Here is a 115,343-nt window from a genome sequence, read left to right as displayed (position 1 = left end):
CGCGCATAGACGTTGAAACCGCCGGTGATGACCATCTCTTTGGCGCGGTCTACGATACGCAAATAGCCGTCCGGATCACGCACCGCGATGTCCCCGGTGTGTAACCACCCGTTCCGGAATACCTCAGCAGTTTCCTCGGGTCGGTTGAGGTAGCCGCTCATCACCAGCGGCCCACGGACGCACAATTCGCCTGGTTCGCCGTCAGGGACCTCCTGGTCGTCGGCGTCGACCATCCGGATCTGTGCTTCCGGCACAGGCCTGCCGCACGAGCTGAGCCGACCATCCGACATCACGTCGTGTTCTTCCCGCCGCATGATCGTCAAGGTGGTCGGGGCTTCAGCCTGTCCGTAGAACTGAAAGAACACCGGTCCGAAGTGTGCTATCGCTGCCTTGAGGCGTGTCGGAGAGATCGGTGAGGCGCCGTAGAACACCGTTTCCAGACTGGATACGTCGAACTCCTGAAGCCGGGGGTGGTCCAACAGGGCATTGATCATTGTGGGTACCAGCAGGACGCAAGTGATGCGGTTGCGCTCGATCGAAGCCAGCACCGAGACCGGGTCGAATCCCGGCTCGACATACATTGTTCCGCCGTGGGCGATGGTCGGCATGAAAGAGATTGCGCCCGCGTGGCTCAGCGGCGCGCAAAGCAATGTCCGGGGTTCCTTTGGCCACTGCCAGTCGGAGATCGTGATTCCATACATGGTCGCCATAGAGCGAAAGCTCGCCAGCGCGGCCTTCGGGAACCCGGTAGTGCCGCCGGTGTAGGTAACCCTGTAGATGGATTCGGGGTCGAGTTCTCGGAGTGTGACCTTGTTGGACTCCTGGCCCGCGGCCAGTTTCACGAGGTCTTCTGCGCCACCGCCCCCCAAAGTGAGTACTCGCGCGCTGCTTGCCGAGATCTCGACGGCCTGCTGGATCTGGGATCGTCGCTGTTCGCTCACGACAACAGTTTCCACGTCGGCGTCCTGCAGAATGTTGGCGAAGTCGCTGGGCGATCCCATGGGGTGCAATGGCACGAAGGCCGCTCCAAGGAAACCTACAGCATTCTGGACGAACAAGACCTCGACGCTATTGGCCGCAAGTAGAGCGACCCGGTTCCCCGGGCCCACGCCCAATTCGGTCAGAGCCGCCACATAGCGAGCCACCTCGGCCTCGAGTTGGGAACCCGTATAGGTCTCCCCTGTCGCCGACTGCAGCAGGATCGAATCGCTGAAACGTCGGAAGGCTCCCAAGATGACAGAGTTCAAATCGTCGAAGGATCGCCCGGAGTCGTGTGCTTGGGCGACTTGGAATGGGTGAGTTGTCATATCTATTGGGCGTCCTGCCCGTTGGGGTGCACAGCAGAGATCAGCGAAGCGCCTCGTTCGTCAACCACGCTCAGGAACTTCCCCCGGGCCTTGGCAAAAGTGTCGCTTAATGGCTTTGTCATCGCTCCTCGATCCGCGTGTTCAGATTAGTTCAGGGTGCCGGGCGCACCGTCAATAGGCGGGCTTTCGGCCGGGCTCACACGCTTCGCCCCTAGTGATGAATATTACATGCAGTACCATTGAATGGCAACCATAGTATTAATGGCGTGTAACCGCCTGACCCAAAACCTGACCCAAAAAATAGGAGCTACCTTGCTACTCAACGACACCGCTGTCATTGTGACCGGAGCAGCCTCCGGCCTCGGGGCCGCCACGACCGCCAGACTGGCCCAACAAGGGGCACGCGTGTTCGCCCTTGATCGCAGCGTGTCTGATGCGCCAGCAATCTCAGGCGTCACATACCTGGCAGCTGACGTTACAGACCCTGACCAAGTACGAAGCGCAGTTGATCGCGCCGCCACCGAGGGTCCACTTCGCACAGTGGTTAACTGTGCCGGCATCGGGCCCTCCGCCCGCGTCCTGGGCAAAACCGGGGTTCACGACCTGGGGCTTTTCACTCAGGTAGTCCAGGTCAATCTCATTGGCACCTTCAATGTGATGGCACTCGCTGTCGAGGCAATTGCGCAGACACCAGAACTCGAAGACGGTCTTCGAGGCGTCGTGGTGAACACGGCATCAATCTCGGCCTTCGAAGGTCAGATCGGCCAAGCCGCTTACGCCTCATCCAAAGGTGGAGTCGTTGCAATGACCCTTCCGGCAGCACGCGATCTTGCCCAGCACGGCATCCGGGTCAACACGATCGCTCCAGGAGTAATAGAGACACCGATGATGGCGACCGTCAGCGACGAGTATCGGACGAATCTGGCAGCCGGCGTCCCCTTTCCGAAGCGGCTGGGTCGCCCCGACGAATTTGCGCAGCTTGTCGAGTTCCTTGTCGGCCACGACTACATCAACGGCGAGACCATCCGCATGGACGGAGCTTTGCGCATGTCTCCGCGCTAACTCCATAACAAGCCCTCCCGGACCAGATAGTTGACGGCAGGCCGAAGCGGTCGTTGCAACACCAAAAATTTGGAAGTTGCAACGACCGCAGCGTTGCCTGACTGCCTACCGACTAAAGCGCGACGCACTAGTTGCAGTATTTCGCGGCGCGCAGGCTCTACCCTCACCGTCAACGCGCACCCGGTCAACACATTCCATAACCTGCCCCCGGCGCAGGCAGGTTATGCTCACGGACTACTCGGTCATGACGAAGAATCCGACCCCTCCGGGCAGGCGGGTGCGGCGTTCTCTGCCCAGTCCGCTTTGTTCCATCGACAGACTTACCGCGATAAACGAACTGCATGCCTGCTCCTGTAGGCCCGCCAGCCTGCCTGCACGCTTCAAAGGAACACTCACAAGGCCCCAGGGGCCAAAAAGTGTCCGCCGACACGGCTCTTTCGTCGTCGGCACCGAGCCCGTCGCTCAGAAGCGCAATGGATCACCACGCAGAACGCTCGACTGGAAGAACCAGCCGAGCGTCTTGCGTTATTTAGCACCAACCAAATCATCAGAAGTCGTCATAACCGCCGACCAGTCGGGGCGTGCACCGTTGAACAGGCCGGATCAGTTGGCTGATTCGATGATCGTCGCAGTTGCCAAGCCGCCGCCACCACACATCGTTGAGAGGCCAAGTCCACCGCCGGCGGCTTGCAGCGCATGAGCGAGGTGGAGCAGCTGCCGCGCACCTGTCGCCCCAAAGGGGTGCCCAAGACTGATCGCGCCCCCATCAAGATTGACTCGATCAACATCCACACCATAGTGCTTCAACCAAATAAGGACGGGGATTGCGTACGCCTCATGAATGTCGATCAACGTCATGTCGTCGAGCGTGAGTCCCGTGCGCTTAAGGATCTTCTCGGTGGCATCATTGGGTCCGTCGAAGATGATGTCAGGGTCATTGCCTACCCAGGTCGTTGACCGGATCCAAGCCAGGGGCTTCAAGCCGAGACGCTCACAGGCTTCCTCCGAGGCGAGAATTATTGCGGCACTCCCGTCGGAGAGCTGGCTGGAGTTGGCCGCGTTGTTCACGCCGTCTTCGCGGTAAACCGAGGTCAGGGCCTGTGCCTTTTCCACGCTTGAGTCAGGACGGACGCCTTCGTCGCGATGCAAGAGCGTCACACCGTCAACCTTGACCGGCACGATCTCGTTGTCAAAGCTGCCGCGCTCCCAGGCGGCATGGGCTGCGAGATGTGAGCGCACACCATACTCGTCGCACATAGCTCGAGTGATGCCATACTTCTCTGCCGCCCGCTCAGCCGACTCGCCCTGATGAGGCATGTCCCAGTGGGCTCTCAGACTCGGCGAGATCGGACTATCCTCGCCGACTGTTTCATTGAGCCTCGTTGGAACACGGGTCAGCGACTCCACCCCGCCACAAATAACCACGGCAGCGTCTCCCGCGATGATCGACGCAGCTCCGAGGTGCGTAGCGAGCTGGCTCGAGGGGCATTGCGCGTCCAATGTGGTGATAGGTACGCTCATCGGGAACCCAGCTGCCAGCCAGGCGTTACGCCCCACGTTTTGCGCTTGGCCTCCTATTTGCCCGGTTGCGCCCATAAAGCCCATGTCAACTTCAGCAGGGTCGATTCCTGCGGCAGCTACAGCGCCTTTGAGCGAGGTACCAAGCAGATCTACGGGGTGTACGTCGCGATAAGCCTTGCCCATCTTCCCAATGGGAGTGCGGACGCCGGCGACGATGGCAACGCGATTCATGTTTATCCAATCTATGGCGGTCTATAAATCTCTTTAAGAATACATGCAGTACCAACTATTGGTTAGCCATGCATATGGTCATTCTTCAGGACAAGGTTCGGGTCCCTCGATGAGAAACCCACGGAGCCCGCGACCGGAATCGGCATATACACCGAGAACCTGGTCGCGGGCCCGAACAGACTACTTCCAGACCTGGCCGTATACCCGCAGCCAGTTCTCGCCAAGAATTCCGCTCACTTCATCACCGGTATATCCGCGTTCGAGCATTCGATCTGCAAGTCGCGGCATTCCGGTCGGTCCACCTTGGCCGAGACCATCGGGGAAGTAGAAGGGCGGAGGTGCATAGGTTTCGCGGCTCCATATCTGGGACTTCACCAGCCCCTCATAGTCCTCCATCGTCAAGAGCGCCTTATTGTCGACCTGAGTGCCGCGGCAGTAGTCGATCCCGAGCCCAACGTGACCGGCGCCCACTAGGTTGTCTACATAGACCATGTGGTCGATGAACTGGTCCAAAGTCGGTTTTGGATCTGCGGCGACGAAGAACGGCAGCCCGTTCATTCCTATGACGCCCCCGCTTGCCGCGACGGCCTTAATAACTTCGTCGGGAATGTTGCGGGTGCTCGCATGCACTGCATGCGGATTCGAGTGGGATGCGATGACGGGTGCGGTTGATGCTTCAACGACCTCCAGCGCCGAACGCCAGCCGGTGTGGCTGATGTCCACGAGGATGCCGAGTCGGTTCAACTCCGCCAGCATCGTGTGTCCCAGCTTGCTCAGTCCTGCGTCCTCTGGCTCCTCGCAACCGTCACACATGACTCCGCGACGGTTGTACGCGACCTGAACAATACGCAGCCCCATGCGGTAGTAGGCCTCGATCAGAGACGGCTCGAACTCCAACGGCCTGGTCCCTTGGAAGTGGAACACCACAGCCATTTCGCCGGCTGCCTTCGCTGCCCGAATCTCCTCTACAGAGGTTGCCAACCGCAAGCCTGGCGTATTCCGAATGAACTCAAGGCATCGACCGAAGGCAAATAAAGCCTCGCGCGCGGCCCCCAAAGCTGACACAGTGACTACGCTGACACTCGTGCCGCCCGCCTTCCATAGGTCCAAGTGATCGCGCCAATAGTCGAACTCGCAAACCGCGTCGACTACCACCGCATCCTTGAAAGCGAAATCAACGTTTCCAGTCATTTCTCAACTACCTCTTCTTTGTAAGGCTGGTTCTATTTGCGTGTGATATTCAACGGCCATGCCTCGTTCCACCATGGCTGGTGATAGGACGTCCACTCGAATCCCGATGCGATGCCGAGGTTGCCATTGAGCGCCATCAGGGGGACGTACGGTACGTCTGTACCCAACTGCTTCAAAAGTTCGGTGTATGAATCAAACTGAGCTTCCGGCGTGGTGGCCTGAGAAGCTTGGCTGATGATGCGGTCCACCGACTCCGGGCCGTACGCGGCCAGGTTGCCACCGCCCTCAGCCAAACCTGCCGAGCCCAGCCAGTACGACGGCATGTACCCGGGTGTGGGTGTGCAGCCTCCACCAGCCGTGTAGATGGCCGGGCGGTCCTTGGCAGCAGCGCCCACTCCGGCGACCCACTTCGCGATGGTTTCACTCTTCACCGTGAGCTTGATGCCGATCTTGCCGAGTTGGTCCGCGACGATCTGGGACCCGGTGACGTTGTTGGAGAAATCAGTGGTTGGCAACTCTGCCGTGAAGCCGTCAGGGTAGGCCGACTTGGCCAGTTCGGCCTTGGCCGCATCAAGGTCGTGCGGGTACTGAGGGAGTGATTTGATCATCGCGTCGATCTTGTCTGCCGATGCAATCGTGGACAGCGAGTTCGGGGGAATGAATGTCGTAATGGGATCGGCGCGACCGCCGACGTCGTTGACGAAAGCGTCCCGGTTCAACGCGTGGGCGACAGCTCGACGTACATGAACGTCGCTCCACGGGCCCGACTGGGTGTTCATCGCAAAGAAGCCCATGGAGCAACTTGGGCCGCTGACGATATTCGCCTGGGAGGTCGACTCGAAGGCTGTCACGTTTGAGACGCTGGGCACCAGGTCAATTGATTTGGCCCGCAGAGCGAGGGCTGCGTTGGTTTCAGTGTCAAAGAACTTGATCTCGAGCTTGTCGAATTTTACGTCTCCGCCCCAGTAGTTCTTGTTGGCCTTGAACTCAGCGCCTGTTGTCGGGTCCAATTTGGTGATCTCATAGGGGCCGGTTCCCATTAGGAGCGTTCCGGGGTTTCCGAAGTTGTCTTTGTGGTCCTCGTAGAACTTCTTTTGGAAGATCTGGGAGGAGAACATTGACGCTTGAGTTGGCCAGTTCGAATCGGGTGCCTTCAACGTCACGGTGACAGTGTTCTTGTCAGTTGCCTCGATGGTGGACACTGACTTGTATTTCGCCGACGTGTATGAGGCTGGATCCCGGTAGCGTTCGAGGGAGTAGACGACGTCATCAGCCGTCAGCTCCTGCCCGTCCCAGAACTTCACGCCTGGGCGGAGGTGATAGACGTAGACGGTGGGACTGGGATTGTCCACCTTCTCGGCGAGCCGTGGCTCAAGGCTGCCGTCAGCCTTGAGCTGCACAAGGTTCTCTAGGCTCGCGCTCGAAATGAGCGGGGCAATCTGCGAGTCGACAATATCGACTGTGCTCGTGCTGCCGACCATTCCGATGCGGACAACTCCGCCTTGTGTTGGTGTTGCTGCCTGTGGTGAGCCTGAACAGGCGCTCAGGCCTGACACGGCAATTATCGCAGCCGTTGCGGTCGCAAGCACTCTACGCATGACATTCTCGTTTCACGTATTGGAGGGACTATTTTGGGTGATGGTGTTGTTGCCTCATCGCGGGACGTTACTAGTGGTTCTAGAGCCAGTCGCTGGATTGTGGCGTCGAAGTGATCAGCTTCCGGGTGTAGGGATCTGCCGGTTGTTCGAGGACTTCCTTCGTGGGTCCGCTCTCGACAACACGGCCGCGGTGCATCACGTAGACGTAGTCAGATATTTGTCGAACGATTGCTAGGTCGTGGGTGATGAACAGGTAACCTAGCCCCCTCTCGGCTCGGATTTTTCCGAACAGGTTGAGGATCTGTGCCTGGACCGACATGTCCAGGGCAGAGACTGACTCGTCACAAATCAGCAGTTGGGGCTGCGCCGCCAGAGCACGTGCGATTGCGACTCGCTGGCGCTCACCTCCCGAAAGTCCTACCGGCTTGCGCTGTCCGTACTCAGGTGGCAGGCCTACAGTTTTTAGCAGTTCTGCCTCTTGGGCAGCGATGTTCCGTGCCTTCGGGTCGTGGGTCCTGATTGCCTCCTGCAGCGTCCATCCGATGCTGCGTTTGGGGTTCAGGCTTGAATAGGGGTCCTGGAACACCATCTGCACGGTGCTCCGCAACCGGCTGGTATCCCGGCGGCTCAGCTTCGACCAGTCCGTGGTCGGGATGCCGCAGATCTCGATCTCCCCGCCCGATGCGGTCTCTAGGCCAATGAGCATGCGGGCTAGTGTCGTCTTCCCGCTGCCGGATTCGCCGACGATACCAACGCTCTGACCATCACTGATATCGATGGACACTCCGTCCAGCGCTCGGACGGACAGTTTGCCACTGCTGAATTGCTTGTAGACGTCCCGGACTCGGACGAGCGGTTCTACAGGCGAGTCCGGCTCCGAGACGGCCTCGGTCGCCTCTGCTTGAATGCGCTTGCGGAGCTGGACCATCTCATCGCGAATCTCATCAATTCGTACGCACCTGGACAACCGATCGGTGCCGATCTGTACCAAGGCAGGTGTTCCCTCACGACATACCGCCGACGCCCACTGGCACCTGGGCGCGAATGAGCACATACCCGTGACATCATCGGGGTCCGGGACGGACCCGGGAATCGAGAGCATCTCGTGAAGCTTTCGGTCCACTGGCGGCTCGGAAAGCAACAGTCCGTGGCTATAGGGATGCAGCGGTTCATGCTCGAACTCAACCGACGGCGCAACCTCCAGAAGCGATCCCGCGTACAGAACATGGACCCGATCACAAGTGCCAAAGGCCAAGCGAAGATCATGGGTGATCAGCATGACACCCATGCCACGCGTGCGCTGTATCTCCTTAATGAGCGCCAGAATCTCCCGCTGGGTGGTGACATCCAGCGCTGTGGATGGCTCATCGGCGATCAGTAACTTTGGGTCACGGGCAAGAGCGGCGGCAATAGCCACGCGCTGGCGCATACCGCCAGATAACTGGAAGGGGTATCGGTCGACGACCGATGGATCGTGAATACCTACCTCGGCCAGCCGGCGAATGGCCTCTTGCCGTTTTTCCGAACGCGAACGCTTGGCGAACTCGGGCGACAATGACTCGGCCAGAATTTTGCCACAGCGCATCACCGGATTGAGCATCGTGAAAGGATCCTGAAGGATCATGCCGATCTCGCTGCCCCGCATCAGCCGTCGATCCCGTTCATCGAGGCTGAGGAGGTTCGTTCCCCCATACGAAACAGTCCCGGATGGAATAAGTCCCGTCGGCAGCAGCCCCATGATCGCTTTCGCGGTTATCGACTTGCCGCTACCGCTTTCACCGACGATTGCGATCATTTCCCCTGGGGAGATCGATAGATCGATTCCGGACACGACAGTCTTTGTGGCATTGGCTGTCTTGTGGACGATGGACAGCCCCGTGACGTCCAGTAGTGGCATCGTTACCTGTTTCGTTGGCTGTTCAAAGATCTCTGCGCTGGTCATCGGGACACACCCTTCTCGGACAGTCGCTCGTAGACCCAGTCGCCCAAGATGTTCGTGGACGCAGCGGTCAGCACGATCATCAAACCGGGGGCGAGGGCCGCCAGTGGACTCACAAACAGAAGGCTGAGATTCTCGGCAAGCATCAAACCCCAGTCCGGGGTCCCTGGGCTGACACCCAACCCGAGGTAGGACAACCCGGAAAGTGACACCAGGCAGGTTGCAAAGATCAAAAAGGTGTTGGCGACCGCCACCGGTGCAACATTGGGCCAGATGTGCGACAACAGGATCCGGCGACCCGGCACACCGAGGGTCCTCGCCGCCTCAACATACGGTCGTGGCATCTGCTCGATTGTTGCTCCTCTGACAACCCTCACGTCCAGGGGCACGATAAGCACGATCAACAGGCCGATCGCGAGCCAATACCCGCCGCCGAACGCGCCGGCGACAACGATGATGAGCAACAGCGCCGGGATCGACCACATCAAATCCACCCATCGCATAATGAGCGAATCGACCCAGCCGCCGCGATAACCCGCAAACAAACCGAGCAGATCACCGATTATCATCGAGCTCAAGGCCACAATGGCCGGCCCTACTATAGCTGTTCGAGAACCCACAATCAGCCTGGAGAAAATGTCGCGACCCAACTGGTCTGTGCCGAGCAAGTGCGCACCGCTTGGACCGGACATCCCCAGGGCTGTGTCCTGGGCGTCAGGGTTCAGCGGGACCAACATGCTTCCCAGGAATGCAGACAGCACAACCACGAAGATTACTGATGAGCATGCAACGACAATCCATGGGATCCGCCCACGGCGCCGGGAACGGCTAAGAATGCCAGGCTCCAGAACGGCAGTCATACAGATTTCCTTTCGACTCTGATCCGTGGATCAATTGCCATATAGAGCAGATCTGCGAGCAGATTAGCCAGGATGATGACCACCGCGATGATCATTGCGACCCCTTGAATGAGGGGCAGGTCCTTATTGACCGCGGCATCTACCAGCAGCTGCCCGATACCAGGAACTGAAAACGTCACTTCTACGAGGAACGCGCCGGTAATCAGCGAACCCAACACCAAACCACTGATCGTGACGATTGGAATGAGTGCGTTCCTCAAAACGTAGGTGCTCATGATGCGAATTGGGCTCAGGCCGCGTGCGCGGGCGAATGTCACATAGTCCTGATCGATCACAGCAAGGACTGCTGCCCGGGTGTGCTTCAGCACAAATGCCGAGACTGTAAGCGCCAGCGCCACAGCCGGAAGCGTCAGATGCCACAACCGTCCGACGAAGTCTTCGCCAATACCGGTGGCAGGGAACAGCTGGACAGTGATGGCGAACAGGAACAGGAGGAACACGCCACTGACGAAGGCCGGAGTGCTTAGCGCGATGACCGATGCACCGACGATCCCACGGTCGACCACTGTCTTCCGGCGGAGCGCTGATAGCACGCCCAACCCGACACCGCCGATCATGGTGAGTATATAGGCGTAGATTCCAAGGAATATCGACACCGGAAGCCTCGAGCCAATTTCCTCCGAGACGGGCAATGTGGTCAGGATTGACGTCCCAAAATCGAGTTGGAGCGCACCCTGCGCCCAGATCCAATATTGGGTGAGGAACGGCTGGTCGAGGTGGTACTTCTCGTTCAGAAGCCGAACTGTCTCCGGCGTCCGTGGTTGGTTCCCGAGCAGAATGTCGACGGGGCTACCAGGTGCAAGGTAGAGAAGCGAATATATGAGGAACGACAGGATGGCCAGCATGATGACCAATGCACCGGCCCGTCGTGCCAGAAACAGCGCCAGGTGTCTAGCCGACATTGCGCTCCCTTTGTGAAGGCCGCCACAGGACTCCCCCGTAGAGGGCCTGCCCCGGCAAGTTTTCCCGCAGTCATTGAGGGGTTTACGTGATTCAGATTACATGCTGCACCAACTATCTGCAAGACATTGGTTGTTGCTGCTTTTCTATTTTTCGAGGCTGGCCTCAGCGCTCGCCCGCGCTGACCAGAAGGTGTGGAACGAGGCGGTGCCGAGTAACGTGTGAGCCGTTTTTGGCCGCAACTCTCAAAATGAACTGGCACGCCAGGCCGGCGCTGCGAGGCTTCGCGTAGCAGGCGCCCGCCGCCTCCGGTCTTTCCCGATGCTATTGAAGCGTGACCCCTGGTTTACTCCTTAGGGGAACGAACCTTTCCCGCCGAAACCGGATGTGCTTGAACTGCCGAGCATCACTAAGACCTGGTCTCGATTGCCAACTTCGACAGATCCCAAGACGTGGACGGGCGACGGGTACCCAGCAGGAAAGCAGGGATGGCTAATGAACACCTGCTCCTCGCCAGTCGCGATCCCCATTGGCGAATCCAACCCGCTCGCATAGAGGGCCATCGGTAAAGGGTCTTTCAACGACGCATGAGGCAGGGCGAGCATTCCAGAGAACCCGGAGCGACGGAATCGCGTAAGTTACGATATCCAACGGCAAGAAACGTCGAATCTCCTTGACATCACACTGCGTTCCGGATCCTACTGAACATGGATGACGGGTGACGCATCAGTCGCGGTCGTGTTCGGATGCCCCGCAGGCGGGTCAGGAATGGGCTTGGGAGGTCAGTTGCTGAGGTGATCAATAAACTTTGCAGTGTGCGGCGCGGGGTTGGCACGCGAGCGAATCAGAGCTGCTCGAAGACACCAAGTGAAGAACTGGCCGAGTCACGGTAGCGACGGATGAGCTTCCGGTCGCGAGGTACGTGGAATGAGGAGACTCAGCACGACTCCCACCACCGCTCCAGCCGCACCGATGACGAACGCGGCGCGGAAGCCCTCGGAACTGGGTACGCTGACCGCACCGACCGAGATAGTGAGTTGTGCGAGTACTGCCGCAGTGACAGCGGACGAGAGCGTGTTGCCAAGTGTGCGCATGAGCGTATTCAGGCCGTTGGCTGCCGCAGTTTCAGAGGCGGGCACAGCGTGCATGATCAATGTCGGCATGGCCGCGTATGCAAGTCCGATACCAACGCCGATCAGTGCATTGATTGCAAGGATCTGCCATACCTCTCCTGCCAGAAATAGGAGCAAAAGGTATGAGGCAGCAATCAGCGCTGTCCCTGCAACGAGGACCGAGCGTGGACCCAATCGCGAAGTAAGCCTGGCCGCAAGGGGCGAGGTGCCCATCATCGCGAGTCCAGCAGGGGCGAGCACGAGACTTGCGACTATCAGGCTGAGCCCGAAGCCGACCCCGGAGGCCGCCGGCAGCTCAAGCAGCTGCGGCAGAGTGATTTGCGCGCCGAAGAACGCAAACCCGACGGCTACAGAGGCGAGGTTGGTATAGAGAACGGCCGGTCTGGCGGCAACGCGCAGGTCGACAAGCGGACTGTCTTGCCGCAGCTCGTACCAGCCCCAGAGCCCTAGCACAGCGACGCCGCCAAGACCAGCGCCGAGGATACCAGGGCTCGTCCAGCCGACCTCGTTGCCGCGGGAGACCGCGATGAGAACCCCACTGAGTCCTAGTGCGAGCCCGATCGCCCCGACCACGTCAAAGCTGCCGGGCGACCGCAAGGTCGAGACCGGAACAACGATCAGCAAGAGAACGATATTAAGCACTCCGAGGCCGGCTGACAGCCAGAACAGGACGTGCCAGTCAAGGGTTTGCGCAACAAGGGCGCTAAGTGGCAGGCCGAGCGCGCCTCCAATCCCGAGGGTCGCGCTAACCATGGCGATGCCAGCGGGCAGACGGTCACGGCGCAGGGTGTCCCGGAGGATCGAGATGCCGAGCGGGATGATTCCCAGCACCGCACCCTGAAGCGCGCGACCGGCAACGAGGGTCCAGACGTCCCCAGCCAAGGCGCAGATTACTGAACCGATCACGAGCACTATGAGGGACGCAACCGCCATACGCCTCTTGCCGTAGAGGTCACCGAGTCGCCCCGACACCGGGGTGAATATGCACGCGCCGAGCAACGTCGCCGTGATCACCCACGCCGTTTCGCTACGTTCAGCGTCGAGCAATGAGGGTAGCTTCGCCTGGATTGGCACGACAAGCGTCTGCATAAAAGACGCGCTCATTCCCGCGAAGGCGAGGACAGCGGTGATCAGACGAGGGTCGGGCGAACTGGTAAGGGATCGTCTGTCACGCACGGAGTTCCTTCGCATCGGGCCTGCCACCTTATAGAGGTGGATGGCATAAGTAGTAGGGAAACACACTGGATCCCTGGTGATGACACCAATGCCAGAACACTTGAGCGAGGGTTCGCTTTGTGTTTCCGGCCTGTTAAATTTGGTGATTGCTCTTGCATTAGATGGTGCACCAAGTATATAGATATACAGAACATTTCCCCCAACTGGCAGGAGAGCCATGTCCCACCGCACGTCCCCTCAAGGCGTCCTCGCACTAAGCGCGGCCACTCTCGCTCTGTTCTCGTACAGCGCGTTGGAAACCGCGATCTCGCCGGCGCTCCCCAGCATGATGGACTTCTACGGGGTCCCCGCCGCCGTAATCGTCTGGGCCTTCACCGCATTACTGCTCGTAGGCGCGGTCGCCACTCCAGTCATCGGCCGACTCAGTGACGTCGCCGACACGCGATGGGTGCTGGTCGGAGTGCTTCTAGCCGTGTCGCTCGGCGTCCTGCTGTCCGCCGTCGCGCCAACGATCGAGCTGTTCATCACCGGTCAGGCCCTGCAGGGCATCGGCCTAGCGCTGATCCCCCTCTCGGTGAAACTCGTTAGTTCCCTGCTGCCGCCCAATGCCGCGAAGATTGGCAACGGGATGATCATCACCATCGCAACCGCAGCCACCGCACTCGGATTCCTTGTCTCAGGTCCGCTGCTGGACTTGCTCGGATTCCGCGGTCTGTACTGGATTACGCTGGCGATTTTGCTCCCCTCCGCGGTCCTGGCACTATTCACTCCGAAGATCGCCGCGACTGCCGGCAGCCGCATCGATTTCGCCGGAGCGTTCTTCCTCGCACTCGCGGCGGGCGGCACGATGCTCGCCATCGCGGGAGCGCGCTCCTGGGAACTCACCAGCCCGCAGGAATTGCTCACCATCACTGCAGCCGCGATTGGCGTGATCGGCCTCATCGTCGTCGAACGTCGCCACGAGAATCCCGTGGTTGACTTCGCACTCATGCGCACCCGTCCGATCGCAGGAGCCTGCACCGTCGCATTCGGCGTCGGGTTCAGCACTTTCTCCGCCTACGTACTCCTGCCGATACTGATCACCATGCCGACCGAGGCAGGCGGGCTCGGTGGAACCGCGACAACAACTGGACTTCTGCTCCTGCCGCTGGGCGCGCTCGGCGCTATCGCGGCACCGTTCGCAGGACACCTCGAACGGCTCGTCGGCGCGCGGATAGCCATGCTCATCGGGACTGGCACTATTGCCGCGAGCTCGTTGCTGCTGGCCGTAGGGTTCCAAAGCATCGGCCTGATCGTCGTTGCGATGGTGCTGATCGGGATCGGGATCGGCCTGGCCCTTACACAACTGCTCAACGTCGCCATCTCTGCCGCTCCGAGCGATCGACAGGCGAGCGTCTCCGGACTGTCCTTCGTGATTAAGAGCATCAGCGGATCCCTCGGCGCCCTCATCGGCGGGCTTGTGATCTCAGCCGTGAACTACGCACCGAGCGGCTTCACCACGGCATTCGTGATCGCAGCAGTGGTAAGCGTACTCACCATGGGCGCCGCCTTCATGCTGCCTCGTTCCAACCTCGCCGTTACGCCCTCGCGCGAGCCGGTCTTGGTTGCTTGAGTATCAGAGCCGACTTTCAGCACCTCCACACGGTCATGGAAGGACGCAATCCCCCAGGGTCCAGTGTGGACGTTTCAAATCGATCGTCCTGTACCAAGCCGCTCGCTTCGACACCAAGCGGCCTGTTGGACACCTGAGGCGCCCTCCTTCCCGGAGACACGCCCCGCAGCGCATCGAAGTCGAGATCGCTGGCCGCGGCTTGGACGAAGGAGGAATAGCTCAGTGGTCAGACTCAGAAAATATCGTCGATTGCCATGGGATCGCTGAACAATTGACACTTCGGCTAACCGTTACACGATCGAAACCTCACGGGTATCGAAACTTTAATGGACACCGTCCATTATTTAAGGAATGAATCAGCCGCTGACGTGGCGTTACATCCTGAAGGAGAATTCATGCCTGAGCTTCCAATGCTCGATCCCGGCTCGTCCGACATCCTGGGAGCGGCCAACAGCCCCGTACTATGGATCGCCGCGGTCGGCGTCTTTGCCGTTATCGCGGCTCAGTCCGCTATCTACTTCGTGGCCGTGCGCAAGGCGGCACCCGCGGTCGGGATGTCGGCCGATGACGTTGCGCGATCTGTCCGTGCTGGCGCGATCGCTGCGATCGGCCCGTCGCTGGCCGTCTCCCTCATCGCCATTACGCTCCTAGGCGTCTTCGGCACTCCGGGCGTCCTAACCCGCATCGGCCTCATCGGCTCGGCCGCGTTCGACGTCGCAGCCGCTGAGGTCGCCGCCGGCGCTCAGGGCGTCACACTCGGTGGCGAGGGCTATACACAGTCGGTGTTCGCGACCGTGTTGCTATGCCTCTCCATCGCCGGCTCGGGCTGGATGATCGTCACCCTCATCGTGACGCCCCTGCTCAAGCGCGGTACGGCACGCATCGAAGTCTCACGCAGCGCACGCGCCGCGGCGGCGATGACGATCATCCCGACAGCCGCGCTGCTAGGGGCATTCATGACCTTCGGCATCCAGCAGTTCCAGAAGGGTCTCGCCGCCACAGTGGTCGTCCTCGCAAGCGGCGGCACCATGGCGCTGTGCCTGTACCTCGCCAAACGGACCGGCAAGCAGTGGCTTCGCGAATGGGGACTCGGGTTCGCCCTGGTCGTCGGCATCACCACCGGCGTGGCCCTCGCCTCGGCGGGCATTGCATGAACGCCCCCGACGGTTCCAGTACTCCCCCGAGCCAAGCAGGACAGTCGATGACTGACACGACACTTGCGAACACTGCCTGGAGTGCATTCGATCGGACGACATCGAGATGGGGGCGCATCACGATGATCACAGCGATGGTCATCATGATCGGTGGGCCCGCAATCCTCGCCGCACAGCTTGGCGTCGACCTACCCACAGTCGTCGCCGGCATCGTGGCGATCCTGGTGGTTTTCGGGGTGATCTTCGTGGTGGAGCCTTTCTCGTACTACCCGATCCTCGGCCCAGCGAGCATGTACCAGGCGTTCATGATCGGCAACATTTCAAACAAGCTGCTGCCCGCGGCGATCGTCGCGCAGTCGACGATCGGCGCGAAGCCCGAGACCCGTCGTGGCCAGCTCGCGGCCGTACTCGCGATCTGTGGCGCCGCCGCGGTGCACATCGTCTCACTCGCCATCTTCGTCGGCCTGTTCGGAACCATCCTGCTGCGGCTCATCCCCGCCGAGGTCGTCGCGTCAATCCAGACCTTTATCCTCCCTGCCGTGATGGGGGCCGTCATCGTGCAGATGCTTGCCAGCAACCCGCAGCCGCACATCCTCGTCATCGCTCTCGCAGTCGGACTCGTCGTGCAGCTCGTGCTCACGCCCCTCATCCCCGCTTTCGCTCTCTTCGGCTCCGCCGTCTCCGTTGTACTCACGATCATGCTCGCCATCACGCTGCACGGCGACAATGTGCAGAAAGCGAATAATGAGAATGCTCTCGAACCGGGCGCGACAGCGCTCGAAGATCAAACCAGTCAGAAAGGAACCCGATGACCAACCTTGAGTCCACGGTGTCAACCATCGCCCCGATCGTTGATACCCTAGCTCCTCGATTCACCCGCCTCAGCGACGAGATCTGGGCCGATCCCGAGCTCCGGTGGGAGGAGCACCGCTCGATGGAGCGATCCATCGAGGCCGCCGAGGAATACGGCGCACGCATCACCCGCGAATCAGGCGGGGTCCCCACCGCGTTCAGTGCCGAGTGGGGATCCGGCAAGCCCGTCATCGGGTTCCTCGGCGAGTACGACGCACTCGCGTCCCTCAGTCAGGCGGCGCACTCGACGGTGCGCGAGCCCGACCCTGACAGCGACACCGACGCCGGTCATGGATGTGGACACAACCTGCTGGGCGCCGGCTCACTGCTCGCCGCCGCGGCCACTGCGAAGTACCTCGCAGACGCAGGGCTACCGGGCACCGTGCGGTATTACGGCTGTCCCGCCGAGGAGATCGCCTCCGGCAAGACGTACATGGTGCTTGGAGGCGCGTTCGACGACGTTGACGCGGCGATTTCAAACCACCCTGGCGACGCGATGAGCGCCGACCAATGGAAATCGCTGGCGTACACACAGGTTTACTTCCGGTTCCGCGGCGTCGCGGCCCATGCGGGCGGCGCACCGCAGCACGGCCGCAGCGCGCTCGATGCCGCCGAGCTCATGAACGTTGGCGTGAATTTCCTCCGCGAGCACATGGACGATGCGGATCGCATCCACTACGCCTTTACTGACGCCGGCGGCCCGTCGGCCAACGTTGTGCAGCCCACCGCAGAGCTCTACTACATCGTGCGCTCGCCAACAGTGTCCCGCATGCGCCTGCTATACGAGCGCGTCAAGAAGGTCGCGCGCGGAGCCGCGATGATGACCGAGACTGAGGTCGAGATCGATTTCGAGGGCGCGGTCGCGGAGCTGCTGCCGAACCGCACTCTCGAGGAGCGGATGCACTCCAATGTCGTCGAACTCGGCGGCGTGCCTTTCGACGAAGCCGACCAGGAGTACGGCCGCAAGATCGCTGAGGGGCTTCCAACCGGCGCCGAGGCCGACACCCGCAGACGCCTCGGCCTCGCTCTCGACTCGCCGCCATACTACGACGGCGTCCCCCCGCTCGTCGACCCCGCGCATAGGTTCCAGACGACGGGATCAACCGACGTTGGCGACGTCAGCTGGGTCACCCCTACGGTGCAGATCGTTGCGGGCACCGCGACCCTGGGCACACCTCCGCACTCATGGCAGATGGTGACGCAAGGAAAGAGCCCCGCCGCGCACAAGGGGATGATCCATGCCGCGAAGGCCATGGCCGCGACCGCCCTCGACCTGGTTGTCGACCCTTCGCTGTTGCAGGCCGCGCGGGATGAGTTCAAGGGGATTGTGAGCGTCACGCCGTACGATAGGCCTATCCCCGAGGGCACTGTCCCGCCGCCCCTGCGCGCCACCTACCGCCCGGCCTGATTACGGCGGACTGTTCGGCGTCGTTGACGCGGCCTGCACCTCGGATGTCGCCAGAGAGGAACGCAGTGCTACACGACAACACGCAGGACACCCTGCGGTCGCGGCTCGCCGACAGCAGCGACCGCAGGGTACAGCGCACGCGCGCACTTCTTTTCGAGGCCTACCGGGCCCTCCGGGACGATGACGGGGCGCCGATCACCGTCTCGGCCGTCGTTGAACGTGCCGGAGTCACACGCTCGTCGTTCTACACGCACTTCCGCGGTGTCGACGAGCTAGCGGCCGCGACCCTCACGGACTACATGGATGCCCTCGTCGAGACGGCGAGGGCATCAGTGATCTCCGGAGAGTCCAAACGCGAAGTGAGCCATAGCGTGTTCCTCGAGCTCTCCCGATTTCTCGGTGCGCACCGCGACACCTACGGTGCGATGCTTGTCGAGGGGGGCGCCTTCGCGAAGTCACTCGCCCAGGCCATGGTCGAGCTCAACCTCGGAACGCTGCGAACCCGCGACGAATTGTACGGCCACCCTGACGTCACGGCGCACTTCTTCGCAGGTGGCGTCATCACCGTACTGAGCTGGTGGCTACGGACAGAGCCGGCGATGTCCCCCGAGGCCCTCGCGCAGGCGCTAATCGACGTCACACCACGCGATTTCAAAGACTGACATTACTCAACCTTCGCTCCCATAAACACGCAAGCCTGCAGAAGCCTGTTGCACCCTTGGCCGCGTTCTTGAAACCTCAGCCATTCGGCTCGGTCGAATTGAACGCCTTTGTTGGCAACTTTCTAGGGCGACCACTCCCGCCCATAGACCGCTTTGCTGACAGACGGGCGTCTGCGTCGCCACAACATAGCTACGCTAGCCAGCACTATCGATGTCCCCCAAACTTCCGCACAGCCACTCCGTTCACACCTCTGGCCCAAAGAATGCGCCCGCAGCGGCCCAGAGAAGTCGGCGCACTACGTCGACGGAGCGCTCATGTCCGAATTGCGCATGGTCTCGCCTAACACCACGGTAACGCGCATGGAAAGCCGTGCCTTTCAAACCGGCGACATGTTGCTACGGCCACTCTCCTGCGATGAGCAGATGAAGGCCCAAGAAGGGAAGAGCCAATGGCCGAAAGCGGTCACAATAAAGAAGATTTAAGTGTGGACAATGTCCACACCCCCTTTGGCCTGACAAAGCAGCCGCCAGCCACGTCTCCTCACTCCGGGAACGAACCGAAGTGAGGATATTTATTGCAAGTTCCCAAGGACATGTTGCGCTCAGCCCCCCTACCCATGAAGAGGTGTAGGCCAACCCCGACCTACCGGACGAACCGAGAGAGGGACCTATAGCCCCAGGTCAGTGCAAGCGGAGAGTCCACCAGCCACGACCCTTAACCCGCTCCCCCACAACCAAACAGGCGACCCGCGGCGCCAGGCACACCCCGCGGCCAGTGTCAGAGGGACCTGACCAAGCAGAATGTACACACGTTAAAGCAAAAACCCCCTCTGACGAGGGGGTATGCCGTGCCCGAGGTGGGACTCGAACGGGATTCCTGGCCCTGCGACCGCTGGGAACTCCCGGAAACATGCGGAATCCGGGCCAATTCGACGGCTGTACGGGCCAGTCCGAGACGGAAAGTGTGGACACTGTCCACACTTCCTTTTTGCCTCGATCGAATACCGAGAAACGGGAACTTGACGCGCCCTGCGCATTCATAGCCTGCACCGGGAATCGGCGTTGCCGCCTGTGCCGATTGCCTGCCGGTTGACAGCGCTCAGTCCGAGCGAAGCCTCCGGTCAGGACGAGGCCCCGACCTCCACGGCACGCCCTCAGCTGGCCCTTATAACAACCTAAAACGCGACGGCACTCTACTCGGCTAAACCCTGAAGAACTCGACACAGCGGGAGCACCTCCTTCATCAAGTACATGGCCGAGACGGCACCGAAGAACATGACCAAGCTCTTCCGGCCAGCCCGATGGCAGAAGCCGGCTTACCGGCATGTTCCTTTCTTTGAGCCCTGCCGACACAGCTCCGCCAATAATGGCCCCCGCTTTTCCGGCGGCCCCGGACGAGAGTAATAGCAAGAGTCCGGTCATCGATCGGCACGAAGCCCGTTCACTTAGGGGGCCCTGGAGGCGAGAATTACTTCGGCAGGCAAGAAAACTGTTCGATTCCGCGGCGATTGCCAGCCCGGACGCGGACGAGGGCAATTGCTCGCGGCGCGGCGGCATAGCCGGGCTAGGGCTAGTGAGTGCGGGTGGAAGCTCGCACGATGAGTTGGGTGGGAAACTCGTAGCGCTGGATGGCTGGCGGAGTTTCGGACAGTGATTGCAGGAGTAGTTCGGTCGCGGTGCGACCCATTTCGGCGTACGGCTGTCGCGCCGTGGTCAGCTGGGGGGTTACGAGGATCGCTGCCCGCTCATCGTCAAAGCCGGCCACGCTAATCTCGTCCGGTACGCGGCGGTCGCGCGTGGCCAATTCGCGCAGGACGGTGGGGGCAAGCTGGTCGAATGCGCAAAAGACAGCGTCGACACTGCCGTCGCGGACCAGGAGGTCCCCGAGTTCCGGGCACCCGGGCGCTGCCTCATCGAAATCTGTTTCGATGACGAGCTTTTCATCGATCGTGATTCCCGCGGCGACGAGCACGTCGCGGTAGGCCCTTTCGCGTTCCTGCAGATAGAAAGAGTTTCCCCAAACGGAGTCGCCGCCGCTGAAACGCGGGCGGACGAACACAATCCGGGAACGCCCTATCTCGACCAGGTGTTCAACCACCTCGCGCGCCCCGGCATAGTTCCCCGCCGAGATGGACGGGAAGTAGATGTCGACGCTTGAGTCATCTATGGCAACGCCAGGGATACCGATGCGGTCGCAAGCGTCCCGGACGGATTTCTGATCAGGAACGCTAACGACGATCACGCCTTCGGTCGGAACGTTCGACAGCCCATTAATGGCCTCAGCCAGCGCCCCTTCGGCTCCTCTGACAGGGTGGACAAGCACCTGGTAGCCGGCGGCGGCGGCCGTTTCGATGCAGGCATGGGCGGCAAGCTCCCACCATCCCCATTGGTTATCCGGGACGATCACGCTGATGGCGTGGAACCCGCCACGACGCAAAGCACGCGCAGCGACCGACGGGCGATATCCGAGCTCCTGGGCAACCAAGCGGATCCGGTCGCGCGTGGCCTGACTGACGTCCGGATGATCGCCCATGGCCCGCGACACTGTTGCGATGCCAACGCCCGCTGCTCGGGATACGTCGGTGAGCGTCACCCGCTGCGCCATTACTGCCTCCTGAAAGTTACCTCTTGACCGTGACCTTACCTGTTCGCTATCTTAGCGGTATCGTTTCCGGAAACGTTACCGGAAACGATGATCACCTTTTCACTTATCAAGCTCAACGACGAGGAACTCATGTCCACCACGACCCCGGCCACGGTTGGCCACAGCCCCTTAAGGCAAGTCAGTCCAGGCTTTATCGCCATTTACGCACTGGCGATGTTCGGCATCTGGATGGCTATCAATCTGCCGGCCTCCGTAACGCTGGCGTTGAGGATTTCAGAGATCGATCCCGATGGAAAGACCACCAGCTATTCAATTGCCGCCGGCGTCGGAACGCTGACTGCGGTGCTCGCGAATCCCTTCTTCGGCCGTCTCTCGGACCGCACGCGCAGCCGTTTCGGCCGCCGACGCCCCTGGATCGCGATTGGCCTGCTGGGCACCACCGTGGGCGCCGCAGTCATCGGCCTCTCGGACACGTTCCCGATGCTGCTGCTGGGATGGATCCTGATGCAGGCGTTCGTCAACGCAGCCATCGCCGCCATTCTCGCCATCGTGGCCGACCGGGTCCCCGAATCACAGCAAGGATTCATCGGCTCCCTCTCCGGGGCAGCGTCCGCGGCGTCCCTAGTGATTGGAATCTTCTTCATCCAGGCGTTCCCCACGAGCATCCTGGCGCAGATCGGACTACCGGTAGCAGTGGCGCTTGTCTTCGGTGTAGCGCTGCTCGCCGTTTTCAAAGATGATGCCCCCGCGGCCGAGCCGCTGCCACAGTTCGGCCTGAAGCAATTCTTCGGATCGTTCTTCATCAACCCCCGACGCGAGCCCGACTTCGCCTGGTTGCTGCTCGCCCTGTTCCTGATGTTCGCCGCGTGGGGCGTGATATCCACCTACACGGTCTATTTGCTGCAAGACCTGATCAAAGTACCTGATGACCAGATCAGTGGGGTGATCACACTCTCCTACGCGATCCCCGGGGTCGTTGCGTTCGTTGCCGGGCCGGTCGGCGGTTGGGTAGGAGACCGACTCGGTCGACGGAAGCCGGTCATGATCTTTGCAGCCCTCATTGGTGCCGCGGGCATGGTCACCATCGCCACCTCGTCCACGATCGTTCAATTCCTCGTAGGCGTCACGCTCGTCTCTGGCGTCTCGGCGGGCCTGATGCTGGGAACCTACATCGCATTCGGCATCGCGGCGATGCGAGACAAACTGGCGGCAGCGCGGAACCTCGGCGTCGTCAATATCGCCATCACCCTGCCGTTCTCGATCATCCCGTTCATCGCCCCCGTACTCCTGGGCATCGGCGGCGGCACGTCGAACTACGTCGCCCTCGTCCTTGTCGGCGGCGTACTGACACTCCTGGGCACTATCCCGCTCTTCGCTATACGCGCCGCCCGCTGACCCTACATTCCGAACGCGCGGTTCGCGCTACGCACTCCAGCTCTGAAGGATCTTCTATGAATGACTATCTCGACCCCACCCTGCCCATTGAGCGCCGAATCGAGGACCTCCTGGCACGAATGACGGTCGCCGAAAAGGCCGGCCTGATGTTTCATCCCACCACCGAACCGGGCGGCGACTCACTCTCCGACGCGGACGCCCTCCGAGAAGCCCAACTCAACGTCGTGGAACGTGGAATCAGCCACTTCAACGTGCTCGGCGGTGGCGACAGTGCAGGAGTCGCCAACTGGCACAACACCCTCCAGGAACTTGCTGCGAGCACCAGACTCGGCATCCCCATCACCCTGTCCTCCGATCCCCGCCACGGATTCCGGAGCAATCCCTTCACCGGACAGTCACTCGAAAGCCTCTCCCGCTGGCCCGAGACAACAGGCATAGCTGCGATCGCGGGCACTGATACTGCTCGCGAGTACGCCGAGATCATCCGTCAGGAGTTCCTGGCGATGGGTATCCGCGTATACCTCGGACCCATGGCGGACATCTTCACCGAACCGCGCTGGTCGCGCGGATTCGGTACATTCGGCGAGGACCCCGCCCGCGTCGCCGAACTGACAGTCGCATTCATCGAAGGGCTCCGCGGCAGCCGAACTCTGGGCCCCCAGTCGGTCGCTGCCGTCGTGAAGCACTTCCCCGGCGGCGGTCCGCAGCTTCGCGGAGACGACGCACACGATTCGCGGTACCCCGAGCAGGTGTATCCGGGCGGCATGCAGGAACTGCACATCGAGCCGTTCGAGAAGGCCTTCGCTGCAGGAGCCACCCAGGTGATGACGTACTACGGCAAGCCCGTCGGAACAGCGTGGGATGAAGTCGGGTTTGCGTTCAATGCACCGGTCGTTCGCGACATTCTCCGGAAGCGCCTTCATTTCGACGGCATTGTCGTGACCGACTGGAATCTGCTCGAGAGTGAGCAGATGGGGGACCTCACCTTTGGTCCGAATGGTTGGGGTCTGGAACACCTGACCCCAGTCGAACGTGCCCGGATCGCTATCGACGTCGGCGTCGACCAGTTCGGCGGCGACCGGAACCCCGCCCTCATCGAGGAACTCGTAGACAGCGGCGCGGTGACCGAGGAGCGCATCAACCAGTCGATACGCAGGCTCCTGCGCGAAAAGTTCCAGCTTGGCCTGTTCGAGAACCGTCACGTCGAGATCGACGGCGCGCGAACCACGTGCGGCTCGCTAAGCTTTTCCGAGAAAGGCACCGCCGCTCAGAGCGCTTCCCTCGTTCTGCTTTCCGACGAGGCAGGCGTGTTGCCTACTGGCTCCACCGTCTACGTCGAGGGTATTCAGGACTCCTCCGGCCTCACTACAACTCCCAACGTCGGAGAAGCAGAGGCAATCATCGTTCGCCTCGAAGCTCCGTTCGAACCCGGCCGCGGTTCGGTTGTCGCCGAATATTTCCATGGCGGCACGCTCGCGTTCCCGCAGGCCACCTTGGACCGGCTCCGCAATTACGCAACCCAAGCGCCTCTCTATGTGTCCGTATTCCTTGAGAGGCCAGCCATTCTTGGTCCGCTCGTGGAGCTCGGCGCGACAGTCCTCGGCGAGTTCGGAGCCAGCGACAGGGTTGTGGTCAACGCCTTCGAAGGACGGACCCCGCTGTCCGGGACCCTGCCCTTCGACATCCCATCCTCCATGGAGGCAGTACAGAAGTCCCGTGAGGACGTCCCCTTCGACACCGAGGAACCCCTCTTCCGTACGGGATTCGGCATGGCAAGAGAGGCCAGCGCCCCCCACATGGCAGCCCAGGTCTAGCGACCGGCGATTGGCCCCGACCCGGGTCGGGGCCAATCCGCGAAAACACACCCACTCGTTCCATTTTCTTGGAAGTAAACGCGCAATGGCGGGTCAACCTTTCCGAGCTGGCACTTAGGTGTCGTAGGGCTGGGCCGCGAGAGCGCAGGCTTCGTGACGCAGGGGTTTTCACAGTGCAATTTGCTGGGGACCTGCGATGATCTACTGATGAGATCCGTTCCGGTAATTGCGACAGGCGCAACGCTGCTCCTTGCACTTTCTAGTTGCTCGTCCCCAGCCGAACCCGACGATGCGCCCGTACCGTCCCCGACAAACCCCTCGTCGACTCTGGCTGCCTCGCCTACCACCAAGACCGTCGCATGTCCTCCTCTACCGATCGATGTAACCATCACATACGAACTTGTCATCGACGCGCGCGGTGGGGTCACGATTAATGCGGCCTCGAACCTCCCGGACGGTGCCGAACTGAACTCCAGCTTCTTCACCGAGACGGGCTTTTTCGCGCAGGATGAGGGAGTGCTTGAAAAAGGCAAGGTCACCTTCGGGCCGTTCTCCGACAAAGCCACACCGTTGCACGGAAACTACGACATGTCCATCACGCTGCCAATCGCCCGAAATCAACCAGCCGAGATTCGCGCTTGCATAGGCAAAGCCGGAGAAAACTTGACTGGACCACTCGTTTCGATTGAGGAAATCACCGGCGATAAGGTAGCCAGCGTCAGCGTTCGAGTCAACATTAGCTGAGCAGTGTCGTTACACCTGGCACTGCAGTTTGCTCGGCAACGTGGGTGTTCTGCACATGCTCCTGGAACAGTGAGGACGCACCGCAGCGGAGGGTATCCCCTGTGCATGCAGCTGTCCGTGTGCGCTGTCAGTCGAGCGTTCCCGACCATCGTGGCAGCCGCCCTGGATCTATGCGTTGGCCGACCATTTAGCAAGCCCATCAGCCTCCAGCGTCGTGCTCGACGTTTTGCGACTATAGGACCACCCTTTGGGGCTCAGAGCGTTAAGCCATCTCATTGAGGGGTCTAATCAAGTCGGGGCACTTGGACCGATAGTGGCCCGGCGTGCGGCAGTGACCGCATTTGCGAGCGTTAGGACTATTAGATGATGATGAGCTGCTCACGGAGGGAGCCTCTCCGTGAGCAGCTGACGCTGCCGTGGGGACCAGGTCATCGAAGTATCCTGGCACGGCAAGAACTGCTGCCGTTCGCTTTAGGACTGTGAGCTCTTCAACCGTCAGGATTTGATCCGAGAATGCAGCTTCACGCATCATTTCCAGGAACCGTTCGTTTAGACCCCGGACTTGTTCCGCTCCCATTCCTCCCCTGCCCGCAGCCTTGGAAAGCGCTTTAGCCTCATCGCCAACAATCTTGCCGTCCGCCAGCGCGAGGGCGAGCACGTCTAGATACTCTGTCGCGGCCGCGTCGGCTACGTCCGACGTGCTGATGGGCAGCCGGGATAACAGTGAAGACATCCACCCGTCAGCTCCCTTTCTCAAAGAAGACGCGCGTGTCATTGGCGGCACAGCTCCGACTCGGAAGGGATCAAACAAACCTCGTGCAGGATCATGCCCGAACTCAATGCCGGGACGGTATCTTTCGAACATTCGGGGAAGCAACGCCGCCGTCGCCCTGACATCGCCCAGTGCGGCGTGGGCATCAACCAACGGGATGCCTGCGTGCTCTGCGAGAGTACCGAGCTTGTGGTTCGGAGTGTCAAAAGTCTGTTGCCCCAACCAAAGCGAACACAGAGCGGGAAGTGGTGGCGTTTTCAACCCGATATGTGCGAGTTCGGCTGCCAAGAAGCGCTCCTCGAAGACCGCGTTGTGGGCAACGATGACAGCACCATCTAGACGGGCCAGGATGTCTGCCGCAACATCGCCGAACAGCGGAGCGTTTCGCACCGCGTCGTTGCTGATCCCGTGGACGAAGACGGCGCCGGTATCCCGACCTTCGGGGTTGAGCAATGTGGCGTACTCATCTTCGATTCGACCGTTTCGATCCACGCGCGCAATAGCTAGTTCGATTACGCGGTCTCCCTTGCCGGGTGAGAAGCCGGTCGTCTCAACATCTATGACCGCAAAGGGACCGTCGTGTACATAACCACGCCCGGAACCCGGTCCACCATAACTAAAGAGCTCACCAACCCCGCCCGGCTCAGCAAATCGCATACCACGACGGACCGGAGCTGCCTCCGCTTCCACTGGACGAGGTCTGGTAAAGGTAGCCGGAGATTGTTGCGGGGTAGTGAGTGGCGCGGCCCTGGGTATCGGAGAAGGAGCACTCGGCCTCTTGGCCTTCCGCCTACGAGCCACCCACCAAAAAACGAGTGCGAGCACGAGCAGTACAAAAGTAACTTCCACGGTTGCTTCTTTCAGCGCTAGCGGGGAAGGCAGCACCGCCCCCGAATACGGCGAGACATCGTTAGCTTCTGATCGCATAAGGGTCGCTAGGCACTGCGGCTTCCCAATCCGCCCGCTGCAAGCTGCAAAAATTCTCGACAATCACCTGAACAGTATCGGTAAAGGTACTAGCTACCCGACGCGACACTCCGCGTCGGAAACCGCATGCACAGCGAAACGGCCAGTCGTCCCACCCGTATCACTGTCCATGGTTACGTTCGACTATCTCCGATCAGACACAACTTGGGACACGTCCAGGTGTTTCTACCGGCAAAACCCGTTTTGGTCATGGCGGAGAAGTGGGACAGATCGATGAACATCCAGAAGTAAAAATGCTGCTTGTCGATCTGATCTCCGATCACCGCTGGCGGCACCTTCACCCAACTAGGGCGTTGTCGCGCCGGGCTGTGCCGGGCCCCCAAGGTGCGCTCCGGCCCCTTACCAGCCGCGGGTCCCCCACTCGAACGGCCCCGACGACCAAGACACAATGCTCGCGAAAGGAAAAGGACAATGAATGCGCTCACCATCAAAGACCCCGCCGACTTGCTCAGCTTCATCGGGCACACCCTAGGGTTCTGGCCCCAGGAGAGTCTGGTCTGCATCACCCTGGACAAAGGCAAGGTCGGAGCCACCCTCCGCATCGACCTCCCCCGATACCCCGGAGCAGAACTTCCCTACGCCAGAACTGTCAGTAGCTACCTCACCAGCGACACCAGCGCGACGAGCATCGTCTTCGCCCTCTACACCTCAGCCCACAGTGAACCCGACCAACCCAAACCACATGCAGCGACCATTGCCGCGCTTACCGGAGTCCTGGCCGGAAACGGCATCACCATCCGCGACGGGATCTTCGTCAACGGCGACGCCTACTCCCCTTACGACAGCGAACCCGGACAAGACATCAGCCTGCCCCTCAGCACCACTGAATACAGCCGCGTCAACGCCGAATTCATCTACCGCGGCAGCACCATCGAACCCACCAACCAAATCACCCTCCCAGCAGCAACCTATGAAGCAGACAATGCCACCGCCGTCGAAAACTGCATGCACGCAATCCGCGCCGAGGCACCCCATCAAACGGCGCTACAAGCCACCAGACTCTGGACGAACATGCTCGACAGCAATGACTTCCCCACCGACGAGGACTGCGCCACCCTCATCGCGAACTTCCAGTTCCCCCACATCCGGGACCGGCTCATGGCCGATATCCCCGGTATCAACGAACCACCCCAACACATCCTCTTCGCCCAAACCGACACCGCACCCAAATGGTCCCGCGTCGAGTGGGCACAACAACTCCTCATTCACGCGTACACCAGAACGAGCCCGCAACATGCGGCACCCATCCTCACCACCATCGGCTATATCAACTGGTGGGAAGGCCGAGGATCCAAAGCACACCAATACCTCCAACTCGCCCTCGACACCGACCCCGGATACCGCTTCGCACGACTCACCGACCAAATGCTCGGAGCCGGCATCATCGCAGGCTGGAACACCAACAAAAACACCGCCTACAAAACCAGGCTAGACATGCCCTAACCTGCACGAGCCCACCCCGGAACCTGACTACTCGTTCTTGACCGTCAACGGGGTAACGGTTATCAGCGAGCCATCTCTCCGGCGCTGCATTTCCCTGAGTTCCTTCGCGACGTCTCGGAGGGCACGCTCCCGGTTTCCCAGACCTCGGATCCGAGCTGGGGATTTCTCACTGTGCCGAAGTCCAAGACCGCTCGCAGAGGATGCCACATCAGCGAATGGATCGTGGAATAGGTCGCCGTTCAAATCCTGCATCAAACTGCGGCCACCCGCCGATCTCCAATGTCAAACCCCGGTCCGCCCGGAACAGAGTCAATGAGGCGCCGAGTATACGGGTGCTGTGGGTTCCCGTAGACAGCATCCACGTCACCTTGCTCCACTACTTCACCGTGGAACAGGACCAGGATTTCGTCGCTGACATGGTGCACGACGTCCAGGTCGTGGGAGATGAAGGCCATGGTCAGGTCCAGTTCCTTCCGGAGCCTGCCAATGAGGTTCAGAATTTCTGCCTGCACGGAAAGATCCAGTGCTGAGGTGATCTCGTCCGCGATGATCAGTTTCGGCTGCACGGCCAAAGCGCGGGCAATGGCAATGCGTTGCCGCTGTCCACCGGAAAACTCATGCGGATAGCGTTCGGCCACCTCCGGATCCAGCCTGATGGTGGAGAGCCAGTAGGAGATCTTTTCACCGTGTTCCCGCGGGTTTGCCCGTAAGGGGTCGATTGCCTCGGCCAGGGTTTGTCCGATGGTCCGTCGGGGGTTCAGGGACGAATAGGGGTCCTGCGGAACCATCTGAACCTCCCGGCGCATGGTTCGTCGCTCGGCCCCGGACATTTTGGTCACGTCGCGCCCTGAGAAGGAGATTAACCCGTCGCTGGGCTTCACCAACCCCACAATGGCTTTGGCCATGGTGGATTTTCCGGACCCCGACTCGCCCACAATTCCCAGCGTCTTGCCTGCCTGGATACTGGCGTTAACTCCCTTGAGCACAGTTGCAGCTGAGCGACCGGACCCAAACGTGACTTTGACATCCTTCAGCTGCAAAACCGGCTGACCTTGCGATGCGTTCATTTGGTGGTCTCCTTGGTGCCCGGGCTGTTGGTGACATCGCCGCCAGCGGTGGAGTCGTCGTCGAAAACTTCATCCAATGCGAAGTCCTTGGCAGATACCGTGACGAGCTCTGCCTTGCGTTCGGCGATCGACGGCGTCGCGGCGAGAAGAGCCTTCGTGTACGGGTGCTTCACCTTGCCGGCGGCGAGTTCTTCGCCAGTGAGCCGCTCCAGGATCTTGCCGCCGTTCATCACGATGACCTTGTCGCACAAGGCCTGTACCACTCCGATGTCGTGCGAGATAAACAGCATGGCGGTGCCCATCTCGCGGTTGATGGTTCGGAACTGCCGCAGAACATCCGCCTGGACCGTCACGTCCAGAGCGGTGGTGGGCTCGTCGGCAATAATCAGGCGGGGGTCCGTGACCAGGGTCGAGGCGATCATTGCCCGCTGCAACATGCCCCCGGATAGTTCGTGCGGGTGTTGCTTCATGCGTTTTTCGGGCTGGGTAATCCGAATGTCCGCCAACGCTTTGACCATCCGGCCAAACGCTGTGTTGCGGGACTGGCCCAGATGTACGCGGCTTACCTCGGTTAGCTGCGACCCAATGCGGAGAGCCGGGTTGAAGCTGGTTCCTGGATCCTGATAAACGAGTCCAATGGACGTCGCCAATTCACGCGGGTTGTTCTTCTGCAGGAGATTTAGGTCGCCGAGGCGCATGGTCTTGGCAGTGACACCGAGTTCCTCCGGCAGCAGCCCGGCAATGGACATGGCGGTGAGGGACTTTCCAGAACCGGACTCCCCCACCAGGCCCACCACTTCTCCGGCATGAATACTCAGGGACACACCCTTGACCAACGGAACTCCCGACGGCGTGGAGACGGTGAGGTTGTCCACCTCCACCAGCGCTCCGGTATCGGCGCGCAGGGAAGCGGGGACCTCGGACGCCTTGCGGAGACTGCCGAACTTACGGCCGCCACGGGGGTCTGTGGCGGCGGCTAGGCCATCACCGATCAGCATGGCGCTCAGGCCGGTGATGGTGATCATGATCGAAGGCATCACCGCCTGGAGCGGCTGCGAGTAGATGTTGACGAGCCCCTCGTTCAGGAGGCGCCCGAAATCGTACTCAGGGTTTTGGACGCCAAGCCCGATGAAGGACAGGCTGGACAGGTCGATCAACGTGGTAGCGAAGACCGTGGCGGTCAGCACCAGGAGCGGTTCCGCCATGTTGGGCAACAGATGCCGCGTGATGATGTAAGGCCCCGAGACACCAAGCAGCCGCGCTGTGGAGACGTAATTGCGCTGAGAAATTGACGCAGCCATGTTGGCGGTAAGTCGGGCGAATGCAGGAATGCTGGCAATGGAGATGGCCAACACGGCCGACCACGTGCCCTGGCCGAGGATGGCGGCGATCAGCAGCGAGAAGATGAGGCTCGGGTAGGCGACGGCAGCTTCGATGACACGCAGGACGGCGGAACGGACGCGCCGCGGGGCCAGCCACACGGCGGTCCCAATGGCGATGCCGGCGACGACGGCAATCGCCGTCGTCGCTGCGGTCATCAGCAGCGTCAGACGCGTGGCGACCAAGGAGCGGGCAAGTACGTCACGGCCAAAATCATCGGTACCCAGCCAGTGCTCAGCACTTGGCCCCTGCGAGGCTTGGGGCGTGAGCTTTTCCGCGGCGTCCGAGAGGAACATCGGCGCGAGGATGGCAGTGAGCACCATGATGGACATCATCACGATGCCGACTATGAGGCCGGTGGTCCAGCGGAACCTGCGGCGGGGACGGGCTGTCTCAGCCATTGGACTTTCCTCCGAGCGTACGGGGGTCGATGAGGCCGAGAATGACGTCGACCAAGAGATTCAGCACGATGGCCAGGAAGCCAAGAACCAGGATGATGCCCTGGATCACGGGGTAGTCCTTGTTGACGATGGCAGTGACGATCTCACGTCCCAGTCCGGGCCAGTTGAAGACGTTCTCAACAATGATGGCTCCGCCGAGCATGCCGGCCAGGATGAGCCCGGCCAAGGTGAGCGCGGTGGTCAGCAGGTTGGGCAGGGCGTGCCGGGCGTAGAGGCGCAGCGACGGTAGCCGCCAGCCACGGGCTGTCCTCAGGTAGTCCTGTTCCAACACCGTTGACGTTTCCCGGCGCACCACACGGGCAATGGAGCAGATGGGAGCTATCGAGAGACCAATCACAGGCAGGATGAGGGCACTCAATGAGGCAGCGCCGGCTGCCGGGAGAACCTTGAGGATGATGGCGAAGACCACCACCAGCATGGTGGATACCACGTACTGCGGAACAGCCTGGAAGAAGCCAGTCAGCATCCCGAAGGATACGTCGAGCCACTTCTTGCGCCCTCCGCGGGTCAGAATTCCTACGAGCATGCCGACGGGAACAGAAACCAAGAGGACCAGGATGATGCCAAGTACCGCGAGTTCGGCAGTGAACGGCAGCTTCGTAGCAATAATCTGCGACACGGAAGTGCTGTATGCGAAGGATTCTCCAAGGTCGCCGGTGAAGAGCCCGCCTACGTAGTTGATGAACTGGATATAGAGCGGATCATTCAGACCAAGGCTGTTGCGGATGGCCTCAATTTGCTCGGTAGTGGCGTCGGCGCCTGCCACAGCCACCGCAGGGTCACCCGGTATGAGCGGAACCATGAAGAAGGTCACGACGACGAGCAGGGCGACGGAGAGAAGGACGCCGCCGGCGCGGCGAAGGGCATAGTCGGCCCACGGGGAAAGGCTCAGGGCACCGCCCCGGGGGCCTTTGGTGGCCCCCGGGGTAGTGCTCTCAAGGATCTGTACTTCCTTGGAGAGCATTGTTGGTTCTGTCATCGTGAAACCTTTGCTACTTGGTGATGCGCATGGTGGCGTAGTCGACGATTCCCGACGGCGCCTGGATGGAGAATCCGGAGCGCTGGGCAACAATCTGCGGCTCGCCCACGAAGGGGACGATGTCGTTGTCGCTGAGGATGCTCTTCTGCGCCTTGGTGTAGGCGTCGCAACGGGCCGCTTCATCGGTAGCGGATTGGGCGGTGGCGATGTCGGCGAGGATGTCGGCATTTTCTCCGCCACCGATGTTGCGACCGCCCTTCTCGGTAGGGACGCCGGCGATGCGGGTCAGTGACGCAGCCACCGTTCCCACGAAGTTCGCGTCGCCCTGAACGGTCAGGTCCCATGTTTCGGGTTTGGTCTGGGTCATGGTGGCCCAGGTTCCGTTGTCCACGAGCTGGAGGTCCACGGTGGCACCCGCCGCACGGAGGGCTTCCTGGACGTAGGTGCTGCCTGCGCCGTTGGGTCCGATGCTGGTGGTGCCCACCATCTTGAACGTTTTGCCTGCCAGTACGGCCTTGGCGGCTGCGGCATCCTCCGGGGTCAGACTCGAGTTATCCGGAAGAACGCAAGGGACTGTAGGGGCGACGATCGAGTTGTAGGTGATGCCCTTGCCGGCATACGCAGCAGAGTTGAAGGCCTGCTGGTTCATCAGCTGCGCAACGGCCTTGCGCAATGCGGGATCAGTGAACGGGCTGCCTTCGCGCTGATTGAAGAGCAGGAAGATACCGGCAAACGGGACCGTCGTGACCGCATAGTCTTTGTTGCTCTCGAAGCGCTGGACATCCGCGGGGGCGATGTCCGAAACGTCCATTTCTCCCGTCAGAAGTTGGTTGGCCACCGTGGTCTTGTTGACGCCCGGGAAGAACCGCACGGTCTTGGCCGGGGTTCCCTCCAGCGGTTTGGACCACTGAGGCCAGGCCTTGTAGTCCTCACGCAGTGTCATGTCGTAGCTGACGCCGTGGCTGGATTTCGTCAGTGTGTATGGCCCGGAGAAGGCGCCCTTGACGGTGCCTTTGGCCAAGCCGTCCAAGTCCGCCAGTCCGGCGGGGCAGATGATGCCAGTCTGCGCCAGCGTCAAGCCACCGATGAGTTCGGACCACGGTTGGGCGAGCTTGATGTCCACGGTGCCCGCGGCGTCGTCACCGGTGATGGTGGGCTGGCCGGGGCCGAAGACGAGTTTGCCGAAGTTGTTCTTGGTAGCAGGATCGGCGAAGTAGCTGAGGGACTTGGCCACGATGGTGGGCGTAATGGCTGTGCCGTCCGCACAGGTAGCGTCCTTGCGGATGGTCAACGTGGCATCAGTTGCGGTGTTCTTCCATTCGGTGGCGAGGCCACCAATGAACTTCCCATCGGCATCCCGTCGGACCACGGTGTCGTACAGGAAGCGCGCTACCTCGTAATCATCCTTGGCATTGGCCTTGGCAGCGTTGAAGGTGGTGGGGTCGGCGTTGAGGGCCGTCCGGATGGTGTCGGTGGACATTGCTCCACCGGTGCCGCCGGAGGAAGCCTGACCGCCCGTGGTGCAACCGGTCAAAAGGAACGCGGCAGCGGTGACGGTCGCCGCCGTTGCCATAAAAGTGGAACGTCCTTGCATAGGGATGAGCCTCCTGGTCGCCTTCGAGTCCCTGGCCATTGCGGATGCGAGCGCATCTGGGCGAGAAATGAAGGATCTGATCTGCGATAACTTTCGCGAATGAGAAGAGTTTCTCTAATTGACCCCAGGAAGTCAACGCTTTTTTGTGAGTTCTCCCACAGGTGACCCCCGCCACGCCGATGTTTTACATACCCGAAACAGAAGGGCCTTGACGTGGGGGAAATAAAACGCGAAACTTTTCTCATATGTGATTGGCGTCTCAAGGCGTTCAACTCATCCGAATACGGACCAACCAAAGGTGGAAGACATGGCAACGACCCTCGAGCTCACAGTCCGCAAGGCACAGTGGACCCGACCCCCACGGGAACTGGTTCGCGCATTTGAGGAATTCCCGGTAGCCAACATCGGAGATGCCATGGAACGTCTCGGACTGGTAGACGGCAACATCAACCCGGTCTGGGCAGGCGCCAAGTGCGTCGGCTCCGCAGTGACCGTCCTTGGTGCTGCCGGCGACAACGCAGCCGTCATTGAGTCCCTGAACTACATCGAACCCGGCGACATCATGGTGATCAACGGCTTCGGCCACGAACACCGTGCTCTGGTTGGCGAACAGCTCTCCCAGCGTTTCGAGGCCGCCGGCGCAACCGGCGCAGTCATTGACGGCTACATTCGTGACCGCGCAACCATCACCGAGATCAAGTTCCCCGTCTTCGCCCGTGGCACAACCCCTGCGGGGCCGTTCAAGAACGGCCCTGGCGTGATCGGCGAACCGGTCGCCATCGGCGGCATTGTTTGCTCCGCCGGTGACATCGTCGCCGCAGATGATGACGGCGTCGTCATCATCCCCCAGGCCCGTGCAGCCGAAATCCTCGAACTGGTCAAGGCAGTCGCGGTCCACGAGGCAGAAATGACCGCTGAGATCACCCGCGAATACAGCTAGCCCTCCCCTACTCCCCCAACGGGACCCCGCTTAGACTGAGAGAACCCGCAATGACTAACACATCGACGGAATCAGTGAATCTGAACACCGCTCAAATCAAGGTCGTCACAGCCGACGGCAAGGTGGTGCGCAAGGCAACCCTGGCCGGCACCATGGGCTCCTTCGTGGAGTGGTATGACTACGGAATCTACGGTCTGCTGACCACCTATCTGGCCATCAACATCATGGGCTCCAAGGATCTTGGTTCGCTGCTGTTGACCAACGTCGGGTTCCTGGTGAGCTTCCTGGCCCGCCCCTTTGGCAGCGTCATCGCCGGTTACCTCGGCGACAAGCTGGGCCGCAAGAACCTTCTCGCCGTTCTCTTGCTCCTGATCTCCGGCGCGACAGCCTGCATCGGCCTCATCCCGTCGTCCTCAGTGATCGGCTGGGCCGCCCCGGCACTCCTGATCCTCTTCCGCATCCTGCAGGGCTTCTCCGCAGGTGGTGAAGTGGCGGGCGCCATGGCGTTCGTTGGCGAGTACGCCCACGACAAGCACCGCAACTTCTCCATGAGCTTCATCGCGGTGGGCTCCTTCTGCGCCCTCCTTTTCGGCAGCGGCTTCTCAGCGATGCTCATCACCACGCTGGGCGACGCCACCATGGAAGCCTGGGCTTGGCGGATACCGTTCCTGTTCGCACTCCCTCTGGGCTACGTAGGCTTCTACATCCGCTCCAAGATGGAAGATACCCCGCATTTCGCAGCATTGCGTGAACGCAACGTTGTTGAAAAAAACCCTCTGCGCGCCGTCTTCACCTCAAAGCGCCACCTGAAGGCCATCGCACTCACCATCTTCCTGCCCGCCGTGAACGGCCCCGGCTACTACCTGCTCTTCGCCTACATGCCCACCTACCTGAAGACCCAACTTGGCAGCGGCAACAACTTCAGCATGCTCCAGGCCCTCATGGTCACGGCAGTCAGCCTTGTAGCGATCATCGTGTCCATCCCGCTCATGGCACGCTTGTCCGACCGCATCGGCCGCAAGCCAGTATTGACCTTGTCCGCAGTGCTCATGGCAGTAGTTTCCTACCCGATGTTCGCCATGATCACCACCGGCAACATGACACTGGCCTGCGTAGCAACGGTCGTCATGGCCATTGCTTTCTCCGGCCACGCCGCCGTGGTCCACACCGTCCTGACGGAAATGTTCCCCACCACCGTGCGCTACAGCGCCTACAGCATCGGCTTCAGTATCAGCACCATCATCTTTGGCGGCAGCGCACCATTGGTGATGACCGAGCTCATCAAGAGCACCGGGAACAGCATGGTCCCGGCCTACGCTGCGATCGGAACGGCCATCATCACGCTGGTCTCGATTTTCCTCCTGAAGGAGACCAAGGGACAGCCGCTCGCTATGAATTAACAAGACACGCACGACGGCGGCCTGCCGCCATTGCCGACCGGCCGCCGTCGTTGGACCATAAGCACCACAACGCAAATCCTTGGGAGTCACTTTGGGCATCAACTCAGTCGCCGTCGTCGCAGACCTCGGCGAAAGCTACGGCAACTACACCATCGGCGATGACGACGCCCTGCTGGGCATGGTCACCGCCTCCAACATCGCTTGCGGCTTCCACGCCGGAGACCCTCGCGTCATGGACGCCACCGTCAAGGCCTGCGTGGACCGCGGGATCGAACTGGGCGCTCACCCCGGATACCCGGACCTGGTGGGCTTCGGACGCCGACTCATCGAAGCCAGCGAAGAAGAAATCCGCACGGATGTCCTCTACCAGATCGGCGCCCTGGACGCCTTCGCCCGAATCCACGGCGGCAAGATCAGCCACGTCGCACCGCACGGCCGCATGGGCAGCATCGCCCAGACCGATGCAAAGCATGCTCGCGCCATCACCGATGCCATCAAGGCTTACGATCCCTCGTACATCGTCATCTGCCAGAACGGCCTGCTGGCCGATGAATCCCGCAAGCGCGGACTTGAAGTGGGCTACGTCTTCCTTGCCGACCGCGGCTACGGCGAAGACGGTATGCCAGTTTCCCGCAACACCGAGGGGGCACTCCTCCACGACCCCGAGGAAATCGGGCGTCGCGTGGTGCAGGTCGTCACCGAAGGCACCGTGCGCGCAGTCACCGGCAAGGTGGTTCCGCTGGGCCACGATGCCGACGTCGTCCTCCTCCACGGTGACCACCCGCAGGTCCTGGAGAACGGCACCGCCCTGCGCGCCGCCTTGGACAAGGCCGGCGTCAAAGCAACCGGACTGCAGGAAGTCCTGGCCGAAAAAGCCCGCCTGGCAACTGTCTGATCCAGCCCCACACCCACCCACGAGCACCCAAGGACGCATGAGCACGCACCCAGCTCCCGGACAGCTGATTCCCTTATCGGACATCCAAGACATCAAGGCAGTTCCGTTCGGAGACTCCGCACTGATGGTCAGCATCGCCTCCGGGACAGTTGAGGAGCGACAGTCGGGAAGCCGGAAGTTGCGAGAAGTCCTGCAGGACATGCGTCCTCACGGCCTGCTCGACGTCGTAGCCGGCGTCGATTCCATCCTGGTGGAATTCGATTGCCTCGCCGTCAGCCACGGCCAGTTGGCGCAAACTATCCGATTGGCCGCGGCAAGCAGGAGCTTCGAGGGAGATGGACCATCACCTACGGGGCAGCATTTCGTCATCCCCATGGTGGTCAACGAATCCTTTGCCCCGGACCTCGCCGACGTGGCAGCTGAACTTGGCATCAGCAAGGAAGCCGTCCTGGCACATCTGGAGGCTTCGACATTGACCATCAACCTCCTGGCCTCGGCCATGGCACCAATGATGGGCCGGGTGGAATTTCCGGGACAAGTCAGCCGCTGCAGGGAACCACGGACCAACGTGGACCCGGGGTCAGTGATGGTGGCCGGTACCAACGCCATTATCCAGCCATTCCCCGGGCCCACGGGGTGGAAGGTCATCGGGCGCACCCCCCTGACGATCTGCGACATCCGCGAGGAGCCACCCACGTCCTTCAAACCCGGCGACACCGTCAGGTTCAAGGTGGTCCCGGAAAGTGATTGGGAACGGCTTGACGGACAGTTCCTGCGGACCGACTCGTACACGATTGAGGAGGAACACTGATGCCTGCAGCTGAGCGCACCCTCACCATCAAAATCCGTGAAGCGGCCTGGCTGGCCACCTTCCAGGACCTTGGTCGGGAACAATCCGAGGCCCTTGGCGTTCCGTGCGGTGGGGCTGCGGACCAGCACTCCGCGTCCGTTGCCAACATCCTGGTGGGCAATCCACGAACGGCCGCCGGCATCGAGATCATGGGCGGCAGGTTCACCTTCACCACCTCCAAGGCGGTCCTGATAGCCGTCACCGGCGCCCCTGCGGATGTCACTGTCAACGGCAACAAGGTAAAAATGTGGGAACCGGTGTGTGTTCCCGCCAAGGGCAGGGTAGTCATTGCCAACGCCCGCGGCGGAATGCGCAACTACCTCGCCTTCAGCGGCTCCCTGGTAACTGAACACTTCATGGGCAGCGCCGCACCGGAGGCCCGGATGGGCTTCCCGCAGCAAATCTCCGCAGGGCAACATGTGGAACTCAAGACCTCCTATGCCGGCTTTGAGCATCCCTATCTCACGCAACCACTTTTCCGCCTTCCCGTGCCTGTTCCCTCGTTTGAGCACCCCGTTTGGACCATCGACATCGTTGTTGGTCCCGAAACTGACGCGGCACAGGGAATCAGGGAGCTTCTGTCGTCTCGCGAATACACAGTGACGGCCAAATCGAATCACGTGGGCCTGCGGCTGGATGGTCCCGTGGTGCACCCCGAGGGGCTGGGCGAGATCGTGTCCCACGGTGTGCCCATCGGAGCCTTCGAGATCCCCCACGGGGACGAGCTCATTATCCTGGGCCGCTACCGGACCCTCACGGCCGGCTACCCCATTGTCGCTTTCGCCACCAAGGCATCCCTGCCCATGCTGGGGCAGGCTCGGCCCGGCCAGCGGATGACCTTCCGCTGGGTCAGCCAGGAAGAAGCGGTGGAAGCCCAGCACGAAGCCCAGCGGCTGCTTAACGCGCTGGAATCGCGTGTGCAGAGCCTTTTCGGCGCCATCGACCTCCCGCATCACTCACGGCTGGTCCCATCGCAGGCAGCAGCCTGAACATGTCATGCCCCGGGGGTACTTGACCCCCACATATAATAAATGAGAAACTTTTCGCATATGTGATTCGAATCTCACCAAATACCACACTCTAGGAACGGAACCATGGGACTTCTTGAAGGCAAAGTCGCCGTAATTACCGGCGCAGGCACGGGCATGGGCCGCTCCACGGCGGAACTGCTCGCAGCCGAAGGAGCACACGTGGTGCTGGTGGGCCGCCGGCTTTCCGTTCTGGAAGACCTCGCCGCAGAGATCAAAGCCGACGGCGGCACGGCCCATGCGCGGGCCGCTGACATCGCGTCCAAGGACGAGGTGGACGCCCTTGTGGCATGGGTCGGTCAGTCCGTCGGCCCCGTGGACATCCTGGTCAACAACGCAGGCAGCGCAAGCAAGGTCCTGAACGTCCGATGGATCAGCCAGGAGGAATGGAACCAGGTCCTGGACGTCAACCTCAACGCCGTCTACCTCCTCACCCAGGCGGTCCTGCCGGGCATGCTCGCCCGGAACACCGGGACCATCATCACGGTCTCGTCGCTGGCTGCGGTTAATCCGAACCTGCTGGGCGGTGCCGCCTACGGGGCTGCGAAAGCTGCGGTCCGGAACTTCATGACCTATCTCCACAACACGTTCCGCAACGAAGGCCTGCGCGCCATCACCATACTTCCGGGCGAGACAGCCACTCCGATTCTCGACAACCGGGCCCGTCCACCAAGGGCTGAAGAGCGCGACGCCATGGTCCAGCCCGAGGACGTGGCCCGCGCCATCCACCTCGTTGCGACGCTGCCGCAACGCACCGTGGTCCAGGAACTCGTCGTTGCCCCTACCGTGCAGCGCGATACCTCCGGAGACATCGAAATCAGCCGATGGGCAGGGGCTCCCGCGGAAGATCTCCCCCGTCCGTGAAACCCCGGCATCTCTACGCACCCGGCAAAGCCGACACCCTTCCAACGACGACTCGAAGCAGGACTGTCATGACTCTCGAACCAACCACCGCCATTGCAGCTTTCCAGCCTTCCGAGGCCGTGCTGCGGGTCCAGCGCACATCGTTGCGCGTCCAGCAACCCCAGTCCAAAGGTGACCTTGTCTCCTTGGCCATGGGCGAGCCGGACTTCGACACCCCCGAACAGGTCCGCGCTGCGGCGGCCCGCGCCCTGGAGGAAGGGCACACCCATTACTCGCCGTTGCTCGGCGAGCTGGTGCTTCGCGAGGAGCTGGCTGCCCGTATCGGCCAGCTCCTCGGCGAAGTGGCCAGCCCCAGCGATGTGCTGATCACGCAAGGAGGAACCGCGGGCCTCTCTGCCGCGATCCTTGGCATCGTCAATCCAGGCGACAAGGTAGTCATTCCCGATCCCACTTACTCGCTGTACGCGGACCTGGTGAGCATGGCCGGCGGCGTTACAGTTCCGGTGCCACTGGCTGACGATCTCCACTGGGATCTCGAGGCTCTGGCGACCGCCCTTGAAGGCGCCAAGATGTTCGTCTTCTGCAACCCCTCCAACCCCACGGGAATCGTCCACTCCCGCCAGGAGCTGGAAGCGCTGGCAGACATGGTCGCGGGAACTGACACCCTGGTTCTTTCCGATGAGGCGTACAGCGACCTCGTCTACACACCCGAGCCTTTCACCTCCGCCTTGGAGATAGCAGGCCTGGCAGGCAGGACCATTTACTGCCAAACCTTCTCCAAGAGTTACGCCATGACGGGCTGGCGGGTCGGCTATCTCTGGGGCCCATCGGACGTCATCGCATCCGCCGCACGCGTCCACAACACCTTCAACGGCTCCATGAACACCGCGGTCCAACTGGCAGCCCTGACGGCCCTCAAGACCTGCGGGCCGGACATCGAGCGCATGCACGCTTCCTATGCCGTGCGACGCGAACTGATGTTCGAGGGCCTCAGCAGGATTCCGGGACTCACGGTCAGCTCCCCGGAAGGCGCGTTCTACCTCTTCCCGAAGTACGACGTCGACATGCCGGCAGCCGATATGGTGGCGCACCTTCGCGAGTTCGGCGTGGCCGTCCGGCCCGGCAGTGAGTTCGGGCGGAACGGTGAACACCACCTGCGGATCTCCTACGCGGCAAGCGCCGACGCCATTTCGCTGGGCGTCGAACGCATCGCCGCCGGCCTCGCGGCGCTCAAGTAAAAGCCCATGACAGTTATTGATCCACCGGCCGGGCTGCGCATCGACATGCAGCGGAACCGGATGCTTTTGGTGGACGCGGCCGGCCGGCTCTTCGGAGCCGGCCTTTCGGCGACCATGTCCGAAATCGCTGCCGAATCCGGCATCTCTACTGCTACCGCCTACCGCCACTTCGCCTCTGTTGACGACGTCCTCGCCGCCTACCGCTTCGAAGTGGGCCGGGAGCTCCTGGAGTTCAGCCGGGCGGCGGAAGCGGAAGGCTTGGAGCTGCTGAATGCTGTCTGCCACAAGTGGGTCCAGCTGGTAGTCCAGCATGGGGCGTCCATGGTGCACACACGCTCCGCGGAAGGTTACCTTGCACGGGTCAGGGCTGGCGCCTACTACCTGACCGTGCAGGCTGCAGCCCTTCAACGACCGCTGGAGGAGGCGTCCCGAGCCCTGGGAATCGAACACCCCGGCGATGAAGCTCTCTTCTTGTGGAACGGCTTCTTTGACCCCCGCGAAATCTACGATCTCATCGGGAGCCTGGACCTCACACCGGAACAAGTATCCGCACGACTGGTCAGGACTTTCACGGCCGCCCTGACAGGCTGGTCCGCTTCCAGGACCTAAGCTATGAGTTGACGAAAGGGCATCCACCAATGCGTAGTGACACACAGCGCAACCGCAGGCAGCTGGTCAAGGCAGCGGGACAGCTTTTCGCGTCCCGGCGCGGAGCCATCAGCATGACCGATGTCGCCAAACACGCGGAGATCTCCACTGCCACCGCCTACCGGCACTTCGCCTCAGTCGAGGACATCCTGGCGGAGTACCGGTTTGGTGTCGGTGAGAAATTGCGCGACTACAGCCTGAAGCAGCAGGAGATGTCCGGCGTCGAGCTGTTGACGGCGGTCAGCCGCAAGTGGGTTGACCTGGTCACCCGTCACGGCGGAGCCATGCTGTACACCCGTTCCGGAGAGGGCTACCTTGCCCGACTCCGTACGGGCGCCTACTACTTGACGGTTCAGGCGGATGCTTTGGAACGGCCCCTCCGCGAGGCCGTCGAGGAATTAGGACTGCCGACTATCGGCGACGAAGCGATGTTCCTCTGGAACATCCTCTTTGATCCACGCGAAATTTTGGACCTCATCAATACTGTCGGCCTGTCCAAAGACCAGGTCACAGCGAGGCTTATCTCGGCCCTCAAGGGAGCACTGAAAGGCTGGAGCGAGGACCGCGAGCAGGCCTAGTCAACGGGACTTAGTGGGCCGCTGCAGGCCGCATGAGTTCCCGGATCCGCTCCGCCGGCAAAGCCGTTAGGGCTGCGACACGAAAGATATCCATCCGGCCCGATTCCAGCCCCTCCAGGACGTCGCACCGGAGTTTCTGCGCACTTTGCTCTTTGTCTTCCAACGCAGCATCCAGTTGGCGGACGATCGCAGCCAACCGCGTGAGGTGCCAGTCATGCCGTACTCCCGAAAAGTGCAGGTCCTGGTAAGCGCCACCAAGCCGCTTTACATCCGCGGCCCGAATTCCCACCACCGTGGAAATCGCAGACAAGGGCACTTTGTCCGCCAATGCAGCGGCCATCGCCTCATTCCGCTGGCTCAGCAGTGTCCGGACGTGGCTGTCGATACGCCCGCGCGTCGCCCTGGACTCCGAGAGCCGCAATTCCAAACGGTTCAACCGAGGCATTGCTGCCGTTACCCGGCGACGGGGCCGTGCTTCAGCTATGTAGGTCATGGCGGGTGAGACCTTGGAGCAGCTGCCAGTCGACGGCCGAGTCGCCGCGCGCAGGCATGATGTTGCCTTCCAAAAGCCGCATGCTCTTCTCAATATCCCCCTCGGGTGCCCAGATGCCACTGATGGGGCAATGGCTTCCGGTACCAGCCGTGAACCGGCTTCTACGGGAACGATCCGTTCCGGGCTGTCCAGCGATGCGCAACATTACTTGCCTCCGGCGTTGTTGTGGTTCTTTCATTAAGCCTATGGCCGAGCTCACTTAAAAGCAAGAAAAGTTTCTCATTTGATTAATCAATCTCATGCTTCACTGCAGGTACCTAAACACGCCCCACGTTTCCTTCAGCAGGGCACAGCCATCTTTGTGCCTGGCACCAAATGCGGGCGTCTTCTTGCGCGACGGCGCACGAAAGAAGGCAGGCGAGCCGCAGCCCAGGCACACGAGTCCACGCCGGCTGCTCTTTCGCCAGGAAGGGTCACGCTCACTGAATTCCAGGGCGTGCCAATCCCGCTTGTCCGTGGTGCTCAGCGCCCACTTCACGCGCGGGCAGCCTTCCTCAAAGTCCCCAGGTATGCGGACAATGCTTCGAAGCTGTTGTCCGGGGCCAGCTCCACCAACCGCTCAGACTCATGGAGCCTCGCGTGGTTCAACTGCTCCCACGCGAAAATGGGGTCAGCGCCGTCCGTCTGGCCGTCCACGCCGAGAACGGCCACCGTCAATTCAGGCACGACGGCGGACACGTCGTCCCGTAGCGACGCCCGGGCCATCGCCTGCCATTTAGTAGATCGCGGCAGCTCATCCACGCGGTCCAACAGGGCCTCGATCCGGAAGCGGGACCGTACGGCAAAATAGACCGGAGCGATGGATTCCAGGGATTCGCCGGTGACCTGTTGAACCCTCGCAACATCCAATAGCGTGAACGCCTCCCTGACCTCTGCCCACAATCTTCCGACTTGGGGCGGCAGCCCCCAGATGAGGGCCGAGTCCTGCAACGCAGCTACAGCGGCCTTGTCGGCGCCCACGAGGAGTTCGGGCAGCTGTCCCCTGAGTGCTTCCACCACGGGTTGGTAGAGGTTTATGCACTCTTCGATGGGGAGGTCGTGGTTGTACTGGATAAACCAGCGCATGGCTCTGTCCAGGACACGGCGGATGTCCAAGTAGATCCGGCTCCACTTCTCAGCCGGCAGATCGGCGCACTGATGCACCAAGCCGATGGAGAGATCCCGGAGCCCGAAGAGTTCACTGGCAATGACAAAGGCTTTAACTGCGGTGGCTTCATCGACCGATGTCTCCTCCATGAGCCTGAAGACAGCCGTTACACCCCCGATGTTGATCGCATCGTTGGCGAGGACTGTCGCGATGATGTCATCGCGGAGCGGGTGCTGTTCAATCCCTTCTCCAAGCCTCTTAACCACCGGAACCGGGAAATACCCGTTCAAGAACTTGGTCAGGTAGCGGTCCTTGACGAGCGGACTCCTCCGGATATTGTTGGCCAGAGTGTTCTTGGCATAAGCGGCCAGGACAGACAATTCCGGCGAGGTCAGGCCCCTGCCCTCAGAGATCCGTTCTTCCAAGGCCTGTGTGCTGGGGAGGAATTCCAGATCGCGGTCCAGCTCGCCTCGACCTTCAAGGAACTGCATCAGCCGTTCGTAGTTGGGGAACGACGCCGGAGGGAACCTTCTGTCAGTCAGGAGCAGCACGTTCTGGGCTACGTTGTCGGTCAGCACCAGTTCTGCAATCTCGTCCGTGAGGGCTTCAAGGAATGCCGTTCGTTCCGCAGCAGGAAGTTCCCCTGCCCTGATGGACTGATCAACCAGGATCTTGATGTTCACTTCATGGTCGGAGCAATCCACGCCGGCCGAGTTATCGATTGCATCGGTGTTGATGAGGACACCTGCCAGAGCCGCTTCAACCCGACCGGCTTGGGTAACTCCCAGGTTGCCACCTTCCACCACCACACGGGCTCGCACCTGATTGCCGTTGATCCGAATGGAATCATTTGCACGGTCGCCGGCATCGGCATGGCTTTCTGTGCTCGATTTGATGTAGGTCCCGATGCCGCCGTTATAGAGCAGGTCGACGGGAGCCTTCAGGATTGCCTGCAGAAGGTCCGGCGGACTCATGGACTCGGTGGCAGGGTCTATGCCGAGCACTGCGCGGACGGCCGGGTGGACAGGAATGGTTCGAGCCGTCCGTGGCCAGACCCCGCCGCCTTCGCTGATCAACGCGGCGTCGTAATCTGCCCAGCTTGAGCGGGGCAGTGCGAACAGCCTTGCGCGTTCCATGAAAGATGACGCTGCGTCCGGCTGCGGATCCAGGAAGATGTGGCGATGGTCGAAGGCCGCTACCAGTTGGACGTGCTGCGAAAGCAACATCCCGTTGCCGAAGACATCCCCGCTCATGTCGCCGATGCCCGCAGCCGTGAAGTCGGCAGTACGGGGATCCAGACCGAGTTCGCTGAAATGGATCTTGGCCGATTCCCACGCGCCGCGAGCCGTTATACCCATGCGCTTGTGGTCATATCCCACCGAGCCGCCGGAGGCGAAAGCGTCCCCCAACCAGTAGCCATAGCTGGCGGCAATCTCATTGGCAATGTCCGAGAAGGACGCAGTTCCCTTGTCGGCCGCCACCACAAGGTAGGAATCATCGCCGTCGTACTTCACCACGCGCGGTGGGGTGAGAACCTGACGCTCGCCGTGCACAAAGCGGATGTTGTCTGTGACATCAAGGAGGCCGCGGATGAAGGTCCTGTAGCATTCCTGCCCCTCTGCCACCTGCTGGGCACGGTCCGTCATCCCTGTCGTGAACTTGGCGAAAAAGCCACCTTTGGCACCATCCGGGACAATCACGGCGTTCTTGACGGTCTGGGCTTTGACGAGTCCAAGGACTTCCGTGCGGAAATCTTCCTGCCGGTCCGACCACCGGAGTCCGCCACGGGCAGTCAGGCCGAATCGCAGGTGCACGCCTTCCACTCGTGGGGAGTACACCCAAACCTCATGGGCGGGCCGGGGGCTCGGGAGGATATCGATGCCGGAGGGGTCCAGTTTGAGGCTGATGTGCCGCTTGCCCTGGTAGAAGTTGGTTCGCACGGTTGCCCTGATCAGGGAAGCAAGCGCCTCCACTACGAAAGCCGCGTCCATGGTGGCCAGGCTGTCCATTGCCGCCTTTAGGGACGCGTCGGCTGACGCCAGAGACTCCGAACGTCCACCCGGTAGATCGGGGTCGAACTTCGCTGAGAACACTTTCACCAAGGATTTGGTCGCCTCGGGATGGGACTGGAGGGTGGACGCTATAAATTGGAAGGAGTGCTGCGTCCCGAGTTGCCTGAGGTACTTCACGTAGCTGCGAAGGAGCGCCACCGTGCGCCAGTCGAAGCTCTGTTGCAGGACCAAGGAGTTGAGGAAATCAGACTCCGCCTCACCTTGAAGTACTGCCCGGAAGGCCGCGGGGAGCATATCCCAGGCGTCCGGTGAGCCCGCGCCGGAAGGTGTGCTGACCAGGAGGTCGTAGAGGTGGACCACCACGCCCTGGGAGTCGACGATCCGGTATGGACGCTCCTCATGGACCGCTAAGCCAAGATGCTCAAAGTACGGCAGGAGGCGGCTCAGGCTTTCCGCTTGGCGAAGATAGAGCCGGATCCGCAAGTCTGGGTCGGTTGTTCCCTTGCCTCCGCTCCGTACGGCAAGCCGTGCCGCCGTCGTGCTTTCTTCTGCTCCGAGGTCCTCGAACCGTTCTATGTCCTCGGCTGCGTCCTCCACGCTGTACCGGACTTGGTACTCCGGAGGGAAGGCTTCGCTCCAGCGTTTGGCAAGGGCCTCCGCCACAGCTGCCGGGTGGAGGGATTGCAGGGCATCGAGTACACCTTCCGGCCATGACCTGATGGCGCGGTTGACCCGCTGTTCCACAGTTTCCGCGTCAATGTCTCCAAGAGTTCCGGATGATGTCCACACGGTGAAGAAGATGCGCGCCAGGGCGGAGGAACTGACCCGTGCTTCGTGTTCGATATCGACAGCGTTGTAAGCATCCCGTAGTTCACGTTCAATCCGCTGCCGGACCGCAGTGTTGTATCGGTCACGAGGCAGGTAGACCAGGACGGTCGCGAATCTGCTGTAGGCGTCTTGCCGAAGGAACACGCTCGAACGGCGCCGCTCCTGCATCCCCATGATGCTGTCGGCAATCTGGAACAACTCCTCGACGCCGATTTGGAACAGTTCGTCGCGAGGGTAGGTTTCCAGAATCGCCATCAATTGCCGGCCTGAATGACTGGCCGGATCCAATCCGCTGCGGTCCATGACGGCGGTGATGGTGTCAGCGACCAACGGAACGCTGTCCACCGGCCCGTTATAGACGCTCGACGTAAAGAGTCCCAGGAAGCGATGTTCCCCGGTCACCTGCCCATCCGAACTAAACGTCTTAATGCCGATGTAATCAAGGTGCGCGTCGCGATGGACGGTTGAGCGGGACCGGGCCTTGGTGACCACGGCGGCAATCGGCTCACGTGCCGAATTACGCGCTGGGCCAGCCAGGACACGGACATCGGACCCGTCGGCGGCCTTGTTCCGCAGAACACCTAAACCTGTTCCATCGATGGCAGTCAGGCGATCCTCAGTTTCTCCGTGTTCCAGGCTGTATTGGCGATACCCGACGAAGACGAAGTGTTTGCTGCTGAGCCACTCGAGAAGATTGCGGGCCGTCCCATTTTCGGGCAACTCGGCAGCAACTTGTTTTAGCCGGCCCCGCATGGCGACCAAGTCATCGGAGGCAGCCATAACATCGGTCAGGATGCGTCGGATGGCGCTCAGCAACGGGCCGAGCTGTTGCTCGGTGAGGAGATCCCGGAGTTCGACGGCGACCCACGACTCGGTCCCCGCATATGGAATGGAGGTGCCGGGCTGGAGCTCCGTGAGCTCCCCGTCTGCACCTCGTTGCGTGGCAAAACGGGGATGGACCACGAACTGGATTCCCAAGCCGCGCCGGGTAACCTCAGCCAGGATCGAGTCCACCAGGAACGGCGAGTCCTTGCAGACAACTCCGAACACGGTAGCGCCAACATTCGGCAGGACTCCGACCCACGATTCAGCGCCGCGGGTTCGCGCGGCTTCGAAATGCCCGGCCGCGCGTCCTTCGAGTACGCCTACGCCATAGGATTTCTTGTCCTCCGGCGACGCTTCGGCATAGTAATCGGCTACGAAATGATCAGGCAGTGTGCGGGATTCCATGCCTTGTTCCGTGGACACGTTGTGCTCCCTTGAGGTTTGGTGGACTTCTTCATCACGTCAATAAGATATGAGAATCTTTTCTCATATTGGAGACGGCGTCAAGAGCTTTTTCGTGATGGGCAAAACCCTTGACGCCCCCTTTGGAATTTGAGAAACTCTTCTCACTTGTGAAATGCATCGCAGGCCGCGAACTACCTCACGAACCAGAGACTCTCCCCCGTCGAAAGGAAACCCAGCTTTGGGCAGCAGATACCTCCCCCCTTTGATCGTCATGGGCGTTTCGGGCTGCGGTAAGTCCACCGTGGGCTCGATGCTGAGTGCGCGCTTGGGGGCGCAGTTCAAAGACGGCGACGACCTGCATCCGGCAGCCAACAAAATCAAGATGGGCGCTGGCATTCCCTTGAGCGACGAGGATCGGAAGCCTTGGCTTGAAGAAATCGGCCGCACTCTGCGCCGCTTACAGGACGCCGGCACGCCGCTCATCATCGCCTGTTCGGCGCTGAAGCGAAGCTACCGCGACCTACTCCGCCACCACACCCCTGACGTCGTCTTCGTTCACCTCAACGGCGACCGGGAGACACTCCTGGCCCGTATGAATGCCCGGGAAAACCACTTCATGCCAAGCAGCCTTCTGGACTCTCAGCTCAGCGCCCTCGAGCCCCTTGACGTGGATGAGAAGCATGTGAAGGCCGATATTCGGCTTGCGCCAGAGGTGTTGGTGGAGGACATCTGCGAACGGCTTCAGGGGGCAATCAGGGCTTGACGCCAATGCACACCACACCTGCTGCATCTACTGTTTGAAGATCGCGACTCCAGGGCTCACCAATACGTCTAACTCGCCTCGATACAGATCACAGTTAGCGCTTCGCCGATGGTGAACGGGCTCCGAATCCAGTTCCTCACGGTCCGAAAAGAAAGCACTCCACTCACGGCAAAGCTCATGCGGTTTATCGCATCACCGGAAATCCCCTAGTGGAGGACCATGCCCGAAGTCACGGCCAGAGGAGCACCATCGGCCGATAGGCGCCCGAGGCAACCTCACGCGAGAAGTGCAGATGCAGACCGAGGAACTCATAGGGGTGAAGGCCCGTACGGTCGCAACAAAAGCAGCCCGGCTTGGCGCCAGGCTCCTTTTGTTGAGGCCAGTCCAAGACCTGCACATGTGAGTCAATTCCCAGGCAGCTGAGGATGCTACATGTCCAAGTGGACGAAGGTTCCATAGTCGTGCCTCCTAACTCCAGGAACGCGCCAAAACCAAGAACCAAGATCTCGAAGGTCATGTCGTGCTCAGTCCCTCTACCCATGAAGAGGTGTAGGCCAACCACGACCTACCGGACGCACCAAGAGAGACGCACATAACCCCAGTTCAGAGCAAGCGGAGGGCCCACCACCCAAGGCCCTGAACCCGCTCCCTCGGGTTCTGGCCCCAGGAGAGTCTGGTCTGCATCACCCTGGACAAAGGCAAGGTCGGCGCCACCCACCGCATCGATCTCGCCCGCCAACCGGGACACCATCCGCGACGGCATCTTCGTCAGCGACGAAACCTACTCCCCCTACGACAGCGAACCCGGCCAAGACATCAACCTGCCCATCAGCACCACCGAATACAGCCGCGTCAACGCCGAATTCATCTACCGCGGCAGCACCATCGAACCCACCAACCAAATCATCCTCCCGTCGCCAACCCACGAAGCGGATAATGCCGTCGCCGTCGAAAGCTGCATGCGTGTTTTCCGCGCCCAGGCACCTCAAGAAGCTGCGGTACAAGCGAGCCAACTCTGGACGACCATGCTCGAGAGCAACGACTTCCCTACCGACGAGGACTGCGCCACCCTCATCGCGTACTTCCAGTTCCCCCACATTCGCGACCGGCTCAGGGCCGACATCCCCGGCATCGACGAACCACCCCAACATATCCTCTTCGCCCAAACGGAGGCCGCCCCCAATTGGTCGCGCATCGAATGGGCACAACAGCTCCTTCTGCACGCCTACACCAGAACGAGTCCGCAACACGCAGCACCCATCCTGACCACCATCGGATACATCAACTGGTGGGAAGGCCGAGGCTCCAAAGCCCACCAATACATGCAACTCGTCCTCGACACCCACCCTGGATACCGCTTCGCACGACTCACCGACCAAATGCTCGGAGCCGGAATCATCGCCTGGTGGAACACCAACAAAAACACCGCCTACAAAACCAAACTCGACATGCCATAGGAACCTGTGGCCCACCTTCATATACAGCCAGACACCGCCGCTGCCGGACCTTCATCAAACGCTCAACATGCATGACATCCTCACAACCCGCTCTATCAATGAGCCAATTCTGGAGGCCAGGCCTCGCATTAAATGAGTTTCCTGAACGAAACTCGTGGTGCAAAGGCGGGCGAAGAGACGGGCTTAGGCTCGGCCCGTAACAAGCCGTGAAGTGCCGACTCATCGCTGCTGGCGCTGGTGATGGGCGGGCACATGCGCCCTGAGGGAATCGGGGTTGACGGGCAAACCTTCAGCTACCGCTTTGCCTCCTCCATGACGAAGCCGCATACGTTCTCGATTGTGCCGGGTCCGGACGGCTCCGAGAGGGGCGCGCAAGCCCGCAGCGCCGACGGTGGAGTCCGTGCGATCAGCCGCCTGCCCGGGATCTGAAATGAGGCGGCCTCCGGAGAGGATCGCCACTCGGTCCCGGTGCCGATGTCACAGTCGGGCAGTCAGCCACCGTTGCTCTGGCGTATCCCCTCCGCGAGTGCGGTGAAGGTATGGATCCAGCCGCCCCCTTTACCACTGGCAGTAACGTAGGCTTCCTTCGTTCCAGGCTTGATAGCAATGTTGGTCGCCGACATTATCTCGCCCTCTTTCGAGGGAATGTTTATGGTGGCCGTTTGTTGTCCTTCGGTGTCGAAGACAAGAATTGCTGCCCGGTTGTGAAAGCCGACGTAGAGATTCCCATCAGCGTCAACGGCTAAGGAATCGATTTGGCCCATGCCCGCGCTGACGTGGATCGCCGGATGAGCTGTGTTTACTCCACGGCCATCGTCGGTCAATTGGACGTAGTCGATCTGGTTTGCGGTGTTCAGGCTCATCCACAACCCGTCAAACCCAGGTGTAAAGGCGACTCCGTTCGGGGAGGCCAAACGATCTGCCAGCACCGTTGGCTCGGCAGTGGCACCATCAATGCGAATCAGCCTTCCCTGCGGTTTCCAATAGGGTTCCTGGGCTCCCGCAGCATCCGTCACATAAAGGTTGCCCGCACGGTCGAAGCTGATGTCGTCCGCGTGCAGCGTCGCTCCGTTGACGGGACCGGAATGGAACACCTTCTGGTCCTTGCCCTCAGGGGTCATGCTGATGATGGTGCCCAGGTAGTCCGTCAGGTAGAGGCGCCCATCGCGGGGGCTGAATTGAGCCGATGTGACAGCACTGGTGCCGTCTGTGAAAATGGTCCTCTTCTCCAATGAGCTCACGTCGAGTGCCATGACCTTAGGCGCCCCCGGAGGTGCCGTGACATCTACAAAATAGAGGTCACCGTCAGGACCCACCACGGGCCCCTCCAACAGCGTCATTCCGGTAGATGGGTGAACCGAGGTGACATTCGCCAGGGCTTTGGCAGTCTGTTCCGACGGCGAATGCTTTTCTGCTGCAGCCACGGGTTCGGTGGAAGTACCGGCCGTGCAGCCGGACAAGACAAGGACGGCCGCGAGGGCGATGAAGCCCAAGTGTGTCCTGAGTGGCTTCTCTCGATCAGGCGTCATTTGCCCACCACAGTTTGGCCGGCCGGCGGCGCCGGAACAAGGACATCACTCATGTCGCCTTCCCGCCATTGCCGAAGTATCCGGTGAAAAGCTACGGGTCCTGGACTGAACGAGCTGCCGGAGATCGCCCGTGTACCTTCACCGTTGTAATACCCAGGGGTGCATTCTGCTTGGAATTGCGAGGTGTCGGCTGCTGTGTCACTGACGGTCTTAACCCAGCCATCCTCAGCCTTGAGGGTCGGCTCAATCACGCGCGAGCCGACGGCCAGCCCCTCGGCGATGACTGCTGCAATGTGCTCAGCCTGCTCCTGCAGGATGTGGACGAAGTTGACAGAATTGGCGTTCTGCAGTGCGCCAAGATGGAAGAGGTTGGGAAAGCCGTGGCTGTAAAAGCCATGGAGGGTGCGCAGTCCGCCTGCCCATGTTTCCAGGAGTGAGCGCCCACCTCTCCCCCGGACGGGCAAGGAGCCGGAAAGCACACCAGAAACGCCCACGTTGAAGCCTGTAGCGAAGATAATGCAATCCACGTCATACGCCGTTTCGCCCACCACGATCGAGGTCTCAGTCAGGCGTGTTATGCCTCCGTGGTCGGCAGTATCCACCAGCGTCACGTTGGGCCGGTTGTATGTCTGGAGGTAGGTATCGCTGAAGCATGGCCGTTTACACATGTACCGGTACCAGGGCTTGAGAACCTCTGCCCTTTCGCTGTCCTGTACTACCTCATCCACACGCGAACGGAGGCGGTTCATGGTTTCAAAGTCCTTCAGTTCATCCCTCAGTTCCCGTTCGGCTGGGGCGAGGCCTGCCTCCACCGCGCCGGAAAGGATCTGCCGTTGCAGCTGGATGGTTTCTGTCCACCCATCCTTGACGAGGATTTCATCCACCGGCTCCCCGGCGAGAACGGAGAGAAAGTTCTCCATCCGTTCTCGCTGCCAGCCTGGTTTGAGGGATGCTTCCCAGGCTGGGTCCGTCAGGCGGTTTCCACGAACGTCAATGGTGGACGGTGTCCGCTGAAAAACGAGGAGTTGCTCAGAATCGCGGCCCAGATGCGGGATGACCTGGACGCCCGTAGCCCCTGTGCCCACTACTGCCACCCGTTTGTCGGCAAGTCCGGTCATGCCACCTTCCGCCGAGCCACCGGTGTATGCATAGTCCCACCGGCTGGTGTGGAAAGTATGTCCTCGAAACTTCTCAATGCCAGGGATCCCCGGCAACTTGGGTTGTGTCAGAGTCCCTGACGACGTGATGACGAAACGTGCATGGAACCGATCCCCGCGGTCGGTTTCGACTGTCCATAGCTCCGCAGCATCATCCCAGGTCAGCGCTGTTGCCCTGGTCTGGAAAAGTACGTCCCGATACAGGTCGAAACGCTTCGCGATGGCGATGGCGTGCTGCCGGATCTCCTCACCGGGAGCGTAACGCCATGCCGGCATGTAACCGACCTCCTCGAGGAGGGGCATGTAGACGTACGATTCGATATCGCAATGGATGCCCGGGTACCTGTTCCAGTACCACGTGCCGCCCACGTCACCGGCCTCGTCCATCAGGCGAATGGACTCCACCCCGGCTTCCCGCAGCCTCGCGGCGGCGAGCAGTCCGCCAAATCCAGCGCCGATGACCAGCACTTCCACTGAGTCAGCGCGGGGATCCCTCTGTATTGGCTCGGTGTAAGGATCCTTCGAGTAGTAGCCGAACTCACCGGCTGCGCTTTGATACTGCCCCAGCCCCTCTAGCCGGATACGTCGATCGCGCTCCCGCCGGTACTTGGTGCGGAGCTCTTCAACATCAGGCTTTTGTTGGTTCTTCGATTGGTTGTGGGCGCTGCCCATGAATCGTCCTCGCTTCGCTACTGCGCCATGCGCACGTTGCGCGGCCGCCCCCAATGCGCGTCCGCGCCCAGATCCGGGAAAAGCCCGACAGATGGTTTCTGGTACGCGTCGACACGACAACGGGTCGGCTAATGAAAAAAGCTTAGCCTTAAGCTAAGTAATTGCGCAAAGCCGGTCCGCGATATCTTTAGTGGCATGGAGGAATCAGATCGGGAATCAGCACTGAAGAGCATAGACGCTCTGGCCATAGCCATCACGATCCGCTCCATCCCCCGCATCCTCCAGCCACTACTGACCACCGATCTGACCATCCAGCAGCTGAAGGTCCTCTCCGTCGTGGTCACCACGGAAAGCGGAGCCACTGGAGTCGGGCTGGTAGAGACCTTCGGTGTCTCGATGGCATCCATGTCCAAGCTTGTTGATCGCCTCGCGTCGGCGGGGCTGGTCGCCAGATCCACTGATACAGAGGACCAGCGGGTCAGACGAATTTTTGCCACCGACCTTGGACGGTCTGTAGTTCGTGAACTCATGGCTGCGCGTCCAGAACTGGGCGGCGAGGTGCTGGCTGGACTGACGCTTGAAGAGCTTAGGGCGCTCGAAACCGGACTCAGGGCAGTGGGCCGCGAACTGCGCGAAACAAAAAACCCAGAGAACGCCGGCCGGGAAACCTTAGGGTGAGCTGTACGCGAAGCGGGCGATGACGGCGTTGGAGCCCAGGGCCTCCATTCCCACGACGCGGCAAATGACGCCTGCCCAGGTGACGCAGCAGTCGCCTTCCCGGTCTCATGCAGGCCGCGATCAGTGCCGATCAGTCCACGGCATGCTGATCGGATCCGCGAAGCGGCGGCATCAGCTGGCGGTAATGGAATGACCGCGTACCAGGGATATAACCAAACGCCCCTTGCCGGCCATCAGCCTTCTTCAGGCGAGTCGATGAACCGGAAGAGCGTTTCCAGCAGGTGCAAGGTTTTGCGCTGCGGGTCCAGGAGGAACTGAATCCGGAGGCCGTCGATCATCGCCATCACCATGGTGACTTTGTCGTCAGCTGTCAGTTCCTCACTGTCTTCGGTCGTAGCAAGTCGCTTGCTGGTGAAGTGATCACGCATGCGCTCGCGTCGGGCGATGAAGAAGTCGTGGGCAGGATGCTCGGGATTGGTCGCCGCGATCGTGATTGAGAGCCAGTTCCGCATGTGGTCAGGCCGGGCGAATTCTTCGCCCAGAATGGTGCTCAACACCGATTCCCGTGGCACTTTGGCCTGCACAATGCGGGTGGCCAGCTCGGCGTCGTCGGCGTCCCGCTCCGCCAGGGCGGCGAGGAGGAGGTCATCCTTGGTGGCAAAGTGACGCAGAAGGGCTGCGTGGGTGACACCGGCCCGCGAGGCAATATCCCTCAGGCTGGCTCGTTCGTAGCCATGCTCAGCGAAGCTGGCCGAGGCAGCGCGTACGATCTCCGCCCGACGGGCTGGCGTGGTGGCATAGGGGCCCCGCCGCCCGGAGCCGGCTTTCTTGCCGGTCTTCTGCTCTGAAGTGATGGTCACGAACAGCCTTCTCTCGTCAACGGAAACCATTTTTGCGCTGGGTCTTGTCAATTGTAACCACCATGACTACTATTCACGAATAGTAACCATCATGGTTACCCTTTGCTGGGGAAGCCCCACACTTCCCAGCTCTCATCCGCGACGCAGCGGATGGGCCATCTACTGTAATGAGGAGTCATTGGTGACTACTGACAAGCACGGGGCTCCCCGTCTCGCCGGCGGCATCGCAGCCGCCGAACCATCGCCGGGCAGTCATCTGCCGGTCGGCCCCGTTGAACTTCCGGAGCCCCCGGAAGAGCCCCAGATTCCCGTGAGCAGGGGCTACATTTTCTGGCTCATGCTGGCCAGCTTCGGGGCATCCATCGCCATGATGGTGCCACTGTCCTATGGCATCGCTGTGCGGATCACCGAACTCGCTCCCGGCCAGGAGCAGATGCTCGGATTCATTACGGGCACGGCGCAGGGAATCTATTTGATCGTCAGCCCGCTCATCGGCATCTGGAGTGACCGCACGCGGTCCCGCTTCGGCCGGCGCGCGCCCTTCATCTTCGTTGGAACAGCCATCGGCCTTGCGGGCTTGGTTGTCATGGGGCTCGCACCCAACCTTCTGCTGGTGGGCGCCGGATGGATCCTGGGCATGGCCGGTTGGTCCATATCCGGTGCCGCCATCCAGAACCTCATGGCTGATAAGTTGCCCGAGGGCCAGCGGGGCCGGGTCTCTGCTTTGACCGGCCTGATGACCCAGATCGCTCCTGTTTTGGGCATTGGCGTTGCGTATGCTGTTTCGTCGAACACCTTCCTGGTCTTCGTGGTACCCGGCGTGATCGGCGCAGTCCTCCTGGCACTGTTCCCGCTCATCAAGCCGGAGGGAAGCTCGCAGAATATCCGCGTTGACACGCGGGTCACCTTCCGGTCAGTTGTTGCCAGCTATGGTTTCAGCGTCCGCAAGTACCCGGACTTTGCGTGGAACTGGTTGGGCCGTTTCGTCTTCTTTATGGGCCTGTACTTCAACACCACCTTCGGCACCTTTTTCTACGCCCAGCGCCTTGATCTCCCGGTACGGGAAGTGGCCGGAGTCGTGGCAACCATCGGCATGCTTGGCGTGTTGGCCGCTGCGGCCGGTGCACTCCTGGGTGGATTCCTGTCAGACAAGCTCAAGAGGCGGCGCTTGTTTGTCCTGGTTGCAGCGATCCTCTTCGTCGGCGGTGCATTGGCTGAGGCATTCGCGTGGTCGCTGCCCCAACTGATCATTGGCGCGGTCCTCATGCAGACTGCCATTGCCGTGTTCGCCACCGTCGATCAGGCCATCATTTTCGCCATCCTGCCCAACCGGACCGAAACGGCGCGTTACATGGCCGTGGTCGCCTTCGCCCAAAAGATACCAAGCGCAGTGGCCCCTCTTCTGGCCTCCGTGATCATCACCATCGGTATCACCGGAGCGGACAAGAACTACACCTTCCTGTACCTGTCCGGCGCAGCTCTGGCGTTGATCGGCGGCCTCGTGATCTCACTCAAGGTCAAGTCCGTCCGCTAACCGCCGGCATCAGCAGAAGATTAAGGAAACTACATGGCCCTCATGCCCTATGACCTCACTGTGCCCTATGACCTCACTGTGCCCTATGACCTCACTGTGGACAGCGGCGGAGACCAGTTCCCCGTCACAGGCCCATCCCCCAGGCTCTCTTGGAAGACTCCCGCGAACGCAGTGGTATTGGCATACGACGTGGAAGCAACAATCGACGGCGTGGCGCAGCCACTGGCGACCCTGGCCCACAGGCTCTACGTTCAGTGGCCCTGGCCGGATCTCTCCAGCCGGCAGCGGGTCACATGGCGCGTACGGATTGCCGGGGACTCGAACGGATGGTCGGCTTGGTCGTCATTTGAAGCGGGACTTTTCGACGCCGATTGGACGGCTTCCTGGATTTCCCCGGTGGAGGAAGAAGGGACAGCGTACGGCCAACGTCCGGCCCACTGCCTCACCACGGAATTCACGGTGGACGCCGGCGTAAAGTCTGCCCGACTGTATGCCACAGCCCTTGGTGTCTACACAGCTGCGGTCAACGGGGGTAAAGCCGGAACCGCCGAACTGTCCCCGGGGACGACGTCGTACGACCATACTCTCTATGCCCAGGCCTCGGACGTCACGTCGTCGCTGGTACCCGGAACCAACGCGCTGTCCATTGAACTCTCCGATGGCTGGTACCGGGGACAAGTGGGCGCGTTCCGCCACCCGGCCGACTGGGGAAACACGTTGGGCGCCCGCGCCGAACTTCACATCGACAAAGGTGATGGAACCCGCCAAGTGATCGTGACCGACGGCGCCTGGACGTCTGCACCATCAACCACGACGCGAGCGGATCTTATGGAGGGGCAGACGGTTGACTTCGCCGCTCCGGCGATACCGGCGTCGAAAGTTCTGCTCAACGCCGTTGATGCCCCTGCAATCAACTGGTCTCCCGCCCCGGCAGTACGGGTCATCGACTCGCGGCCGCCGGTAAGCGTCACGCAGATCAGGCCGGGCGTGTGGATCGCGGACTTCGGTCAGAATGCCTCCGGGTGGATACGTCTCGAGGATCTCGGGCCACAAGGAACCAAGACGGTGATCGAATACGGCGAGTATGTGGACGGCGACGGCGACCTCTCCACCACGCACCTGGACTCACACAGGCCAGGGGAACCGACCATGATCTTCGCACAGCGTGACGAGGTCACCGCAGGAGCCGCAACTGAGGTCTTTGAACCCCGCCACACAGTCCACGGTTTCCAGTTCGCCCGCATCAGCCGCAAGGCAGCGCCGCTGGATACCTCCAAGCTTGCAATGCAGCTTGTCCACAGCGACCTCCGCCCAACGGGTGCTTTTGGGTGCAGCAATGAAGACCTCAACAGCCTGCATCGGATCGGGGAATGGAGCTTTCTTGGAAATGCCGTGGACGTTCCCACGGATTGCCCTACGCGCGAACGGCTTGCATGGAGCGGTGACTACCAAGTGTTCATTTCCACAGCTACCCGGCTGCGGGACGTGCTCGGTTTCAGCCGGAAATGGTTGCAGTCCGTTCGCGATGACCAGTTGGCGGATGGCCGCATTGCGAACTTCTCCCCCGATGGCCGCGGTATCAAGAACCATTTGGACGACCAGTTTGCCATGATGACCGGATCCGCCGGGTGGGGGGATGCGATCGTTGCCGTTCCCTGGGAACTATACGAAGCCTACGGAGACGAACAGGTACTCGCCGAGAACTGGGACGCGATGCTCCGTTGGGTCCGGTGGGCCCTGGACATGGCGCGGACAACCCGCCACCACGCCAGGGTCAAGGCATCTCCGGAACCGGAACCTTACGAGCAGTATCTGTGGGACGGGACATTCCATTGGGGTGAGTGGACGGAGCCCAAGCAGCGCGATGCCGAAGGGCGCCTGATTGATCCTGTCCAGGACAACCCGATGGCTTGGTTCATGGAGGACAAGGGCGAGGTAGGCACCGCTTACCTCTTCCGTTCCACGTCCACGCTGGCCAGGATTGCCGCCGTCCTTGGACGATCTGCCGATGCGGCTGAATGGACGGCGATTTCAGAAGCCGTCCGCGATGCCTGGCAGGCAGCGTACCTGCATTCGGACGGAACAACGGACGCAGATACCCAAGCCAGCTACGTGCGGGCGCTGGCATTTGGCCTGCTGCCGGCAGATCGCCGGGAGGCCGCCGTCGACCGACTGGTTGAACTCATCCGTTCCGCAGGCACCCACGTGGGAACAGGCTTCCTGTCCACGGGCTACCTGCTGCCGGTACTGGTGGAAGCCGGTAGGGCCGACGTCGCTGATGAGTTGCTGCTTCAGCGCACGGCGCCGTCGTGGCTGTACATGGTCGACAAGGGCGCCACCACCATCTGGGAATCGTGGGAAGGAATCGACCAGAACGGCGACGCCCATGATTCGCTGAACCATTACAGCAAGGCAACCGTGCTCCGGTTCCTGCACGAGCACACCTTGGGATTGCGGCAGGCCGAAGGCTCCGTGGCGTGGCAGTCAATTGTCATCGCGCCCACCCCAGGTGCCTCTGTCACCTGGGCCCGCGGCTCACACGAAACACCCAACGGCACCATCAACGTCCATTGGCGGATTGACGGTGACGAACTGGTCATCGATGCCGACATCCCCGCAGAAACAACCGCCCTGGTCATTTTCCCCGATGGATCCGAACACAATGCCGGACCCGGCACCTTCCATGCCGCAGCGCCTGCTGTTTCCCGCAGCAACAGCGTCCCAAGTCACGCCTGAACCACTTGCCGAATGCCTGCAGAGGCATCACAACCATCAAGAAACGAGTAAACCCATGACAACTTTCCCCGCCAACTTCCTCTGGGGTGCCGCTACCGCCGGCCACCAGATTGAAGGAAACAACGTCAACAGCGACTGGTGGGCACGTGAACTGACCATGCCCGGCATGGAGCTCTCCGGGGACGCGTGCGACAGCTACCACCGTTACCGTGAGGACATTGACCTGCTGGCCGATGCCGGCCTGACCTCGTACCGCTTCAGCCTGGAGTGGTCGCGGATCGAACCCGCACCCGGAGCCTTCTCCAAGGCAGAACTTGCCCATTACCGGCGCATGATCGAGCACTGCTTTGCGCGGAACGTCACCCCCGTGGTCACCTTGCAGCACTTCACCACTCCCCAGTGGTTCGCGAACGACGGCGGTTGGCTGGCTCCGGACGCATCGGAAAAGTTCCAGCGCTACGTCAAGGAAGCCACTACCATCCTGGACGGGGTGGAGTGGGTGGTGACCATGAACGAGCCGAATATGCAGGCCGCCATCATGACAGCCATGCGCCGCATGCAACTTGCCGGGGACGCCCAGTGGCAAAGCCCCACTGTCGAGGGCACCGAAGAGACCAAGCAAACACACAGTGACTTCCTGACCTACGCTGACCCGGAAATAGGCAGGGCATTTACGACCATCCACCACGCCGCCCGGGAAATCATCCGCGCGAACACCTCCGCCAAGGTTGGATGGACAATTGCAGCCGGCGCGCTTACTGCCGCCCCCGGTGGGGAGGAAAAGCTGCTGGAGATCCGCTTCGGCAAAGAGGACGTCTACTGGGAAGGCAGCCGCGGCGACGATTTTGTTGGCGTGCAGGCCTACTCCAGCCAGCAAGTGGATGCCAACGGGCTCGTCCCGCACCCGCCGCACCCTGAGAACACCTTGGTGGGCACCGCGTACAGGCCCGATGCTTTGGCCATGGCCGTGAGGCACGCGTGGGAGGTCACCGGAGGCGTCCCCGTGCTGGTCACGGAAAACGGCATCGCCACCGCTGATGACGAGCAACGAATCCGGTACACCGCTGAAGCGTTGCAAGGCCTCCACCAGTGCATGGCTGACGGCATTGACGTTCGCGGCTACCTGCACTGGTCCCTGTTGGACAACTTCGAGTGGGGTCACTGGGAACCGACCTTCGGCCTGATTGCTGTGGACAGGGAGACTTTCGTCCGGTCACCAAAACCCAGCTTGGCCTGGCTTGGCCGGGTGGCCGAAAGCAACAACCTCGACGTCGAGGTTTCAGCATGACAACAGCCTTCACCGACGCTTCACTCACCCCGGTCAGGGACCTGCTCTCCCTGGCCGGACGCCGGGCAGTTGTCACCGGCGGGGCCCAGGGTTTGGGCAAAGCCATCGCAGTACGACTTGCCGAAGCCGGCGCCGACGTACTCATCGGGGACGTCAACGCCGATCTCGCCAAGGAGACCGCAGCCGGAATTGCCGATCGCTTCCCCATCCGGGCCCTCGGCTTTGGCATGGATGTCAGCGACGCCGGGTCGGTGCGTCTCGGAGCACAGGAAGCCCTGGAGTCTTTCGGGGGCATCGACATCTGGGTAAACAATGCCGGCATCTTCCCCAGCGTTCCGGTCCTGCAGACCAGTGACAGCACGTGGGAGCAGGTCTTCGCCGTGAATACCCGCGGCGTCTTCAATGGCTCCCGCGAGGCCGCCCGCCATATGTCAAACGGTAAAAACGGTGGCGTCATCATCAACATCGTTTCCACCGCGGGGTTCGGCGGGACGGCGCCAGGCTTGTCGGCCTACGTTGGATCCAAGCACGCAGTTCGCGGCATGACCAAACAAATGGCCTTGGAATTTGCGCCCATGGGGATACGGGTGCTCGGTGTGGCTCCCACCTTCGTACCAACCGAAGGCAACATGGCCGCTGCCGCCCAACACGCCCCCTCCAGTGGAACGGCGACCATGGACGTCATGACGAACAGTCTCATTGGCCGGCTCGGAACGCCGGACGACATCGCACGCGTCGTCCTGTTCTGTGCGAGCGACCTGTCCACCATCATGACGGGCAGCACGCTTTTGGCTGACGCCGGCCAGACCATCTAGCACCAAGGGCGGACAACTCGTCGGCCGGTTACGCGTGCTTCAGCAATGCGCACGTAACCGGCCGATTTTCCACTATCCAGGAAAGTGCAGAATGCCGGCTGATGAGTCACCAGTGCAAACCAAAAAAGCCAAAGCAACAATTTATGATATAGCACAACAAGCCGGGGTTAATCCTTCAACAGTTTCCAGGGCCCTCAGTAATCCCGGAAGAGTCAGCCCGCGAACCCGGCGGCTTGTTGAAATAACTGCCGAGGTTCTCAATTTCAAAGCGAACCATTCGGCACAAGCCTTGCAAACCGGATCAACAAGAATGCTGGGACTTCTTGTTTCAGATATAACCAATCCAAACTTCTTTGGCATTCTCCGGGAAGCAGGAAGAGTAGCAACGCAGCAGCAGTACAGCGTGGTGCTTGGCAATGCGGCTGAATCCGCTGCCACCGAATTGTCAGCCGCGCGGCGGCTTATCAAAACCGTCGACGGCCTCATCCTGGTCAGCCCCCGCATGAGTGAAAACAACCTTCAACTACTTGCCGCCACAAAGAAGGTTGTCGCCATCAACAGAGAGGTCAGCGGCATAGACTGCGTTGTCCCTGATCCGGACAGGGGCGTCAGCCAGGCAGTCCGTTTTCTGGCGGGGAACGGACATCAGAAGATCGTGTTCGCCGCCGGACCAGAGATGTCCTGGATGTCAGCCCGGCGCTGGGACGCGGTATCCGATGCGTGCGAGTGGTGCCACGTCACCGCAGAGCGCATCGAGTCCACATCCCCCACCATTGACGGTGGCAGAAAACTGGCCCGGACCATCAAAGCCTCAGGAGCTACGGCCGTGATCACGCACAACGACCTCATGGCTATTGGCCTGATGCACGAGCTTCAAGGTGCCGGCATGGCCGTTCCCGAAGCCATCAGCATCGTGGGCTTTGACGACATCTTTGGCGCTGACTTCACCACCCCGTCCTTGTCGAGCATCAGATCCCCGCTGGGAGAGTGCGGATCGCTGGCCGCCGGGCTGATTCTGAACTCCTTTGCCGGCACTCCGCAGGAGCCCAAAAGCGTGATGGTGGACACGGAACTGGTCATCCGAGGATCTGCAGGTCCGGCAAGGAGTGCGCCATAAGTGACCTGCAAACCGAGTGCAGGTCAATTTTTAATCGCTTTCGTTCTCGTGATACCACACTTTCGAAGAAGACGTACTGTATCTATGGTGTGCCACTCAGTTTTCAATTACTCTTTATTCATGGACTCCACAACGTCACCCCGGAAACGCTACGCGAAGACTCTTGAGCGACGTTCGGCCGTTGCCCGGGCAGCCCTGGACATTGTCCTCGAGAAGGGTCACCGGGCTTTGACCACAGCTGAAGTTGCAGCGCGTGCATCCATGAGCGAAACTGCAATGCTCTACCACTTCCCCACACGCGATCACATCCTCGTGGCAGCAATGGAGCTGGCAGACCAGGAGTATCGCGCAATCCTCACAGCAGAGTTCCATGTCCTTGACGGAGGAAGCTCCGACTGGCCACCACCGGCAATGGCGCACCTGACGCTGGATGATCAGGCCACAACCCGCCTGTTCCTTTCCCTCAGCGCGGAGGCGGTGGATCCCGGACACCCGGCCCATTCCTACCTGAAGGCCCACCACGAACAGGTGGTCTTTGAGTTCGCGGAAGGAGTGAGGAGACGCCAGGCAAAGGGGCTCGCGGATCCAGCGTTGGACCCGGAAAAGGTTGGCCGCCAAATGATGGCAGCCTGGAGTGGCCTGCGGATGCAGTGGCTCATTGATCCCACCCTTGATCTCACCTCAGCAGTTTCCCAGGCGTTCCTCGCACTTAATGGGCACCCGCTCATGAAGTTCAAGCAGCAACTAACAGAGCTTATGGCCACAAGCCAATAGGCAGTTTATCAAAAGCACCTCTCAGGACCTCCTAAAATAAATTCCACCGCCTCGATCTTCGAAATACATTGTTTCGTGCATCAGGGGGCTATTTGTCGTTCCCTGAAGCGAAACCTGCGGAAGAGATTTAATCTTTAGAACATTTCTTGGCAATCGGTTGCCTTTTTGTTTTTCCAATGCTTTGCTAGTGATGTCGGTCACCCCCGACTGAACGGCCCAGACAATGGTCCCCCATAAATCTCCAAAAGCTTTTCCTCAATGACAAAGGAGTCCCGAGACATGTTTCCTGTCTTGTCCCGAACCACATCACTGACCCGTGCGGTCGTAGCCTCAGTCGCGGTGGCGGCACTACTCTCCACAGCGGCCTGCTCAACTTCCGAACCAGCATCGGAGGCAAGCAATTCCTCACGCAACGAGGAGCTCAGCATTGCCGTTCAAGCCCAGCCGGCTTCGTTGGACCCGGCCCAGCTCGCTGAAGGACAGCAGTCCTACATTTGGGCATCCATTTTCGACACCCTTCTCATGGTGGACAAGGACAACAAGATCCGTGCGAACGCGGCCGAGAGCTGGGAATATTCAGATGACCTCCGCACGCTGACCCTCAAGCTTCGCAGCGACCTGAAGTTTAGTTCCGGAGACGCCGTCACCTCCAAGGACGTTGCAGCAACCTTGGAGAGGACCAGGACGACACCGGGCCAGCAACAGCCCAAGCTCGCCAAGGTGTCTTCGATTTCCGCTCCCGATGCGTCGACGGTAGTCATTCAGCTTTCCGCTCCTGAACCATCGCTGCTGAACTATCTGGCGCAGGCCACAGGCGTTATCGGCGACGCGGACACGCTGGCATCAGAGACCACCAAGCTCCGCCCAACAGCCTCAGGACCCTACGTCCTATCGGACAAAACTGTGGACGGCACCGAGTACGTGATGGAACGCCGGGATGACTACTGGAACGCCTCGGTCTACCCCTTCAAAACCGTGAAGGTCAAAGTCATCCAGGACAGGACCGCCCAGTACAACGCGCTCCAGGCAGGGGAAGTAAAGGCAGCCCTGATTCAGGCCCCCCAACGCAAGCAGGCCGAAGGTGCGGGATTCACAGTCAAGGAAGTGCAGGCTACGGCCGCTCTTGTTCTCGTCCTGGCCGATCGAAAGGGAGAACTCGTTCCTGCCCTGGGCAATGTAAAGGTGCGCGAGGCCATCAACATGGCATTTGACCGGGCACAGGTGGTGAAGGCCCTCCTCAACGGACTAGGCAAGCCTACGGTCCAGGTGTTCGACCCCAACAGTGGAGCCTACGATCCGGGGCTTGAAGATGCCTACAGCTTCGATCCTGCGAAGGCACGCAAACTATTGGCCGAGGCCGGATACGCCGACGGTTTCTCCATGACGATGCCAAGCACGGTCATCTCCCAGTCCTTCGAGCCTGTGATCACGCAGGCTCTTGCGGACATCGGTGTGAAGGTGACGTGGGAACCCGTGCCTCCGCAGAATACAGCGTCATCAATTGCTTCGAAGAAGTACCCGGCAGTTCTTTGGTTCTACGGTCTGAACAGCGCCGGCCGTCAAGTCGGCGACATGTACGCCCCTGAAGCCTTCCTCAACCCCTTCAAGTGGCAGGACCCCGAGTTCGACACGTTGCTGCAGTCCATTGCCACCGAACCGGACGATACAGCCCGTGATGCTCTGTATAAGAAGGTCAACGAATATACCGTAAAGCAGGCATTGAACGCACCGATCGCCTACGTAGGCACGCTCTGGGCCACAGCTCCGGGCATTGATTTCCTCCCTACCGGGGTGGTTTTGCCTACCGTACGTGACTTCGGCCTGTCCGGAAAATGATGCTAACCAGGAGCTCAGGGACGCCGAAGGAAAAGCCGGGGGTCCACTCATGATCAGTTACGCCCTACGACGACTTGGTGCAGGCATTGTCCTTGCCCTGCTCGTCACCTTAATTACCTTCTTCCTCCTCAGCGGCTCCTTGGAATCCGTTGCCCGCGAACGGCTGGGGGCTACTGCGACTCCGGAGTCCTTGAAGGCACTGATGACCGAACTTGGCTTCGATCGGCCAGCCATCGTCCAATACCTGGACTGGCTCGGCTCCGTCCTGACCGGGGATTTCGGTACCTCCCTTTTCACCAGTCAACCCGTAGCCCCGGCCGTTGCCGCCCGGCTGGGTGTGACCCTGTCGCTCGTGGTCACAGCGCTCATCGTCACTGTGATCGTCAGCGTTGCGCTGGGCGTCTGGGCAGCCACAAGGGGTGGACTGGCTGACAAGGTCTCCCAAGGCTTGTCCTTGATTGGTTACGTCGTCCCCGGCTTGCTCATCGCCATTGTCCTGGTGGCTGTTCTCGCGGTGAATTTGAAGTTGCTGCCGGCAACCGGGTTCACTCCTTTCGCTCAGAATCCGGGGAAATGGGCCACGTCGATCACCATCCCCGTCATTGTGCTCGTCATCGGTGGAGTGGCCAGCATGGCCGCACAAATCCGCGGCTCAATGATCGGGGAGCTCAGGAAGGACTACGTCCGTACGCTGAGGACCCGCGGGGTACCAACACGCTCAATTGTTCTTCGCCACGCGCTTCGGAATGCGGCGAGTCCTGCCTTGACGGTCCTGTCCCTTGAATTCATTCAAATGCTCGGTGGTGCGCTCATCATCGAGAACGTGTTCGCGCTTCCTGGCTTCGGCGCCTACGCATTCAACGCCTCCCTCCAAGGCGATATCCCCATCATCATGGGCATCACCCTGTTCAGCGTCATGTTGGTGGTCATGGTGAACCTCATTACAGACGTCGTGAACGGCTGGCTCAACCCGAAGGCGAGAATCTATTGAGCATCGAAGAACTCAGCGTGGATCCGGGGCTTGCATCCCCACCCCGGAAATCTCCGCTAAGGAAACTCGCCAAGGATCCCCAGGCCATCATCACTTCGGTTCTGCTGCTTGCCATCATCATCCTGGGTCTCCTGACGCCGTTGATCGCGCCGCATGATCCCAATGAGGCCCAACTCAATGCCATCAACGCGACACCCGGGACCCCGGGGTACATTTTGGGGGCCGACCAAAACGGGCGCGACATCGCTTCGCGGCTTCTGCATTCAATCGGTACAAGCCTGATCGCAGGATTAATCGGTGCCAGTGTTGCCTTGACCATCGGCGTCACCTGTGGCCTGATCGGTGGGTATTTCGGCCGAAAGCTGCGCAGCGCAACGGAGTGGATTTTCAGCCTCATCATGACATTTCCGGGGCTCTTGCTGCTAATAGTCCTGATGCCGGTCACCAAGGGCGACTACCGGGCTACCATGCTCATCTTTGGGGTACTGCTCTCCCCCGGCGTGTACCGTATCGTCAGAAACCTGGTCCTTGGGGTCAAGAACGAACTCTACGTTGACGCTGCGCGGGTATCGGGGTTGTCCAACCTGCGGATTCTTGGACGGCATGTGTTGTTTGCTGTCCGCGGTCCCATCATCGTTGCCACCGCATTTCTTATCGGCTCCGCAATCAGCCTCCAGTCGGGCTTGGCCTTTCTCGGAGTAGGGTCAACACTGGTTCCCAGCTTTGGCGCGATGATCGCCGATGGCTTCACAAATCTCTACGTCGATCCCACCCAATTCATCTGGCCCAGTGTCATGCTCGGGACTCTGACAGCTTCCCTTGTATTGCTGGGCAACTCACTAAGGGACGCCTTTGAGGGCGTCAAACTCACGCCCGTGAAAGCCCGGGCCGCACAAGCCGGCCGCACCCCCGCGAAGGACGCCGTCCAGGGCTCGACGACGGACGTGCTGTCCGTCCGCGACCTGGGCATCGCTTACCCCACACCCTCGGGCGAACTCAAGGAAGTAGTGAAAGGGGTCGAGCTCACGTTACAGGCAGGTGAAACCCTGGGCTTGGTGGGTGAATCCGGCTCAGGAAAGACACAAACAGCTTTTGCCATTCTTGGTGTGCTTCCGCCTGAGGCCGTGGTCACGCATGGTTGGGCACAGTTGGCTGGCCGCAATTTGATTGGCCTTACCGAACGGGAGTTCCGTACCCTTCGTGGACGCGACATTGCCTACATACCCCAGGAACCCATGTCCAATCTGGATCCCTCCTACACAGTGGGCGCCCAACTCGTCGAAGGCATACGCGCCTCTGCACAGATGTCACGGCGGGAGGCAAAAGCAACAGTAATGGAGCTTCTGGTGCGTGTTGGAATTGAACATCCTGAACGGACTTTTGACTCTTATCCCCACCAGATCTCCGGCGGAATGGCCCAACGCGTCCTCATTGCAGGTGCTGTGGCCAGTCGTCCCAAACTCCTCATCGCCGATGAACCCACCACTGCCCTGGATGTCACTGTCCAAGCCGAAATCCTGGACCTTATCAGGGACCTGCAAGCCGAAATGGGCATGGCCGTGTTGCTAGTGACACACAACTTCGGCGTGGTGGCAGACATCTGTGACCGGATCGCCGTGATGCAGGACGGCCGGGTTGTGGAATCAGGGACAGCACTGGAGCTCTTCCGGGAACCTCAACATCCCTACACGCAGATGCTCCTCGGATCCATCCTTGACGAACACACCGTTCGGACCGACCAACCCATTCCCGTCTCGGCGGCTATTTCGGGGAGTAATTGATGACACCGCAGTTGTTGAACGTGGAAGACCTTCGCGTCGCCTTCAAGGGCCGGGGCTTCAGGCCCAGGGAAGTGGAGGTCCTGCACGGAGTTTCCCTGTCAATCGCCAAAGGTGAGACTCTCGGCGTCGTGGGGGAATCCGGGTCCGGCAAAACCACCATTGGCCGGGCCGTCCTTGGGCTTGTCAAGCCGGCATCGGGCCGCATCACCTTCCAGGGTTCGGATATCACCCACGCCACGCCCAAGGAACGCCGTCAGTTGTCCAAAGACATCCAAGTGGTGTTCCAGGACCCCTACACGTCCCTCAACCCGTCCCTGACCATCGGCGACACCCTGAGCGAGCCCCTCATCGTCCAGGGAACAAGTGCATCTGAAGCCCGGACCCGGGTTCGGATGCTGTTGGATCAAGTCGGCCTGCCCGGGGACGCGGCTGAACGTTTGCCCCGGGAGTTCAGCGGCGGACAACGGCAACGAGTAGCCATAGCCCGGGCCCTTGCGCCCGAACCCAAACTCATTGTCTGCGACGAACCCGTCTCGGCGTTGGACCTTTCCACACAGGCCCGGGTCATGGACCTCTTCATCGACATCCAAAGGCGCACAGGCGTTGCCTACTTGTTCGTCTCACACGACCTGTCCGTGGTCCGGCACATCAGCCATCGGGTCAGTGTCGTCTACAGGGGGGACATCGTTGAAACCGGCCCCGCGGACCGGGTAACTTCCACACCCGAGCACCCCTACACCCAGCGACTGTTGCTGGCTGCACCCATCGCAGACCCCGTGGAACAGGAGAAGCGCCGGGCAGATCGGCACCGATTGGCTGAGCTGCACCGGGAACAACAAGTCCAGGCTGGAGTTGCAGGATGACGAATGGACCCGTGGATGAGGCACGTCGTCCCCAAGCTCCACTGCGGTGGGCTGTTGCCGGGGCCGGGACTATCTCCCGCAGCATAGTGCCGGATCTACAGCTCTTGCCCGGAAATCACGTGGAAATGATCTTCAGCAGAAACCCGGCGAAAGCTGCCGGTTTCGCAGAGGACTTCGGCCTGGACAGGTGGACCGATGACTTCGATTCGCTTGTCATGGACCCTGAGGTTGACGTTGTGTATCTGGCGACGCCGTTCGCTACCCATGCTGCCTTGGCGCGCCAAGCGCTGAATGCCGGCAAACATGTGGTTGTCGAGAAGCCCATGGCACTGAATGCGGATGAAGTGCAAGACCTCTTTGCGCTTGCCGAAAGCCAAGGGCTCTTCCTCATGGAAGCAATGTGGATGAAGTTCAACCCCGCATTCCAACACCTCTTCGAACTGCTCCGCACTGGAATCATCGGACAGCCTTCCAGCATCCGCGCAGGATTTGGCTTTCCCCTGATCGCCGATGGTGGCAGCAGATGGGATATTGAGCGCAGCGGAGGAACGCTCCTGGACCAAGGGATCTACCCGGTGACCCTGGCCCACTCAATCTTCGGTGAGCCAACATCCATAACGGCCAACGGCCGCCTGAGGGCCGACGGGCTCGACTTCGCCGAACATTTCACCCTTGACTTCGCAGGGGGCCAGTTTGCGCAATGCGCGAGTTCAATGACCGAATTCGTCGATCCCTCTGCCTCCATCAGCGGCGCCAAGGGCTGGATCACCATCCCAGGCATGTTCTGGACATCCACTACCCTCCAAATCCACGCAGGTTCCTGGGAAAAAATGTTCGCCCCTGAACCCATCGATCACGCCCGCGAGGGCAACGGCTATGTTCCCATGCTCAGAGCCGCCGGCGAAGCAATCCGTGCCGGCGATACCCAACACCCGGTACATCCGGCAAAAGACACGATTGCCGTGTTCCGCACCCTGGACACCATCGCAAGCCAGTTATCTCATTGACAGCCAAGCAGGAGAAAATACATTGCTTAAGCCCCGCTCTACAATTACCCGCGAACTTATCAACCTGGACGGCCTTTGGCGCTTTGCCGTGGAGAATCCCAACGTCCCGGAACCCTGGAAAGGTGTTCTGGGAGGAAATCTCGAGGCCGCCGTACCGTCGAGTTACAACGACCTTTTTGCCGACCAGAAGATCCGGGACCACGTGGGCTGGGTGTGGTACCAGCGGACCGTCCGTGTACCGCGGGGCTGGACCGGCGAAAGAGTTTTGCTCCGCTTGGACGCAGCCACGCACGAGGGCAAGGTCTATGTTGACGACGTCCTGGTAGCCCGGCACGTAGGCGGCTACACACCTTTTGAAGCAGACATCACGGACCACCTCTCGCCCGGAGATGAATTCAGGCTCACGGTTGGGGTGAACAATGAACTGACCAGTGCCACTATCCCCCCGGGCAGCATCAGCGTCAGCCAGGACGGGCGACGCCAACAGACCTACCTGCATGACTTCTATAACTACGCTGGCCTGGCACGGTCAGTGTGGCTCTACAGCAAACCAGAACGCCACATCAGCGACATCACTGTTGTTACCGGCGTTATTGGCCGAACCGGCGTCATAGATTATTCAGTCGAAACAAGTCACAAGACGCCGGTCCGCGTCCGCGTTTTGGATGCTGCAGGCCAGGAAGTTTCATCGGCCGAAGGCACTCAGGGGACACTCACTATCGAGGATGTCTCGCTGTGGCGGCCAGGCGCAGCCTACCTTTATAACCTGGTGGTAGAGCTCCTCGACGGCGAAGACCTCCTTGACAGTTACACGGAACCGTTCGGTGTGAGGACGGTGGAAGTCCGCGGGACCCAGTTCCTCATCAATGGAGAGCCCTTCTACTTTACGGGCTTCGGCAAGCACGAGGACACGGCCGTCCGGGGCAAGGGTCACGATAACGCCTACCTTGTGCACGACTTCCAGTTGTTGGACTGGGTGGGAGCCAACTCGTTCCGGACCTCGCACTACCCCTATGCGGAGGAGGTGCTGGAATTCGCGGACCGCCACGGCATCGTCGTCGTCGATGAAACCGCAGCCGTTGGGCTGAATCTGGGGGTCCAGGGAGGGCTCACGGGGGTGGGCCCGAAACCCACATTTTCACCGGAAACCTTCAACCACGAAACCCAAGCTGCCCACGCGCAGCACCTTCGCGAGGTCATCTCACGCGATAAGAACCATCCAAGCGTTGTTATGTGGAGTATCGCCAACGAACCGGCCTCCAACGAGGACGGGGCAAGGGAGTTCTTCGAGCCTCTCGTCCAGCTCGCCCGCGAGCTCGATCCAACCCGTCCCCTGACCTACGCCGCAGTCATGTTTGCCACCTTCCAGAACGACAAAATCGCGGATCTCTTCGACGTCCTGAGCATAAATCGCTACTACGGCTGGTACATCTTTACCGGGGATCTTCAGAGCGCAGAAAATTACCTTGAACGTGACCTCCGCGGTTGGGTGGAGGCCTTCGGCAAGCCCATCATGATGAGCGAATACGGGGCAGACACCATGCCGGGACAGCACTCCATCTGGGACATGCCTTGGAGCGAGGAATACCAGCAGTCCTTCCTGGCCATGAACCACCGGGTCTTTGACAGGATTGACGGCTTTGTAGGGGAACACGTCTGGAACTTTGCCGACTTCCAAACGTCCAACGGCATCCACCGTGTGGACGGCAACCGTAAGGGTGTTTTCAGCCGGGATAGAAAACCAAAAGCAGCAGCACACGCCCTGCGTGCCCGTTGGACTGGTCTCAAGCGTGCCAAGCCCGTGGTGGACGAAACAGCGGTCCCCGAAAACTTAACAGCCCAGCTCAAAGCAGCACCGGCTCTCGAAGGAGCAAAATGACCAACCACACCAAGGCACTGACCGGCTCCCGCCCTATTCGGGAATGGCTTGCCCATCCCGCTGGCGGTCCCCTTCTTCGGGGAATGCTAAAGGAGGCAGGTCAGGACGAATCAGCCCTGAAACCCATCGATCACCTTGCCCTGCAACAGCTCGTGGAACTCGGTGGCGGACAGTTCCCGCAGTCTTTGCTTGATCATCTGGTCAGGGAAGCAAATGGGGGAATCGAACCAGAGGCGGACGCCGAGGACATCGACGACACCCTTTGGCGAGAACGCATCACCGATGGCAGATTCCTGGGTAAGACTGTGATCGTCACGGGCGCCGGCTCGGGTATCGGCCGGGCCACTGCCTCCAGGATTGCCAGGGAAGGCGGCAGGGTGATTGCCGTAGACATCGCAGCTGCCCGACTTGAGGCACTGGCGATGGATCACCCGGAGGCTGAGGTGGTAACCGTCCAGGCTGACATCACCAAGGAAGAAGACATTCTGAGGATTGTTGAAGCCGCTGGAGACCGGGTATATGCGTTGGCAAACGTCGCCGGAATCATGGACGACATGACCCCGTTGCACGAGGTGGCCGATGAGGTCTGGAACCGGGTGTTCGCGGTCAACGTGGACGGAATGTTCCGCCTGACCCGCGCCGTGCTTCCCATCATGATGGCCGCCGGGCGCGGTTCCGTCGTAAATGTGGCCTCCGAAGCCGCACTTCGTGGCAATTCTGCAGGACTGGCGTACACCGCTTCCAAACATGCAGTTCTCGGACTCACTCGCAGTACCGCCTTTATGTACGCGCCTCAGGGAATCCGCGTCAACGCAGTGGCCCCGGGCCCGGTTGCAACAGGCATCGAGGCCACCTTTGGATCCGAGCTCGGCGCGAACCGGTTGGGACCGTTCATGCAGATAATTCCCCCTGTTGCTGTGGCCTCGCAGTTGGCTGCCTCCATCACGTTCCTCCTCAGCGAGGACGGAACCAACATCTCCGGAGCCGTCCTGCCATCGGACGGTGCGTGGTCAGTTCAGTAGGCGCTGAACTGACCACGCTGTACCGCAAGCCACCATTCTCGGGTCACGTCCGCGAACGCCAGGATAACGTGAGGCTAGAACAGGGTTTCGCTTCGGATGACGTTGATCATGGGTGAAAGCAGTCGCAGGAGACTGATGGTTTGATCGTGTGCTTCGTCGTTTTGGCCTGTACGTGACCGTCCTCGACGACGGTCACGTACAGGCCGGCGTCGGCGGCTCCGCCCCGGAGAGAAGTTCGCCGACCGCCCCCAATTCACTTCCGCATGCTTACACCAGACCGCGATGATCGATACACCTGAAAAGTGATCAAGCGTATCCGCCACTACGAGACCCTGGGCGTGACGGAGTTCGGCCTCTGGTCCGACAACAGCCTGTCCCATGAAGAGAAGAAGCGCTCATTGAAACTCTTCATCGAACACGTAGTACACGCCTTCCAGGAAGTACCGGCAAACGCCGCCCCATAGTCTGGTGATGTTTTCACGAGCCAATGCCGGAGCGCTCTGAAATCCACCGAATCGGCCGTCCTGGCCAGCCGGGCATGCGCCTGGCTGGCTAGGCCGGCCGCAGAGGATGGCCACCGTTGGGCGCGGCGGCGGACTCAATCCTCGGCGTCGGAGCCTAACTCGCCCTGAGGGAAAAGATGCCGGCGGGCGGCGCCAACAAGCTGGCGTTCTACGCCTACTTGCAAAGAGGCGCCTCCCGCAGGCAGCGGTTTGCGCACCGGATCTCTTGGAAGGTTGCCTGCCCTATGCTTGGTCTGGATTGAATCGGATGTGCCAGGGAGGCCTTTCCCTTGAAACCGGAGGAACACGATGACCACAACGGATCCCGCCCACCGGTTTCGCGGCGGGACGCGCGAAGGTGAAGCCAGAGCACTGGTTGCACTGGTGACTGGGGCAACCTCCGGTATCGGGGCGGAAATTGCCAAGCGTCTCCGTCAGGACGGGTTCATGGTTATCATCAGCGGCCGCTCCGTCGAAAGGGGCGAACGCGTGGCACGCGAACTTGCTGACACCGTGCACTTTGTCCAGGCCGACCTCACGGCACCCCGCGCGGCGGAAGAGCTCGTGGAGACGACGATCCGGGTAGCCGGCAACTTGGACGTACTGATCAATAACGCAGCAGTGGATCACGTAGGACCGCTGCTCGAAACACCCTCCGACGAGATCCGGGAAACATTCGAAATGAATACCTTTGGAGCTATCTCCTGCCTGCAGGCCGCGGGCCGCGCCATGCGCGCCCAAGGCACGGGTGGCGCAATTATCAATATCACTTCCCGTTTGGCCAGCGTAGGCGTCCCCTCCATGTCGATCTATAGTGCCAGCAAAGGGGCCATGCTCGCCCTTACCTCTGCAGCAGCCGTGGAGCTGGCACCCCACAATATACGTGTCAACGCTGTCGCACCGGGCATGACAAACACGCCCCTTTACGCCGAATGGTTGTCGGCCCAGCCCAACCCGGAGGAAACCATGCGACATGTGGCTGGCGCAATTCCCTTGGGACGGATAGCCGAACCCGCAGACGTGGCCGCGGCGGTGGCTTACCTGGCAAGTCCCGCAGCCGCCTACGTCACCGGCGTCTCACTACCGGTCGACGGCGGCTACCTTGCCCAATAACTTCCTGCCCACCGCCTTCCAACTGCGCCAGCCCTATACTTGCCCATGATTCGGCGGGCGCACGACCGGCTCTATCGTTGCTCTACCCCGCACCAATCAGCGATGAACAGCGCAATCGCCCTGGTGACCTCGCGAAGTGATTCCACAGACACACATTCGTCGGCACCGTGTGTACGCTGGCACTCGGGTCCGAACACCAGCGATGGAGTGTTATCGAACAACCCATAGACCCGTGCGTCGAGATAGGCAGGAGTGGTAACGGTGCCCAATGGCCGGCCGTTGGCTGCGGCGAAGGCTCTGCCAAAGGAATCTTCTGCCTCGCTTCCGGGCTCCAAGGAGTAACCGTCTGAGTAAAACCCCGTCTTGGTAACGCTCGGTATAACGCCCCCGAGGGCTGGATTCTCCTGCGCCGCCCGTTCGATGGTTTCAAGTATTTCAGCCCATGCGTCCCCGGCGGCACGTCCCGGGGGAAAAGCTACTCGCATGCTGAACTCACACCAGTCCGGCACTGATGAAGTCCAATCGCCTCCATTTATCAGACCGACGTTGAAGTTGAACGGGTGTTGCAGCTCCTCAAAATACTTGACTGATTTCGAAGCCTGGTTCCACCTTGCTTCAACTCTCCGCAAGTCGGAGATAAGGGCGTAAGCGGCATCCACGGCGTTGAAGCCTTCGGACATCTCGGCTGCATGAGCGGCTTGTCCGGCAAGGCGGACTTTGAACCATATGACACCGACGTGTGCCCTGACCAGCTCGCCGCCCACTGGCTCCGGGATCAAGACCGCATCTGCGTGATAGCCGTGCTGGAGAGTTGAAACAGTGCCGTTGCCGGTGCTTTCTTCTTCAGGTACGGACTGCAGATGAACTCGGCCCAGAGGGCGCAGACCGGCAGCCTGCACGGCAGCCAAAGCGAAAGGGGCAGCTGCCAATCCTGCTTTCATGTCCGCAGCTCCTCGGCCATAGAGCCACCCCTCAGCTATCACCGCGTTGAAGGGTCCGCGGCTCCAGAGCTCGGGCAAGCCCGTCGGTACGACGTCAACGTGTCCGTTCAGTATCAAGCTGCGTCCTGTCTCCACTTCCGGAGTATAGGTACCGACCACGACTTCACTGCCGGAATAGTCGACGTCGATTGCGCCCGCGGCCGGGTGGAGAGCAAGTTCCGCAGGGTCGAGGGTCCACCTGTCGATGGACAGCCCCAAACTCCTGTACCGGGACTCCATCAGGTCTTGGGCCGCCTTCTCAGAACCCCGCAAAGAAGGGGTTTCGACCAAGGAAACAGTGAAGGCCAACTGTTCATCGAAGGCTGCATCTACAGCTGAAAGAATGGCGTGTCGTTGCTGGGGCGTTGTCATGGAGTCCTTTCAGGAACCTCGGCGTTTTTCAGGAGCCAATCATGGCGGGAGAGTCGACGGGCAGGTTTTTTAGCCTGTAACGTTCCAGTGCCGCGACGCCAGTGGCCGTAGCGATGACGAGCAGCGCGTAGAAGGCAGCTACGCTCCACGGCCCGGTGGCCACCAACAATGCCTGGGCTACCAATGGGGTGGAGCCACCAATGATCGTTGCGCACAGTTGATAGGCGATCGATACTCCGGTGTAGCGTACGTGGATCGGGAAAGCGGCGGCCAGGGTCGAGGCCAACAGGGCATAGTAGGCCGACCCACCGAAAACATTCAGGACCATCATGGTGGCTAAGAACACGATGTTGCCTGACAAGAGCGCGAGGAACAGTGGCACAATCATCAACAGAGCAAGGCCCAAAGCACCGAGCATTAGTTTGAGAACACCGATTCGTTCGGCAATCCGCGCTGCCATAGGCTGCCAGATGAACTGGAGGATTGCGGTGGCAAGGAAGATATTGAGGATTACTTGACGGTCCATCTTCAATTGCCCAGTCGTCCAAGCGAGCAGGAAAGTGTTGCCGAAGTAGGCCGATGAGATTCCCAAAATGGATGCCAAAACTCCAAGCATCACGGCCGTGCGTGCAACACGAAACACGGTCACGACCGGGACTTCAGCGACCTTCCGGCGTGCCTTCGCCTCGGTGAAGGCCGCAGATTCCTCTACTTTGGCCCTGATGACCAGCCCTACGAGCACAAGAACGGCGGAGAACAGGAACGGTATCCGCCATCCCCATGCCAGGAATTGCTCGTTGGGTAGAAGACCGACCAGCAGGAATGCCAGGGTCGCCAGGATCGAGCCGGCAGGTGAGCCCTGCTGCACCCATGTCCCTGCCCGCCCCTTGTTTTGTTCCGATGCATTCTCTGTGGCAAGGAGGACTGCGCCGCCCCATTCACCCCCAACTGCTATCCCCTGCAGTGCGCGGAGCACGATCAACAGCACAGGCGCGGCAATACCTATGCTGGCGTAGCCCGGGAGGACGCCGATCATGGCGGTAGCAATGCCCATCAGCATCAAAGTGATGATGAGCGTGTTTTTCCGCCCGATCTTGTCCCCGAAATGCCCAAAGATGATGCCGCCAAGCGGGCGAGCAAGGAAACCCACCCAGAAAGTGGCAAAAGACGCCATGAGAGCTGCACCCTCCGCCGCCTGAGGGTAGAAGACTTTGCTGAAAACCAAGGCTGCGGCAGTGCCGAAAATGTAGAAGTCGTACCACTCAATGGCGGTTCCGACGAAGGCCCCCAGAGTGGCGCGCCTTTGCGCCGTTGTGCGATCCGCCGGGATGTTGGCCATGTTGTCTCCTTGTTTGTCATAAAAAGAGGTGCAGGTCACTTCTACGACAACTATGGGCGGCCAGGACCTTTCAGTCATCGGTCATGTGACCGATGTTGCGACGTTTCGAAGTCTCTAGCATGTGGTGACCGTGTCACACAGTCATCATCCAGGAGAGTTCGTCATGCAAGAAGCAAAAGTTGTGGTTGTTACCGGTGCAGGCAGTGGGCTGGGCGCAGCAATTGCCGATACCTTCGCTGGACAAGGTGCAACCGTTGTCCGTGGGGATATCCGCTACGAAGGTGAAAGGGACTCCCGACTTTTCCTTGAACTTGACGTGGCTGACTCCACTTCGTGGGAGGACTTCGCTTCCTCCGTGGAGCGGCGTTTCGGCGCCATTTCCGTTCTGGTCAACAACGCCGGCGTCAGTAGTCGGACGGACTTGCTACGAACGTCTGACGAGAAGTGGGACCAGATCATCCGGACCAATTTGTGGGCTCCATGGAAGGGAATCAAAGTGTTCTCCCCCCAGCTTCAGCAAACCAACGGAACGGTCATAAATGTGGGTTCCATTTACGGCGAGACTGTGCCTCCCATGACTGGTGAACTGCCTGCTTCTGTCGCATATCAAGTGAGCAAGGCGGGGCTGCACAGACTGACGAAGGTGGCCGCCGTTGAGCTGGCCACCATGGGCATCCGTGTCAACGCAGTTATGCCCGGAGTCTTCAGAACGCCGCTACTGGAGGACCTCCCTGATTCCGAAGCCCGTCTTCGCATCGCCGGAGCACCCATGAACCGTGCTGGTCAAGTGCAGGAACTCGCCGCCGCCGTCGCGTTTCTCGCAAGCAACGAGTCCTCGTTCGTGACAGGTGCATTGCTACCGGTGGACGGGGGTTACCTCGCAGCGTCCTAGCCCATCCACCGCTTGCCCTAGCCACCACGCCCAAAGGTTATAAATAATGTCAAAGCAACAAATCAATATGCTGCAAACCCCGGCTTCCGTGGTTGCTCAACGTCGAGCAGTTCTGGCCGGGAGCTTCGGAAATCTTTTGGAACAGTACGACAACCTCGTATACGCCTACTCGGCCAGCCTTTTGGCAGTGCTGTTCTTTCCAACAGCAGAAGGCATCACAGGAATATTGGCAACCTTCGCCGTTTTTGCAGTTGGTTTCCTTGCCCGACCCGCCGGAACCCTGATTTTTGGCCATATTGGCGACAAAGTCGGCCGAAAACAGGCACTTATTGTGAGTGTGGGGTTGATGGGCGCAGCAACTTTACTGATTGGTTGCCTGCCCACCTACAACTCCATAGGCGCCTGGGCTCCCGCTCTGCTGGTTGCCGTACGCCTTATTCAAGGCGCCGCCGTCGCGGGTGAGTGGGCGGGCTCCGCCGCAATGCTTGTCGAGTACGCTCCCCCGCACCGCCGCGGCTTTTTTGGAAGCTTCAACCAAGTAACCACGGCGGCCGGATTTCTCCTTGCTTCCGCGGTCGTCGCCCTGAATTCCCTTTTCTTCGATCAGCAGGAGTTGATCGATTTTGGTTGGCGCGTACCTTTCCTGATTGGTGTACTCACGGCGGGCGTGGCAGTGTTCCTCCGTTTTGGCTTGGCCGACACCCCTTCGTTCCAAGCTGAAAAGGACGCGGGACAAACCGCAGACAAGCCATTACGGATTGCATTCACTACTCAAAAGCTGGCGATAGCAAAGGGATTTGGATTTACGGTCGGTTGGACTGTCGCCTACTTTTTCTTTCTCACCTACATACCTACGTATCTCACGACCGTCGCCGGGGTCTCTCCGAACGTAGCCAAGTCCTCCAACCTGGTGAGCCTCGCGGTCATGGTTCTTGCAATCGCCGGCTTCGGTGCTTTGTCCGACCGAATTGGCCGCAAACCCCTGTTACTCATCGGGTCAGGCGGTTTCGTCGTACTGAGTTATCCGATTCTCCTGATGTTCGGCACTGGAAACGACTTCTTGGTGTATCTCGCACAGATCGTGGTGGCTGTCATCCTGGCCGCATTTTCAGGCCCGGGCCCCGCAGCCCTGTCCGAGCTCTTTCCCACCAGGGTTCGCTACTCATCCCTGGGCATCGGCTACAACTTCTCCGTCATGCTCTTCGGTGGCACGGCCGCCTTCTTCGCTACAGGGCTCGTGACGGCAACGGGCGTCCCCGAAATGGTGGCTTTGCTTCCGATGGCCGCCGCTCTGGTAACCCTGCTCGTAGTCCTGCGGATGCCCGAAACTTTCCGCACTCCCCTTCGTTAGGACCAACCAATGCAATCAATCACCAACACGCCAGCTCTCTTCGCCGTTCAGGGCTCCTACTTGGACATGGGAGAGCAACTGGGAAAACAATCCGCCAACCTCATAGAGCAAAGTCTGAACGCATACGTCCAGCGTTTCAAGGACGATGCCGGGCTCACGGACAACGACATTGACCGTTGGGGCGAGCGGTATTGGCAAACCTTGAAAAGCTACAACACTGACATTGCAGCCATGCTCGAGGGCATGGCCAAGGGTTCCCGCCAACGCGTCGGACGACTTGCGGCTCTGAACGCGCGGACCGAGATACTCTATGGATCCGGATATACGGAAGAAGGATGTACTTCGGTTTCCGTCGTATCGACCCATACCGCAGATGGTCACACACTGATCGGACAGAATTGGGACTGGCATCCTGAGCAAGGGCCTGCCACCTTCCTTTTGGCGACCCGTGACACGAACGGCTTCTCGGTGTTGTCACTAACGGAAGCAGGCATGCTTGCCAAGTCAGGGTTGAACTCCGACGGACTGGGTGTCTGCGCCAACCTGCTTGTGTCTGACCGGGACACAGGCGGCCATGGTGTGCCCTACCACTACTTGCTTCGGGGGGTACTGCAAGCCAGGACCATGAGCAAGGCTCACAAAGCGGTTCTTGGGGTCAGCCGGATCTCTTCAGGCAATATTCTCCTGGCTGACGCCGACGGGGAATCAATCGACTTCGAGTTGGCTCCGGACGACTTCGGTTATCTCCTGCCGGCAGACGGAATGATTGTCCACGCGAATCATTTTGAAAGCGGGCTCAAACTCAAAGACCTGAAGGCTGGTACAAGCGCACTGACTCTTCTGAGGTCCTCCCGGTTGCGCCGACTACTGGAAGCCAAGGCCCAGGATCGCGCCGTCGAAGTCTCGGATCTGATCAGCGCCCTCAGAGACACCTACTCCTACCCTGACGGAATCTGCCGTTACCCGGACCCCGGGGTCCCAGGGAACGAACAGGTATCCACCGTCTATTCCGTGGTGATGGACCTCAACACCCTGGACTTCTGGATTGCGCCAGGTTCACCAAGTGAAAACCCGTACTCCAGATGGAATCTGCACTCCATCTTTACCCCTGGCCAGCAGCCGAGCCTTGAGTTCCACCCTCTGGAGGCTGCACATGTCCGCTAAAAGGGGAACCGTTTGCCTGACCTTCGATTTCGATGCCATCTCATTGTGGATTGCGAGGTCCATGACCTCGCCCGGCCCAGTGTCTCGGGGTGAGTTTGGTGCTTACGCCATCCCCAGAATACTTCGCCTGCTTTCGCGCTACGGCATCACCTCGACGTTCTTCATCCCTGGGCACACCTTGGAAAGCTATCCCCAAGAGAGCCAGTGGATAGCCGACGCCGGCCACGAAATCTCCCTGCACGGATACGCCCACGAAAACGTTTCGCTGCTGACGGAAAATGAAGAAAGGAGTATCAATGAACGAAGCATTGCCCTTATTTCGAAGCTGACTGGCTCGGCGCCCAAAGGTCATCGCACACCAAGTTTCGACTTCACGAACCACACAGTAGAAATCCTTGAACAACTGGGGATCGAATACGACTCATCCCTTATGGGTCAGGACTACCAGCCATACTTTGCGCGTTGCGGCGACCACTGCCCGCCCGACGCTTCCTTCGAGTTCGGAACGCCCTCTTCAATAATGGAACTGCCGGTTTCCTGGACCTTGGACGATTATCCACACCTTGAGTTTGTACGCACCAAGGACTTCGTCATGCCCGGGCTTGCAGATCCGCAAACCATGTTCAGATCCTTCCTCCGCGATGTGGAATTCATGGTCCGCGAGGAAGCCGGAGGAGTATGTGTGGTCACCCTCCATCCGCAAGTAATCGGCCGGGGCGGACGCCTCCTGGCCCTGGAGCAGTTCATTGAGCAGTGCCTGGACTTGGGCGTCACCTTCGAGACTTGCCTTAATGCGTCCAGGGACAAGCGAAAGGAGCTTCTTACGAAATGAAAGACCTCTCGCGCAAGTATCTGGTCATCGGCTCAGAGGGAGGTCTCGGGAAATCCGTAACCGCAGCCATGGAAGCCTCCAAACATTCTTTTACTGGCTTGGATCTGCCTGAAGTAGATCTGAAGGTCAACGGAACTTTGCGGCCAATGATTGAAACCAAGTGGCTGGATTCGGGTCCGTTCGACGGCTTGGTTTTTACGGCCGGAATGTTCCCGGCAATACTGGCGGACGAAACGAGCGAGGATCAGTTCGATGAACTCATGGTGGTCAATGCGCGCTCGGCATTGATTGCGATAACGACCCTGGCCCGGCTGGCTGCGGCTGAGTACCGGCAGTGCTCGGTTGTTGTCATCAGTAGCACCGCAGCGGCCCGGGCAAGGACCGGTACCACCGCCTACGCAGCTTCCAAGGCCGCCCTGGAAGCAATAGTCCGTGGAGTCGCACTGGAGAATTGTTCAAGGGGCTTTCGGGTAAATGCGGTCGCTCCAGGGTTTGTTGACGGTAGTTCTCCCCTCAACGCAGTCCCGCGGGATTATGTCGCCGCGCTCAGCACCGCTTCGCCTCACGGAAGGGTCGCGATCCCGCAGGACATCACACCAGCGATCATGTGGCTCCTTAGCGCGGAATCACACTGGGTCACTGGTCAGACACTTGTGGTTGATGGCGGCACCAGCCTTGGGGCGCAGAATGCTCCGAACTGGCTGACATAGTCACTCTGGAAGCAGTGTTACGCCCTTTCGGGCCCCACGGCGGGAGTAAAATTGACGAACTAAAGGTCACCCTAGGTCGCTGACAGGACTGGATGATGAATCGCCGCACTTGTGCTTCACTGCCCGCGAAAACGGATCATCAGATCATCGTGTGGGATGAAGACAACACTCAAACCACCAGCCCCGGATTTTTCGCTGCCAGAGCTTCCTTAGTTGACTACGCTGTCCGTGCTCTGAATAACAAGGTTTCCCACGTATCGTTCTTATTCGTCGATGGACGACACGTACGGAGAATACGTATTGAGACTGCAGTTGGCCACAGGCTTTCCACGGTTTTGACGGCCGAGTCCACAACTCCGCCCTTCGGATTAACGGTCAGAGAGCTCGAAGTGGCCTCCTGTGTAGCTGGCGGCCTTTCCAATCCCGAAATCGCGGAGCTGTTTCACTGTGCCCGACGAACAGTCGCTACCCACATCGAACACATCCTCACGAAACTCAACGTGGCCTCCAGAGCGGCTGTAGCTGCCTTAATCGCGGCAGCCAACGCTTACGTTGCGCCTCTGTGCACTACCAGGATCGAGTTACCGGAGGACCTTCGACAAGTTCTCCTCGCCCAGGTGGCGGAGAGGCGAGGAGCGGCAAGCCTTCAGCGGGCGGCGAGCAGGCGGCCTATTCGTCTGGCCTCAATCTTTCCAGAGGGAATCGCAGGCCGGCATGACGTCGGAAGCATGCGCCGCGGGTCTGAGCTTGCTGTTGCCCGGCTGAACCGGATCGGCGGTGTCAACGGACGCCTGGTAGAACACCTGGCAATTGAGAGCTCAGCAGAGAGTCTTGACCGGGTGGTGGGAAATATGCAGGACATCGATGTGGACGCATTCACGCTGGGAAACTTCCCGCTGCACGCTGCGTCCGCAGCGCTCCATGTCGCATCACTTAGCGGTACACCCTTGTTGCACGGCATGGTTAATCCGGCCCTGAGCCACGACGTGATGGAAAACTCTACGACGCTGGGAAACACCTTCCAGGTCTGCGCGACAGAAATCGCCTATCTGTCCGGTTTTTCCCGAACGCTTAGCATGTTCGTGGACACCGGACAATGGAAGCCCCCGGGCAAGTCTGTGGCCTTGGTGGTGCGGCAAAGTTCGCTGGCGCGGGCCAGCGTCGAAGACCTCCAGCGCGAGGTTGAAAACAGCGGATGGAAGGTCAAGCTGGTGATTACCGTTGATGACAGTGAACCCGACCTCGCCAAGGTGGCCGCCGACGTTTCACGGGCACGTCCGGCGGCTGCCTACATCTCCGTATTTCCAGAACGCGATCTCCAGGCCTTTATCGGCGCACTCAAGGCCTATGGAAGTCCTCCGCTGGTATACACCGCCTGGTCACCGACCGTTCCGAACTTTGCCGCCCGTCTGGGACCGTTGGCAGAAGGGTTGGTGTGGTCCACCGTCATCGGAACCTACGATGATCCGGTCAGTGCACCGTTCAGGAAGCTCTACACCGCCACTTATGCGCAGGATCCTGGTTCCGGCGGGGCGGCAATGCACTTTGACATGGTCAACGTTCTCGCTTCGGCCTGGTCACAAGTGAACGCTCCGTGGGATTTTGAAGTTGTCAAAGCGGCTCTCAGGAACACTGTCTACCGCGGAGCCGCAGGCCCCTATTACTTTGGCGGAGCTGGGCAAAGAGCACTGTCATTTCCGGATGACACCCTGGATGCCTCATTGGGGCACATGCACCTGGTCCATCAGATTCAAGGAGGCCTGAGCAAACTCATCGGACCGCCACCGTTGACAACCAACACGTTCGTCGCACTCGAGCCGGACCACAAGCCGTAAGAGTCAGAACGTGTTCCTATGGCGCCTGTTCTGCCCTTCGAGCTCGTGCATGCCGCCAAAGGACGGACCTGATTGACAGGCCCATCCTGGTGGTTCAAGGAGGGTTTAGATTTCGGTTGGCTGGACTCGGCCGCCATCGTGCTTGATGGGTGGTTGGTGGCCGCTGTCCGGATTTTGGAGGTCCTCGACACTTTGAGCTGCCTTGTTCTCCCGCTCGTGGAGACGCATCTCCGGTGGTTCCTTGCGGAAACCCTTGGTCAGAAAAACGAGGTAGAAAACGCCTAGGGCGATCCAGCAGAGTCCGATGGTGATGGCGATGAAACTAAGCTGGGTCAGGAGGAAAATGTCGACGCCGGCACCCAGGATGGGTAGCACGATGAAGCCGAAGACCGACATCTTTTTGCCCTGCTTCCGGCTTCGGATGAAGTAGGCGACGACGCAGAGGTTCACGGTGGTGAATGCCAGGAAGGCGCCGAAGTTGATGAAGGACGTTGCGACCTCCAAGGAGATGTTCAGTGCCAGCATGGCCACGGCACCAACGAGGACCAGATTAAAGATAGGCGTCCTTGTTCGGGGGTGGAGGTGCCCGAAGAGCCGGCGGGGCAGGACTCCGTCGCGGCCCATGACGTAGAGGAGCCGGCTGGTGCTGGCCTGGATGGCGAGGCCCGACGCGAACCCGCCGACGATGAAGAGCATGTTGGTGATGTTGGCGTAGAACTGCCCTCCGACGAGAACCTGCATCGCGTATGCGGCGGTGGCTGCTTCTTCAAAGTCCCCGCCCGGATGAACGAGTTGCATGATGTAGGAGACGACGGCAAAAAGTACTCCTCCGACGAGGACTGTCAGGAGGATAGCCCGCGGAATATTGCGCTCGGCGTCTTTGGTTTCTTCGCTGAGTGTGCTGACGGCGTCGAATCCCAGGAAGGCGTAGGCAGCGATGGCCGCAGCCGCAGCGACGCCGCCTACCGTCGTCGCACTATTCCAGAAGGGGTCCGTGAACGAGGACGGCGCGTTTCCACCGAGGTAGGCCAGGCAATAGGCGATGAAGATCCCGATGAGGGTAACCACCAGGAGGGTCAGCGTCTTATTGACACGGTCGGTGAGCACGATGCCCGTGACGTTGATGATCGTTGTCAGTCCTGCATTCAAGGCGAGCCAGGCCCAAACGGGGATGCCGGGAAACTGTGCTGCGAGGTAGAACGATTGGAAGAGCCAGGCCACGGTGGGAAGGAAGAGGTAGTCCAGGAGGATCGCCCACCCGACGAGGAAGCCGACGCGGGAATCGAGTAGTCGGCGCGCATACACGTAGGCCGAACCTGAGTTCGGAAAGATCTTTGCCATTTTTGCGTAGCTGAGGGCCGTCAGCAGCATGGCGGCAGTGGCGAGGGCGAATGCTGTCGGGGCTGTTCCGTCGCTGGTGGAGGAGATCACACCAAAGATCGTCATGACGATGCCCGGCGCCATATAGGCCAAGCCGAACACGACTACCGATAGCAGGGATAGTTTGGGGGTGAGTTTGATGTTCTCAGCGGACATGGGAGGTTCCTTGGGCTGGGGCAGTGCTGAGGTTGGTCAGGTTTGACGGGGAGTTGGTTTGCCGCCAGAGGCGGGGATCCAGCTGACCCGCGTAGAGCGGCAACGGAATGCTGGCATCATTTTCAGCGAACTGGTCCCAAGGGCGAGTGACGCCCGCAGTGCCATATTGACGTACATTTCCTACTTGGTCCAGGTCGATCACATCCACCAGGGTCGCGTCTTCGGGTCCGGCCGCCGAGACCCGCACCCGGCCTTCGGGGTCGACCAGGAGGCTGCGCCCCACCCCGTGCGGGCCGGCTGCGTTGACACTGGCAACGAAGTTCTGGTTGACGATTGCGTTGGCCTGGCTGATAACAACTTCCTGCACACGATCATTGGTGGGGGTTTGAACAACATTAAGAACGAGCTCCGCGCCCATCCATGCCAGATGCCTACTGTGCTCGGGGAACCAGGCGTCGTAGCAAATGGACAAACCCACCCTGCCGTAGCCGGCCATATCGAAGACCACGAAGTCTGTACCCGAGGAAACCGTTTCGTAAGGCTTCCACGGAAAGATCTTCCGGTAGGCAGCCACGGCTTTTCCCTGCGGTGAGTAAACAACGGCGGTGTTGTAGATGCGCCCATCAGTGCCACGTTCAAGCACACTGCCAGGCAACAGCCAGATACCCAGATCGCCGGCGAGCTCGGCAAGAATGCTCCCGCGCGGGCCATCAAGAGGTTCGGCAGAGGCCTCCATATAGGCCTGCCGCTCGGCAGGACCAGGAGCATCTGCGCTATTCAAGTGCAACTCCGGGTAGACGAAGAGGTCGGCGACCGCATGTGCTTTGACCTTCCGCTCGAGACCAGCTGCAAAATCAGTCAAGGTCTCTGCGGGCGATTGCACAAGAGCCAGAGGGAGAAGTCGAGTCATGGCGTGGGATTCCTAGAGGGAGAGTTCATTAACTAAATATTAATTAAAGATTAATTAACGAACTATGATGTGTCAAGGCTCACGTCGAAGCGGTATGAAAGCATGGTGACCATGGCAAGACCACGGAATCAAAGAGAACGCCGGGATCAACTCGTAGCAGCAGCCGGACGGGTCCTGCTGGATAGAGGATCATCGGCGGCACGCCTCTCCGACATTGCAAACGAAGCGGGCGTCACCCCCGCTGCGGTTCTGTATTACTACCGCGACGTTGATGAACTCTTCAGTGAGGTCTTCCATCAAGGTGTCACGGAGTACTGCGACCGTAGGGAAGCCCGGATCCAGGCTGAAAGCGGACCTGAAAACCAGCTCAGGGCCTGCATCCATTCCGGGGTCCCATGGCCGGGCGAAAGCGAAACCGCCAGCCGCATCCTCGTGGAACTCATCCCTGTCTACCTGCGCAATGAAGCGGCCGCACGCCAGCAGATGGCCTTCGTCGAACGCCAAACGAATCTCTACCAAGGGATCCTGGATCGCGGGACACAGGCGGACGCTTTCACCTTGTCAGCACCAGCGGCATTCCTGGCACGTAGCTTCGTAGCGCTGGAAGACGGACTCGTCATGGATGTCCTGCTCGGGGACCTCACGCCGGATGACGAATACGAATTCCTGATCAGCTATGCGATGAACATGGTCAAGACCAGACCCGGAAAAGACTTGCAGCGCAACTGAACTCCCGCGCTGCAATGGCCAGCGCCACGTTGGTCCGATGGCGATGCTACAGTCGGGCGGCTGGATACAGGTCCGCGGTAAAACGTGAAAGGTTCTGCAGGCAATCCCCTATTGCCGGCGCCGCGAAATGCAAGGGATTCCAGACGCCGAAGAGGGTGAACACAAGATCCTTTCCCCTATGCGTGATGGGCATGGCGTGCACCCCAAAACTTGGATCATCCGAGAGTACGCAGATTCCCTTACCGGCTGCTGCCAAGGCTTGGCCGACGCGGGCTGAACGCACTTCAAATTCGGCGGTGTAGGTGAGGTGCTCGGCACTGACAGCATCGTCGAACATCGTCCGGACGCCAAAATCAGCTGTCATGGCAATGAGAGGCCATTGGACAAGTTCGGAGAGGCCGATTTTCTCCCTGCCCGCCAGAGGATGCTCGGCGTTGCACTGAGCCCAGAGGAACGCACTGCCAACAACAATCGATTCCAGGTCCGACGGCGGCGGCTTGGTTCCGAGGGCAAAGTCGGCCCTGCCTTCCTGCAACTCCTGGTAAACGAACTCGGGGGTTGCCTCGACGACGTCGGTCAGGATTCCTCCCGGCCCTTGGGAAACAATGAACGGGGCGATGATGTCGGCGATGGTCGCGGAGGCCGCCGCTATGGTCAGACGTCGCACAGAACCCCCTGCCATGGCGCGAGCGGATGACTTGGCCTGGGCAGCGCGAGTGACCAGGTCTTTGGCGATAGGCAGGAACGCGGTGCCCGCCGCAGTCAGGGACAACTTTGCCCCTGATCTGTCAAAGAGGGTCAGCCCAAGCTCCTTCTCCAAGGAGCGGAGCTGCCTGGAGAGCGAGGGCTGGGCAACCAACAGGGAGCGTGATGCAGCGTTGATTGATCCTTCATCAGCGATGCTCAGAAAGTACGTCAGGTGCCTCAAGTCCATTATGCCTCCAAGGTATTGGTTCTACTCATCATAGGCATTTCCCAGGCATAGGCACACATAGTTAGACTCGTCACACTTCCCCACCTTCTTCAAGGAGTCTTTGTGGCACCCTCATTTCCCCACCCTGTTCGGACTGCTTTCGGTGCGGCCGCGGCAGCCGCCCTTGCCCTCAGTGCAGCCGGCTGTACCTCGACGCCGGACACATCGTCAAAACCTGAGGTCTTCAGCGTTGCTGCGTCTGCGGCCATTACAACCTGGGATCCAGTCCGATCCTTTTCAACCGAAGCCCTGTATATGGGCAACATCTACGAGCCTTTGCTGTGGAAGAACCCGGAGGGTTCTTCCGAGGAATTCAAGCCCGCTATCGCCGAGTCCTGGAGTGCGAGTGAGGATGGAAAGGCCTGGACCTTCAAGATCCGTTCCGGCGCGACCTTCCATGATGGCGAGCCCGTCAACGCCGCCGCTGTCAAGGCCAGCATTGATGCTGCGAGGACGCGGGCAGCAGCATCCTTTATCTGGGCGCCGGTGGAGAGCATTGATGCTCCTGACGACTCTACGGTCGCCATCAAACTCAAATACGCCGCCCCGATGGACCTCGTCGCTTCCTCCACCTATGGTGCATGGATCGTTTCCCCTAAGGCACTCGCAGCATCCGAGAAGGACGACAAGTACTTTGATGCCGGAATCGATGGGGGCTCTGGACCTTACACGATCGACTCCTACAAACCCGGCTCTGAGGTTGTGCTGAAAAAATTTGAGGGTCACTGGAACAAAGCATCGGCCCCTCATTTCGACGTGGTGGACATCTCCATCACCCCCGATGCTGTCACTGCCCAACAGATGCTAACCGCGGGAGAGGTCGACTATGCCACGAGCATTCCGCTGGAAAACGCCAAAACGTTGGCCAACGATCCGAAGTTCACGGTGAAGGACTTCAATTCTCCGTTCAACTTCATGGCGATGTTCAACACGACCCGTGCACCGCTCAATGATCCGGAGGTCCGCCGCGCACTCAGCTATGCCATTCCGTACAAGGAGATTATTGACATAGGAGCCCAAGGCTACGGCACACAGTCCCATGGACCGGCCCCGCGGGGTATCTTCCCCTTCAGTCCGGATGTGCCCCAGTACTCCCAGGACTTGGAAAAGGCCAAACAGCTGTTGGCCTCAGCTGGTCATGCCGACGGCATGAAGCTGACCCTTAGCTACGCATCCGAGAACCCTGCCGAAGCCCGATTTGTGCCACTGATCAAGGACGCGTTCGCCAAGATAGGTGTTGAGGTGGACGTCAAGGCGCAGTTGTTTAATCAGCAGTGGGATGCAGCCAAAGCAGACCCCGCAACAGCTCAGGACATCTTCGTGTTGTACTACTGGCCCACCTACAGCGATGCCGGAAGTGACAACCTCACCACTCTCTTCCGTTCCAGCGAAAAGCCGTCCTTCAACTTGAGCTACTGGAATTCCCCGGAGTACGACAAGTTGGTGGACCAGGCAGCGACGTTGACGGGCACGGACAGAGCTGCAGCCCAAGACCTTTACAAGCAAGCCATGGACCTCCTCTACAGGGAAGCACCTGCGGCATTCCTCTACGACGCCCGCGGCGTCTCCGTCGTGCCGGCTGGACTGAATGTTTCCCAGTTCAACGAAAACTACCCCTTCACGGTGTTCTTTGCAGACATGAAACCCGCTGCATAGTAACTCCCAATGGATCGAGGCCCGGGCCACCTGGACCGGGCCTCGTGTCTCCCCTGCTCGAAATTCAAACAATTGTTAAAGATAAGGAGAACCATGTTGCGCTTTGTCCTCAGACGGCTCATCACATCGGTGCTGGTTCTCGCCGTGCTCACAGTAATCGTTTTCGTGCTGGCCCGTATCGTTCCCAGCGATCCAGCCGTCATTTATGCCGGTCCTAAGGCTCCGCCTGCCGAGCTTGACCGGGTTCGTCAGGAGCTGGGCTTTGACCGGCCCATGATCGTTCAGTACTTCGAATACGTGAAGAACCTGCTTACCGGCGACTGGGGCAATTCGCTTGCCACAAAACGCCCGGTGTTGGATGAATTGTTCTCACGCCTCCCTGCCACCTTGGAACTCATCGGTTTTGCCATGTGTCTGGCTGTTCTCGCAGGGGTCTTCCTGGGCGTCGTTGCGTCCCGTCGTCCTGGAAAGTTTCTGGACGGCACTATTCGGTTCCTGTCCATCGGGGGAATTTCCGTGCCCGCGTTTTGGCTGGGGCTGCTTCTCCAGCTGGTGTTCGTTGGGGGGCTGGGTGTACTTCCAGCCACGGGACAGTTCAGTAATTCCATCAAGTACTCCAATCCCATCACTCACATCACAGGTTTTCCCCTGTTCGACAGCCTGGTCAGCGGAAATGGTGCGGCCTTCCAGGATGGATTGCAACACATGATATTGCCGGCGCTCACCCTTGCCGCGTATCCCCTCGGACTCATGGCGCGAATGACCAGAGCCGCCATGCTCGATGTCATGAACCAGGACTATATCTTCACGGCCCAGGCGTACGGTCTGAAGGAGGTCGCCATCCGCTGGCGCCTTGCCCTGAAAAATGCCCTGCCGCCCGTTTTATCGATCGCCGGAATGGCGACAGCCTACGCCCTGACCGGAACGTTCTTCGTCGAGGCCGTCTTCAACTGGCCGGGGATCGGGCAGTTCGCCACGTCCTCCATGCTCGCAGTGGACTACCCGGCCATCATGGCCATTACTCTCATGGGCGCCACAGCATACCTCGTGGCCAACCTCCTGGTGGACATCCTGCAATCCCGAATCGATCCCAGAGTGAGAATGTCATGAGCCCCACAACCGAAATCACCACCCCAACCCAATCCCATGCGTCCGCAGAACATGCCAACCTCAAACCGCTGAAACTTCTTAGGCAGACCTTGGGCCGCGACCGTCTGGCCGCTGCTGGGGCGGCGATCATCGTCGTCGTCATTGTCTTGGCAGTTTTTGGGCAATGGCTGGCACCCTTCCCCGACCAGGGCATGGGCTCCACAAATGCCTCTGCCCGGAACCTCGCTCCCAACGCCCTTAACTGGCTTGGCACCGACCAGCTTGGCCGCGACGTTCTCAGCCGGATCATCATGGGCGCCAACCCGGCGCTGACGATCTCTGCGACTGTTGTCGCCGCCGCTGCCCTCATAGGCATTCCACTCGGCGCTGTGGCCGGGTACTGCGGCGGCTGGCTCGACGAAACCTTGATGCGTGTGACAGAGGTCTTCCAAGCGTTCCCGCCGCTGCTCCTGGCAATGGTCACCGTTGCCATCCTTGGTCCAAGCCTGACCAACGCTGGTATCGCTTTGGCCATCAGCTGGTGGCCCTGGTACGCACGCCTCGTGCGTGCGGAAGCAAGATCCCTTCGCGAACGCTCCTACGTGGAAGCAGCACGCGCCATGGGCATCCCCCAGCTGCTGATCATCACCCGCCATGTACTTCGCAATTGCATGACACCCATCCTCGTCCAGGCAACGGTCGACATCGGCACGGTGATACTGGCCGCGGGATCCTTGGCATTCATTGGTCTCGGAACCCAGCCGCCCCTGCCCGATTGGGGCCTGATGGTTGCTGAAGGACGAGGACTCATCTTCAGTTCCTGGTGGATAGCCACCTTCCCGGGTCTGGCCATCTTCCTGGCAGTCCTCGGATTCAATCTCCTCGGAGACTCGCTGCGCGACCTCCTTGACCCCAGGCAGGTAAAGCGATGACACATGTACTGACCATCCGCGACCTCAACGTGGAATTCATCGATCGGGGAAAAGTCACCAATCGTCCGGTCCGCGGGATCGACCTCAATGTGTCAGCCGGTGAGATCCTTGGTCTGGTGGGGGAAACCGGCTGCGGCAAATCCCTGACAGGACTCGCCGCTTTGGGCATCCTTCCACGCGGCGCGCGGCGTACGGGGAAAGTGACCATGGGCGGTGATCCACTACAGCCGTCGTCGGAGCCTGACAGTCCGGCAGCAATCGTCTTTCAGAACCCCGGGACCGCTTTCAACCCCGTCTTCACCCTTGGCCGCCAACTTAGTGATGTCCTGAGCCGGCACCGGCAGATCTCAAGGTCCGACAGTAAATCCGAAGTGCTGCGGCATCTCGGTCTTGTCGGTCTTCCGGACCCTGAGCGAGTCTTCCTCAGTTATCCGCACCAATTATCCGGCGGGATGCTGCAGCGTGCCATGATTGCCATGGCCCTGCTGCGCCAACCCCGGCTACTGATCCTGGATGAGCCCACAACAGCTCTTGATGTCACTGTCGCACGGCAAATTTTGGTCCTCATCGACGAACTCAGGCATGAGTTTGGGTTCGGTGTGCTGCTCATCAGCCATAACCTTGGCATCATTCGCGATGTCTGTGACAGGGTAGCCGTCCTCTACGCCGGCAGGGTGATCGAAACCGGGACCGTGGACGCGGTCATGAACAACCCTCGCCATCCATACACCCGCGGGCTCTTGGGCGCCCTGCCGGCAGGAAGAAGCCACGGCGAAAGACTGAGTGCCATCCCCGGATCAGTGCCAGGAAACCTCCTGTCCATCACAGGGTGTGCCTTCATGAACCGATGCCCGCATGCAGTCATCGACTGTTCCTTTACAGACCCTTTCCTCACCCGCAACGGGTCAGACCAGGCAGTCGCCTGCATCAAGGAAGACGAACTATGACCAACGTCCTCAGCCTCGAAAAAATCGTCAAGACTTTTCCTCACCACAAGAGAGTCTTCACCGCAGTGGACGATGTCTCCCTCAGGATCAAAGAAGGTACGGTCTACGGACTTGTCGGCGAATCCGGCTCCGGCAAAAGCACCCTCGCCCGCTGTGCCATGCAACTGATGCGCCCAACATCCGGAAGGACAATTTTTGAAGGAGATGACCTCGGCAAGCTCACACCCAGAGCATTAAGGAACGTCCGTTCGCGGATGGGAATGGTTCTTCAAAACCCGGTGGCGTCCTTGAATCCACGCATGACCATCGGCGCTTCGGTGGCGGAACCCCTCCGGGCCCACACCACGCTTAAGGGGCAGGCTCTCCAATCGAAAATCGAAGATCTCCTGGACGAGGTCGGGTTGGGGGCCGGGCACGCCCACAGGCTGCCACACCAACTCTCCGGAGGACAGTGCCAACGAGTTGGGATAGCGCGCGCACTGGCCACATCACCCCGTCTGTTGATCCTGGATGAACCCACAAGCGCCCTTGACGTTTCAGTCCAAGCCCAGATTTTGAACCTTCTTCAGGATCTGCAGCAGCAAAAAGGGCTCACCTACCTGCTCATCTCGCACGACCTCGACGTCGTCCGGTATCTCAGCGATGAAGTGGCAGTTATGAAGTCCGGAAAGATCGTAGAGAGCGGAGCAGCTGAACGGATCTTTACAGATCCACAGCATGACTACACGCGCACACTCCTCGAGGCTGCACCTGGACACAAAGCATCACCTGCCGTCGGCTCGCACACTCTTTCCGCCCCTAACACGCAAGGCAGCAACTAGAACATGCTTGAGACAACCGCAAATGGTTTCCTACCCTCCGGCCCTGGCAGGATCGATCGCTACTCCGGCCAGGATTTCAAGGGGCGCGTTACCCTGGACAACTGGCAGGAAAGCCCCTTTAACCGCTGGGGATTCGCCCACATCAGCGAGCTGATCACTACGGCAACAATCCGTCGAGGAAGCTTGTGCCAGCCCACTTCCCGAACCGGTTCGTCAAACGTTGGACACGGGGAGAAGTGGCACGGTGTTGAGGACTTCCTGACCACAACGCAAACAGATGCCATCGTTGTGCTTCAGGACGGGAAAGTGGTCATGGAACGCTATTTTGGTGCGTTCCACTCGCATGACCGTCACGTTCTGATGTCTGTCAGCAAATCTGTCTGCGCACTCGTTGTAGGCATCCTGGTGGGCCGTGGACTCATAGACACCGAACAAAGCGTCCATCGCTACGTCCACGCTCTCAAGGGAAGTGCCTACGGTGATGCGACCGTCCGCCAAGTCCTCGATATGACAGCAGCGGTCCAGTACAGCGAGGACTACCTGGATTCAGACGCTGAAGTCCAGCAGCAGGACCGGATTGCCGGCTGGCGTCCGAAGCTCGAGACAGACGCCGGGGACACCTACGAATTCCTCACGCGCCTCAAGCCGTCCGGAGAGCATGGCCAGTCATTCCAGTACTGCTCGGCAGGCACCGACGTGCTTGCCTGGATCATCGAGAACGTCACCGGTAAGCGGTATGCAGACGTCGTCTCAGATGAACTCTGGTCCCGGCTCGGAACCGACGATGATGCACTCATCACCACCGATTCCGGCGGTTTCGCGTTTGCCAATGGTGGGATTGCCTGCACGGCACGCGACTTGGCCAAGATCGGACAGCTGTTGCTGGACGACGGCAACGTCAACGGCCGCACGGTGGTCCCGGCGTGGTGGATCAGCGACACAATGCGGGGCGGAGACCCGCTACTTGCCAGAGGGAGCGCCTACCAGAAAGTCCACCCTGAAGGTTCTTACAGAAACCAGTGGTGGGTCCTCGGCGATGAGAGGGGCACACTCTACGCCGCAGGAATCCATGGCCAATTTATCTGGATCGACCCTGTCAGCAACATCGTCATAGCGAAGTTCTCCTCGTGCGCACAACCGGTGGGCCTGGAACTAAGCCGGGCACATGCAGCCGGCTTCAGGCAAATAGTCAGCCTCCTGGAGAACCGCCCTGACTAAAAGGACCGGTAAGGCCCATGAGTGGAGGGCTCCTGCGCTGCCCTCCACTCAAAGCCACGCTCACCGAAGTCATGCTTCGGTTGCGTCAAAACCTGATGATCTGGCGTACGGCGAGCCCATCAGCAAGGTCGTCCATGGCCTGGTTCACTTCTCCGAGCGTGATGGTCGATGAAATCAGCGCTTCGATGGGGAGACGTCCTTCACGCCAGAGCTGCGCGAACGCCGGGATGTCACGGGCCGGTACAGCCGACCCGAGATAGCTACCAATAATCGTGCGCGCTTCGGCCGTAAGCCCAAGCGGCTTGATGACAGCTTCGGCAGTTGGCGCTGGGAGGCCAACGGTGACGGTCCTGCCACCGACGCCGGTCAGCGCCACTGCGGTCTCAAAGGCCCTGGCATTCCCGGCCGCCTCAATCACAATCGGCGCTTTAAGCCTTGCTTCCAAGGCCTGACTCGGGGAATACACCGCTGTGGCGCCTAGTGATATGGCCCGTTCAAGCTTGTCTGGGACGGCGTCCACTCCTACGACATTACCTGTGCCGAGGGAAACCGCTGTGAGCAGTGCAGCCATTCCAACGCCACCGAGACCAACAACCACGATCGTCTCCCCCGCCTCGGGCTTAGCGGCATTAACGACTGCTCCGCCGCCTGTGAGCACAGCGCACCCAAGGACGGCCGCGATCTCAGGCGGGATGTCGTCGTCAACAGGCACCAAAGAATGACGATCGACGGCGGTGTAGGTCGCGAATCCGGACACGCCCAAATGATGGTAAACGTCCTGCCCGTTGCGATGCAGCCGCACATTGCCCGAAAGTAGCGTTCCTGCATTGTTTGCTCCGGATCCGGGTGCGCAGGGAAGCCGTCCGTTGGTGTGGCAGTTGGAGCATTCCCCGCAACGGGGTAGGAAGGCCATCACCACGCGCTGTCCAGTCGTAAGGTCCTCGACGCCGGACCCGCAACTGACGACCCGACCGGCGGCTTCATGCCCAAGCAGCATCGGTACGGGACGAACGCGGTTGCCGTCTACCACCGACAGGTCGGAATGGCAGATTCCTGCGGCTTCGATTTTGATCAGTACTTCTCCCTCACCTGGCGGGTCGAGTTCGAGTTCTCCTACGGTGATGGGTCGCGAGGCTCCGAATGGCCTGGGGCGTCCGATGTCCTCGAGGACTGCTCCGGTTATTTTCATGGTGTGGCTTTCGTGTCGATGTTCCCCGGTCTTGGCGCGGGGTGATGGGTATGTGGCGTTGCTCCATCTGCCATGGCCGACGACACTGCCTGGGCGATATCGTCACCGGCGCGGAGGGGTCGGCCCGAGAAGATACCTTCGTGCGCGAGGATGGGGCGTCGGTCTCCGGCAAGTTCGGGGTACTTATCTTCAAGCGCTTCACGGCGCTCGGCTAGGCGGTGCCAGTGCGCTATGGTTTCGCGGTCGCCTTGCCTAACAGCGTTCCAGCTTCGTGGCATCTGCTCCCTGGAGGGCCCCGCGGAAGCGCGTCCTCCGATGTTGAGCCGGGAGGGACGCCTGGTGGTCTCTGCGTGGCAGGCTGGGCAGGGTGGGTTGGCTGATGTCATGCTCTTGAGTCCGGCCTCGAAGAGATGACCGTTCAGGCACCCGAAATCGTAAAGGATCACTGGTTCTCTCCCGGTTAGCAGATCAGCTGTAATAACCGTTGGGCGCATAGCGCAGGGTTTTGACTTGGTCCCCGTCGTGGCCGAAGATGACCTCCGCTCCCGTGCGGTCCGCGATAGTCCGCAGTTTTTCGACGGACTCAAGCCAGCGGACGTTGTCCCAAACGATGGCCGCGCCCACGGCTGGAGGCCCCCAGCTGTCGGCAAGGTACACCGCATCCGAGGTGAAAATCTTCGTACCTTCGTTCTTAAGGTCCAGTTGCAATGACATGGTTCCCCACGTGTGCCCGGGAGTCTCCAGGACCTTGACGCCGGGAACGATCTCAACATCGCCACTGACCCCTTCCAGATCCAGGGCCTGATAATCCGAGACGATATGCGCGCCTTGCGAATAGCCCTCAATGGCCCGCGCGCCGGCGATCTCGGCGTTGTTCGCAATAATCCGGGTCTTGCCGTTGCCGAACATTGAGGCGTTGGCCGCGTGATCGAAATGCAGGTGTGAGAGCACTAGGATGTCAATGTCATCTGGTGTCAATTCCAATTGTGCGAGTGATGAATCCAGATAGCCCGGCCCGTCCACCGGCTCGCGTACCGGGAAAAAATCCTGAAACCCCGTCGGCGCCCATCGTTGCTCCCAATCACGGGGAACGCCCGTGTCCCACAGAATCCGTCCCTCTGGATGCTCGATGAGCACAGCATGAGTGGGGCACTCTCCCCAGACCACCGGATCTTCCTTGTGATGCCGGTCGCGAATGGTCCGCCCACCTTTGAGTAAAAGCCAAGTGAGATCTGTTTCCATAACCCCAGTGGACAGAATATGGACTCGCATGTCCGTCACTACAACCTCCTTGTTGCTGTCGGCAACTTTTGCCGTTACCCAACTCTGAGGGTTCGAAAGCAACAAAGCCATGGCAACGGCAGACATACATATGGTCCAAACATGGCAAAATACAACATCAAATGCATAAAATTGCACTATGGATGAGGCAAGCACACAGCAGTTCAGGGCACCAGAGGACCCCGAGATACTCAACGCCACCACCGAAAGCTCGAGGGATCTGGCAAGCGTGCGGGATCGGACCCTCATCCTCAAGGGAATCCTGCGACGCACCCGCACGCTTTTAGGTGCCGACATGGCCTACCTCAGCCTGAACGACCTCCCTTCCGGTGAAACCTACATTCATGTCACGGATAACGTGCGCACCGAGGCCTACCGGAATATCCGCATGCCCTTGGGCACCGGCGTCCTGGGAGCAGTAGCGGCGGGCGGCTCGACCGCTTCGACGCTTGACTACCTGGCGGATCCAAATATGAATCACATTCCCACCATCGACCAAGTGGTCGCCGTCGAAGGCGTCAAGGCGATCGCCGGGGCACCACTCCGGGTGGGTGGCCGGATCGTCGGCGCACTCCTCGTCGCCCATCGATCGCCGGCGAGCCTCCCGGCGGCCGGAGAACGAGCACTTGAGCATATGGCGGCTCAAGCCGCCATTGCACTCGAACAGACACGCCGAGGCAGTGAGATCATGCAGCTTCGGGCGCTGATAGGAAGTACGACTACCAGCAACGCCGGCCGCACCCGGGAATTGGAAGCAATGCTCGCGCTGGATGAGCGGCTGATGGGCAGCATGGTGGCATCCGTTAACGCGGAGGGCGTCGTGGCTGTCCTCGAAGAGGCAACGGGCAGGCCCCTGGGTCTATTTGATCCGACAGGACGTCACCGCTTCGGCTCTGTGACGCTGAACAAGCCCTCGCTTGAGAATTGGGGTGTGCAATCGGCAATCAACACTTCCCTGCACGGCGCGGGTGCGGCGACAGTGCGCTACAAAGGCGAGGTTTACACGGTTGTGGCGGTCGCTGCCGGCAAGGAACATCTGGCCACGTTGGTCATGAACGGTACCGCGGGTAAAGAGATTGCCTTGCTTGAGCGGGGTTCGGTGTTCGTGAGCGCAGCGCTCCTGTTCGAACGCACACTTGTGGACGCCAACAACCGTGCGCAATCAACACTCATGGAAGACTTGCTTGCCAGCAGGACTGAGGACCAGGCCCAGGCCGTGAGGGCCAAGTTCGTGGCCTTCGGCATTGAGCTCCGCGGGGAGACAGCCGTACTGGTCATCTTGATTGATCCTCCGGTACGGCACAACGCACTTGCAACCGTTCAGCAGCGGCTCCGTAAAGGTGCAATGCTCGTCTCTGCCCATATGGGCCATATCTGCGTGGTCACAACGTCGGCCGGTGCAACTTTAGCCAAGGAAATGGACCAGATCCTGCACCAGGAAGGGATCTCCGCAGTCATTGGACACGCAACATCCTCCAGCGGCAGCATCAACGGCATTCGTGGAGCCCATGATGAGGCCTCAGAAGTGGTCATGGCCGCCAAAGAACTCGGCTGGCGACGCGGATTTGCCGACCTCAACGATCTGGGTATCGCCGGAATCATGCTCAGCCATGACAGCGCTTCAACCGCAGCCCGGATCGTGGAAAGAACCGTCGGTCCTGTCCAGGAGTATGACCGCGCGCACCGAACAGATCTCCTTGGCACACTCTGGGCCTATCTCGAGTCGGGGAGCAGTCTCCAAACAACGGCCTCACAACTTCATATCCACCAGAACACTGTCAGGCAGCGGCTCGAGCGCATCGACTCCTTGCTCGGAGCCCAATGGCGAACGCCGTCACGTCGCATCGACGTCCACTTCGCGCTTCGGCTGTGGAAGTTGGTTCCACCAACGTCAAAACCGGACGCCGTCCGGGGCCAGTGACCCGGACGACGCCCGCTTTGTTGAAGGTTCTAGCCTGCGCTGGCGCGCACCTCGGCTACTCCTGCATCTTTCTCGTCGTCATCTTCAGCGGCAGCGAGACGTCGCTCCAGCCTTCCGAGGGTTTCCGGCGCAAGCATCGTCGCCACCACAGTGATGATCCCTATCCCGCTGAAGTAGAGGATCACCCACCCCGGCTCGCCATTTCCGGCGTTCAGCAGGGCCACGGCCACCAACGGTGCGATGCCACCAGCCAGAACGGAACCGAACTGATACCCCATGGACGCTCCGCTGTAGCGCAGCTTAGTGGAGAACAATTCGGAGAAGAAGGCGGCTTGGGGACCATACATGGAGTTGTGGAAGACGGCTAGCCCGATGATGATTGCGAGCGTTGCCAGCAGTGCGCTGCCCGTATCCGTCATGACGAAGTAGAGGGGGAAGAACAGGAGCCCGCCGATTGAACCAAACAGGTACAGGGGTTTGCGACCGATTTTGTCAGAGAGGATCGCCCACAGCGGTACGGCAAAGACACCTATGGCGGAGGCGATAAGTACAGACAGTGTGCCCTGGTTGGCGCGCTCGGGCCCAAACGTCCTCATGATGTAGACCACCGAGAACGTTGTGTAGAGGTAGAAGGCGGAGTTTTCTGCCAATCGCATGCCAACAACCAACCAGATTCCCTTGGACTCCTTCTTCATGGCTTCGCCGAGAGGCTTCTTAGAGGTCTGTTTCGTCGCAACCAGCTCTTTGAAATCGTCAGAGTCCTCAAGCTTGGCCCGAACCACCAGCCCGACGACGATCAGCACCACACTCAGCAGGAACGGAACTCGCCAAGCCCAGGCGTCGAAAACCTCAGTAGGAACGGCGGACTTGACGATCAGGACGCTTGCGTTGGCAAGCAGCATCCCGGCCGGGACGCCCATCTGCGTGAAGCTGCCGAAGAATCCGCTGCGTCCCGCGGGGGCATGCTCAATGGAAATGACAGCAGCACCAGCCCATTCGGCACCAGCACCGAAACCCTGCAGAAGTCGCAGGACCGTCAGGAGAATCGGGGCCCAGACTCCGATTTGGGCGTATGTGGGAAGCAATCCCATGGCCAAGGTGGCAAAGCCCATGATGAGAAGTGACAGTACCAGCATGGGTTTACGGCCGATTTTGTCACCGAAGTGGCCCGCGAACATGCCACCGAAGGGCCGTGCGACGAAGCCAACGGCATAGGTCACAAAGGCCAGAAGGAGTCCCGTCGCAGGGTCTTGCTCAGGAAAGTCGCAGGGTCTTGCTCAGGAAAATAGAGTCGACTGAAGACGCCGGTAGCGGCGAGCAAGCCGAAGATGTAGTAGTCGTACCACTCGATGGTGGTGCCTGCGAAGCTGGCTAGCGGTACCCGCCAGGCCGTCGTCGTGGTTTTACTGTGGGAGATCGTCATTGGTCTTCTCTTTCAGGTGGAAATGTCGGGAGCCGCTGGCTACCAATCGAGCGCGATGTACTTGGTTTCGGTGAAATCGAGCAGGCCCTGATGAGCCCCTTCGCGGCCGAGGCCGCTATGTTTGACTCCGCCGAAAGGTGCTGCAGGGTCCGAGACGAGGCCTCTGTTGAGGGCCACCATGCCGCTTTCGATGCGTTCAGAGATCCTGAGTCCGCGTCGGAGGTCCTCGGTGAACACGTAAGCGGCGAGGCCGTCGTCGGAACTATTGGCAGCGGCGATGACCTCATCTTCGGTATCAAAAGGGATGATCAAGGCCACCGGCCCGAATGTTTCCTCATGCACCATCCGGGCCTCCAGCGGTACGTTGGTTAGAACGGTAGGCGGATAGAAGAACCCCGGACCGTCAAGGGGATTACCTCCGGTGAGCAGTTTGGCACCGTGGCCGACAGCGTCGCGGACCAGCGAGTCAACCTTCCGGACACTGGCCTCATCCACGAGCGGTCCAACCTCGGTATTGTTATCGGTGCCCGGGCCAAAGCGCATTTTCCCCATCCGATCGGCAAGCCGACGGGCGAACTCATCATGGATACCACGCTGGACATAGATGCGGTTTGCTGCTGTGCAAGCCTGACCGCCGTTACGCATCTTAGCGATCATGGCGCCGTCGAGTGCCAGCTCGAGGTCCGCGTCATCAAAAACCAGGAACGGAGCATTGCCGCCCAGTTCCATTGAGCACTTGAGCACGTTCCCGGCCGCTTCCCGCAGCAGGTGGCGACCGACGCTGGTGGAACCTGTGAATGAGAGTTTGCGGACCCGGGAGTCAGCAAGGATCGGGGTGACTACCTCGTTTGTCTTACTCGTGGTGATGACGTTGACCACGCCGGCCGGAGTGCCGGCGTCGATCATTATCTGGGCGATGGCCAAGGCGGTCAGCGGTGTGAGCATTGCCGGCTTTAGCACTGTGGTGCAACCAGCCGCCAACGCGGGGGCCAGTTTCCTCGTGGCCATGGCGGCCGGGAAGTTCCAGGGGGTGATCAGCACGCAGACACCGATTGGCGGGTGCTGGACAAGGATCCGGTTTGACCCCGACGGCGAGACGGACACGTCGCCGATGATCCGGACCGCTTCTTCGGAGTACCAGCGGAAGAACTCTGCGGCATAGGCCACTTCTCCGCGCGCGTCTGCAAGGGCCTTGCCGTTCTCAAGGGAAATCAAGTGGGCCAGCTGCTCGCTGCGCTCAGACATCAATTCGAAGCAGCGGCGCAGAATCTCCGCCCGGCGCCGCGGTGGGGTGGCCGCCCATTCAGGAAAGGCTGCAGCCGCCGCGTCAACTGCAGCGGTACCATCTTCGACGTCAGCGTCGGCAATGTCAGTGATAACCGTTTCGTCGGAGGGGTTGATCACCTCGACGGTGTTCCCGCTGCCAGCGTGCCGCCAAGTGCCGCCAATCAGCAATTGGCGGGGCACCGCCAGACCTTCGATATGGAGCAGTTCATGGGTTGAAAGAAGTGTCATGGATGGTCCTTCGCCAATCAGCGGATGGTGCGGTAGCCAACAAAAGCTGCATGAACAATGGAGTTCACGGCTTCGAGGTCCAGAGGTACGGGATTGTTGTCGATGAGCCGTTTGGAATTCAACGACAATGCGGCGACGTGGGCGAGGTCGCTTTCCTGCAGGCCGATATCCTTCAGCGTCGCGGGCAGTTCAATGGCAGCGATGACCTCATCGATGGCTTCGACACCGGCCAGGGCGGCGTCGCGCTGGTCGAGTTCGCCGATGTCCCGACCCAGGACGTTGGCGATCTGCGCCAGCTGAGGTTGGATGGCTTCGAAATTATGCCGAACAACGTATGGCAACAAGAGGCCGACTCCTACGCCGTGGGGTGTGTGGGTCATTGCACCTACCGGGTACTGGATAGCGTGCGCCGCGGCAGTTCCTGCATTGCTGAGGACGACCCCTCCGTAGAGAGCTGCGAGCATCATCCCCGCCCGGGCTTCTTCGTTTTCCGGGTCTTTGTAGGCCGTGACCAGGTGGCGTCCAACCAAGCCGATGCCGTTCAGGGCAATCGAATCTGTCAGCACGTTTTTACCGACGAAGACCCGTTCATTGGCCAGCGCGGCAGTGGGCTTGCGGGTGATGGCAGTGAACGACTCGACCAAGTGCACGAAGGTGTCTGCGCCCGTGGCGGCGGTTAGGGAGGCCGGACACGAGTATGTGAGCTCAGGATCGCACACTGCGGCATACGGGATGATGTGGGGGCTCGATATGCCCATTTTCATTCCCAGGTCGGGGTCGGAAACCACAGCGATTGCCGTCGCTTCAGACCCGGTGCCGGCAGTGGTGGGAACGGCGATGACAGGTTTGGTGGGACCGGGAACAGCGAACTCGCCATAGTAGTCGCTCGGCTTGCCGCCGTGCGTCAGTAGAACGGACACGACCTTTGCCATATCCATGCAGCTGCCACCGCCAAAACCAACAATGACATCTGTCTCTTGACCATCGAGCTCCTCAACACATGCCAGGATGCCGGGAGTGGGAAGCTCAGCCTGAGTATCCCCATATACCCGTACCGTCAGGTCCCGATCCTTCAGACTCCGGACCAATGCCTGGAGTTCCTCCGAGAGGGCCAATCGCGGGTCCGTGCATATGAGGACGTTCGTTCCGAATTTGGCTGCGATATCAGCGACGGCAAAACGCTGCCCGGCGCCGACAACGACTGTCCGTGGCAGCCTAAGGACGCCGAAAGTTGCGGGACTGATACCCGCTGCGTGCGCACACGACATTGTGTTTGACTCCTAGAGAAGGGACGAGCGACGGCCCTTGGGGGCGCCGCGTGACCCAGCATTCCAGAGCCTTGTGACTGCAGCCATGTGCCCAGAAGCCATAACTTGTTCTGCCGCATGTGTTCAAATGACACGTGCAGGGGCGATGTACGGCCGTTCTCCCCACGAACTTTCCGAGAACTGCTGCGGCGCGCAACCTCACAGCGCCAGTCCGCTGAGAGGCTGGATTTACCGATCGACCAGGATCGGTGAAATACGATGGTGGAATGGTAACCAGTGTTGACGTGGCCCGTCATTTGGGATTGTCGCAATCGACGGTGTCGCGCGCTCTTCGGGGGCATCCGTCCGTCGCTCCGGCCACGAAAGCTCGGATTCTGTCGGTGGCGAGGGAGCTCGGGTACGTGCCCGATGCCGCTGCCCGCATGATGGTGACAAGACGGACCCACGCCGTTGGAGTGGTTGTTGCTGACCTGACCAGCCCCATCTATCCGGTCATTGTTGAGTCCTTGCAAAACAGGCTTCTCGAGCGTGGGTATCGGATGGTCCTCATCCGGGATCCGGACATCTCACCTGATCCTGAGGCTGTTGACGTCCTTGACAGTGCAACGGTCGACGGCATGATATTTGTTTCAGCACGTGAGTCTTCCGCCGCCGTCCGCAGGGTGTTGGAGCGCGGGACCCCCGTGGTGTTGCTCAGCCGCGACGATACAACTGTTGAGGTCGAGGCAGTACTTGCCGATGACCGACGTGCCGGCGAGATCGTCGTCGCCCATCTCGAAGAATTGGGCCACAAGGACATCGGTGTACTGACCACTTTGCGGGACCGGTCCAACGGCCGCGACCGTGAGGACGGGTTCCGGGCCGCGATGGAACGGCGAGGGCTGCAGATTCGCGAAGAGTGGGTTCGACATCTTCGACTCACTCACGACGAGGGTGTTCGAGCCGCCCTGGAGTTGTTGGACAGCGGCGACAGGCCCACAGCCGTCTACTGTGTGACGGATGCGTTGGCCTTTGCCGTCTTGGACGCGGCTGCGCAACTGGGGATCAACGTCCCTGCGGAGCTTTCCGTCGTCGGGTTCGATGATTCCGGGCCTGCGGGGTGGGCGTTCATCAACCTCACCACCGTCCATCAGCCGATCCTTGAGATGTCGTATCTGGCAGTGGACCGTCTCGCTGGGAGGATTGAAGGTGAGCCTCCCAGCGAAACGATGAAGACCGTTTTTCCGGTCCGCTTGCACGTGCGGGCGACGACGGCTCCCGCGGTTTAGGCGGTGTTGCGGCCGCCGCTGAGGTCCAAGGTCTGTCCCGTCATGTAGCTGGCCTCCGCGGAAAGCAACCAAGTGGCCAGCGCGGAAAATTCTTCCGGCAACCCGACTCTGCCCATAGGAACCTTGGAGAGAAGTTGGGCATTTCGTTCGGGGCTCAGGTCCTGAAGGAGCCGGGTTTTCATCATGGAGGGCGCGATGGAATTGACCGTAACACCGTAAGGGGCCACCTCTTTCGCTGCCGTTTTCACCAACGCAACAAGGCCGGCCTTGGACGCAGAGTAAGCCGCCTGGTGCGGATTGCCTTCACGCGCGGATATGGATGAAAGGATGGCAATTCTTCCGTAGGCCTGGCTGGTGAGGACCGGCAGGACGCTGGCAAGGCCGTAAAGGCAGCCGTCCAGATTTACGCTCAGGGTCCTGGCCCATCCCTCTGCCGGCATGTCCGTCACGGAAACCTCAGGTCCCTGTATGCCGTGAGCAAAGAGCGCCCCGTCGATCCTGCCGTAACGCTCCAGAGAGGCTTGCACGGCGTGGTCCCAGTCCTGCCTTTGGGTAACATTCAACGCCATGCAGTTGGACGGGCTGCTGCCGTCACCCCGGCCGCCGGCAGTGACATCGGTGCAGACAACTTTGGCACCTTCGCGTGCCAGTCGATCCGCCGTGTCAGAGCCGAGTCCGCCTGCGGCACCGGTCACCAGGATCACCTGGTCCTGAAAACGACCGGGCCAATAGGTCTCCGGCGTGGCGGTCCGGGCGGTTATTGCTTGGGTAAGTTCGCTCATAGTGTTCACTTCGCTTCAGTTTTCAGGGAGGTTCGAGTCAGCGTTGCAGCTGCCTCATAGAGGTGTTGAAGGTGCGCAACTGTGCCTTGCACCTCGACAGCCAGGACGTCGGGGACTTCGACGCTGACCGGCGTATCCGGGAAGAGATCCAGTATCTCCCTGAGGGGGAAGACACCCTCCCCGGGGGCCAGCCTCTTTGAACGGGATTCGATCTGCCGCCGGGATCCATTGACGTCCTGGCCCAAGGGCATGGCACGAGGGACCGGCAAGTCAGGAGTGTCGACAGGACCGTCACAGAGCTGAATAACAGTCACGGCCTCCGTCGGCAGATACTCCAGTTCCGCAATCCGACCGCCGGCACGCACGAAGTGCAGAATATCGAGCATGATCCCGCAACCGGTTTGCTTTACAAGGCGTCCCGCTTCGGACACGGATGAAAGTGGCTGATACGAGATAGGTTCAACGGAGGGCCGGATCCCGAATCCTCTGGCATCCTCAACCAGCGCGGAAAGACTATCCCGTAGTCGCATGGCGTCCGGATCGCTCCCGATGACGTTGAGAACGCTGGCCCCCAGCGCTGCCCCCGCCTCAAGGACAGGCCCCCACTCAGCACGGCCTCGGTTCCCATCAAGGGTGAATACCTCTACGTCGCGTACAGCTAATCCCCTGTCCGCGAGTCGGTCCAGCATCCGCGCAGATAACTCTGAGCCAGCGGCCATCGGGTAGGTCGATTCGCCCGTGGTGGCAGGGAAGACACGAACGCCGACGGAGGTAAAACCGGCATCAGCCGCAGCGTCCACCAGTTCGGGCGGGCTCAAATGCAGCGCTGACAGGTGGGCCAGGCCAATGGTTCTCTTCATAACTTCCGTCCTGCTCAATAGATGTTTGACCGCGATCCAGCGATGCGCGTATGATCAAAATCACTAAATGACTACGTAGTCATTAAAGCATTCATTCCGCTCGCCAGCAAAGGTGCAGCCGAGCTACAGAAAGGTTGCGGTGAACCGCAATGACGAGTCCCCAAGCCCCCAATACAGTGAGCGCCTCAGCCATGAGCACTCCTCCCCCTCCCCGGGCAGCGGTGAATGCCAAAGCTGGCCGCCGCGCAGCACTGGCCAGCACAGTAGGCGCCATCGTTGACTGGTACGACTTCTTCCTCTATGGCACGGCGGCCGCCGTTGTGTTCGGCCCTTTGTTCTTCCCGTCCGACAACCAGGTCGCCGGCTTGCTGGCCTCGATGGGCTCCTTCGCCGTCGGATTTTTGTTTCGTCCGTTGGGCGGGGCCATCTTCGGGCATTTTGGTGATAAGTACGGTCGCCGCACCATGCTCTTCATCACCGTCATCATGATGGGTCTCGCAAGCACAGCTATCGGTTTGCTTCCCAGCTATGCGGCAATCGGTGTAGCAGCACCCATCCTGCTTGTGACTCTGCGGGCCATCCAAGGCATCGCCGTCGGCGGGGAGTGGGGAGGCGCGGCGCTGATGGCAGTGGAAAACGCGCCGGCAGGTAAACGGAACTTCCTGGCCACCGGCGTCCAGATCGGCTCTTTCGTCGGGTTGCTGCTCGGTACCGGCGCGTTCTCATTGGTTACCGCCATGACCACCCCCGAGCAGTTCCTCACTTGGGGCTGGCGGCTGCCATTTGTGATCAGCATCCTCTTCGCCCTCGTCGGTCTCTGGATCCGCGCCGGAGTGCCGGAATCAGCCGAATTCGCCGCCGCCAAAGAAGAGCACAAGGCCACTCAGGCTCCCTTGGCCGAAGCGCTCAAAACAAGCCCAAAGAAGATCCTGGCCGTGATCGGCATGCGGATGGTGGACCAAAGCACCTTCTACATGGGCTTTACGTTCTCGCTCGCCTATGTCAAGAACTTCACCGACACCCCAGCGTCCACTGTTCTAACCGCTTCCATGGTCGCCATGGTCCTGGCCATTCCTTTCCTGGCGCTCTGGGGTCGGCTCGCCGACAAGTTCGGCAGGAAATGGTTCTACATCATCGGTCCACTGGCCGCAGCGCTTTCAGCTGCCCCATTCTTCGCCGCCCTTGAAAGCGGCGACCTTTTCCCGATGATCCTTGGCTTTGTCGCACTCATCAACCTTGGACATAACATCTCCACCTGCGTTCAGCAAACCTGGTTCACCGACATGTTCGATGTCCGGATCCGATACAGCGGTGCCGGATTTGCCTACGCACTGGCAGGTGCCGTCGGCGGCTTCATACCCCTGATCGCTACTGCCCTGATGGCCAGCAGCGGCAGCTGGGTCCCTGCGGCAGCACTCCTTGCCGGCCTATGCCTCATCGCACTGGTCTCAAGCCTTTGGTCCTACAAATGGGCCAACAAGGAACACCACTAGCTCACAAGTAGCACCCAGTCCCTCTCAGCAATAGACCGGAAGCAGGTGACGGCCAGGAATGGCCCGCACCTGCTTCCCCGCCCGTCACGAGAAAAACGAAGGCCAGAACCGAGTGAAGACCACCAGTATCAATGAAAAAAGCACTATGCCCCGTACTACCCTGGACTGTGACGTCCTGGTCATCGGCTCGGGCGCAGGCGGCCTGTCAGCAGCGGTCACAGCCGCTTACCACGGAATGAAAGTCATCGTTGTGGAAAAGGCGCACGTCTGTGGGGGTGCCACAAGCTGGTCCGGCGGCTGGGCCTGGGCCCCGGGAAACCCCTTGGCCAAGTCGGACGGAATCCACGAGGACCGGGAACTCTTCCGAACCTATCTGCGCCACCGGATCGGGAGAAATTACAGCGTGGAAAGGATCGACGCCTTCCTGGAAGCAGTCCCGCACATGGTCGGGTTCTTCCATAAAAGGACCAGCCTCCAATTCGTCCCCGGGGCCAAGATCAAGGACATCTACGGCCAGACCCCTGGCGCGGGCACCGGAAACCGCTCTGTGGGTCCCAAACCCCTCAATGCACGCAACATGAAGCCCGAGCTCCGGGCAAAGGCCCGCCACCAACTCTACGAAACCTCTTTCCTGGGCATGGGCATCATGGCCGGACCCGATCTGACCAAATTCCTCTCCGCTTCCCAAGGCAACTTTGGCGGACTGCTGCATGCAACCTGGCGGGTAGGACTTCACATCCTGGACCTGCTCGTCCACCGCCGAAACATGCAACTCGTCAACGGCACAGCACTTACCGCCAGGCTCCTGAAGTCAGCTGACGACCTTGGCGTCGACATCCGCGTCTCCACCCCCGCCAAACGTCTCCTCACCGATGAGTCAGGAAAGGTCAGTGGCGCCGTCGTACATTCACCCGACGGCAGCTGCACCATCAACGCATCCCGTGGCGTCGTACTCGCCACGGGCGGCTTCCCCAACGACGTCGCGCGCCGTGCCGAACTATTCCCTAAAACCCCCACCGGTCAAGAACACTGGACCTTGGCCCCCAAAGAAACCATCGGAGACGGCATAACAATGGCCCAAGCCATCGGCGCCAAGTTCGAGACCGACGTCGAATCGCCGGCCGCCTGGTGCCCGGTTTCCCTGGTCCCGTACCGCAACGGCCGGACAGGGACGTTCCCCCACATCATGGACCGGGCCAAACCAGGCAGCATCGGCGTGCTCCGCAACGGCAAACGATTCGTCAACGAAGCAAACGGCTACTACGACTATGTCGAAGGAATGCTCAAAGCAACCCCCGAAGGTGAACCGGTCGAGGCCTGGCAAATCGCGGACGCCGCCTACGTCCGCAAATTTCCTTTGGGAATGGCCAAACCCATTCCCGTTCCACTGTTCCCCTACCTCCGCTCGGGCTACCTGAAGAAAGGCGACACCATTGAAGAACTAGCCGCCGCTTGCGGCATCGATCCAAGGGCTTTGGCACAAACCGTGGCGGACTTCAACGAAAACGCCCGCAAAGGCATCGACCCCGAATTCAACCGGGGAACCACCGAATTCAACCGATACGGCGGAGATCCCAAGAACACACCCAACCCATCACTCCGCCCCTTGGAGAAGGGGCCCTTCTACGCCGTCAAAGTGCTCCCCGGATCCTTCGGAACCTTTGCGGGCCTCGCCACCGACCCACATGCACGTGCCTTGGACACCAGCGGAAAACCCATTGAGGGACTCTACGTTGCCGGCAACGATCAAGCCTCGGTGATGGGCGGACACTATCCAGCGGGAGGCATCAACCTCGGCCCGGCATTAACTTTTGGGTACATCGCCGGGCGTGACCTGGCCGGCGTTGCAGGATACGAAGACGACGGGACGTGAAGATCTGTGCAGCCTTCTGTCCGAAAATAGGGTGGGCGAACATCGCCTTGGAAGGCTGTAACGGGTACACCATCGACCAAGCGCGGTTTCAGGCAAGCAGTCATATTAGCCGCCTGCGCCACAGTGTGATGGTCTAGCTGTACTAACCCGGTAGCTTGGTTACGCGGCTGGCTGGGGAGGCGCCTTTGAGCGCGGTGTGTGGCCTGGTGTGATTGTAGTGCTCGATGAAGCCGGGGAAACAGGCTTGCCGGTCGGGTTTTGAGGTATGGCCGGGCGTAGGCCCATTCTTCGAGGAGGATGCGGTTGAAGCGTTCGACTTTGCCGTTGGTTTGGGGTCGGTAGGGCCTGGTGCGTTTGTGTCTGATCCCAGCTTTTCCAGGACCTGGGCGAAGGTCTTGGACCGGTAGCAGGAGCCGTTATCGGTGAGCACCCTTTGGATCTTCACGCCGTGGGCGGCGAACGCGGCAATGGCGTTGCGCATGAAAGCTGAGGCGGTTTCCTTGGTTTCGTCAGGCAGGATTTCGGAGTAGACGTAGCGGGAGTGGTCATCGACGGCGTGGTGGATGAACGTGTATCCGCGAAGCAGTCGCCGGTTCTTCCGAGCTCCTTCAGCGAGATTCCGGGCACGGACATTGGCTTGTCCGGCCACCCGGCCCAAGCTACGGTGGCCTCCACCGTCCGGGATCCTGCCGAGCTTCTTCACATCGACGTGGATCATTTCACCCGGCCGGGCGTATTCATAACGGCGGGCGCGTTCTTGCCGGATCCTAATTCCTGTTGAACGGTCCGTGAAGCGTATCGGCGGGCAGTGGTAGCGGTGGACTGTGGAGATGTTCAAGTGCAGGTGGTAGGCAATCCTGGCGGGCCCGACGTCTGGATGTCCGAAGACCAACAACCCTGCGTTCTGTCCGCACGGCACTGCGGTGCGGACAGCTCATCGGCTGGCTGGGACGGTCCTGCATGCCGGCTTCGCCGAGATCGACATAGCGCTTGGCCCAGCGAGCAGCCGTTGGTACCGAAACGTTGAACCGTTCAGCGGCCCGACGCAAAGGTCAGTGGCCATCGACCACGCACTGGGCGAGCTTTAGGCGGCCGGCAGGGGCAAGGATCGCTTTAGAGTGGCACACGAGGACCTCCTGGTATGTGTGATTGCTCTCGACAAGCTCCACACAACACCCGGAGGTCCCCTTTATTGCGTCAATTCCCGCCCCGCCCCGTGTCACCACCAACCAACCGGGTTAGTACACCTAGTGCGTGATGCCGCAACCCCATACCTGCATTGCTGTCACACGACCTCCAGATGGTCTTGACGGCCACAGGAGCAACATGGGCGTAGCCGAAGCTCTTCCTCCGGGCTTTCCCGCACACTTGGAGACGACGGGACCTCGCTGACCACCTGCTCACAACGACCTCGCCACTACCGGGTATCTTAACCAGGGCGAGCGGTGGCCGTGCACGGCCTCTATCCGCAGACGTACAGAGGAGGAGACCCGAGGGGTCTCCTCCTCTGTACGTCCGTCCTGGAATCTTGGAGGAATCAGTAGGAGGGTTCAGTACAACTCGCCCTGAAAAACCCCCCGTGCGCCGGGGTTTAGCTGTCTGTTTCTCTGCCAGCGGTTCTTGGCATCCGGCCTAGTGGCTGCTCTAGCCGAGCCCGTATCTCGGATGGTTACCTTAACTATTTTTCTCAGAAATGGTGCCGTCTTGCTGTTTACTGGCGTGCTCAACTTTGGCTTTCCAGGCCGCGTCACGGCCCTGAGCAGTTGCCTCGCATTAAGTCCCTCCGCTGACATGCGCCCGGCTAGTATGCGAAGTGCTTATCCCGGACGGCCAGCAGCAGCGGCACCGCCCCGGCTTTGTCGAAGGTTTCGACCAGGTATGCCGTCAGCCCAAGAAACCCCACGCGAGGACAGAGACGATGTAGATCAGGCCAACCCAAAACATTGCGATCACCGAGTAGCCCATGATGTCCTTGAGTTTCAGCTTGGACAAGGCAAGGGCTGGCATGATCCAGAACGGCTGGACCAGGTCATTCCAGGCATTGCCCAACTGCACCGACATCGAGGTCTGCGCCAGCGAGGAGCCCAAGGTGTTGGCCGCTTCGATCATGAACGGTCCCTGGATAGCCCAGTGGCCGCCCGCACTCGGCGCGAAGAAGTTGATGACGAAGGAGCTGACCAAACCCCAGAACGGCAGACTCTCCTCGGTTGAAACGTTCACGAACCATTGGGAGATAGTCAGTACCAGACCGGAACCGCCCATGATCGCCATAATGCCGGCGTAGAAGGGGAACTGCAGGATGATTCCCGAGATGGTCTTGATACCCTCGTTGAGCTTCGTGGCATACATGATCGGGGTTCCCAGCAGGATGATGCCCAAGAATAGGATGACGAAGTTAATCAGGTTGAGGTCCACGGAGCCGCCTTGGACCATGTGGATCACTACGTAAGCGATACCGAGGGCGCCGATGATCATGCTGATCGCCCTGCTGTTATTGATCCGTGAAGCGAAGGTGTTTTCGGCCAGGTCTTCATTGACGCGGACAGTGGGCTTATCCGACTCGAAGAGTGCCCGGTTGATTTCCTTTACCGGCTGGCCGGGCTTCGGGTGCAGGGCGGCGTTGAGCAGTGGCAGGGTGATGAGGACGACTGCGGCCGTGACGAGCATGGGTAGGGAGAAGATGGTTTGGCCAAGGCCGATAAGGCCCATGTTCTTCTCCAGCGGATGGCCGGGGGTTGCGATGGTCAGCGGAATGGTCGCCGATAAGCCCAGACCGTAGAGCGTGAAGCCGCTGTAAGCGGAGGCGATGATCAGTGGATAGTGCACACCTTTCACTTCCATGGCCAGCTTCTTGGCGACGACGCCGCCGATCACCAGGCCAAAGCCCCAGTTCAGGTATGAGCCGATACCGCCAACGAGCGTCGCGACAATGACGGCGGTGCGCGGTGCGGAGACATGGCTGACGATCCTGTCCAGCAACCGGTCCGTTACGGGAGCGTTCGCCAGCACATAGCCGCAGGCGAGGATGACGGCCATCTGCGTGGTAAAGGCAAGAAGGCCCCAAAAACCTTTACCCCAGCTGGAAATGGAATCGATCGGGTTCTGATGTTGGATAGCCACTGCCAGAATTAACGTCACGATGGTCAAGCCGATTGCGAAGACGAACGAATCCGGCAGGTACTTGCGCATCAGCTCGGTGAAAAAACCTGCAATGTTTTGCATTAGCCCTTGTTTCCCGGACGGAACAGGGCGAGTCTCTAGGTTGGTCATGGGATAACTTCCTCTTTGAAGTAGATGAGATTGATAAGCTGTTCATCACGCCAAGCCACACGGGCTTCCCAGTCTGCCAGCGAGATTAGGGAACGGCGCTCGGCGGCAACGCGCCGCACGAGCGTCCATGCCAGCGAAGGCCCGGCCCATATTTGAGCCTGGGACTCGGTGCCTCCCCGGGTGTTCCAAATCCACCGTTTCAAGCGGTGCATGTAAGACCAGCGCAGGCCAAGACCTACGCGGTCCACACGGTCGACGTCATCAGCCGAGGCCACACCGTCGCGTACAAGGCAATACGCCTCGCGAGGAAAGGCCCCTTGTCGGCGGCTGACGACGAATGCTTCGAATTTCTGATTCACCCGTATCGGACGGAGTCGGTGCAGGGTATCCGGATGCGGGTTGCCGCCCATGCTCAACGCCACGGCCCCGAACAGTTTGTTACGCATTATGGTCGCGGTGCCGACCCCGAGCATCACCAGGCCGAGGGTAAGGAAGAGTGCCCCTGACGCGATGTTGCTCAGGACGGCCCCGACGACAGCAGCCGCCAACATAAGACCAGAATAATAGCGAAACACCGTTCTTGCTCCTCGGAAACTCTCTGCGAAACGCATCTGGTCTGCCTCCCGCCAGGCTGTGGTTCCCGCAAGCGAGAACCACAGCCTGGCGGACGGGACTAGTTGGAGGGGAAGTTATAGGAGGCGCCGGAGGCGTGGGTCGGCTCGGGCCAGCGGGACGTGATTACCTTGCCACGGGTGTAGAAAGAGACGCCTTCGGGGCCGTAGATGTGCTTGTCGCCGAACAGGGAAGCCTTCCACCCGCCGAAGGAGTGGTAGGCCACCGGAACGGGCAGCGGGACGTTGATACCGATCATGCCCACGGTCACCGAGCGCTGGAACTTGCGCGCGTTCGAGCCGGAGGAGGTAAAGATGGCGGTGCCGTTACCGTAGGGGTTGGCATTGATGAGCTCGATGCCGGCATCCAGGTCCTCGACGCGGACGACGACCAGGACGGGTCCGAAGATTTCCTCGGTGTAGGCGGTCATTTCGGTCTTGACATGATCCAGAACGGTAGGGCCTACCCAGAAGCCCTGTTCGTGGCCCGGGACCACCAGGTCCCGGCCATCCACTACCATGGCCGCTCCTGCGGTTTCGGCTTCGGTGACGATCCTGACGATGCGTTCCTTGGAGGCCGGGGTGATGACCGGGCCCATCTCGGCGTCGGGTTCGGTACCGTTCTTAACCTTCACAGCTAAGGCACGTTCTTCGACATTCTTGACCAGCAGGTCCGCTGCGTCCCCGACGGCGACGGCCACAGAGATGGCCATGCAGCGCTCACCGGCGGAACCGAATGCAGCGGCGGCGAGGTGGTCTGCTGCGTTGTCCAGGTCCGCGTCGGGCATCACGATTGCGTGGTTCTTCGCCCCGCCCAGGGCCTGGACCCTTTTGCCGTGCTTGGTGGCGGTTTCGTGGACGTATTGGGCGATCGGGGTGGACCCGACAAAGGAGATGCCGTCGACGTCCGGGTGGGTTAGCAGGCCGTCGACGGTTTCCTTGTCACCGTGAAGGACCTGGAACACGCCATCGGGCAGGCCGGCCTGCTTCCAGAGCTTGGCCAGCAGCATCGAGGCGGAAGGGTCACGTTCGGAGGGCTTGAGGATGAACGCGTTGCCGGTAGCAATGGCCATCGGTGCCATCCACAAGGGCACCATCACAGGGAAGTTGAACGGGGTAATACCTGCCACAACGCCCAGAGGCTCGCGGAAAGAGAAGACATCGATGTTGGTGGAGACCTGGTCCGAGTAATCGCCCTTGAGCAGGGTTGGAATGCCACATGCAAACTCGATCACTTCCAGACCCCGCCCGATCTCGCCCTTAGCATCGGAGAGGACCTTGCCATGCTCAGCAGTGATCAGCTCGGCGAGCTCGTCCACGTGTGCTGCAACCAGTTCACGGAACTTGAACAACACCGCGGTGCGCTTGGCCAAGGAGAAGTCTCCCCACTTTTCCGCCGCGGCCTTCGCTGCGGCGACGGTGGTGTTCAGATCGGCCCGGTTGGCGAGCCGCAGCGTTGCGGAGACGGCGCCGGTGGCGGGGTTGTATACCGGCTGGCTGCGATCGCCGACACCGGCAGTTTCAACACCGTTGATGAAATGCTTGATGGTGGTCATGAATAATCCTTTTCAGAGTCACAAGGTGAGGAGGTCTGTGCCGGGTTCTCTCCGGCAGACAGCCGTTCGTTGGTCCGGTCTTTTCGGAGGAAGTTAAGCGTAGATTTCCTTGTACGTGGCTTGGATCTGCTCAGCATCCGGAATGACAGGTGTTGGGACCTTGAGGCTGGGGGGTGGTCACGAAGAAGTTCATTGGTCAGCGCCTCGGCGAGCCCTGCCGGGTCGGTCCGGCTCAGCTGCGTGGCGTTCATCCCGGCTCACCGTTCAGTCCAGCGCTCGTGATTCCGGTCAGGGCCGCCGACTCGTCGTTGTCG

At 60.3% G+C, this 115,343-nt stretch carries 92 protein-coding genes and 2 pseudogenes (1 of these 94 running past the window's edge); 57 read left to right on the top strand and 37 right to left on the bottom strand.

The genetic code is table 11. From position 1 onward, the window contains the following. Positions 1 to 1,307: the 5' portion of an AMP-binding protein gene (locus CQ020_RS14405; protein ID WP_105692463.1), read on the bottom strand. The gene continues 286 nt to the left of window position 1, outside the view; the window shows 1,307 of its 1,593 coding nt (coding positions 1-1,307); its start codon is at positions 1,305 to 1,307; the stop codon falls past the left edge of the window. A 312-nt stretch (positions 1,308 to 1,619) separates the two neighbouring features. Between CQ020_RS14405 and CQ020_RS14400 the strand changes: the two genes are divergently transcribed. Next, entirely contained in the window at positions 1,620 to 2,369 is a 750-nt protein-coding gene (locus CQ020_RS14400) for an SDR family NAD(P)-dependent oxidoreductase (RefSeq protein ID WP_105692462.1), read from the top strand. Between the two features lie 603 nt (positions 2,370 to 2,972). Here the strand turns inward: CQ020_RS14400 and CQ020_RS14395 are convergent. From CQ020_RS14395 to CQ020_RS14365, 7 genes are all read right to left on the bottom strand, one after another. Further along, the gene (locus CQ020_RS14395; RefSeq protein ID WP_105692461.1) at positions 2,973 to 4,121 is read right to left on the bottom strand and encodes a thiolase family protein; all 1,149 of its coding nucleotides are present in this window, start codon (positions 4,119 to 4,121) and stop codon (positions 2,973 to 2,975) included. A gap of 180 nt (positions 4,122 to 4,301) precedes the next feature. Beyond that, positions 4,302 to 5,312 (bottom strand): dipeptidase, encoded by a 1,011-nt coding sequence (locus CQ020_RS14390; protein WP_105692460.1) that lies wholly within the window; start codon positions 5,310 to 5,312, stop codon positions 4,302 to 4,304. Between the two features lie 32 nt (positions 5,313 to 5,344). Further along, positions 5,345 to 6,910 (bottom strand): ABC transporter substrate-binding protein, encoded by a 1,566-nt coding sequence (locus CQ020_RS14385; RefSeq protein ID WP_105692459.1) that lies wholly within the window; start codon positions 6,908 to 6,910, stop codon positions 5,345 to 5,347. Positions 6,911 to 6,989: 79 nt separating this feature from the next. Next, positions 6,990 to 8,852: an ABC transporter ATP-binding protein gene (locus CQ020_RS14380; protein WP_219844515.1), complete on the bottom strand. Its 1,863-nt coding sequence runs from the start codon at positions 8,850 to 8,852 to the stop codon at positions 6,990 to 6,992. After that, complete coding sequence (locus CQ020_RS14375; RefSeq protein ID WP_105692458.1) at positions 8,849 to 9,709, bottom strand: ABC transporter permease; 861 nt, start codon at positions 9,707 to 9,709, stop codon at positions 8,849 to 8,851. The genes CQ020_RS14380 and CQ020_RS14375 overlap by 4 nt, the downstream gene beginning before the upstream one ends. Then, the gene (locus CQ020_RS14370) at positions 9,706 to 10,671 is read right to left on the bottom strand and encodes an ABC transporter permease (RefSeq protein WP_105692457.1); all 966 of its coding nucleotides are present in this window, start codon (positions 10,669 to 10,671) and stop codon (positions 9,706 to 9,708) included. Before CQ020_RS14370 ends, CQ020_RS14375 begins: the two co-directional genes overlap by 4 nt. Positions 10,672 to 11,553: 882 nt before the next feature. Continuing rightward, positions 11,554 to 12,993 (bottom strand): MFS transporter, encoded by a 1,440-nt coding sequence (locus CQ020_RS14365; RefSeq protein WP_105692490.1) that lies wholly within the window; start codon positions 12,991 to 12,993, stop codon positions 11,554 to 11,556. A gap of 202 nt (positions 12,994 to 13,195) precedes the next feature. On the opposite strand from CQ020_RS14365, the gene CQ020_RS14360 reads away from it, so the two are divergent. The 5 genes from CQ020_RS14360 (at position 13,196) to CQ020_RS14340 (ending at position 18,666) form a co-directional block, all read left to right on the top strand. Then, entirely contained in the window at positions 13,196 to 14,590 is a 1,395-nt protein-coding gene (locus CQ020_RS14360) for an MFS transporter (RefSeq protein ID WP_105692456.1), read from the top strand. Positions 14,591 to 14,985: 395 nt separating this feature from the next. Beyond that, a complete protein-coding gene (locus CQ020_RS14355; protein ID WP_105692455.1) occupies positions 14,986 to 15,744 on the top strand; it encodes a DUF5058 family protein in 759 nt (252 codons plus the stop codon). A gap of 47 nt (positions 15,745 to 15,791) precedes the next feature. After that, positions 15,792 to 16,556, top strand: a complete 765-nt coding sequence (locus CQ020_RS14350) for a hypothetical protein (protein WP_219844513.1) — start codon at positions 15,792 to 15,794, stop codon at positions 16,554 to 16,556. After that, positions 16,553 to 18,004 carry an amidohydrolase gene (locus CQ020_RS14345; protein ID WP_105692454.1) on the top strand — a complete coding sequence of 484 codons (1,452 nt, stop codon included), beginning with the start codon at positions 16,553 to 16,555 and terminating at the stop codon, positions 18,002 to 18,004. The genes CQ020_RS14350 and CQ020_RS14345 overlap by 4 nt, the downstream gene beginning before the upstream one ends. A gap of 65 nt (positions 18,005 to 18,069) precedes the next feature. Then, on the top strand, positions 18,070 to 18,666 hold the full coding sequence (locus CQ020_RS14340) for a TetR/AcrR family transcriptional regulator (RefSeq protein WP_181151889.1): 597 nt from the start codon (positions 18,070 to 18,072) through the stop codon (positions 18,664 to 18,666). A gap of 1,570 nt (positions 18,667 to 20,236) precedes the next feature. Here the strand turns inward: CQ020_RS14340 and CQ020_RS14335 are convergent. Next, positions 20,237 to 21,271 carry a LacI family DNA-binding transcriptional regulator gene (locus tag CQ020_RS14335; RefSeq protein WP_105692452.1) on the bottom strand — a complete coding sequence of 345 codons (1,035 nt, stop codon included), beginning with the start codon at positions 21,269 to 21,271 and terminating at the stop codon, positions 20,237 to 20,239. Positions 21,272 to 21,358: 87 nt separating this feature from the next. Between CQ020_RS14335 and CQ020_RS14330 the strand changes: the two genes are divergently transcribed. From CQ020_RS14330 to CQ020_RS14320, 3 genes are all read left to right on the top strand, one after another. Then, the gene (locus CQ020_RS14330; protein ID WP_258141896.1) at positions 21,359 to 22,666 is read left to right on the top strand and encodes an MFS transporter; all 1,308 of its coding nucleotides are present in this window, start codon (positions 21,359 to 21,361) and stop codon (positions 22,664 to 22,666) included. A 56-nt stretch (positions 22,667 to 22,722) separates the two neighbouring features. Next, positions 22,723 to 24,480: a glycoside hydrolase family 3 protein gene (locus CQ020_RS14325; RefSeq protein WP_105692451.1), complete on the top strand. Its 1,758-nt coding sequence runs from the start codon at positions 22,723 to 22,725 to the stop codon at positions 24,478 to 24,480. Between the two features lie 207 nt (positions 24,481 to 24,687). After that, entirely contained in the window at positions 24,688 to 25,224 is a 537-nt protein-coding gene (locus tag CQ020_RS14320) for a hypothetical protein (RefSeq protein ID WP_105692450.1), read from the top strand. A gap of 262 nt (positions 25,225 to 25,486) precedes the next feature. Here the strand turns inward: CQ020_RS14320 and CQ020_RS14315 are convergent, their stop codons facing one another. Beyond that, positions 25,487 to 26,653 carry a PolC-type DNA polymerase III gene (locus CQ020_RS14315; protein WP_181152029.1) on the bottom strand — a complete coding sequence of 389 codons (1,167 nt, stop codon included), beginning with the start codon at positions 26,651 to 26,653 and terminating at the stop codon, positions 25,487 to 25,489. A gap of 741 nt (positions 26,654 to 27,394) precedes the next feature. On the opposite strand from CQ020_RS14315, the gene CQ020_RS14310 reads away from it, so the two are divergent. Continuing rightward, positions 27,395 to 28,426: a DUF4192 domain-containing protein gene (locus tag CQ020_RS14310; protein ID WP_105692448.1), complete on the top strand. Its 1,032-nt coding sequence runs from the start codon at positions 27,395 to 27,397 to the stop codon at positions 28,424 to 28,426. A 251-nt stretch (positions 28,427 to 28,677) separates the two neighbouring features. On the opposite strand, the gene CQ020_RS14300 is transcribed toward CQ020_RS14310, so the two are convergent. The 4 genes from CQ020_RS14300 to CQ020_RS14285 are packed head-to-tail and all read right to left on the bottom strand — an operon-like array spanning position 28,678 to position 33,886. After that, positions 28,678 to 29,493 carry an ABC transporter ATP-binding protein gene (locus CQ020_RS14300; protein ID WP_105692446.1) on the bottom strand — a complete coding sequence of 272 codons (816 nt, stop codon included), beginning with the start codon at positions 29,491 to 29,493 and terminating at the stop codon, positions 28,678 to 28,680. After that, on the bottom strand, positions 29,490 to 31,274 hold the full coding sequence (locus tag CQ020_RS14295; RefSeq protein ID WP_105692445.1) for a dipeptide/oligopeptide/nickel ABC transporter permease/ATP-binding protein: 1,785 nt from the start codon (positions 31,272 to 31,274) through the stop codon (positions 29,490 to 29,492). Before CQ020_RS14295 ends, CQ020_RS14300 begins: the two co-directional genes overlap by 4 nt. Continuing rightward, the gene (locus tag CQ020_RS14290) at positions 31,267 to 32,313 is read right to left on the bottom strand and encodes an ABC transporter permease (RefSeq protein WP_258141895.1); all 1,047 of its coding nucleotides are present in this window, start codon (positions 32,311 to 32,313) and stop codon (positions 31,267 to 31,269) included. The genes CQ020_RS14295 and CQ020_RS14290 overlap by 8 nt, the downstream gene beginning before the upstream one ends. A gap of 13 nt (positions 32,314 to 32,326) precedes the next feature. Then, a complete protein-coding gene (locus CQ020_RS14285; RefSeq protein ID WP_181151887.1) occupies positions 32,327 to 33,886 on the bottom strand; it encodes an ABC transporter substrate-binding protein in 1,560 nt (519 codons plus the stop codon). Between the two features lie 328 nt (positions 33,887 to 34,214). On the opposite strand from CQ020_RS14285, the gene CQ020_RS14280 reads away from it, so the two are divergent. From CQ020_RS14280 to CQ020_RS14240, 9 genes are all read left to right on the top strand, one after another. Beyond that, positions 34,215 to 34,847, top strand: coding sequence for an RraA family protein (locus CQ020_RS14280; protein WP_105692442.1), 633 nt, complete (start codon positions 34,215 to 34,217; stop codon positions 34,845 to 34,847). 50 nt (positions 34,848 to 34,897) lie between these two features. Then, positions 34,898 to 36,247, top strand: coding sequence for an MFS transporter (locus tag CQ020_RS14275; protein WP_105692441.1), 1,350 nt, complete (start codon positions 34,898 to 34,900; stop codon positions 36,245 to 36,247). Positions 36,248 to 36,338: 91 nt separating this feature from the next. Next, positions 36,339 to 37,142 (top strand): LamB/YcsF family protein, encoded by an 804-nt coding sequence (locus tag CQ020_RS14270; RefSeq protein ID WP_105692440.1) that lies wholly within the window; start codon positions 36,339 to 36,341, stop codon positions 37,140 to 37,142. Between the two features lie 37 nt (positions 37,143 to 37,179). Beyond that, on the top strand, positions 37,180 to 37,953 hold the full coding sequence (locus tag CQ020_RS14265; RefSeq protein ID WP_105692439.1) for an allophanate hydrolase subunit 1: 774 nt from the start codon (positions 37,180 to 37,182) through the stop codon (positions 37,951 to 37,953). Beyond that, positions 37,953 to 38,981: a biotin-dependent carboxyltransferase family protein gene (locus tag CQ020_RS14260; RefSeq protein ID WP_105692438.1), complete on the top strand. Its 1,029-nt coding sequence runs from the start codon at positions 37,953 to 37,955 to the stop codon at positions 38,979 to 38,981. Before CQ020_RS14265 ends, CQ020_RS14260 begins: the two co-directional genes overlap by 1 nt. A 105-nt stretch (positions 38,982 to 39,086) precedes the next feature. After that, a complete protein-coding gene (locus CQ020_RS14255) occupies positions 39,087 to 39,884 on the top strand; it encodes an SDR family oxidoreductase (RefSeq protein ID WP_105692437.1) in 798 nt (265 codons plus the stop codon). Positions 39,885 to 39,952: 68 nt separating this feature from the next. Beyond that, the gene (locus CQ020_RS14250; RefSeq protein ID WP_105692436.1) at positions 39,953 to 41,122 is read left to right on the top strand and encodes a pyridoxal phosphate-dependent aminotransferase; all 1,170 of its coding nucleotides are present in this window, start codon (positions 39,953 to 39,955) and stop codon (positions 41,120 to 41,122) included. A gap of 6 nt (positions 41,123 to 41,128) precedes the next feature. Beyond that, positions 41,129 to 41,731: a TetR/AcrR family transcriptional regulator gene (locus tag CQ020_RS14245; protein ID WP_105692435.1), complete on the top strand. Its 603-nt coding sequence runs from the start codon at positions 41,129 to 41,131 to the stop codon at positions 41,729 to 41,731. Positions 41,732 to 41,760: 29 nt separating this feature from the next. Continuing rightward, the gene (locus CQ020_RS14240; RefSeq protein ID WP_105692434.1) at positions 41,761 to 42,348 is read left to right on the top strand and encodes a TetR/AcrR family transcriptional regulator; all 588 of its coding nucleotides are present in this window, start codon (positions 41,761 to 41,763) and stop codon (positions 42,346 to 42,348) included. Between the two features lie 10 nt (positions 42,349 to 42,358). Here the strand turns inward: CQ020_RS14240 and CQ020_RS14235 are convergent, their stop codons facing one another. Together CQ020_RS14235 and CQ020_RS14220 are read right to left on the bottom strand one after the other, a co-directional pair. After that, a complete protein-coding gene (locus CQ020_RS14235) occupies positions 42,359 to 42,841 on the bottom strand; it encodes a hypothetical protein (protein ID WP_146116659.1) in 483 nt (160 codons plus the stop codon). A 534-nt stretch (positions 42,842 to 43,375) separates the two neighbouring features. Then, on the bottom strand, positions 43,376 to 48,076 hold the full coding sequence (locus tag CQ020_RS14220) for an NAD-glutamate dehydrogenase (protein WP_146116658.1): 4,701 nt from the start codon (positions 48,074 to 48,076) through the stop codon (positions 43,376 to 43,378). 253 nt (positions 48,077 to 48,329) lie between these two features. Here CQ020_RS14220 and CQ020_RS14215 point away from each other — a divergent pair, with 253 nt between their 5' ends. From CQ020_RS14215 to CQ020_RS24210, 4 genes are all read left to right on the top strand, one after another. Further along, positions 48,330 to 48,821: a gluconokinase gene (locus tag CQ020_RS14215; protein ID WP_105692488.1), complete on the top strand. Its 492-nt coding sequence runs from the start codon at positions 48,330 to 48,332 to the stop codon at positions 48,819 to 48,821. Between the two features lie 673 nt (positions 48,822 to 49,494). Beyond that, a complete protein-coding gene (locus CQ020_RS24520) occupies positions 49,495 to 49,758 on the top strand; it encodes a hypothetical protein (RefSeq protein ID WP_308727315.1) in 264 nt (87 codons plus the stop codon). Between the two features lie 88 nt (positions 49,759 to 49,846). Next, positions 49,847 to 50,278 carry a DUF4192 domain-containing protein gene (locus CQ020_RS24515; protein WP_258141894.1) on the top strand — a complete coding sequence of 144 codons (432 nt, stop codon included), beginning with the start codon at positions 49,847 to 49,849 and terminating at the stop codon, positions 50,276 to 50,278. 252 nt (positions 50,279 to 50,530) lie between these two features. Continuing rightward, a complete protein-coding gene (locus tag CQ020_RS24210; RefSeq protein WP_181151886.1) occupies positions 50,531 to 50,707 on the top strand; it encodes a hypothetical protein in 177 nt (58 codons plus the stop codon). A gap of 62 nt (positions 50,708 to 50,769) precedes the next feature. Here the strand turns inward: CQ020_RS24210 and CQ020_RS14195 are convergent, their stop codons facing one another. Together CQ020_RS14195 and CQ020_RS14190 are read right to left on the bottom strand one after the other, a co-directional pair. Beyond that, positions 50,770 to 51,807 carry an SMP-30/gluconolactonase/LRE family protein gene (locus CQ020_RS14195; protein ID WP_105692427.1) on the bottom strand — a complete coding sequence of 346 codons (1,038 nt, stop codon included), beginning with the start codon at positions 51,805 to 51,807 and terminating at the stop codon, positions 50,770 to 50,772. Then, the gene (locus CQ020_RS14190) at positions 51,804 to 53,636 is read right to left on the bottom strand and encodes an NAD(P)/FAD-dependent oxidoreductase (protein ID WP_105692426.1); all 1,833 of its coding nucleotides are present in this window, start codon (positions 53,634 to 53,636) and stop codon (positions 51,804 to 51,806) included. The genes CQ020_RS14195 and CQ020_RS14190 overlap by 4 nt, the downstream gene beginning before the upstream one ends. Before the next feature lie 195 nt (positions 53,637 to 53,831). Here CQ020_RS14190 and CQ020_RS14185 point away from each other — a divergent pair, with 195 nt between their 5' ends. Then, positions 53,832 to 54,314 carry a MarR family winged helix-turn-helix transcriptional regulator gene (locus CQ020_RS14185; RefSeq protein ID WP_105692425.1) on the top strand — a complete coding sequence of 161 codons (483 nt, stop codon included), beginning with the start codon at positions 53,832 to 53,834 and terminating at the stop codon, positions 54,312 to 54,314. A 233-nt stretch (positions 54,315 to 54,547) separates the two neighbouring features. On the opposite strand, the gene CQ020_RS14180 is transcribed toward CQ020_RS14185, so the two are convergent. After that, the gene (locus CQ020_RS14180; RefSeq protein ID WP_258141893.1) at positions 54,548 to 55,174 is read right to left on the bottom strand and encodes a TetR/AcrR family transcriptional regulator; all 627 of its coding nucleotides are present in this window, start codon (positions 55,172 to 55,174) and stop codon (positions 54,548 to 54,550) included. Positions 55,175 to 55,355: 181 nt separating this feature from the next. On the opposite strand from CQ020_RS14180, the gene CQ020_RS14175 reads away from it, so the two are divergent. The 15 genes from CQ020_RS14175 to CQ020_RS14105 all read left to right on the top strand — a co-directional run bounded on the left by CQ020_RS14175 (position 55,356) and on the right by CQ020_RS14105 (position 74,433). Then, positions 55,356 to 56,708, top strand: coding sequence for an MFS transporter (locus CQ020_RS14175; protein WP_258141892.1), 1,353 nt, complete (start codon positions 55,356 to 55,358; stop codon positions 56,706 to 56,708). Between the two features lie 33 nt (positions 56,709 to 56,741). Then, a complete protein-coding gene (locus CQ020_RS14170) occupies positions 56,742 to 59,444 on the top strand; it encodes a glycoside hydrolase family 78 protein (protein ID WP_258141891.1) in 2,703 nt (900 codons plus the stop codon). Positions 59,445 to 59,499: 55 nt separating this feature from the next. Further along, positions 59,500 to 60,732: a glycoside hydrolase family 1 protein gene (locus CQ020_RS14165; protein ID WP_105692422.1), complete on the top strand. Its 1,233-nt coding sequence runs from the start codon at positions 59,500 to 59,502 to the stop codon at positions 60,730 to 60,732. Beyond that, positions 60,729 to 61,547, top strand: a complete 819-nt coding sequence (locus tag CQ020_RS14160; RefSeq protein ID WP_105692421.1) for an SDR family NAD(P)-dependent oxidoreductase — start codon at positions 60,729 to 60,731, stop codon at positions 61,545 to 61,547. Before CQ020_RS14165 ends, CQ020_RS14160 begins: the two co-directional genes overlap by 4 nt. Positions 61,548 to 61,638: 91 nt before the next feature. Next, positions 61,639 to 62,664, top strand: coding sequence for a LacI family DNA-binding transcriptional regulator (locus CQ020_RS14155; RefSeq protein ID WP_105692420.1), 1,026 nt, complete (start codon positions 61,639 to 61,641; stop codon positions 62,662 to 62,664). Between the two features lie 120 nt (positions 62,665 to 62,784). Beyond that, positions 62,785 to 63,438 carry a TetR/AcrR family transcriptional regulator gene (locus tag CQ020_RS14150; RefSeq protein ID WP_181151885.1) on the top strand — a complete coding sequence of 218 codons (654 nt, stop codon included), beginning with the start codon at positions 62,785 to 62,787 and terminating at the stop codon, positions 63,436 to 63,438. A 279-nt stretch (positions 63,439 to 63,717) separates the two neighbouring features. Continuing rightward, positions 63,718 to 65,274 (top strand): ABC transporter substrate-binding protein, encoded by a 1,557-nt coding sequence (locus CQ020_RS14145; protein ID WP_181151884.1) that lies wholly within the window; start codon positions 63,718 to 63,720, stop codon positions 65,272 to 65,274. A 49-nt stretch (positions 65,275 to 65,323) separates the two neighbouring features. Then, positions 65,324 to 66,265 carry an ABC transporter permease gene (locus tag CQ020_RS14140; protein ID WP_105692417.1) on the top strand — a complete coding sequence of 314 codons (942 nt, stop codon included), beginning with the start codon at positions 65,324 to 65,326 and terminating at the stop codon, positions 66,263 to 66,265. Continuing rightward, positions 66,262 to 68,046 (top strand): dipeptide/oligopeptide/nickel ABC transporter permease/ATP-binding protein, encoded by a 1,785-nt coding sequence (locus CQ020_RS14135; protein WP_258141890.1) that lies wholly within the window; start codon positions 66,262 to 66,264, stop codon positions 68,044 to 68,046. The genes CQ020_RS14140 and CQ020_RS14135 overlap by 4 nt, the downstream gene beginning before the upstream one ends. Continuing rightward, positions 68,046 to 68,909, top strand: a complete 864-nt coding sequence (locus tag CQ020_RS14130; RefSeq protein ID WP_026540406.1) for an ATP-binding cassette domain-containing protein — start codon at positions 68,046 to 68,048, stop codon at positions 68,907 to 68,909. Before CQ020_RS14135 ends, CQ020_RS14130 begins: the two co-directional genes overlap by 1 nt. Continuing rightward, positions 68,906 to 69,916 (top strand): Gfo/Idh/MocA family protein, encoded by a 1,011-nt coding sequence (locus CQ020_RS14125; RefSeq protein WP_081733265.1) that lies wholly within the window; start codon positions 68,906 to 68,908, stop codon positions 69,914 to 69,916. Before CQ020_RS14130 ends, CQ020_RS14125 begins: the two co-directional genes overlap by 4 nt. 22 nt (positions 69,917 to 69,938) lie before the next feature. Next, a complete protein-coding gene (gene uidA, locus CQ020_RS14120; protein ID WP_105692416.1) occupies positions 69,939 to 71,795 on the top strand; it encodes a beta-glucuronidase in 1,857 nt (618 codons plus the stop codon). Further along, positions 71,792 to 72,817, top strand: a complete 1,026-nt coding sequence (locus CQ020_RS14115) for an SDR family NAD(P)-dependent oxidoreductase (protein ID WP_105692415.1) — start codon at positions 71,792 to 71,794, stop codon at positions 72,815 to 72,817. The genes uidA and CQ020_RS14115 overlap by 4 nt, the downstream gene beginning before the upstream one ends. Positions 72,818 to 73,119: 302 nt before the next feature. Beyond that, a complete protein-coding gene (locus CQ020_RS14110) occupies positions 73,120 to 73,281 on the top strand; it encodes a hypothetical protein (protein ID WP_238324863.1) in 162 nt (53 codons plus the stop codon). Between the two features lie 348 nt (positions 73,282 to 73,629). Continuing rightward, complete coding sequence (locus CQ020_RS14105) at positions 73,630 to 74,433, top strand: SDR family NAD(P)-dependent oxidoreductase (RefSeq protein WP_105692414.1); 804 nt, start codon at positions 73,630 to 73,632, stop codon at positions 74,431 to 74,433. Between the two features lie 71 nt (positions 74,434 to 74,504). Here the strand turns inward: CQ020_RS14105 and CQ020_RS14100 are convergent, their stop codons facing one another. Both CQ020_RS14100 and CQ020_RS14095 read right to left on the bottom strand, forming a co-directional pair. Then, entirely contained in the window at positions 74,505 to 75,785 is a 1,281-nt protein-coding gene (locus tag CQ020_RS14100; RefSeq protein ID WP_105692413.1) for an ArgE/DapE family deacylase, read from the bottom strand. Between the two features lie 28 nt (positions 75,786 to 75,813). Then, entirely contained in the window at positions 75,814 to 77,124 is a 1,311-nt protein-coding gene (locus CQ020_RS14095) for an MFS transporter (RefSeq protein ID WP_105692412.1), read from the bottom strand. 163 nt (positions 77,125 to 77,287) lie between these two features. Between CQ020_RS14095 and CQ020_RS14090 the strand changes: the two genes are divergently transcribed. The 7 genes and pseudogenes from CQ020_RS14090 to CQ020_RS14065 all read left to right on the top strand — a co-directional run bounded on the left by CQ020_RS14090 (position 77,288) and on the right by CQ020_RS14065 (position 83,908). Next, on the top strand, positions 77,288 to 78,016 hold the full coding sequence (locus CQ020_RS14090) for an SDR family NAD(P)-dependent oxidoreductase (RefSeq protein ID WP_105692411.1): 729 nt from the start codon (positions 77,288 to 77,290) through the stop codon (positions 78,014 to 78,016). A 46-nt stretch (positions 78,017 to 78,062) separates the two neighbouring features. Next, positions 78,063 to 79,367: an MFS transporter gene (locus CQ020_RS14085; RefSeq protein ID WP_219844511.1), complete on the top strand. Its 1,305-nt coding sequence runs from the start codon at positions 78,063 to 78,065 to the stop codon at positions 79,365 to 79,367. Between the two features lie 9 nt (positions 79,368 to 79,376). Continuing rightward, the gene (locus tag CQ020_RS14080; RefSeq protein ID WP_219844510.1) at positions 79,377 to 80,531 is read left to right on the top strand and encodes a C45 family peptidase; all 1,155 of its coding nucleotides are present in this window, start codon (positions 79,377 to 79,379) and stop codon (positions 80,529 to 80,531) included. Next, on the top strand, positions 80,521 to 81,363 hold the full coding sequence (locus tag CQ020_RS14075) for a polysaccharide deacetylase (RefSeq protein ID WP_105692410.1): 843 nt from the start codon (positions 80,521 to 80,523) through the stop codon (positions 81,361 to 81,363). Before CQ020_RS14080 ends, CQ020_RS14075 begins: the two co-directional genes overlap by 11 nt. Next, the gene (locus CQ020_RS14070; RefSeq protein WP_105692409.1) at positions 81,360 to 82,073 is read left to right on the top strand and encodes an SDR family NAD(P)-dependent oxidoreductase; all 714 of its coding nucleotides are present in this window, start codon (positions 81,360 to 81,362) and stop codon (positions 82,071 to 82,073) included. Before CQ020_RS14075 ends, CQ020_RS14070 begins: the two co-directional genes overlap by 4 nt. Positions 82,074 to 82,165: 92 nt before the next feature. Beyond that, positions 82,166 to 82,585, top strand: a pseudogene (locus CQ020_RS24770) (response regulator transcription factor); the annotation flags it as partial. Positions 82,586 to 82,801: 216 nt separating this feature from the next. After that, positions 82,802 to 83,908 (top strand): ABC transporter substrate-binding protein, encoded by a 1,107-nt coding sequence (locus CQ020_RS14065; protein ID WP_258141889.1) that lies wholly within the window; start codon positions 82,802 to 82,804, stop codon positions 83,906 to 83,908. Between the two features lie 105 nt (positions 83,909 to 84,013). On the opposite strand, the gene CQ020_RS14060 is transcribed toward CQ020_RS14065, so the two are convergent. Continuing rightward, positions 84,014 to 85,444: an APC family permease gene (locus tag CQ020_RS14060; RefSeq protein WP_105692407.1), complete on the bottom strand. Its 1,431-nt coding sequence runs from the start codon at positions 85,442 to 85,444 to the stop codon at positions 84,014 to 84,016. Beyond that, a complete protein-coding gene (locus CQ020_RS14055; RefSeq protein ID WP_105692406.1) occupies positions 85,434 to 86,354 on the bottom strand; it encodes a carbon-nitrogen hydrolase family protein in 921 nt (306 codons plus the stop codon). Before CQ020_RS14055 ends, CQ020_RS14060 begins: the two co-directional genes overlap by 11 nt. Before the next feature lie 111 nt (positions 86,355 to 86,465). Between CQ020_RS14055 and CQ020_RS14050 the strand changes: the two genes are divergently transcribed. Next, entirely contained in the window at positions 86,466 to 87,083 is a 618-nt protein-coding gene (locus CQ020_RS14050; RefSeq protein WP_105692483.1) for a TetR/AcrR family transcriptional regulator, read from the top strand. Between the two features lie 46 nt (positions 87,084 to 87,129). Here CQ020_RS14050 and CQ020_RS14045 read toward each other — a convergent pair whose 3' ends face one another. Then, positions 87,130 to 88,017 (bottom strand): LysR family transcriptional regulator, encoded by an 888-nt coding sequence (locus tag CQ020_RS14045; RefSeq protein ID WP_105692405.1) that lies wholly within the window; start codon positions 88,015 to 88,017, stop codon positions 87,130 to 87,132. 102 nt (positions 88,018 to 88,119) lie between these two features. Here CQ020_RS14045 and CQ020_RS14040 point away from each other — a divergent pair, with 102 nt between their 5' ends. The 6 genes from CQ020_RS14040 (at position 88,120) to CQ020_RS14015 (ending at position 94,719) form a co-directional block, all read left to right on the top strand. Next, positions 88,120 to 89,712 (top strand): ABC transporter substrate-binding protein, encoded by a 1,593-nt coding sequence (locus CQ020_RS14040; RefSeq protein ID WP_105692404.1) that lies wholly within the window; start codon positions 88,120 to 88,122, stop codon positions 89,710 to 89,712. A gap of 93 nt (positions 89,713 to 89,805) precedes the next feature. After that, on the top strand, positions 89,806 to 90,822 hold the full coding sequence (locus tag CQ020_RS14035; RefSeq protein WP_105692403.1) for an ABC transporter permease: 1,017 nt from the start codon (positions 89,806 to 89,808) through the stop codon (positions 90,820 to 90,822). Then, positions 90,819 to 91,733: an ABC transporter permease gene (locus CQ020_RS14030; RefSeq protein WP_105692402.1), complete on the top strand. Its 915-nt coding sequence runs from the start codon at positions 90,819 to 90,821 to the stop codon at positions 91,731 to 91,733. Before CQ020_RS14035 ends, CQ020_RS14030 begins: the two co-directional genes overlap by 4 nt. After that, entirely contained in the window at positions 91,730 to 92,680 is a 951-nt protein-coding gene (locus CQ020_RS14025; RefSeq protein ID WP_105692401.1) for an ABC transporter ATP-binding protein, read from the top strand. The genes CQ020_RS14030 and CQ020_RS14025 overlap by 4 nt, the downstream gene beginning before the upstream one ends. Further along, positions 92,677 to 93,501, top strand: a complete 825-nt coding sequence (locus CQ020_RS14020) for an ABC transporter ATP-binding protein (protein ID WP_105692400.1) — start codon at positions 92,677 to 92,679, stop codon at positions 93,499 to 93,501. Before CQ020_RS14025 ends, CQ020_RS14020 begins: the two co-directional genes overlap by 4 nt. 3 nt (positions 93,502 to 93,504) lie before the next feature. Continuing rightward, positions 93,505 to 94,719 (top strand): serine hydrolase, encoded by a 1,215-nt coding sequence (locus tag CQ020_RS14015; protein WP_105692399.1) that lies wholly within the window; start codon positions 93,505 to 93,507, stop codon positions 94,717 to 94,719. 85 nt (positions 94,720 to 94,804) lie between these two features. Here CQ020_RS14015 and CQ020_RS14010 read toward each other — a convergent pair whose 3' ends face one another. From CQ020_RS14010 to CQ020_RS14000, 3 genes are read right to left on the bottom strand one after another with little or no spacing between them, the layout of a single operon-like run. Continuing rightward, positions 94,805 to 95,908, bottom strand: a complete 1,104-nt coding sequence (locus CQ020_RS14010; protein ID WP_105692398.1) for an alcohol dehydrogenase catalytic domain-containing protein — start codon at positions 95,906 to 95,908, stop codon at positions 94,805 to 94,807. Further along, on the bottom strand, positions 95,905 to 96,354 hold the full coding sequence (locus CQ020_RS14005; protein ID WP_181151883.1) for a zinc ribbon domain-containing protein: 450 nt from the start codon (positions 96,352 to 96,354) through the stop codon (positions 95,905 to 95,907). Before CQ020_RS14005 ends, CQ020_RS14010 begins: the two co-directional genes overlap by 4 nt. 22 nt (positions 96,355 to 96,376) lie before the next feature. Then, complete coding sequence (locus CQ020_RS14000; protein WP_258141888.1) at positions 96,377 to 97,276, bottom strand: N-acyl homoserine lactonase family protein; 900 nt, start codon at positions 97,274 to 97,276, stop codon at positions 96,377 to 96,379. Positions 97,277 to 97,328: 52 nt separating this feature from the next. Here CQ020_RS14000 and CQ020_RS13995 point away from each other — a divergent pair, with 52 nt between their 5' ends. Further along, positions 97,329 to 99,110, top strand: coding sequence for a helix-turn-helix domain-containing protein (locus CQ020_RS13995; protein WP_105692397.1), 1,782 nt, complete (start codon positions 97,329 to 97,331; stop codon positions 99,108 to 99,110). A gap of 29 nt (positions 99,111 to 99,139) precedes the next feature. Here the strand turns inward: CQ020_RS13995 and CQ020_RS13990 are convergent, their stop codons facing one another. Genes CQ020_RS13990 through CQ020_RS13975 form a run of 4 tightly spaced genes read right to left on the bottom strand, consistent with a single transcriptional unit; the run spans position 99,140 to position 103,316 of the window. Next, positions 99,140 to 100,330, bottom strand: a complete 1,191-nt coding sequence (locus tag CQ020_RS13990) for an MFS transporter (RefSeq protein ID WP_181151882.1) — start codon at positions 100,328 to 100,330, stop codon at positions 99,140 to 99,142. After that, positions 100,327 to 100,533, bottom strand: a complete 207-nt coding sequence (locus CQ020_RS13985) for a hypothetical protein (protein WP_105692395.1) — start codon at positions 100,531 to 100,533, stop codon at positions 100,327 to 100,329. Before CQ020_RS13985 ends, CQ020_RS13990 begins: the two co-directional genes overlap by 4 nt. Before the next feature lie 39 nt (positions 100,534 to 100,572). Then, a complete protein-coding gene (locus tag CQ020_RS13980) occupies positions 100,573 to 102,048 on the bottom strand; it encodes an NAD-dependent succinate-semialdehyde dehydrogenase (protein WP_105692394.1) in 1,476 nt (491 codons plus the stop codon). A 17-nt stretch (positions 102,049 to 102,065) separates the two neighbouring features. Next, positions 102,066 to 103,316 carry an iron-containing alcohol dehydrogenase gene (locus tag CQ020_RS13975; RefSeq protein ID WP_105692393.1) on the bottom strand — a complete coding sequence of 417 codons (1,251 nt, stop codon included), beginning with the start codon at positions 103,314 to 103,316 and terminating at the stop codon, positions 102,066 to 102,068. A gap of 266 nt (positions 103,317 to 103,582) precedes the next feature. Here CQ020_RS13975 and CQ020_RS13970 point away from each other — a divergent pair, with 266 nt between their 5' ends. Then, positions 103,583 to 104,584: a LacI family DNA-binding transcriptional regulator gene (locus tag CQ020_RS13970; RefSeq protein ID WP_105692392.1), complete on the top strand. Its 1,002-nt coding sequence runs from the start codon at positions 103,583 to 103,585 to the stop codon at positions 104,582 to 104,584. Here CQ020_RS13970 and CQ020_RS13965 read toward each other — a convergent pair. Together CQ020_RS13965 and CQ020_RS13960 are read right to left on the bottom strand one after the other, a co-directional pair. Next, positions 104,581 to 105,366, bottom strand: a complete 786-nt coding sequence (locus CQ020_RS13965) for an SDR family NAD(P)-dependent oxidoreductase (protein WP_146116657.1) — start codon at positions 105,364 to 105,366, stop codon at positions 104,581 to 104,583. The genes CQ020_RS13970 and CQ020_RS13965 overlap by 4 nt on opposite strands. Before the next feature lie 5 nt (positions 105,367 to 105,371). Beyond that, positions 105,372 to 106,226, bottom strand: coding sequence for a sugar phosphate isomerase/epimerase (locus tag CQ020_RS13960; RefSeq protein WP_105692390.1), 855 nt, complete (start codon positions 106,224 to 106,226; stop codon positions 105,372 to 105,374). 191 nt (positions 106,227 to 106,417) lie between these two features. Between CQ020_RS13960 and CQ020_RS13955 the strand changes: the two genes are divergently transcribed. After that, positions 106,418 to 107,719 carry an MFS transporter gene (locus tag CQ020_RS13955; protein ID WP_105692481.1) on the top strand — a complete coding sequence of 434 codons (1,302 nt, stop codon included), beginning with the start codon at positions 106,418 to 106,420 and terminating at the stop codon, positions 107,717 to 107,719. 145 nt (positions 107,720 to 107,864) lie between these two features. Continuing rightward, complete coding sequence (locus tag CQ020_RS13950; protein ID WP_105692480.1) at positions 107,865 to 109,592, top strand: FAD-dependent oxidoreductase; 1,728 nt, start codon at positions 107,865 to 107,867, stop codon at positions 109,590 to 109,592. Between the two features lie 142 nt (positions 109,593 to 109,734). Here CQ020_RS13950 and CQ020_RS13945 read toward each other — a convergent pair. The 4 genes and pseudogenes from CQ020_RS13945 to CQ020_RS13930 form a co-directional block, all read right to left on the bottom strand. Further along, positions 109,735 to 110,719, bottom strand: a pseudogene (locus CQ020_RS13945) (IS481 family transposase). A 757-nt stretch (positions 110,720 to 111,476) separates the two neighbouring features. Then, positions 111,477 to 112,814, bottom strand: coding sequence for a short-chain fatty acid transporter (locus CQ020_RS13940; RefSeq protein ID WP_105692389.1), 1,338 nt, complete (start codon positions 112,812 to 112,814; stop codon positions 111,477 to 111,479). Positions 112,815 to 112,858: 44 nt separating this feature from the next. Continuing rightward, positions 112,859 to 113,413: a 3-hydroxyacyl-CoA dehydrogenase family protein gene (locus CQ020_RS13935; protein ID WP_181151881.1), complete on the bottom strand. Its 555-nt coding sequence runs from the start codon at positions 113,411 to 113,413 to the stop codon at positions 112,859 to 112,861. Between the two features lie 122 nt (positions 113,414 to 113,535). Next, positions 113,536 to 115,029 carry a CoA-acylating methylmalonate-semialdehyde dehydrogenase gene (locus tag CQ020_RS13930; protein ID WP_105692387.1) on the bottom strand — a complete coding sequence of 498 codons (1,494 nt, stop codon included), beginning with the start codon at positions 115,027 to 115,029 and terminating at the stop codon, positions 113,536 to 113,538. Between the last annotated feature and the right edge of the window lie 314 nt (positions 115,030 to 115,343).

The organism is Arthrobacter sp. MYb23, from assembly GCF_002979775.1.
Taxonomy (GTDB): Bacteria; Actinomycetota; Actinomycetes; order Actinomycetales; family Micrococcaceae; genus Arthrobacter.
Note: the sequence above shows the minus strand (reverse complement) of the source record. Positions and strands in the feature narration are given on the sequence as shown.

Coding starts and splice junctions, on each gene's coding strand:
- CQ020_RS14395 (WP_105692461.1), bottom strand. CDS start 4,121: ATGAATCGCGTTGCCATCGTCGCCGGCGTCCGCACTCCCATTGGGAAG.
- CQ020_RS14390 (WP_105692460.1), bottom strand. CDS start 5,312: ATGACTGGAAACGTTGATTTCGCTTTCAAGGATGCGGTGGTAGTCGAC.
- CQ020_RS14385 (WP_105692459.1), bottom strand. CDS start 6,910: ATGCGTAGAGTGCTTGCGACCGCAACGGCTGCGATAATTGCCGTGTCA.
- CQ020_RS14380 (WP_219844515.1), bottom strand. CDS start 8,852: ATGACCAGCGCAGAGATCTTTGAACAGCCAACGAAACAGGTAACGATG.
- CQ020_RS14375 (WP_105692458.1), bottom strand. CDS start 9,709: ATGACTGCCGTTCTGGAGCCTGGCATTCTTAGCCGTTCCCGGCGCCGT.
- CQ020_RS14370 (WP_105692457.1), bottom strand. CDS start 10,671: ATGTCGGCTAGACACCTGGCGCTGTTTCTGGCACGACGGGCCGGTGCA.
- CQ020_RS14365 (WP_105692490.1), bottom strand. CDS start 12,993: ATGCGAAGGAACTCCGTGCGTGACAGACGATCCCTTACCAGTTCGCCC.
- CQ020_RS14360 (WP_105692456.1), top strand. CDS start 13,196: ATGTCCCACCGCACGTCCCCTCAAGGCGTCCTCGCACTAAGCGCGGCC.
- CQ020_RS14355 (WP_105692455.1), top strand. CDS start 14,986: ATGCCTGAGCTTCCAATGCTCGATCCCGGCTCGTCCGACATCCTGGGA.
- CQ020_RS14350 (WP_219844513.1), top strand. CDS start 15,792: ATGACTGACACGACACTTGCGAACACTGCCTGGAGTGCATTCGATCGG.
- CQ020_RS14345 (WP_105692454.1), top strand. CDS start 16,553: ATGACCAACCTTGAGTCCACGGTGTCAACCATCGCCCCGATCGTTGAT.
- CQ020_RS14335 (WP_105692452.1), bottom strand. CDS start 21,271: ATGGCGCAGCGGGTGACGCTCACCGACGTATCCCGAGCAGCGGGCGTT.
- CQ020_RS14330 (WP_258141896.1), top strand. CDS start 21,359: ATGATCACCTTTTCACTTATCAAGCTCAACGACGAGGAACTCATGTCC.
- CQ020_RS14325 (WP_105692451.1), top strand. CDS start 22,723: ATGAATGACTATCTCGACCCCACCCTGCCCATTGAGCGCCGAATCGAG.
- CQ020_RS14320 (WP_105692450.1), top strand. CDS start 24,688: ATGAGATCCGTTCCGGTAATTGCGACAGGCGCAACGCTGCTCCTTGCA.
- CQ020_RS14315 (WP_181152029.1), bottom strand. CDS start 26,653: ATGCGATTTGCTGAGCCGGGCGGGGTTGGTGAGCTCTTTAGTTATGGT.
- CQ020_RS14310 (WP_105692448.1), top strand. CDS start 27,395: ATGAATGCGCTCACCATCAAAGACCCCGCCGACTTGCTCAGCTTCATC.
- CQ020_RS14300 (WP_105692446.1), bottom strand. CDS start 29,493: ATGAACGCATCGCAAGGTCAGCCGGTTTTGCAGCTGAAGGATGTCAAA.
- CQ020_RS14295 (WP_105692445.1), bottom strand. CDS start 31,274: ATGGCTGAGACAGCCCGTCCCCGCCGCAGGTTCCGCTGGACCACCGGC.
- CQ020_RS14290 (WP_258141895.1), bottom strand. CDS start 32,313: ATGACAGAACCAACAATGCTCTCCAAGGAAGTACAGATCCTTGAGAGC.
- CQ020_RS14285 (WP_181151887.1), bottom strand. CDS start 33,886: ATGGCAACGGCGGCGACCGTCACCGCTGCCGCGTTCCTTTTGACCGGT.
- CQ020_RS14280 (WP_105692442.1), top strand. CDS start 34,215: ATGGCAACGACCCTCGAGCTCACAGTCCGCAAGGCACAGTGGACCCGA.
- CQ020_RS14275 (WP_105692441.1), top strand. CDS start 34,898: ATGACTAACACATCGACGGAATCAGTGAATCTGAACACCGCTCAAATC.
- CQ020_RS14265 (WP_105692439.1), top strand. CDS start 37,180: ATGAGCACGCACCCAGCTCCCGGACAGCTGATTCCCTTATCGGACATC.
- CQ020_RS14260 (WP_105692438.1), top strand. CDS start 37,953: ATGCCTGCAGCTGAGCGCACCCTCACCATCAAAATCCGTGAAGCGGCC.
- CQ020_RS14255 (WP_105692437.1), top strand. CDS start 39,087: ATGGGACTTCTTGAAGGCAAAGTCGCCGTAATTACCGGCGCAGGCACG.
- CQ020_RS14250 (WP_105692436.1), top strand. CDS start 39,953: ATGACTCTCGAACCAACCACCGCCATTGCAGCTTTCCAGCCTTCCGAG.
- CQ020_RS14245 (WP_105692435.1), top strand. CDS start 41,129: ATGACAGTTATTGATCCACCGGCCGGGCTGCGCATCGACATGCAGCGG.
- CQ020_RS14240 (WP_105692434.1), top strand. CDS start 41,761: ATGCGTAGTGACACACAGCGCAACCGCAGGCAGCTGGTCAAGGCAGCG.
- CQ020_RS14235 (WP_146116659.1), bottom strand. CDS start 42,841: ATGACCTACATAGCTGAAGCACGGCCCCGTCGCCGGGTAACGGCAGCA.
- CQ020_RS14215 (WP_105692488.1), top strand. CDS start 48,330: ATGGGCGTTTCGGGCTGCGGTAAGTCCACCGTGGGCTCGATGCTGAGT.
- CQ020_RS24515 (WP_258141894.1), top strand. CDS start 49,847: ATGCTCGAGAGCAACGACTTCCCTACCGACGAGGACTGCGCCACCCTC.
- CQ020_RS24210 (WP_181151886.1), top strand. CDS start 50,531: ATGCGCCCTGAGGGAATCGGGGTTGACGGGCAAACCTTCAGCTACCGC.
- CQ020_RS14195 (WP_105692427.1), bottom strand. CDS start 51,807: ATGACGCCTGATCGAGAGAAGCCACTCAGGACACACTTGGGCTTCATC.
- CQ020_RS14190 (WP_105692426.1), bottom strand. CDS start 53,636: ATGGGCAGCGCCCACAACCAATCGAAGAACCAACAAAAGCCTGATGTT.
- CQ020_RS14185 (WP_105692425.1), top strand. CDS start 53,832: ATGGAGGAATCAGATCGGGAATCAGCACTGAAGAGCATAGACGCTCTG.
- CQ020_RS14170 (WP_258141891.1), top strand. CDS start 56,742: ATGGCCCTCATGCCCTATGACCTCACTGTGCCCTATGACCTCACTGTG.
- CQ020_RS14165 (WP_105692422.1), top strand. CDS start 59,500: ATGACAACTTTCCCCGCCAACTTCCTCTGGGGTGCCGCTACCGCCGGC.
- CQ020_RS14160 (WP_105692421.1), top strand. CDS start 60,729: ATGACAACAGCCTTCACCGACGCTTCACTCACCCCGGTCAGGGACCTG.
- CQ020_RS14155 (WP_105692420.1), top strand. CDS start 61,639: ATGCCGGCTGATGAGTCACCAGTGCAAACCAAAAAAGCCAAAGCAACA.
- CQ020_RS14150 (WP_181151885.1), top strand. CDS start 62,785: ATGGACTCCACAACGTCACCCCGGAAACGCTACGCGAAGACTCTTGAG.
- CQ020_RS14145 (WP_181151884.1), top strand. CDS start 63,718: ATGTTTCCTGTCTTGTCCCGAACCACATCACTGACCCGTGCGGTCGTA.
- CQ020_RS14140 (WP_105692417.1), top strand. CDS start 65,324: ATGATCAGTTACGCCCTACGACGACTTGGTGCAGGCATTGTCCTTGCC.
- CQ020_RS14130 (WP_026540406.1), top strand. CDS start 68,046: ATGACACCGCAGTTGTTGAACGTGGAAGACCTTCGCGTCGCCTTCAAG.
- CQ020_RS14125 (WP_081733265.1), top strand. CDS start 68,906: ATGACGAATGGACCCGTGGATGAGGCACGTCGTCCCCAAGCTCCACTG.
- CQ020_RS14115 (WP_105692415.1), top strand. CDS start 71,792: ATGACCAACCACACCAAGGCACTGACCGGCTCCCGCCCTATTCGGGAA.
- CQ020_RS14105 (WP_105692414.1), top strand. CDS start 73,630: ATGACCACAACGGATCCCGCCCACCGGTTTCGCGGCGGGACGCGCGAA.
- CQ020_RS14100 (WP_105692413.1), bottom strand. CDS start 75,785: ATGACAACGCCCCAGCAACGACACGCCATTCTTTCAGCTGTAGATGCA.
- CQ020_RS14095 (WP_105692412.1), bottom strand. CDS start 77,124: ATGGCCAACATCCCGGCGGATCGCACAACGGCGCAAAGGCGCGCCACT.
- CQ020_RS14090 (WP_105692411.1), top strand. CDS start 77,288: ATGCAAGAAGCAAAAGTTGTGGTTGTTACCGGTGCAGGCAGTGGGCTG.
- CQ020_RS14085 (WP_219844511.1), top strand. CDS start 78,063: ATGTCAAAGCAACAAATCAATATGCTGCAAACCCCGGCTTCCGTGGTT.
- CQ020_RS14080 (WP_219844510.1), top strand. CDS start 79,377: ATGCAATCAATCACCAACACGCCAGCTCTCTTCGCCGTTCAGGGCTCC.
- CQ020_RS14075 (WP_105692410.1), top strand. CDS start 80,521: ATGTCCGCTAAAAGGGGAACCGTTTGCCTGACCTTCGATTTCGATGCC.
- CQ020_RS14070 (WP_105692409.1), top strand. CDS start 81,360: ATGAAAGACCTCTCGCGCAAGTATCTGGTCATCGGCTCAGAGGGAGGT.
- CQ020_RS14065 (WP_258141889.1), top strand. CDS start 82,802: ATGCGCCGCGGGTCTGAGCTTGCTGTTGCCCGGCTGAACCGGATCGGC.
- CQ020_RS14060 (WP_105692407.1), bottom strand. CDS start 85,444: ATGTCCGCTGAGAACATCAAACTCACCCCCAAACTATCCCTGCTATCG.
- CQ020_RS14055 (WP_105692406.1), bottom strand. CDS start 86,354: ATGACTCGACTTCTCCCTCTGGCTCTTGTGCAATCGCCCGCAGAGACC.
- CQ020_RS14050 (WP_105692483.1), top strand. CDS start 86,466: ATGGCAAGACCACGGAATCAAAGAGAACGCCGGGATCAACTCGTAGCA.
- CQ020_RS14045 (WP_105692405.1), bottom strand. CDS start 88,017: ATGGACTTGAGGCACCTGACGTACTTTCTGAGCATCGCTGATGAAGGA.
- CQ020_RS14035 (WP_105692403.1), top strand. CDS start 89,806: ATGTTGCGCTTTGTCCTCAGACGGCTCATCACATCGGTGCTGGTTCTC.
- CQ020_RS14030 (WP_105692402.1), top strand. CDS start 90,819: ATGAGCCCCACAACCGAAATCACCACCCCAACCCAATCCCATGCGTCC.
- CQ020_RS14025 (WP_105692401.1), top strand. CDS start 91,730: ATGACACATGTACTGACCATCCGCGACCTCAACGTGGAATTCATCGAT.
- CQ020_RS14020 (WP_105692400.1), top strand. CDS start 92,677: ATGACCAACGTCCTCAGCCTCGAAAAAATCGTCAAGACTTTTCCTCAC.
- CQ020_RS14015 (WP_105692399.1), top strand. CDS start 93,505: ATGCTTGAGACAACCGCAAATGGTTTCCTACCCTCCGGCCCTGGCAGG.
- CQ020_RS14010 (WP_105692398.1), bottom strand. CDS start 95,908: ATGAAAATAACCGGAGCAGTCCTCGAGGACATCGGACGCCCCAGGCCA.
- CQ020_RS14000 (WP_258141888.1), bottom strand. CDS start 97,276: ATGTCTGCCGTTGCCATGGCTTTGTTGCTTTCGAACCCTCAGAGTTGG.
- CQ020_RS13995 (WP_105692397.1), top strand. CDS start 97,329: ATGGATGAGGCAAGCACACAGCAGTTCAGGGCACCAGAGGACCCCGAG.
- CQ020_RS13985 (WP_105692395.1), bottom strand. CDS start 100,533: ATGACGATCTCCCACAGTAAAACCACGACGACGGCCTGGCGGGTACCG.
- CQ020_RS13980 (WP_105692394.1), bottom strand. CDS start 102,048: ATGACACTTCTTTCAACCCATGAACTGCTCCATATCGAAGGTCTGGCG.
- CQ020_RS13975 (WP_105692393.1), bottom strand. CDS start 103,316: ATGTCGTGTGCGCACGCAGCGGGTATCAGTCCCGCAACTTTCGGCGTC.
- CQ020_RS13970 (WP_105692392.1), top strand. CDS start 103,583: ATGGTAACCAGTGTTGACGTGGCCCGTCATTTGGGATTGTCGCAATCG.
- CQ020_RS13965 (WP_146116657.1), bottom strand. CDS start 105,366: ATGAGCGAACTTACCCAAGCAATAACCGCCCGGACCGCCACGCCGGAG.
- CQ020_RS13960 (WP_105692390.1), bottom strand. CDS start 106,226: ATGAAGAGAACCATTGGCCTGGCCCACCTGTCAGCGCTGCATTTGAGC.
- CQ020_RS13955 (WP_105692481.1), top strand. CDS start 106,418: ATGAGCACTCCTCCCCCTCCCCGGGCAGCGGTGAATGCCAAAGCTGGC.
- CQ020_RS13950 (WP_105692480.1), top strand. CDS start 107,865: ATGCCCCGTACTACCCTGGACTGTGACGTCCTGGTCATCGGCTCGGGC.
- CQ020_RS13940 (WP_105692389.1), bottom strand. CDS start 112,814: ATGCAAAACATTGCAGGTTTTTTCACCGAGCTGATGCGCAAGTACCTG.
- CQ020_RS13935 (WP_181151881.1), bottom strand. CDS start 113,413: ATGTTGGCGGCTGCTGTCGTCGGGGCCGTCCTGAGCAACATCGCGTCA.
- CQ020_RS13930 (WP_105692387.1), bottom strand. CDS start 115,029: ATGACCACCATCAAGCATTTCATCAACGGTGTTGAAACTGCCGGTGTC.